At 66.0% G+C, this 111,787-nt stretch carries 107 protein-coding genes, 1 other RNA gene and 1 pseudogene (2 of these 109 only partly in view); 44 read left to right on the plus strand and 65 right to left on the minus strand.

Annotated elements, in window-relative coordinates:
• From glcE to proC, 4 genes are all read left to right on the plus strand, one after another.
• Positions 1-682, plus strand: the 3' portion of a protein-coding gene (gene glcE / locus VSR34_RS03035) for a glycolate oxidase subunit GlcE (RefSeq protein ID WP_342961834.1). 407 nt of this gene lie to the left of the window's left edge; the window shows 682 of its 1,089 coding nt (coding positions 408-1,089); its start codon lies off the left edge, out of view; it ends in the stop codon at positions 680-682.
• Positions 683-700: 18 nt separating this feature from the next.
• Positions 701-1,930 (plus strand): glycolate oxidase subunit GlcF, encoded by a 1,230-nt coding sequence (glcF, locus tag VSR34_RS03040; RefSeq protein ID WP_028209471.1) that lies wholly within the window; start codon positions 701-703, stop codon positions 1,928-1,930.
• 196 nt (positions 1,931-2,126) lie between these two features.
• Positions 2,127-2,825: a YggS family pyridoxal phosphate-dependent enzyme gene (locus VSR34_RS03045; protein WP_342961835.1), complete on the plus strand. Its 699-nt coding sequence runs from the start codon at positions 2,127-2,129 to the stop codon at positions 2,823-2,825.
• A 22-nt stretch (positions 2,826-2,847) separates the two neighbouring features.
• Positions 2,848-3,663 (plus strand): pyrroline-5-carboxylate reductase, encoded by an 816-nt coding sequence (gene proC / locus VSR34_RS03050; RefSeq protein WP_028209469.1) that lies wholly within the window; start codon positions 2,848-2,850, stop codon positions 3,661-3,663.
• A 97-nt stretch (positions 3,664-3,760) separates the two neighbouring features.
• On the opposite strand, the gene ubiA is transcribed toward proC, so the two are convergent.
• From ubiA to recG, 6 genes are all read right to left on the minus strand, one after another.
• The gene (gene ubiA / locus VSR34_RS03055; RefSeq protein ID WP_342961836.1) at positions 3,761-4,624 is read right to left on the minus strand and encodes a 4-hydroxybenzoate octaprenyltransferase; all 864 of its coding nucleotides are present in this window, start codon (positions 4,622-4,624) and stop codon (positions 3,761-3,763) included.
• 183 nt (positions 4,625-4,807) lie between these two features.
• A complete protein-coding gene (locus tag VSR34_RS03060; protein ID WP_028209467.1) occupies positions 4,808-5,296 on the minus strand; it encodes a Dps family protein in 489 nt (162 codons plus the stop codon).
• A gap of 185 nt (positions 5,297-5,481) precedes the next feature.
• A complete protein-coding gene (locus tag VSR34_RS03065; protein WP_342961837.1) occupies positions 5,482-5,658 on the minus strand; it encodes a hypothetical protein in 177 nt (58 codons plus the stop codon).
• Positions 5,659-5,750: 92 nt separating this feature from the next.
• Positions 5,751-7,190, minus strand: a complete 1,440-nt coding sequence (locus tag VSR34_RS03070; RefSeq protein ID WP_342961838.1) for a catalase — start codon at positions 7,188-7,190, stop codon at positions 5,751-5,753.
• Between the two features lie 386 nt (positions 7,191-7,576).
• Positions 7,577-8,536, minus strand: coding sequence for a hydrogen peroxide-inducible genes activator (locus VSR34_RS03075; RefSeq protein ID WP_028209465.1), 960 nt, complete (start codon positions 8,534-8,536; stop codon positions 7,577-7,579).
• Positions 8,537-8,705: 169 nt separating this feature from the next.
• Positions 8,706-11,009 carry an ATP-dependent DNA helicase RecG gene (gene recG, locus VSR34_RS03080; protein WP_342961955.1) on the minus strand — a complete coding sequence of 768 codons (2,304 nt, stop codon included), beginning with the start codon at positions 11,007-11,009 and terminating at the stop codon, positions 8,706-8,708.
• A gap of 450 nt (positions 11,010-11,459) precedes the next feature.
• Here recG and queA point away from each other — a divergent pair, with 450 nt between their 5' ends.
• From queA to secF, 5 genes are all read left to right on the plus strand, one after another.
• Positions 11,460-12,551 (plus strand): tRNA preQ1(34) S-adenosylmethionine ribosyltransferase-isomerase QueA, encoded by a 1,092-nt coding sequence (queA, locus tag VSR34_RS03085; protein WP_028209463.1) that lies wholly within the window; start codon positions 11,460-11,462, stop codon positions 12,549-12,551.
• 102 nt (positions 12,552-12,653) lie between these two features.
• Complete coding sequence (gene tgt, locus VSR34_RS03090) at positions 12,654-13,865, plus strand: tRNA guanosine(34) transglycosylase Tgt (RefSeq protein WP_342961839.1); 1,212 nt, start codon at positions 12,654-12,656, stop codon at positions 13,863-13,865.
• Between the two features lie 241 nt (positions 13,866-14,106).
• Complete coding sequence (gene yajC, locus VSR34_RS03095; RefSeq protein ID WP_028209461.1) at positions 14,107-14,436, plus strand: preprotein translocase subunit YajC; 330 nt, start codon at positions 14,107-14,109, stop codon at positions 14,434-14,436.
• Between the two features lie 151 nt (positions 14,437-14,587).
• Positions 14,588-16,636, plus strand: a complete 2,049-nt coding sequence (gene secD, locus VSR34_RS03100; protein ID WP_342961840.1) for a protein translocase subunit SecD — start codon at positions 14,588-14,590, stop codon at positions 16,634-16,636.
• Positions 16,637-16,651: 15 nt separating this feature from the next.
• Positions 16,652-17,602: a protein translocase subunit SecF gene (gene secF, locus VSR34_RS03105; RefSeq protein WP_028209459.1), complete on the plus strand. Its 951-nt coding sequence runs from the start codon at positions 16,652-16,654 to the stop codon at positions 17,600-17,602.
• A gap of 68 nt (positions 17,603-17,670) precedes the next feature.
• Here secF and VSR34_RS03110 read toward each other — a convergent pair whose 3' ends face one another.
• Together VSR34_RS03110 and VSR34_RS03115 are read right to left on the minus strand one after the other, a co-directional pair.
• The gene (locus tag VSR34_RS03110) at positions 17,671-18,222 is read right to left on the minus strand and encodes a YceI family protein (RefSeq protein WP_342961956.1); all 552 of its coding nucleotides are present in this window, start codon (positions 18,220-18,222) and stop codon (positions 17,671-17,673) included.
• Between the two features lie 60 nt (positions 18,223-18,282).
• A complete protein-coding gene (locus VSR34_RS03115; protein ID WP_342961957.1) occupies positions 18,283-18,819 on the minus strand; it encodes a YceI family protein in 537 nt (178 codons plus the stop codon).
• A gap of 365 nt (positions 18,820-19,184) precedes the next feature.
• Here VSR34_RS03115 and VSR34_RS03120 point away from each other — a divergent pair, with 365 nt between their 5' ends.
• The 7 genes from VSR34_RS03120 (at position 19,185) to VSR34_RS03150 (ending at position 26,044) form a co-directional block, all read left to right on the plus strand.
• Positions 19,185-20,012 (plus strand): paraquat-inducible protein A, encoded by an 828-nt coding sequence (locus VSR34_RS03120; protein ID WP_081715783.1) that lies wholly within the window; start codon positions 19,185-19,187, stop codon positions 20,010-20,012.
• Positions 20,009-20,677 (plus strand): paraquat-inducible protein A, encoded by a 669-nt coding sequence (locus VSR34_RS03125; protein WP_051390688.1) that lies wholly within the window; start codon positions 20,009-20,011, stop codon positions 20,675-20,677. Before VSR34_RS03120 ends, VSR34_RS03125 begins: the two co-directional genes overlap by 4 nt.
• Positions 20,670-22,283, plus strand: a complete 1,614-nt coding sequence (locus VSR34_RS03130; protein ID WP_342961841.1) for an MlaD family protein — start codon at positions 20,670-20,672, stop codon at positions 22,281-22,283. The genes VSR34_RS03125 and VSR34_RS03130 overlap by 8 nt, the downstream gene beginning before the upstream one ends.
• Positions 22,280-22,999, plus strand: coding sequence for a PqiC family protein (locus tag VSR34_RS03135; protein ID WP_342961842.1), 720 nt, complete (start codon positions 22,280-22,282; stop codon positions 22,997-22,999). Before VSR34_RS03130 ends, VSR34_RS03135 begins: the two co-directional genes overlap by 4 nt.
• A gap of 267 nt (positions 23,000-23,266) precedes the next feature.
• Entirely contained in the window at positions 23,267-24,583 is a 1,317-nt protein-coding gene (locus tag VSR34_RS03140; RefSeq protein WP_342961843.1) for a class I SAM-dependent RNA methyltransferase, read from the plus strand.
• A 232-nt stretch (positions 24,584-24,815) separates the two neighbouring features.
• A complete protein-coding gene (locus tag VSR34_RS03145) occupies positions 24,816-25,205 on the plus strand; it encodes a VOC family protein (RefSeq protein WP_028209451.1) in 390 nt (129 codons plus the stop codon).
• 152 nt (positions 25,206-25,357) lie between these two features.
• Entirely contained in the window at positions 25,358-26,044 is a 687-nt protein-coding gene (locus VSR34_RS03150; protein ID WP_342961844.1) for a YafY family protein, read from the plus strand.
• Positions 26,045-26,122: 78 nt separating this feature from the next.
• Here the strand turns inward: VSR34_RS03150 and VSR34_RS03155 are convergent, their stop codons facing one another.
• The 3 genes from VSR34_RS03155 to VSR34_RS03165 are packed head-to-tail and all read right to left on the minus strand — an operon-like array spanning position 26,123 to position 29,076.
• Positions 26,123-27,577, minus strand: a complete 1,455-nt coding sequence (locus VSR34_RS03155) for an NAD(P)(+) transhydrogenase (Re/Si-specific) subunit beta (RefSeq protein WP_028209449.1) — start codon at positions 27,575-27,577, stop codon at positions 26,123-26,125.
• Positions 27,578-27,907 (minus strand): NAD(P) transhydrogenase subunit alpha, encoded by a 330-nt coding sequence (locus VSR34_RS03160; protein WP_342961845.1) that lies wholly within the window; start codon positions 27,905-27,907, stop codon positions 27,578-27,580.
• A gap of 17 nt (positions 27,908-27,924) precedes the next feature.
• Complete coding sequence (locus VSR34_RS03165; RefSeq protein WP_028209447.1) at positions 27,925-29,076, minus strand: Re/Si-specific NAD(P)(+) transhydrogenase subunit alpha; 1,152 nt, start codon at positions 29,074-29,076, stop codon at positions 27,925-27,927.
• A gap of 308 nt (positions 29,077-29,384) precedes the next feature.
• Here VSR34_RS03165 and VSR34_RS03170 point away from each other — a divergent pair, with 308 nt between their 5' ends.
• From VSR34_RS03170 to VSR34_RS03180, 3 genes are all read left to right on the plus strand, one after another.
• The gene (locus VSR34_RS03170; protein WP_028209446.1) at positions 29,385-29,876 is read left to right on the plus strand and encodes an NUDIX hydrolase; all 492 of its coding nucleotides are present in this window, start codon (positions 29,385-29,387) and stop codon (positions 29,874-29,876) included.
• A gap of 26 nt (positions 29,877-29,902) precedes the next feature.
• The gene (gene mnmA, locus VSR34_RS03175) at positions 29,903-31,108 is read left to right on the plus strand and encodes a tRNA 2-thiouridine(34) synthase MnmA (RefSeq protein ID WP_051390686.1); all 1,206 of its coding nucleotides are present in this window, start codon (positions 29,903-29,905) and stop codon (positions 31,106-31,108) included.
• A gap of 230 nt (positions 31,109-31,338) precedes the next feature.
• The gene (locus tag VSR34_RS03180; protein ID WP_028230094.1) at positions 31,339-32,946 is read left to right on the plus strand and encodes an FMN-binding glutamate synthase family protein; all 1,608 of its coding nucleotides are present in this window, start codon (positions 31,339-31,341) and stop codon (positions 32,944-32,946) included.
• Between the two features lie 122 nt (positions 32,947-33,068).
• On the opposite strand, the gene VSR34_RS03185 is transcribed toward VSR34_RS03180, so the two are convergent.
• Positions 33,069-33,680: a glutathione S-transferase C-terminal domain-containing protein gene (locus VSR34_RS03185; protein WP_028209444.1), complete on the minus strand. Its 612-nt coding sequence runs from the start codon at positions 33,678-33,680 to the stop codon at positions 33,069-33,071.
• Between the two features lie 261 nt (positions 33,681-33,941).
• On the opposite strand from VSR34_RS03185, the gene VSR34_RS03190 reads away from it, so the two are divergent.
• From VSR34_RS03190 to VSR34_RS03240, 11 genes are all read left to right on the plus strand, one after another.
• Entirely contained in the window at positions 33,942-35,336 is a 1,395-nt protein-coding gene (locus tag VSR34_RS03190) for an aminopeptidase P N-terminal domain-containing protein (RefSeq protein ID WP_342961958.1), read from the plus strand.
• Between the two features lie 45 nt (positions 35,337-35,381).
• Positions 35,382-36,671 (plus strand): UbiH/UbiF/VisC/COQ6 family ubiquinone biosynthesis hydroxylase, encoded by a 1,290-nt coding sequence (locus VSR34_RS03195; RefSeq protein WP_342961846.1) that lies wholly within the window; start codon positions 35,382-35,384, stop codon positions 36,669-36,671.
• Positions 36,672-36,760: 89 nt separating this feature from the next.
• Complete coding sequence (gene vapB / locus VSR34_RS03200; protein WP_342961847.1) at positions 36,761-37,003, plus strand: type II toxin-antitoxin system VapB family antitoxin; 243 nt, start codon at positions 36,761-36,763, stop codon at positions 37,001-37,003.
• Positions 37,000-37,398, plus strand: coding sequence for a type II toxin-antitoxin system VapC family toxin (locus VSR34_RS03205; RefSeq protein WP_342961848.1), 399 nt, complete (start codon positions 37,000-37,002; stop codon positions 37,396-37,398). The genes vapB and VSR34_RS03205 overlap by 4 nt, the downstream gene beginning before the upstream one ends.
• A 235-nt stretch (positions 37,399-37,633) precedes the next feature.
• Positions 37,634-38,701, plus strand: coding sequence for a tRNA dihydrouridine synthase DusB (dusB, locus tag VSR34_RS03210; RefSeq protein WP_028230090.1), 1,068 nt, complete (start codon positions 37,634-37,636; stop codon positions 38,699-38,701).
• On the plus strand, positions 38,698-38,931 hold the full coding sequence (locus tag VSR34_RS03215; protein ID WP_028209438.1) for a Fis family transcriptional regulator: 234 nt from the start codon (positions 38,698-38,700) through the stop codon (positions 38,929-38,931). Before dusB ends, VSR34_RS03215 begins: the two co-directional genes overlap by 4 nt.
• 64 nt (positions 38,932-38,995) lie before the next feature.
• Entirely contained in the window at positions 38,996-40,561 is a 1,566-nt protein-coding gene (gene purH, locus VSR34_RS03220; protein ID WP_028209437.1) for a bifunctional phosphoribosylaminoimidazolecarboxamide formyltransferase/IMP cyclohydrolase, read from the plus strand.
• A gap of 192 nt (positions 40,562-40,753) precedes the next feature.
• Positions 40,754-41,296, plus strand: a complete 543-nt coding sequence (ruvC, locus tag VSR34_RS03225; RefSeq protein ID WP_028209436.1) for a crossover junction endodeoxyribonuclease RuvC — start codon at positions 40,754-40,756, stop codon at positions 41,294-41,296.
• A 175-nt stretch (positions 41,297-41,471) separates the two neighbouring features.
• A complete protein-coding gene (gene ruvA, locus VSR34_RS03230; RefSeq protein WP_342961849.1) occupies positions 41,472-42,053 on the plus strand; it encodes a Holliday junction branch migration protein RuvA in 582 nt (193 codons plus the stop codon).
• 102 nt (positions 42,054-42,155) lie between these two features.
• On the plus strand, positions 42,156-43,232 hold the full coding sequence (ruvB, locus tag VSR34_RS03235) for a Holliday junction branch migration DNA helicase RuvB (RefSeq protein WP_028230088.1): 1,077 nt from the start codon (positions 42,156-42,158) through the stop codon (positions 43,230-43,232).
• Between the two features lie 37 nt (positions 43,233-43,269).
• Positions 43,270-44,229, plus strand: a complete 960-nt coding sequence (locus tag VSR34_RS03240; RefSeq protein WP_342961850.1) for an oxygenase MpaB family protein — start codon at positions 43,270-43,272, stop codon at positions 44,227-44,229.
• 85 nt (positions 44,230-44,314) lie between these two features.
• Here the strand turns inward: VSR34_RS03240 and VSR34_RS03245 are convergent, their stop codons facing one another.
• The 6 genes from VSR34_RS03245 to VSR34_RS03270 all read right to left on the minus strand — a co-directional run bounded on the left by VSR34_RS03245 (position 44,315) and on the right by VSR34_RS03270 (position 48,941).
• Positions 44,315-45,469, minus strand: coding sequence for a branched-chain amino acid ABC transporter substrate-binding protein (locus VSR34_RS03245; protein ID WP_028230086.1), 1,155 nt, complete (start codon positions 45,467-45,469; stop codon positions 44,315-44,317).
• A 316-nt stretch (positions 45,470-45,785) separates the two neighbouring features.
• Complete coding sequence (locus VSR34_RS03250) at positions 45,786-46,469, minus strand: histidine phosphatase family protein (protein ID WP_028209431.1); 684 nt, start codon at positions 46,467-46,469, stop codon at positions 45,786-45,788.
• Between the two features lie 3 nt (positions 46,470-46,472).
• Positions 46,473-46,943 carry a D-aminoacyl-tRNA deacylase gene (gene dtd / locus VSR34_RS03255; protein ID WP_028230085.1) on the minus strand — a complete coding sequence of 157 codons (471 nt, stop codon included), beginning with the start codon at positions 46,941-46,943 and terminating at the stop codon, positions 46,473-46,475.
• Entirely contained in the window at positions 46,940-48,205 is a 1,266-nt protein-coding gene (tyrS, locus tag VSR34_RS03260) for a tyrosine--tRNA ligase (protein ID WP_342961851.1), read from the minus strand. Before tyrS ends, dtd begins: the two co-directional genes overlap by 4 nt.
• A gap of 130 nt (positions 48,206-48,335) precedes the next feature.
• The gene (locus tag VSR34_RS03265) at positions 48,336-48,647 is read right to left on the minus strand and encodes a HigA family addiction module antitoxin (RefSeq protein WP_342961852.1); all 312 of its coding nucleotides are present in this window, start codon (positions 48,645-48,647) and stop codon (positions 48,336-48,338) included.
• Between the two features lie 15 nt (positions 48,648-48,662).
• Entirely contained in the window at positions 48,663-48,941 is a 279-nt protein-coding gene (locus tag VSR34_RS03270; protein WP_342961853.1) for a type II toxin-antitoxin system RelE/ParE family toxin, read from the minus strand.
• A 295-nt stretch (positions 48,942-49,236) separates the two neighbouring features.
• On the opposite strand from VSR34_RS03270, the gene VSR34_RS03275 reads away from it, so the two are divergent.
• On the plus strand, positions 49,237-50,391 hold the full coding sequence (locus VSR34_RS03275; RefSeq protein WP_342961854.1) for an anhydro-N-acetylmuramic acid kinase: 1,155 nt from the start codon (positions 49,237-49,239) through the stop codon (positions 50,389-50,391).
• Between the two features lie 88 nt (positions 50,392-50,479).
• Here the strand turns inward: VSR34_RS03275 and erpA are convergent, their stop codons facing one another.
• The 3 genes from erpA to rplM all read right to left on the minus strand — a co-directional run bounded on the left by erpA (position 50,480) and on the right by rplM (position 51,898).
• A complete protein-coding gene (gene erpA / locus VSR34_RS03280; RefSeq protein ID WP_028209426.1) occupies positions 50,480-50,845 on the minus strand; it encodes an iron-sulfur cluster insertion protein ErpA in 366 nt (121 codons plus the stop codon).
• 220 nt (positions 50,846-51,065) lie between these two features.
• A complete protein-coding gene (rpsI, locus tag VSR34_RS03285) occupies positions 51,066-51,458 on the minus strand; it encodes a 30S ribosomal protein S9 (protein WP_028209425.1) in 393 nt (130 codons plus the stop codon).
• Between the two features lie 11 nt (positions 51,459-51,469).
• The gene (rplM, locus tag VSR34_RS03290) at positions 51,470-51,898 is read right to left on the minus strand and encodes a 50S ribosomal protein L13 (RefSeq protein WP_027795838.1); all 429 of its coding nucleotides are present in this window, start codon (positions 51,896-51,898) and stop codon (positions 51,470-51,472) included.
• A gap of 635 nt (positions 51,899-52,533) precedes the next feature.
• Here rplM and VSR34_RS03295 point away from each other — a divergent pair.
• Positions 52,534-52,956 carry an OsmC family protein gene (locus tag VSR34_RS03295; protein WP_028209424.1) on the plus strand — a complete coding sequence of 141 codons (423 nt, stop codon included), beginning with the start codon at positions 52,534-52,536 and terminating at the stop codon, positions 52,954-52,956.
• A gap of 83 nt (positions 52,957-53,039) precedes the next feature.
• On the opposite strand, the gene rnpB is transcribed toward VSR34_RS03295, so the two are convergent.
• From rnpB to pyrC, 3 genes are all read right to left on the minus strand, one after another.
• An RNA gene (gene rnpB, locus VSR34_RS03300) (RNase P RNA component class A) lies at positions 53,040-53,459 on the minus strand.
• Positions 53,460-53,525: 66 nt separating this feature from the next.
• The gene (locus tag VSR34_RS03305) at positions 53,526-54,401 is read right to left on the minus strand and encodes a DUF3025 domain-containing protein (protein WP_342961959.1); all 876 of its coding nucleotides are present in this window, start codon (positions 54,399-54,401) and stop codon (positions 53,526-53,528) included.
• Between the two features lie 71 nt (positions 54,402-54,472).
• Positions 54,473-55,528 (minus strand): dihydroorotase, encoded by a 1,056-nt coding sequence (gene pyrC / locus VSR34_RS03310; RefSeq protein ID WP_342961855.1) that lies wholly within the window; start codon positions 55,526-55,528, stop codon positions 54,473-54,475.
• Between the two features lie 423 nt (positions 55,529-55,951).
• Here pyrC and VSR34_RS03315 point away from each other — a divergent pair, with 423 nt between their 5' ends.
• A complete protein-coding gene (locus VSR34_RS03315) occupies positions 55,952-56,860 on the plus strand; it encodes a class II glutamine amidotransferase (RefSeq protein ID WP_342961856.1) in 909 nt (302 codons plus the stop codon).
• A 96-nt stretch (positions 56,861-56,956) separates the two neighbouring features.
• On the opposite strand, the gene VSR34_RS03320 is transcribed toward VSR34_RS03315, so the two are convergent.
• The 6 genes from VSR34_RS03320 to VSR34_RS03345 form a co-directional block, all read right to left on the minus strand.
• A complete protein-coding gene (locus VSR34_RS03320) occupies positions 56,957-57,682 on the minus strand; it encodes an amino acid ABC transporter ATP-binding protein (protein ID WP_028209421.1) in 726 nt (241 codons plus the stop codon).
• Positions 57,679-58,356 carry a glutamate/aspartate ABC transporter permease GltK gene (gene gltK, locus VSR34_RS03325; protein WP_028209420.1) on the minus strand — a complete coding sequence of 226 codons (678 nt, stop codon included), beginning with the start codon at positions 58,354-58,356 and terminating at the stop codon, positions 57,679-57,681. Before gltK ends, VSR34_RS03320 begins: the two co-directional genes overlap by 4 nt.
• Positions 58,356-59,096: an amino acid ABC transporter permease gene (locus tag VSR34_RS03330; RefSeq protein ID WP_028230077.1), complete on the minus strand. Its 741-nt coding sequence runs from the start codon at positions 59,094-59,096 to the stop codon at positions 58,356-58,358. Before VSR34_RS03330 ends, gltK begins: the two co-directional genes overlap by 1 nt.
• Positions 59,097-59,181: 85 nt before the next feature.
• Positions 59,182-60,075 (minus strand): glutamate/aspartate ABC transporter substrate-binding protein, encoded by an 894-nt coding sequence (locus VSR34_RS03335; protein WP_028209418.1) that lies wholly within the window; start codon positions 60,073-60,075, stop codon positions 59,182-59,184.
• Between the two features lie 241 nt (positions 60,076-60,316).
• The gene (locus tag VSR34_RS03340) at positions 60,317-61,603 is read right to left on the minus strand and encodes a Glu/Leu/Phe/Val dehydrogenase (RefSeq protein WP_028209417.1); all 1,287 of its coding nucleotides are present in this window, start codon (positions 61,601-61,603) and stop codon (positions 60,317-60,319) included.
• Between the two features lie 227 nt (positions 61,604-61,830).
• Positions 61,831-62,814, minus strand: coding sequence for a LysR family transcriptional regulator (locus tag VSR34_RS03345; protein WP_028209416.1), 984 nt, complete (start codon positions 62,812-62,814; stop codon positions 61,831-61,833).
• A 344-nt stretch (positions 62,815-63,158) separates the two neighbouring features.
• On the opposite strand from VSR34_RS03345, the gene purB reads away from it, so the two are divergent.
• Positions 63,159-64,547 carry an adenylosuccinate lyase gene (gene purB / locus VSR34_RS03350; RefSeq protein WP_028230076.1) on the plus strand — a complete coding sequence of 463 codons (1,389 nt, stop codon included), beginning with the start codon at positions 63,159-63,161 and terminating at the stop codon, positions 64,545-64,547.
• 84 nt (positions 64,548-64,631) lie between these two features.
• On the opposite strand, the gene VSR34_RS03355 is transcribed toward purB, so the two are convergent.
• The 4 genes from VSR34_RS03355 to edd form a co-directional block, all read right to left on the minus strand.
• A complete protein-coding gene (locus VSR34_RS03355) occupies positions 64,632-65,138 on the minus strand; it encodes a gluconokinase (RefSeq protein ID WP_342961857.1) in 507 nt (168 codons plus the stop codon).
• A 48-nt stretch (positions 65,139-65,186) separates the two neighbouring features.
• Positions 65,187-66,548, minus strand: a complete 1,362-nt coding sequence (locus VSR34_RS03360; RefSeq protein WP_342961858.1) for a GntP family permease — start codon at positions 66,546-66,548, stop codon at positions 65,187-65,189.
• Positions 66,549-66,885: 337 nt separating this feature from the next.
• Positions 66,886-67,527, minus strand: coding sequence for a bifunctional 4-hydroxy-2-oxoglutarate aldolase/2-dehydro-3-deoxy-phosphogluconate aldolase (gene eda, locus VSR34_RS03365; RefSeq protein ID WP_028209412.1), 642 nt, complete (start codon positions 67,525-67,527; stop codon positions 66,886-66,888).
• Positions 67,528-67,550: 23 nt separating this feature from the next.
• Positions 67,551-69,452: a phosphogluconate dehydratase gene (gene edd / locus VSR34_RS03370; RefSeq protein WP_342961859.1), complete on the minus strand. Its 1,902-nt coding sequence runs from the start codon at positions 69,450-69,452 to the stop codon at positions 67,551-67,553.
• 288 nt (positions 69,453-69,740) lie between these two features.
• Here edd and VSR34_RS03375 point away from each other — a divergent pair, with 288 nt between their 5' ends.
• Positions 69,741-70,598 (plus strand): MurR/RpiR family transcriptional regulator, encoded by an 858-nt coding sequence (locus VSR34_RS03375; protein ID WP_028230073.1) that lies wholly within the window; start codon positions 69,741-69,743, stop codon positions 70,596-70,598.
• Positions 70,599-70,701: 103 nt separating this feature from the next.
• Here the strand turns inward: VSR34_RS03375 and VSR34_RS03380 are convergent, their stop codons facing one another.
• The 9 genes from VSR34_RS03380 to VSR34_RS03420 all read right to left on the minus strand — a co-directional run bounded on the left by VSR34_RS03380 (position 70,702) and on the right by VSR34_RS03420 (position 80,506).
• Entirely contained in the window at positions 70,702-71,118 is a 417-nt protein-coding gene (locus VSR34_RS03380; RefSeq protein ID WP_036017489.1) for a CopD family protein, read from the minus strand.
• Between the two features lie 63 nt (positions 71,119-71,181).
• Positions 71,182-72,453 carry a glutamate-5-semialdehyde dehydrogenase gene (locus VSR34_RS03385; RefSeq protein ID WP_028209408.1) on the minus strand — a complete coding sequence of 424 codons (1,272 nt, stop codon included), beginning with the start codon at positions 72,451-72,453 and terminating at the stop codon, positions 71,182-71,184.
• A 243-nt stretch (positions 72,454-72,696) separates the two neighbouring features.
• Positions 72,697-73,878 (minus strand): DNA polymerase III subunit delta, encoded by a 1,182-nt coding sequence (gene holA, locus VSR34_RS03390; protein WP_028230072.1) that lies wholly within the window; start codon positions 73,876-73,878, stop codon positions 72,697-72,699.
• A 43-nt stretch (positions 73,879-73,921) separates the two neighbouring features.
• A complete protein-coding gene (lptE, locus tag VSR34_RS03395) occupies positions 73,922-74,485 on the minus strand; it encodes an LPS assembly lipoprotein LptE (RefSeq protein WP_342961860.1) in 564 nt (187 codons plus the stop codon).
• A gap of 100 nt (positions 74,486-74,585) precedes the next feature.
• The gene (leuS, locus tag VSR34_RS03400) at positions 74,586-77,180 is read right to left on the minus strand and encodes a leucine--tRNA ligase (protein ID WP_342961861.1); all 2,595 of its coding nucleotides are present in this window, start codon (positions 77,178-77,180) and stop codon (positions 74,586-74,588) included.
• A 153-nt stretch (positions 77,181-77,333) separates the two neighbouring features.
• The gene (locus VSR34_RS03405) at positions 77,334-77,765 is read right to left on the minus strand and encodes a biopolymer transporter ExbD (protein WP_028209404.1); all 432 of its coding nucleotides are present in this window, start codon (positions 77,763-77,765) and stop codon (positions 77,334-77,336) included.
• Between the two features lie 11 nt (positions 77,766-77,776).
• Positions 77,777-78,505: a MotA/TolQ/ExbB proton channel family protein gene (locus VSR34_RS03410; RefSeq protein WP_342961862.1), complete on the minus strand. Its 729-nt coding sequence runs from the start codon at positions 78,503-78,505 to the stop codon at positions 77,777-77,779.
• Between the two features lie 59 nt (positions 78,506-78,564).
• Positions 78,565-79,362 carry a 4-hydroxy-tetrahydrodipicolinate reductase gene (dapB, locus tag VSR34_RS03415; protein ID WP_342961863.1) on the minus strand — a complete coding sequence of 266 codons (798 nt, stop codon included), beginning with the start codon at positions 79,360-79,362 and terminating at the stop codon, positions 78,565-78,567.
• A gap of 205 nt (positions 79,363-79,567) precedes the next feature.
• Positions 79,568-80,506, minus strand: a complete 939-nt coding sequence (locus VSR34_RS03420; protein WP_342961864.1) for an outer membrane protein assembly factor BamE — start codon at positions 80,504-80,506, stop codon at positions 79,568-79,570.
• A 137-nt stretch (positions 80,507-80,643) separates the two neighbouring features.
• On the opposite strand from VSR34_RS03420, the gene fur reads away from it, so the two are divergent.
• On the plus strand, positions 80,644-81,072 hold the full coding sequence (fur, locus tag VSR34_RS03425; RefSeq protein WP_028209400.1) for a ferric iron uptake transcriptional regulator: 429 nt from the start codon (positions 80,644-80,646) through the stop codon (positions 81,070-81,072).
• Positions 81,073-81,204: 132 nt separating this feature from the next.
• Here fur and VSR34_RS03430 read toward each other — a convergent pair whose 3' ends face one another.
• From VSR34_RS03430 to VSR34_RS03440, 3 genes and pseudogenes are all read right to left on the minus strand, one after another.
• Positions 81,205-81,717 (minus strand): ureidoglycolate lyase, encoded by a 513-nt coding sequence (locus tag VSR34_RS03430; protein ID WP_028230067.1) that lies wholly within the window; start codon positions 81,715-81,717, stop codon positions 81,205-81,207.
• A gap of 13 nt (positions 81,718-81,730) precedes the next feature.
• Entirely contained in the window at positions 81,731-82,750 is a 1,020-nt protein-coding gene (gene alc, locus VSR34_RS03435; RefSeq protein WP_028230066.1) for an allantoicase, read from the minus strand.
• 157 nt (positions 82,751-82,907) lie between these two features.
• Positions 82,908-84,152, minus strand: a pseudogene (locus tag VSR34_RS03440) (C4-dicarboxylate transporter DctA); the annotation flags it as partial.
• Positions 84,153-84,423: 271 nt separating this feature from the next.
• Here VSR34_RS03440 and VSR34_RS03445 point away from each other — a divergent pair.
• A complete protein-coding gene (locus VSR34_RS03445; RefSeq protein WP_042288207.1) occupies positions 84,424-85,149 on the plus strand; it encodes an FCD domain-containing protein in 726 nt (241 codons plus the stop codon).
• A 54-nt stretch (positions 85,150-85,203) separates the two neighbouring features.
• Here the strand turns inward: VSR34_RS03445 and gap are convergent, their stop codons facing one another.
• Both gap and tkt read right to left on the minus strand, forming a co-directional pair.
• Positions 85,204-86,214, minus strand: a complete 1,011-nt coding sequence (gene gap, locus VSR34_RS03450; RefSeq protein WP_028209397.1) for a type I glyceraldehyde-3-phosphate dehydrogenase — start codon at positions 86,212-86,214, stop codon at positions 85,204-85,206.
• A gap of 137 nt (positions 86,215-86,351) precedes the next feature.
• Positions 86,352-88,394 carry a transketolase gene (tkt, locus tag VSR34_RS03455; protein WP_342961865.1) on the minus strand — a complete coding sequence of 681 codons (2,043 nt, stop codon included), beginning with the start codon at positions 88,392-88,394 and terminating at the stop codon, positions 86,352-86,354.
• Positions 88,395-88,781: 387 nt separating this feature from the next.
• Here tkt and speE point away from each other — a divergent pair, with 387 nt between their 5' ends.
• The 3 genes from speE (at position 88,782) to VSR34_RS03470 (ending at position 90,929) form a co-directional block, all read left to right on the plus strand.
• Positions 88,782-89,648, plus strand: a complete 867-nt coding sequence (gene speE / locus VSR34_RS03460) for a polyamine aminopropyltransferase (protein WP_028230064.1) — start codon at positions 88,782-88,784, stop codon at positions 89,646-89,648.
• Between the two features lie 107 nt (positions 89,649-89,755).
• Positions 89,756-90,169 (plus strand): glyoxalase/bleomycin resistance/extradiol dioxygenase family protein, encoded by a 414-nt coding sequence (locus VSR34_RS03465; RefSeq protein ID WP_028230063.1) that lies wholly within the window; start codon positions 89,756-89,758, stop codon positions 90,167-90,169.
• A gap of 19 nt (positions 90,170-90,188) precedes the next feature.
• Positions 90,189-90,929 (plus strand): 16S rRNA (uracil(1498)-N(3))-methyltransferase, encoded by a 741-nt coding sequence (locus VSR34_RS03470; protein WP_028230062.1) that lies wholly within the window; start codon positions 90,189-90,191, stop codon positions 90,927-90,929.
• Positions 90,930-91,037: 108 nt separating this feature from the next.
• Here the strand turns inward: VSR34_RS03470 and VSR34_RS03475 are convergent, their stop codons facing one another.
• The 3 genes from VSR34_RS03475 to VSR34_RS03485 form a co-directional block, all read right to left on the minus strand.
• Positions 91,038-91,595: a barstar family protein gene (locus VSR34_RS03475; protein WP_036044223.1), complete on the minus strand. Its 558-nt coding sequence runs from the start codon at positions 91,593-91,595 to the stop codon at positions 91,038-91,040.
• 7 nt (positions 91,596-91,602) lie between these two features.
• Positions 91,603-92,001: a ribonuclease gene (locus tag VSR34_RS03480; RefSeq protein ID WP_028209391.1), complete on the minus strand. Its 399-nt coding sequence runs from the start codon at positions 91,999-92,001 to the stop codon at positions 91,603-91,605.
• A 315-nt stretch (positions 92,002-92,316) separates the two neighbouring features.
• Positions 92,317-94,611: an NADP-dependent malic enzyme gene (locus tag VSR34_RS03485; protein WP_342961866.1), complete on the minus strand. Its 2,295-nt coding sequence runs from the start codon at positions 94,609-94,611 to the stop codon at positions 92,317-92,319.
• Positions 94,612-94,797: 186 nt separating this feature from the next.
• On the opposite strand from VSR34_RS03485, the gene thiL reads away from it, so the two are divergent.
• Genes thiL through VSR34_RS03505 form a run of 4 tightly spaced genes read left to right on the plus strand, consistent with a single transcriptional unit; the run spans position 94,798 to position 97,529 of the window.
• Positions 94,798-95,799: a thiamine-phosphate kinase gene (gene thiL / locus VSR34_RS03490; RefSeq protein ID WP_342961960.1), complete on the plus strand. Its 1,002-nt coding sequence runs from the start codon at positions 94,798-94,800 to the stop codon at positions 95,797-95,799.
• Entirely contained in the window at positions 95,789-96,391 is a 603-nt protein-coding gene (locus tag VSR34_RS03495; protein WP_028230059.1) for a phosphatidylglycerophosphatase A, read from the plus strand. The genes thiL and VSR34_RS03495 overlap by 11 nt, the downstream gene beginning before the upstream one ends.
• A 47-nt stretch (positions 96,392-96,438) precedes the next feature.
• Positions 96,439-96,939, plus strand: coding sequence for a CinA family protein (locus tag VSR34_RS03500; protein ID WP_028230058.1), 501 nt, complete (start codon positions 96,439-96,441; stop codon positions 96,937-96,939).
• A gap of 53 nt (positions 96,940-96,992) precedes the next feature.
• On the plus strand, positions 96,993-97,529 hold the full coding sequence (locus VSR34_RS03505) for a cupin domain-containing protein (RefSeq protein ID WP_028230057.1): 537 nt from the start codon (positions 96,993-96,995) through the stop codon (positions 97,527-97,529).
• A 76-nt stretch (positions 97,530-97,605) separates the two neighbouring features.
• Here the strand turns inward: VSR34_RS03505 and pyrF are convergent, their stop codons facing one another.
• The 14 genes from pyrF to VSR34_RS03575 all read right to left on the minus strand — a co-directional run.
• A complete protein-coding gene (gene pyrF / locus VSR34_RS03510; protein ID WP_028209384.1) occupies positions 97,606-98,421 on the minus strand; it encodes an orotidine-5'-phosphate decarboxylase in 816 nt (271 codons plus the stop codon).
• Positions 98,422-98,589: 168 nt separating this feature from the next.
• Positions 98,590-99,684: an aldose 1-epimerase gene (locus VSR34_RS03515; protein ID WP_342961867.1), complete on the minus strand. Its 1,095-nt coding sequence runs from the start codon at positions 99,682-99,684 to the stop codon at positions 98,590-98,592.
• 390 nt (positions 99,685-100,074) lie between these two features.
• Positions 100,075-100,989, minus strand: a complete 915-nt coding sequence (locus VSR34_RS03520; RefSeq protein WP_342961868.1) for an SMP-30/gluconolactonase/LRE family protein — start codon at positions 100,987-100,989, stop codon at positions 100,075-100,077.
• Entirely contained in the window at positions 100,986-101,786 is an 801-nt protein-coding gene (locus VSR34_RS03525) for an SDR family oxidoreductase (RefSeq protein WP_342961869.1), read from the minus strand. The genes VSR34_RS03520 and VSR34_RS03525 overlap by 4 nt, the downstream gene beginning before the upstream one ends.
• Positions 101,787-101,822: 36 nt before the next feature.
• Positions 101,823-102,839 carry an L-arabinose ABC transporter permease AraH gene (araH, locus tag VSR34_RS03530; protein WP_028230054.1) on the minus strand — a complete coding sequence of 339 codons (1,017 nt, stop codon included), beginning with the start codon at positions 102,837-102,839 and terminating at the stop codon, positions 101,823-101,825.
• A gap of 23 nt (positions 102,840-102,862) precedes the next feature.
• Complete coding sequence (gene araG, locus VSR34_RS03535; RefSeq protein ID WP_028230053.1) at positions 102,863-104,374, minus strand: L-arabinose ABC transporter ATP-binding protein AraG; 1,512 nt, start codon at positions 104,372-104,374, stop codon at positions 102,863-102,865.
• Between the two features lie 124 nt (positions 104,375-104,498).
• Positions 104,499-105,500, minus strand: coding sequence for an arabinose ABC transporter substrate-binding protein (locus VSR34_RS03540; protein ID WP_342961870.1), 1,002 nt, complete (start codon positions 105,498-105,500; stop codon positions 104,499-104,501).
• 143 nt (positions 105,501-105,643) lie between these two features.
• Positions 105,644-106,435: an SDR family oxidoreductase gene (locus tag VSR34_RS03545; protein WP_342961871.1), complete on the minus strand. Its 792-nt coding sequence runs from the start codon at positions 106,433-106,435 to the stop codon at positions 105,644-105,646.
• Positions 106,432-107,121: a 2-dehydro-3-deoxy-6-phosphogalactonate aldolase gene (locus VSR34_RS03550; RefSeq protein ID WP_028209377.1), complete on the minus strand. Its 690-nt coding sequence runs from the start codon at positions 107,119-107,121 to the stop codon at positions 106,432-106,434. The genes VSR34_RS03545 and VSR34_RS03550 overlap by 4 nt, the downstream gene beginning before the upstream one ends.
• A gap of 87 nt (positions 107,122-107,208) precedes the next feature.
• Positions 107,209-108,231 (minus strand): 2-dehydro-3-deoxygalactonokinase, encoded by a 1,023-nt coding sequence (locus VSR34_RS03555; protein WP_342961872.1) that lies wholly within the window; start codon positions 108,229-108,231, stop codon positions 107,209-107,211.
• The gene (locus VSR34_RS03560; RefSeq protein ID WP_028230050.1) at positions 108,228-109,160 is read right to left on the minus strand and encodes an IclR family transcriptional regulator; all 933 of its coding nucleotides are present in this window, start codon (positions 109,158-109,160) and stop codon (positions 108,228-108,230) included. The genes VSR34_RS03555 and VSR34_RS03560 overlap by 4 nt, the downstream gene beginning before the upstream one ends.
• 470 nt (positions 109,161-109,630) lie before the next feature.
• Positions 109,631-110,020 carry a Rid family hydrolase gene (locus tag VSR34_RS03565; protein WP_342961873.1) on the minus strand — a complete coding sequence of 130 codons (390 nt, stop codon included), beginning with the start codon at positions 110,018-110,020 and terminating at the stop codon, positions 109,631-109,633.
• Between the two features lie 88 nt (positions 110,021-110,108).
• On the minus strand, positions 110,109-111,590 hold the full coding sequence (locus VSR34_RS03570; protein ID WP_342961874.1) for a D-aminoacylase: 1,482 nt from the start codon (positions 111,588-111,590) through the stop codon (positions 110,109-110,111).
• Between the two features lie 22 nt (positions 111,591-111,612).
• On the minus strand, positions 111,613-111,787 hold the final stretch of the coding sequence (locus tag VSR34_RS03575) for a MurR/RpiR family transcriptional regulator (protein ID WP_342961875.1). It continues 740 nt past the right edge of the window; only the last 175 of its 915 coding nucleotides appear in the window; the start codon falls outside the window, past its right edge — the gene reads right to left on this strand; its stop codon occupies positions 111,613-111,615.

Below are 111,787 nucleotides of genomic sequence, written 5' to 3' on the forward strand. Positions count from 1 at the left end.
CGGCCAGGTCGTGAAGAACGTGGCGGGCTACGACGTGTCGCGCCTCATGGCGGGGTCGCTCGGCACGCTCGGCCTGCTGCTGGAACTTTCCGTGAAGGTGCTGCCGGTGCCGCAAGCCGAAACCACACTCAAGTTCGACATGAACGGCACCGACGCCGTGCGCAAGCTCAACGAATGGGGCGGCCGCCCGCTGCCGATGACAGCGAGCGCCTGGCGCAACGGCACGCTGGCGGTGCGCCTCGCCGGCGCGGAAGCGGCCGTGAAAACGGCACGCGCAAGCCTGGGCGGCGAGGTGGTGGACGCCGTGGAGGCCGAGCGCTTCTGGGCGGGACTGCGCGAGCAGACCGATCCGTTTTTTGCGTCGATCGCACCCAACGCGGCGCTGTGGCGCCTCGCGCTCCCCTCGATTGCCGAGCCCTTGCAGCTGCCCGGTGCGCAGCTGATGGAATGGGGCGGCGCGCAGCGCTGGTGGATCACGGAAACGGACGCGCAAACGGTACGCATCAGCGCGAAACAGGCCGGCGGCCACGCCACGATGTTCCGCACGGGGTGCGACTACGACCGCAGCGCGGGCGTCTTCACCCCGTTGCCCGCGCCGCTCATGAAGATCCATCGCGGCCTGAAGGCCGCCTTCGACCCGGCCCGCATCTTCAATCGCGGCCGGCTGTATTCCGACTTCTGACGACACCCACACGCGGCGATGCAGACGAACCTCGCGGATTTCATACGCAATACCCCCGACGGCGACGAAGCCGACGCGATCCTGCGCAAGTGCGTGCATTGCGGCTTCTGCACCGCGACCTGCCCGACCTATCAGTTGCTCGGCGACGAGCTGGACGGCCCGCGCGGGCGCATCTATCTCATGAAGCAGATGGTGGAAGGCGCGCCGGTCACGAAGAGCACGCTCACACACCTGGACCGCTGCCTCACGTGCCGCAGTTGCGAGACCACGTGCCCGTCGGGCGTGCAGTATGGGCGCCTTGTCGAAGTCGGCCGCAAGCATGCCGAACAGATGGTCCAGCGCCCGCTGCGCCAGCGCCTCATGCGCCGCCTGCTCGCGGGGCTGCTGCCGCGCCGCGCGCTTTTTACGCCGGCCATGCGCCTCGGTCAGCAAGTTCGACCGCTGTTGCCGAGGCGCCTGCGCGACAAGGTGCCGGTGCGCCAGCGCCCGCTCGCATGGCCCAGCGCGAAGCACGCCCGCAAGATGCTGATGCTGCAGGGCTGCGTGCAGCCCTCGATGATGCCCAACATCAACATCGCCACCGCCCGCGTGCTGGACGCGCTCGGCATCGAGACGATCGTCGCGCCGCAATCGGGGTGCTGTGGCGCGATCCGCCTGCACTTGGGCTACGTGGACGACGCGCTCGCCGACGTTCGCGCCAACATCGACGCCTGGTGGCCATACATCGAGCAAGGCGTGGAGGCGATCGTGATGAACGCCTCCGGCTGCGGCGCGACGGTCAAGGAATACGCGCACCTCTTGCGCGACGATCCGGACTATGTGGAAAAAGCGCGCCGCGTGGTCGAACTCACGCGCGACCTTTCCGAACTGCTGCCCGCCTTCGAAGAGCAGCTCGTGGCCGCCACGAGGCGCCGCGACATCGAGACCGTGGCCTGGCATCCCCCGTGCACGCTGCAGCACGGCCAGCAATTGCGCGGCGGCGTGGAAAGGCTGCTCACCGCGCTCGGCCTCGACGTACGGCTGCCCGCCGACAGTCATCTGTGCTGCGGTTCCGCGGGCACCTATTCGATCACGCAGCCGCGCCTTTCCTACACGCTGCGCAACCAGAAGGTGGACCGGCTGCAGGCGCTGGAGCCGCAATTGATCGTCTCCGCCAACATAGGCTGCATCACGCACCTGCAAAGCGGCACGAAGATTCCGGTCACGCACTGGATCGAGCTGGTCGAACATATGCTGGCAACGAACTGAAACGATGGGCGGCCGAGGCGCACGCGTCCCGGGAACGCAATCAATGTAGCGGCGCGCCCCACTCGCAAACAGTCGGCCAATCGGCATAGCCCTTCTGGCCAGTGTTTCGCGCCGTGCACGGTCCGTATAATGGCCGTCGTTCTGATCGTTTTGGATCCAAAACCGGCGCGCATTCCACGCGCCGGCCGCAAGCACGATGACCGATCTCTCCCACAATCTCGAAGCTGTCCGCGAGCGCATCGCGGCCGCCGCCCGCAACGCCGGCCGCGACCCGCAAAGCGTGGCGCTGCTCGCGGTTTCGAAAACGTTTCCCGCTCAGGACGTACGCGCCGCTCACGCCGCCGGCCAGCGTGCGTTCGGTGAAAACTACGTGCAGGAAGCCATCGACAAGATCGAGGCACTCGCCGACCTGCGCGCGGGTCTCGAATGGCATTTCATCGGGCCGCTCCAATCGAACAAGACACGCCCCGTGGCCGAGCGTTTCGACTGGGTCCATTCGGTCGATCGTCTGAAGATCGCCGAACGCCTTTCGGCGCAGCGTCCCGCCGGCATGGCGCCGCTCAACGTTTGTCTCCAGGTCAACGTGAGCGGCGAAGCGAGCAAGAGCGGCGTCCCCCCGCAGGAAGCGCAGCAGGTCGCACGCCAGATCGCCGCCCTGCCCAACCTGCGCCTGCGCGGGCTCATGTCGATCCCAGAGCCGGAAAGCTCGCTCGAGGCACAACGCGCGCCGCACCGCCAGTTGCGCGAGCTGTTCGACGCGCTGCGCGCAGAAGGCCTGGCGCTCGACACGCTCTCGATGGGCATGTCGGCGGACCTCGAAGCCGCGGTGCTGGAAGGCGCGACGATCGTGCGCGTCGGCACCGCGATCTTCGGCGCGCGCGATTACTCTCACTGATTCGCTGAACAAATCCAACACCATGAAAATTGCCTTTATCGGCGGCGGCAACATGGCCGCAGCACTCATCGGCGGCCTCATCCGCAAGGGCGTCCCCGCCGACAACCTCTACGCGATCGATCCGAACGACGAAGCCCGCAAGCGCAACGCCGAGCAGTTCGGCGTGCGCACGGGCGCCGCCGCGGACTCGGCGCTGGCGTCGTACGACGCGGTGCTCCTCGCCGTGAAGCCGCAGATCGCCAAGGCCGTGGCCGAAGGCATTGCCCCGCACCTCGGCGCGCATCAGGTGGTCATCAGCATCATGGCCGGCATTCGCATTGAAGACCTGTCGCGCTGGCTCAACGGCCACGCACGCGTCGTGCGCACCATGCCGAATACGCCCGCGCTGATCGGCATGGGCGCAACGGGTCTCGTCGCCAGCGGCGGCGTGGACGCGGCCGGACGCCAGCTCGCCTCCGACGTGCTCGGCGCCGTGGGTCAAACCGTCTGGTTCGACGACGAAGCGAAGATCGACGCGGTTACGGGCATCTCGGGCAGCGGCCCGGCCTACGTCTTCTACTTCATCGAAGCGCTCGAAGAAGCGGCGCGCCAACTGGGCATGGACGAGCAGCAAGGCCGCGCACTCGCCATCGCGACGTTCGCCGGCGCGGCACAGCTCGCGCTGCAGTCGGACGAGCCGCCTGCCGTGCTGCGCGAGCGCGTGACGTCGAAGGGCGGCACGACAGCCGCCGCGCTGGCGTCGTTCGATGCTTCGGGCGTGAAGGCCGCCATCGTCAAGGGCGCGCTCGCGGCAGAAGCGCGCGCGAAGGAAATGGGCAACGAATTCGGCAAGCAGTAAGCCGGCCGGTTCCGGATGGAAAAGTAGCGCCGGGGGGTGTCATGCACCCGGCGCTTTTGCGGAGTAAGGGTTTCGCGAGGCGGGGGCGGGAGCGCCCTCAGAGCCCCGAAACGGCGTAATGGGCGGCGATGCCTACGAACAGCACGCCACCCAGCCAGTTGTTGTGGCGGAACGCGGCGAAGCACGGCATGCGCTCGCGGCCCTTGATGAGCGTGTAGTGGTAAGCGGCGCAACCCACGGCGGCCGCCCAGCCGAGCCAGTAGAGCCAGCCGAACCCCAGCGTCACGCCTACCCAGACGTAGATGCCGAGCGTGGCCGCGTAGCAGAGCATGATCGCGAGCACGTCGTAGCGGCCGAACGTGAGCGCCGAAGTGCGGATGCCGATCTTGATGTCGTCGTCGCGATCGACCATTGCGTATTCGGTGTCGTAGGCCACGGACCAGAACACGTTGGCGACCAGCATGATCCACGCAAGCGCCGGCACGTGATTCTGAACGGCGGCGAACGCCATCGGAATGCCGAAGCCGAACGCGATGCCCAGATACGCCTGTGGAATTGCAAAGAAGCGCTTCGTGAACGGGTAAGAGGCCGCCACGAAGAGCGCCACGACCGATAACTCCTTCGTGAGCGCGTTCAGCGGCAGGATCAGGAGAAACGACACGAGCGCGAGACCCGCGGCAATCGCCACCGCTTCCCAGGCGCGGATGCGGCCGGAAGTGAGCGGGCGCTCGGCCGTGCGCTTGACGTGACGGTCGAAGTCGCGGTCGGCGTAGTCGTTGATCGCGCAGCCCGCCGAGCGCATCAATACGGTGCCGACGGTGAAAATGATCAGCAGCGAGAGCGGAGGATGGCCGTCCGAGGCGATCCACAGCGCGTTGAGCGTCGGCCACAGCAGCAGCAGGCTGCCGATCGGCTTGTCCATACGGACGAGCCGCAAATAGAGCGGGAGTCGGGCGAACATGATCACGGTGGGAAAAGCAATGCCGCTATTGTAGGCGAGGCCACCGCTTCGCCACTTCCGGCCTCGCCATGTCCGCGTCCTCTCCCGGGTGGCGGCCGGGCGAAAAAAACCCGCCGGACATCCGGCGGGCTTCCTGTCGTACCCGGTGCGGCTGGACTGCGACGCCTGCGCGCCGCGCCGGCATCAAGCCAGCAGCGAGCGCAGCATCCACGCGGTCTTTTCGTGCGTCTGCATGCGCTGCGTGAGCAGGTCGGCGGTCGGCTCGTCGTTGGCCGCCTCCGTCGACGGGAAGATCGCGCGCGCCGTGCGCACCACGGCTTCCTGGCCTTCCACCAGCTGACGGATCATGTCTTCCGCAGCCGGCACGCCGTCGGCTTCGGGAATCGACGAGAGCTTCGCGAACTCCTTGTAGCTGCCCGGCGCATGCACGCCCAGCGCGCGAATGCGCTCGGCGATCGCGTCCACGGCCAGCGCGAGTTCGTTGTACTGCCCTTCGAACATCAGGTGGAGCGTGTTGAACATCGGCCCCGTGACGTTCCAGTGGAAGTTGTGCGTCTTGAGATACAGCGTGTAGGTATCCGCCAGCAGGCGCGAGAGACCATCCGCGATCTTCTTGCGGTCTTTGTCGCTGATGCCGATATTCACGTGCTGTACGGTTGCTTTTTTGGCCATGACGACTCCTTGTGTAGCAGTGAGACTACGTCGTGCAGAACGATCCAGTCGTGCCGCGCGCTTCGGTGCCAGCGCGCGAGCACCCGATCGGCCGTCAGTGTAGCCTGGAAATGTCAGAAAACCGGTTCATCCGGCCCTACTGAACTGTGCGGCCCGGTTCCGGGAGCCCGTGCCGCGCCAGCTGTTCAATGTCCCGCGAGGAGTGCGAAACCTTGCGTGGCAATCGCCACCAAGCCACTCGCTACTACTGCAAAGCCCACCGCGCGACGCACGAGCTGCGTGCCTTGCGCGCGCGTGCGCGCCATCGCGGCGGCCTTTCCGGGTCCCATGGTCTTGAGGGTCATCGTCATCGTTCGGGTCATGATCGTGCTCCCTGGCGTCACCTTTTCGTCCTGTCCTGATCAGGGCGCGGCGTGTCGTCTCAACGTTGTGACGGCACACCGCGCCCGCCTGCTCACCTGGCCAGCTTCGCGATCGCGTCGATCACGCCTTGCGCATACGCCGGGTCGGCGCGGCGGAAGTGCTCGATCTGACGCTCCACGATCTCCGCCGGCACGCCGTTGATGTGACGCGCAATATTGCCGAACAGCCGCTCGCGTTGCGCTTCATCGAACAAACGAAACAGCGCGCCCGGCTGGCTGTAGTAGTCATCGTCCGCGCGATGATCGTAGTGATCGACCGCGCCCGCCGCGAGCGGCGGCTCGCCGGCCTGCGAGCGTTGCGCGAAGTCGCCGAAGCGGCTCGGCTCGTAGTTCACGTTGCCGCCGAGGTTGCCGTCGGTGCGCATGGCGCCGTCGCGATGGAACGAGTGGACCGGGCAGCGCGGCGCGTTCACCGGAATCTGATGATGGTTCACGCCCAGGCGATAGCGCTGCGTATCGCCGTACGAGAACAAGCGTCCCTGCAACAGGCGATCGGGCGAGAAACCGATGCCGGGCACCACGTTCGCGGGCGTGAAGGCGACCTGCTCGACGTCGGCGAAATAGTTCTCCGGATTGCGGTTCAGCTCGATCGTGCCCACGTCGAGCAACGGGTAATCCTTGTGCGGCCACACCTTCGTGATGTCGAACGGGTTGTATGGCACTTTCGCGGCATCGGCCTCGGGCATCACCTGGATCCGGAAATGCCACTTCGGGAAATTGCCCTTCTCGATCTCGTCATAGAGATCGCGCTGCGCCGATTCGCGGTCCTGAGCCACGACCTGCGCCGCTTCCGCGTCAGTGTAGTTCTCCACGCCCTGCGCCGACTTGAAGTGGAATTTCACGTAAAAGCGCTCGTTGCCGGCGTTGATGAACGAGAACGTGTGCGAGCCGAAGCCGTGCTGCTGGCGATAATTCTTCGGAATGCCACGATCGCTCATGAGGATCGTCACCTGATGGAGCGACTCGGGATGACGCGACCAGAAGTCCCACGCCGCCACGTTGCTGCGCAGGTTCGTGCGCGGATCCCGCTTTTGCGTGTGGATGAAGTCCGGGAACTTGAGCGGATCGCGGATGAAGAACACCGGCGTGTTGTTGCCGACGATGTCCCAGTTGCCCTCTTGCGTGTAGAACTTTATCGAGAAGCCGCGCACGTCGCGCTCGGCGTCGGCGGCGCCACGCTCGCCCGCCACCGTCGAGAAGCGGATGAAGAGCGGCGTTTCCTTGCCGACTTCGCCGAACACCTTGGCCTTCGTATAGCGCGAGATATCGTGCGTGACCTTGAGGGTGCCGAACGCGCCCGAGCCCTTGGCGTGCACGCGGCGCTCGGGAATCACTTCGCGGTCGAAGTGCGCGAGCTTCTCGAGCAGCCACACGTCCTGCAGCACGACGGGGCCGCGCGGGCCGGCGGTGAGCGAATTCTGGTTGTCGACGACGGGTGCGCCTGCTGCCGAGGTGAGAGTACGGTCGGTCATGCTGGATTCCTTTCTGGCTGCTGGTGTGTTCTGGAATTCGGTGGGGTCTGGCGGGAATCGGCACGAGGCCGTCAGGCGGACAGCGCGCGGTCGACCAGCAACGAGAACGCGACGGTGCGAAGGCCCGATGCGGCGCGTGCCGGTGTGCTGGGCGTGGGGGTATTCGGGGTGGTGGTTTGCATCGCTTCCTCCAGTGGATTCCGGTTGGGATCGGTTGGAAGCCACTGTAGCATCAGCTATCGATAGCTATAATTTGATTTATTTAATCTATCGAATAGCCGCAGCGTATTGGGGTCGCGAGCGGTATCAGGGGAAAGCGCCACGGACGAATGCCGCGCGCGGAAGGAACGCGCCACGCCGAGACATCGGCGCGGCGCATGAGTCCGTCAGGCCGCCTCGGCGGGCGCCTCGATCTTCTTCACGCCAGGCAGTTCGCAAGCGTGGATTGCGTCGACGATCGCCTCGATCGCCGGCAGGCGCGTGAAGCTCTTGCGCCAGGCCAGCACCACGCGGCGGTCCGGCACGGGCTCGTCGAAGGGCACGTAGGAAAGCAGCCCCGAATCGACGCCGCCCGCGTGCGGCTTCACCTCCGTGACCGACATGCGCGGCAGCACGGTGATGCCCACGCCGCTCGCAACCATATGGCGGATGGTTTCCAGCGAGGAGCCTTCGAAGGTCTTCTGGATGCCGTCGGCGTTCTGCGAAAAACGCATCAGTTCCGGGCACACGCCCAGCACGTGATCGCGGAAGCAATGGCCGCTGCCGAGCAGCAGCATGGTTTCCTGCTTGAGGTCGTCCGGGTCGATCTTTGCACGCTGCTCCCAGGCATGCCCCGAGGGCAGCGCCACGACGAACGGCTCGTCGTAGAGCGGGCGCAGCGTGAGGCCGGTTTCGGGGAACGGCAGCGCCATGATCGCCACGTCGATCTCGCCTTGCTTGAGCAGTTCGATCAGCTTGAGCGTGTAGTTCTCCTGCAGCATGAGCGGCATTTGCGGCACGCGCTTGATCATCTGCTTGACGAGCGTGGGCAGCAGGTACGGCCCGATCGTATAGATCACGCCGAGGCGCAGCGGCCCCACCAGCGGATCCTTGCCCTGTTTGGCGATTTCCTTGATGGCGAGCGTCTGTTCGAGCACGCGCTGCGCCTGCGTGACGATCTGCTCGCCGATGGGCGTCACACTCACTTCGCTCGTGCCGCGCTCGAAGATCTGAACATTCAGTTCGTCTTCGAGCTTCTTGATGGCGACCGACAGGGTCGGCTGGCTCACGAAGCAGGCTTCCGCGGCCCGTCCGAAGTGGCGCTCTCGAGCTACCGCGACGATGTATTTCAATTCTGTGAGCGTCATTGGGGGACCAATTGGGGGAACATCAGTAACAATCAGACAAGGCGAATCAATAGTTTGTACTTATACACCTATGGCGCTGATTCGCCAATAATCTACACCCCTACGCGGGGCACGATCACGGCAAAGGGGTCAGACGGCAGGGGCGCGCGGAGGTTCCGCGCAATGGACCTCATGCCTTCAGGTATTGTTCGCGCGCGCCCAGCCAGCGGTTCAGGTGCTGCGTGACGACGTGGGGATACTCGCGCAGCAGGCGATCGGCCGCGCCGCGCGCGGGCTCGATGAGCCAGGCGTCGTTTTCGAGGCTCGCGAAGCGCAGCATCGCCGCCCCCGACTGGCGCGCGCCGAGAAATTCGCCGGGGCCGCGGATTTCGAGATCCTTGCGGGCGATCTCGAAGCCGTCGGTGGTCTCGCGCATGGTTTGCAGGCGCGCGCGGCCCGTGAGCGACAACGGCCCGGTGTAGAGGAGCACGCAAACGGAAGCCGCGCTTCCACGCCCCACTCGCCCGCGCAATTGATGCAGTTGCGCGAGGCCGAAGCGCTCCGCGTGTTCGATCACCATCAGCGACGCGTTAGGCACGTCCACACCCACTTCGATCACCGTCGTCGCGACCAGCAGTTGTACTTCGTTGCGTGAGAACGCATCCATCACGGCGGCCTTGTCCGCGGAAGCCAGGCGGCCGTGCACGAGGCCCACGGTCAGTTCCGGCAGCGCGGCCACGAGCGTTTCATAGGTTTCCACGGCCGTTTGCAGCTGCAGCGTTTCGCTTTCCTCGATCAGCGGACATACCCAGTACACCTGACGGCCCGTGAGCGCCGCCGCGCGCACGCGGGCGATCACCTCCTCGCGGCGCGCGTCGGAGACGAGCTTCGTGAGGATCGGCGTGCGGCCGGGCGGCAGCTCGTCGATGGTGGAGACGTCGAGGTCCGCGTAGTAGGTCATGGCGAGCGTGCGCGGAATCGGCGTGGCCGACATCATCAGCTGATGCGGCTGGAACTCGCGGTGCGCCTCGCCAGGCGCTTTCGCGTTCTGCGCCTTGGCGCGCAGCGCGAGCCGCTGTTCGACGCCGAAGCGATGCTGCTCGTCAACGATCACGAGGCCGAGGCGCGCGAACTCGACAGCCTCCTGAATGATCGCGTGCGTGCCGATCACGAGCTGCGCCGTGCCGAGCGCAGCCGCTTCGAGCGCCGCGCGCTTTTCCTTCGCCTTGAGGCTGCCCGCGAGCCACGCCACCTGCACGCCGAGCGGCTCGAGCCAGCCGCGCAGCTTGCGCGCGTGCTGCTCCGCGAGGATTTCGGTGGGCGCCATGAGCGCGGCCTGATAACCCACGTCGATGGCCTGCGCGGCGGCAAGCGCCGCGACCACGGTCTTGCCGCTGCCCACGTCGCCCTGCAGCAGACGCTGCATCGGGTGCGGCTGTTCGAGATCGTGGGCGATTTCCGCCACTACGCGCTCCTGCGCGCCCGTCAATGTGAACGGGAGCGCTGCGCGCAGCCGTGAGAGCAGCGTGGTTTGCGCCGCGCGGCCCGCGATATGACGCGCCATCGCGGGCGCGGCGCGCGTGCGGCGCTCTTCGTGCGCGCGCTTGAGCGACAGTTGCTGCGCGAGCAACTCCTCGAACTTGATGCGCGTCCACGCGGGATGCGTGCCGTCGATCAGTTCGTTCTGGTCGGCATTCACGGGCGGGTGGTGGAGGGTCTTCACTGCATCGATGAGCGGCGGCACGTCCAGCGGCTCCATGAACTCGTGCGCCACTGCCGCGGGCAGAAGTTCGGGCAGATGCGCGCGCGAAAGCGCGTTGTCGATAGCCTTGCGCAAGTACGCCTGGCTCACGCCCGCCGTGGACGGATACACCGGCGTGAGCGCCTGCGGCAGCGGCGCGTCGCCTTCCACGACCTTCACCGCCGGATGCACCATCTCCATGCCGAAGAAGCCGCCGCGCACGTCGCCGCGCACGCGCAGACGCTTGCCGATCGCCATCTGCGCGACCTGCGAGCCGTAGAAGTTCAGGAAGCGCAGATGCAGCTCGTCGCCATCGTGGTCGCGCAGCTTCACCACCAGCTGGCGGCGCGGGCGGTAGGCGATCTCGTTGTCGAACACCACGCCTTCGGTTTGCGCGACGCCGCCGGGCAGCAGCTCGCCGATGGGCGTGAGCGTGGTTTCATCCTCGTAGCGCATCGGCAGATGCAGCACGAGGTCGATGTCGCTGCGCAGGCCGAGTTTGGCGAGACGGTCGGCGGTTTTGGTGAGCTTGGGCTTGTCCTTGGCCGCCGTTTTTTCTGCGCTCTTTTCCGCGCTTTTCTCCGCAGCCTTGTCCGCAGCCTTGTCCGCGGCCTTGTCCGCGGACTGCTTCGCCGCACGCTTGCGAGCGGGTGGCGCGGCCTCCTGCGTTGCGTCCGGCTGTCGCGTCCGGTCGCCGTCTTCGGGCGTGCGCGCGCCGTCGCGCGTTTCGCTCGCGGAATCGGATTCGGACATCAATCGGCTAACGGACTCAGGCATGGGCAGCTTCGCAAGTACAATATCGGCTTTCCGGCATGGCGCGGCACGCAGCGTGCAGGCGCCCTGGCTCTCCGGCACATGGCGCGCATGGCACACGGGCAGGTCACAGCCGGCCACGTTCCAGACGGGCATGTCCCAGACGGGCATGTCCCAGACGGGCACGTCCCAGACGGGCACGTCCCAGACGGGCATGTCCCGCAATCATAGCGGCTGTCGATCTGCAGTTAGCGCTTTGGCGCTTTGTCGATCCGAACCGGATGCTTTCGCACCGGCTCCGGTCCCGGGCAGCGCGCTCCGGTGCCATACCCGTTTGCTCGTTGCGCGCGGGAGGACATTGCCGCCGCTTTTTGGGGCGCGACCGTCGGCTCGCCGCCGGGAAGCCGCCGCGCGCCGGTCCTCCGGCGCATTTCCGTTATTTCAGGCCGCATGTTCAAGCTTTCCGATTTCGATTTCGACCTCCCCGAGGAACTCATCGCGCAAACGGCTCTCGCCGAGCGCAGCGCGAGCCGCCTGCTGGAGGTCGACAACACCGCGCAATTGCCCGGTCAACCAGGTCAACCCGGCCAACCCGCGCGCCTCACCGACCGGCGTTTCTCCGAACTGCCCGCGTGCGTGGCGCCGGGCGACCTGCTCGTCTTCAACGATACCAAGGTGTTGAAGGCGCGTTTCTTCGGCCAGAAGGCCAGCGGCGGCAAGATCGAGGTGCTCGTCGAGCGTCTGACCGGCGCACGCACGGCGCTCGCGCAGATCCGCGCGAGCAAGAGCCCCGGGGCCGGCACGGTGCTGCGCCTCGCCGACGCGTTCGAGGTGACCGTGGGCGAGCGCGTCGAGCCGTTCTATACGCTTCACTTCCCCGACGACTGCCTCACGCTGATCGAACGGTTCGGCCGCCTGCCGCTGCCGCCCTACATCACGCACGACGCCGACGCGAGCGACGAAACGCGCTATCAAACGGTGTACGCGCAGAATCCGGGTGCGGTGGCCGCGCCCACGGCCGGTCTGCACTTCGACGACGCCCTGCTCGCCCAACTCGACGCGCAAGGCGTGGACCGCGCGACGCTCACGCTGCACGTGGGCGCGGGCACGTTCCAGCCGGTGCGCGTGGAGAACATCGCCGAGCACAAGATGCACAGCGAGTGGTATCAACTGCCGCAGACGCTGGTCGACAAGATCGCGGCCACGCGCGCGCGCGGCGGCCGCGTGATCGCCGTGGGCACGACCTCGATGCGCGCGCTGGAAGCCGCCGCGCGCGACGCCGACCGCGAAGGCCGCGCACTCGCGGCGACGCAGGCCGAAACCGACATCTTCATCACGCCGGGCTACACGTTCCGCGTGGTCGACCGGCTCGTGACGAACTTCCACCTGCCGAAGTCGACGCTGCTGATGCTCGTATCTGCGTTCGCGGGCATCGAAACGATCCGCGCGGCATATCGTCACGCGATCGCGCAGCGGTACCGCTTCTTCAGCTACGGTGACGCGATGCTGCTCACCCGAACCGACGACGCGCTCAACAAGTAACACGCTCGAACGCTTTTCTCGCTGCTCGCGCTCGTTCATCGAACGCGGCGGCTTTCACCCCATCTGCGCCGGACTGTTCTCCGGTGGCACAGGAGTCAACGCATGACCGACGGTCATCAAAACAACGCACGCGCCGAGCACGGCGCGTATCTGGGTCAGGTCGTAGGCGAACGCCCACAAAATGGCCTCAAGTTCGAGCTGCTGGGCACCGATGGCCTCGCGCGCCGCGGCCGCGTGACGCTCAATCACGGCGTGGTCGAAACGCCGATCTTCATGCCCGTGGGCACCTACGGCACCGTCAAGGCGACCCAGCCGCGCGAGCTGGAGGAAATGCACGCGCAGATCATCCTCGGCAACACGTTCCACCTGTGGCTGCGCCCGGGTCTCGAGACGATCGAGGCGCATGGGGGCCTGCACCGCTTCATGGGCTGGAACCGGCCCATCCTCACCGATTCGGGCGGCTTCCAGGTGTTCTCGCTCGGCGACCTGCGCAAGATCTCCGAAGACGGCGTGCGCTTCGCCTCGCCCGTGAACGGCGACAAGCTGTTCCTGTCGCCCGAAGTGTCGATGCAGATCCAGAAGGTGCTCGATTCGGACATCGTCATGCAGTTCGACGAATGCACGCCCTACGCGACCAACGGCGTGCCGACCACCCACAAGGAAGCCGCCGACTCCATGCGCATGTCCATGCGCTGGGCACAGCGCTCGATCGACGAATTCAACCGCCTCTCCAACCCGAATGCGCTGTTCGGCATCGTGCAGGGCGGCATGTTCGAGGACCTGCGCGACGAATCGCTCGCCGGCCTCGCGCAGATGCCGTTCCATGGCTACGCGATCGGCGGACTTTCGGTGGGCGAGCCCAAGGAAGACATGATGCGCGTGCTGGAGCACGTCGCGCCGAAGCTGCCCGCCGACAAGCCGCATTACCTGATGGGCGTGGGTACGCCGGAAGACCTCGTGGCGGGCGTGGCCGCGGGCGTCGACATGTTCGACTGCGTGATGCCCACGCGCAACGCGCGCAACGGCTGGATCTTCACGCGCTTTGGCGACATCAAGATCCGCAACGCCGTGCACCGCAACTCGCTGCGCCCGCTCGACGAGCAGTGCGGCTGCTACACCTGCCGCCACTTCACGCGCGGCTACCTGCACCATCTGCACCGCGTGGGCGAGATTCTCGGCGCGCAGCTCAACACGATCCACAATCTGCACTACTACCTGGAACTGATGAGCGAGATGCGCGCGGCGATCGAAACGAAGACGTTTGCGGCCTTCCGCCAGCGTTTTGCCGGGCAACGCGCACGCGGCGTCGACTGAGAGCGCCACACGACATTACAATCACCTTTCGCACCGATGGCGCGAACAGGGCGCCGCGTCTGTGTCTTGTCCATGCCTTGTCATGTCGCGCGGCGCCGGTTTTCACCCATACGCCCGCCGGGCAGCGGCAAGATTCAAGATAAGCGCTTGATCGGCAAGCCAATTTGGCGTCATCGTCGCGGAGAATGCCGGTGGTAGAATAACCGGCTCGCTTTTTGATCGTAAAAACGGAGAGACCAACGTGTCGTTCATTTCCAATGCCTTCGCGCAAGGCAGTGCAGCAGGTGGTGCCGAATCGAGCTTGATGAGCTTCCTGCCGCTCATTCTGATGTTCGCCGTGCTGTACTTCATCATGATCCGTCCGCAGATGAAGCGTCAGAAGGAACATCGCAACATGCTCGCGGCCATGGCCAAGGGCGACGAAGTGATCACGAGCGGCGGCATCGTCGGCAAGGTGACCCGCGTCAGCGAAGCCTACGTGGGCGTCGAAATCGCCGACGGCACGGAAATCACCGTGCAGAAGTCCTCGGTCTCGACCATCCTGCCGAAGGGCACGATCAAGTCGCTGTAAAGCGTCGCAAGAATCATCGAGGCCGTTGCCTCCAAAAGAACGGCCTCGCGCGCCCGGCCCAGCCACTGACCACGAAACGTCAATGCAGGAACGCCCCGAAGGCATAGCCGGACGCGCACAGCGCTCTTCCCCTCCCCCGTTGGGTCAACCAATGAACCGTTATCCCCTCTGGAAATATGTCGTGATGCTGGTGGCGCTCGTCATCGGCTTCGTGTACACATTGCCCAATTTCTTCGGCGAAGCGCCCGCGGTCCAGGTCTCGAGCGGCAAGGCCACCGTCAAGCTCGACTCGGGCACGCTCGCCCAGGTCGAAGCCGCGCTCGTTGCGAACAACATCAAGGCTGCCGACGTCACGTTCGACAACTCGTCGCTGAACGCGAACATCCGCGTGCGCGTCGCCGATACGGACACGCAGCTGCGCCTGAAAGACGCGCTCAACCACGCGCTGAACGCCGACCCGACCGATCCGCAGTACATCGTCGCGCTGAACCTGCAGAGCGCCTCGCCGCGCTGGCTCACCAGCATGCGCGCGCTGCCGATGTATCTCGGCCTCGACCTGCGCGGCGGCGTGCACTTCCTGCTCCAGGTCGACATGAACGGCGCGCTCAACAAGAAGCTCGATTCCGACGCTTCGGACGTGCGCACGCTCCTGCGCGACAAGAACATCCGCGACGGCGGCGTGAACCGCGTCAACCAGTCGGTGGTGGTCAATTTCGCCGATGCCGACGTGGCCGAGCAGGCGCGCAAGGTGCTCGCGGGCTCGGGCGGCATCACCGAGCTTCAATGGGCCACGCAGAACAATCCCGAGGGCGGCGTGCAGCTCGTCGGCACGTTCACGCCGGCCGTCAAGACGGCGGTTCAGCAAGCGGCGCTCAAGCAGAACATCCAGACGCTGCACAACCGCGTGAACGAGCTCGGCGTGGCGGAGCCCGTAATCCAGCAGCAGGGCGACGACCGCATCGTGGTCGAACTGCCGGGCGTGCAGGACACCGCGAAGGCGAAGGACATCATCGGCCGCACGGCGACGCTCGAAGCGCGCCTCGCCGACCCGATGGGCCTGCATCCGGACGTGAACGCGCCGGTGCCGCCCGGCGACGAACTCTTCACGCAAGGCAACGCCGCGCCGGTGCTGCTGCGCAAGCAGGTGATCTTCACGGGCGATCGCATCATCGACGCCTCGGCGGGCTTCGACGAGCATCAGCGTCCGTCGGTCAACATCCGTCTCGACTCGGCGGGCGGCCGCGCCGTGCGCGCCGTTTCGCGCGACAACATCGGCAAGCCGATGGCGATGGTGCTGTTCGAAAAGGGCAAGGGCGAAGTGCTGACGGTGGCGACGATCCAGTCGGAACTGGGCGACCGCTTCCAGATCACGGGCCAGCCCACGCCGCAGGCCGCCGCCGACCTCGCGCTGCTGCTGCGCGCCGGCTCGCTCGCGGCGCCGATGGAAATCATCGAGGAACGCACGGTCGGACCGAGCCTCGGCGCGGACAACATTCGCAAGGGTTTCGATTCGGTGATCTACGGCTTCGCCGCGATCGCCGTGTTCATGATCGCGTACTACATGCTGTTCGGCGTGATCTCCATGATCGGCCTCTCAGTGAACCTGCTGCTGCTCGTGGCGGTGCTCTCGATGCTGCAGGCCACGCTCACGCTGCCGGGCATCGCGGCTATCGCGCTCGCGCTCGGTATGGCCATCGACGCGAACGTGCTGATCAACGAACGCGTGCGCGAAGAACTGCGCAACGGCGCGCCGCCGCAGCTGGCCATCCAGAACGGCTACGCGCACGCCTGGGCAACGATTCTCGACTCGAACGTGACGACGCTGATCGCCGGTCTCGCGCTGCTGGCGTTCGGCTCGGGTCCGGTGCGCGGCTTCGCGATCGTGCACTGTATCGGCATTCTCACGTCGATGTTCTCGGCCGTGTTCTTCTCGCGCGGTCTCGTGAACCTCTGGTACGGCGGCAAGAAGAAGCTCAAGTCGCTGGCGGTGGGTCAGGTGTGGCGTCCTGAGCCTCAGGAGGCGGCACCCGCGCTCGCCGGCGCCGACGCCGGCACCGATACGGCCCGCGCGGTTTCCGCAACGGCCGCGAAGCGCGAACCGGCCAAGGCCGGCGCAAAGGGCGCCGCGCGCGCCAAGCCGGTCGTGCGCCGCCGCGACGCCTCGGGCGGCCCCGGCAACAACACGGGCTCGTCCCGCTGATACGGAGTCACAAACATGGAATTTTTCCGCATCCGCAAAGACATCCCGTTCATGAAGCACGCGTTGATCTTCAACGCGATCTCCCTGATCACCTTCATCGCGGCGGTGTTCTTTCTGTTTCATCGCGGCCTGCACCTGTCGATCGAATTCACGGGCGGCACGGTCATCGAAGTGCAGTACCCGCAGGCGGTGCCGCTCGAGCCGTTGCGCGACTCGCTCGCGAAGATCGGCTACGGCGACGCCCAGGTGCAGAACTTCGGCACCTCGCGCGACGTGCTGATCCGCCTGCCGCTCAAGGAGGGCCTGAGCTCGGCGCAGCAAAGCGACCAGGTGATGTCCACGCTCAAGGCCGCCAATCCGCAAGTGCAATTGCAGCGCGTGGAGTTCGTCGGCCCGCAGGTCGGCAAGGAGCTCGCCACCGACGGCCTGCTCGCGCTCGCCTGTGTGGTGGCGGGCATCGTCATCTACCTGTCGTTCCGCTTCGAATGGAAGTACGCCGTGGCCGGCGTGATCGCGAACCTGCACGACGTCGTGATCATCCTGGGCTTTTTTGCGTTCTTCCAGTGGGAGTTCTCGCTCTCGGTGCTCGCGGCGGTGCTCGCGGTGCTGGGCTACTCGGTGAACGAGTCCGTGGTTATCTTCGACCGGATTCGCGAGACCTTCCGGCGCGAGCGCAAGATGAGCGTGACCGAAGTGATCAACCACGCCATTACGACCACGATGTCGCGAACCATCATCACGCACGGCTGTACGCAGATGATGGTGCTCTCGATGTTCTTCTTCGGCGGCCCGACGCTGCACTACTTCGCACTGGCGCTGACGGTGGGTATTCTCTTCGGCATCTACTCGTCGGTGTTCGTTGCGGCGGCGCTCGCCATGTGGCTCGGCGTGAAGCGCGAAGACCTCGTGAAGGACAAGAAGGAAAAGTTCGATCCGAACGATCCGAACGCGGGCGCGCAGGTTTGAGCCGCGCACCAGCGCAAAAGCCGGTTCTCGCGAACCGGCTTTTTTTTCGTGCACAGCCGCAGCGTTCGCTACTGTTTGATGCCTTCTGCCTGGATATGCAGGGTGGTCTTCATCTTGAAGCCGTACTTCTTGCCCATGTCGATGCCGAAGTCGTCGCGGTTGAAAGCGCCCTCGGCTTCCACGCCGCACACCTCGCGCTTGAGCACGGGGTGCTGCATGCACTTGAACGATTCGATTTCGAGCGTGAGCGGCCGTGTCACGCCGTGCAGCGTGAAGTTGCCGATGATTCGCCTCGGCGTGTCGCCGTCGAACACCATGCGCGTGCCCTTGTACGTGGCGGTGGGATATTTCGCGACATCGAAGAACTCGTCGCCGATGAGATGCTGGTCGAGCCGCGCGTTGCCGGTCTGCACGGAGGCCGGATCGATCGTCACGTCCGCACTGCCCGTTCTTGCCGCACGGTCGATCGTGACCGTGCCCGTGGTTTTGGTGAACTTGCCGCGCCACGTGGAAAGGCCGCCCATATGGTCGGCCTCGAAGCTCGGAAAGGTGTGGTTCGGATCGAGCTGGTAGGTGTCGGCGGCGTGCCCGAGCTGGGCGGCGATCGCCACCACGGTCATCCCCACAGCCTTGCTCAGCCACGTCGAGTTGTTCAAAAGCCGCTCCTCAAGGCCGGCGCGCTACTTGTGAGCGACGACGAGATGAAACTTGATGAGCACTTCGTCGGAGACGATCGAGGTGTCCTTCCATTCGCCCGTGCCGATGTCGAAGGCAAGGCGGTGGATGGGCAGCGTGCCGTCGAAGGTCTGCGTCCCACCCTGCCGCGTGAGGACCACGGGCACGCTCACGCCCTGCGTATGCCCCTTGATCGTGAGGTTGCCGCTCACGCTGTACTGGTTCGTCGCGGTCGGCGTGATCGCAGTCGAGACGAACGTTGCCTGCGGGAACGCCTTTGCGTCGAACCATTCGGGCCCGCGCACCGAATCGTTGTAGGTCCGGTCGCCCAGATCGTAGCTCGCCGTCTCCACCGCGATCCGGGCGTTGCCGCTCGCCGGTTTCGCCGGATCGAAGTCGATCTGCGCACTGAACTTCGTGAAGCTGCCCTGCACCGGCACGTTCATCTGGCGCGAAATGGCGACAATCGTGCTCTTCGCCGCGTCGAGCTGCGCGTGCGCGGCCCCGCCAGCGCACAGCGCCGCGGCGCCGGCCGCCCACATCGCGACGCCCCCGATGGCTGCGCGCCAACGATAAGAGCGAATCCGCCCTGACAATGCTTCCATGATCGTCTCGCCTGGGTTTCGTAGTTTCCCGCTTCGCGGATCCTGCTGCAGCCACGTTCCGCAGCCATCCGGTTCCCATGCCGGAAAGATAATCCAATTCCAGTGACAACAAACATTTGGAGATAAGGCTAGACTCGCCCGGCGAACTGCCCGGCCGGTGGGCGCACGTCGTTGCGGCACGCCACCGGGCGTGTTTGGTAACATGGCGCGACGCGCTGTCGGTACCCGCTGCTGGTCAACGTAGACAGGCGCGCCACCGCCACAGGCCCTTTGCTCCCCGTCGTTTCGCGTCACCTGCCCGCATGGCCCAGGACAAATTGATCGCGTGTCACGATTGCGACGCGCTCTACCGCAAACCGCGGCTGCTCGGCCGCCAGTCGGCACGCTGCTCGCGCTGCGGCGCGACGCTCTACAGCAGCGCCGCGACCCAGCTCGACCGCATCTGCGCCGTGACGGTCGCGGCGCTCGTCACCTTTCTCATCGCGCAGTCGTTTCCCATCATCGAGCTCGATGCCAACGGCATCACCACGGAGTCGAGCCTGTTCGGCGCCCTCATCGTGCTGTGGCATGAGGACATGGAAATCGTTGCGGTGATGGTTTTCTGCGCAACCACCCTTTTTCCGCTAACGGAGATGGTGGCGCTCCTCTACGTGCTGCTGCCGGTGCGGCGCGGCTTCATTCCACCGGGCTTCAACCTCGTGCTGCGCGCCATCCAGTTCGTGCGGCCCTGGGGCATGCTCGAAGTGTTCATGCTGGGCGTGCTCATCACGATCGTGAAAATGGTGAGTCTCGCGCGCGTGATTCCCGAAACCGCCCTCTTTGCCTTTGGCGCGCTCACGCTGATGTTCACCGTGGTCGTCACCTTCGATGCGCGCACGCTCTGGGACATCGCCGATGCGCTGCGCGACGCCGCGCGCGAGGCACGCGAAGGCGGCGCCGGTCCGGGGGGCCAGGCAGGCGGCTCGGGCGGCCCTGGGAGCCCAGGGGGCCCGCACGAGCCGCGCTGGCCGTCATCGCCCTTCCCGGCGTCGACACGCCCGCCGGCCGAGCCTGAGATCCGCGGCCCCGGCGCCGGCGAGCAGGATCCGGCGCCGCCGCGCGGCGGCCCACTTCCCAAGGCCCCCCGATGAAATATCAAACCGCCACCGACGCCGGCTACATTTCCTGCCACGCCTGCGGGCATGTGCAGGCGCACGTGCGTCCGCGCTCGGGTGCGCACGTGCGCTGCGAGCGCTGCGGCTCGCCCACGCACGAGCGCAACCCTGACAGCATCATGCGCACGTGGGCGCTGCTCATTGCCGCCGCACTGCTCTACATCCCCGCCAATTTGCTGCCTGTCATGCATACGGCCTCGCTCGTCGGCGAAGAGGACGACACCATCATGAGCGGCGTGGTCTACTTCTGGACCTCCGGCGACTGGCCGCTCGCCGTGATCGTCTTCATCGCGAGCATTCTGGTGCCGATGCTCAAGCTTTCCGTGCTCGCCCTGCTTGCGTTCACGTCGCAGCGCAAGTCGACATGGCGACCCGTCGAGCGCACGAAACTGTACCGGCTCGTCGAATTCATCGGGCGCTGGTCGATGCTCGACGTGTTCGTCGTCACGCTAACCGTGGCTTTGGTGCGCTTCCAGTCGCTCGCGGTGATCACGGCCGGGCCCGGCGCGATCGCGTTCGGCTCGGTCGTGATCCTGACGATGATCGCCTCGATGCAGTTCGATCCGCGCTTGATCTGGGATCCGGTGGACGAAGACAAGCACCAACCTGCGCAACATTCTCAGGATCACCCACATGAATAGTCCGCAAGGACCGACCCCGCCGAATCTGCCCGAACCGGAGATCATCAAGCCGAGGCGCTGGCTGCCGTCGCTCGTATGGATCGTGCCGATCGTCGCCGCGCTGATCGGCGTTGCCCTTGTCGTGAAGTCGGTGGCCACGCGCGGGCCGACCATCACGATCAGCTTCGTGAGCGCCGAAGGGCTCGAGCCCGGCAAGACCAAGGTCAAGTACAAGGACGTCGACATCGGCTCGGTGCGCGCGATCAGGCTCTCGCCGAACCTCTCCCATGTGATCGTCACGGTCGAACTCACGAAGGACGCCGAACGATTCGCAGTGAAGGACAGCCGCTTCTGGATCGTGCGCCCGCGCGTGGGCGCGAGCGGCGTCTCGGGTCTCACCACGCTGCTCTCCGGCTCGTACATCGGTGCGGACGCCGGTCGCTCGGAGGACTCGCAGAGCGACTTCGTCGGGCTCGAGGCGCCACCTGCGGTGACCATCGACGAGAAAGGCCATCGCTACACGCTGCATAGCGGCACGCTCGGTTCGCTCGACATCGGCACGCCGATCTTCTTCCGGCGCATCCAGGTGGGCCAGGTGACCGGCTATTCGCTCGACAAGGACGGCACGGGCGTGACGGTGCAGGTGTTCGTGACCGCGCCGTTCGACCAGTACGTGGGCACCAACACGCGCTGGTGGCACGCGAGCGGCGTGAACGTGCAGCTCGATTCGAACGGCATCAAGGTCAACACGCAGTCGCTCGCCACCATCGTGGTGGGCGGCATTGCGTTCCAGGCTCCGCCCGGCCAGTCCATGGGCCCGCAGGCGCCCGACACCGCCACCTTCGCGCTCGCCTCCGACGAGGCCGAGGCGATGCGCGAGCCGGACGGCGCGCCGCAGCGCGTGGTGATGTACTTCAACCAGTCGTTGCGCGGCCTTTCGGTGGGCGCGCCGCTCGATTTCCGGGGCATCGTGCTCGGCCAGGTGACCGACATCGGCATCGAGTACGACCCGAAACAGCACAATTTCACGATGCCCGTGACGATGGATCTCTATCCGCTGCGACTGTCGCGCCGCATCCGCGGAGAAGCGCCTGCGCCGTATACACCGCAAAGCCAGGAACTGCTCAAGCGGCTCGTCCAGCGCGGCCTGCGCGGCCAGTTGCGCACCGGCAATCTGATCACGGGGCAGCTCTACATCGCCCTCGACATCTTCCCGAAGGCCGCGCCGGCGACCGTCGATTTCAATCACGACCCGCTCGAACTGCCCACGGTGCCGAACTCGCTCGAAGAGCTGCAACTGCAGGTGGCGGACATCGCGAAGAAGCTCGACCAGATTCCGTTCGACAAGATCGGCAACAACCTGAACGACTCGCTCAAGAACGCCAACCAGCTGTTCGGCAAGGTGAACGACCAGATCCTGCCGCAGCTGCAAGGCACGCTGGATGAGGCGCAGAAGACCTTCAACGCCGCGCAGTCCACGCTGCAGCAGGATTCGCCGCTGCAGTCGGACGTCCATCAGGCGATGCAGGAACTCACGCGCACGCTGCAGTCGCTCAACGCGCTCTCGGATTACCTCGAACGCCATCCCGAATCGCTGCTGCGCGGCAAATCTGGAGACAAGCCATGATGCTCCGACGTGTCCCCAACCTTGCCACCCTCGGCGCGGTGTTGATCGCGGCCGCGCTCGCGGGCTGCAGCTCGCCCGCCAGCCGGTTCTATACGCTCAGCCCGACCGACGACGCTGCCCGCACGGCCGCCGCGCCCAGCGCGGGCAACGCCCAGTGGCTGATCGAGCTGGCGCCAGTCGACGTGCCGCCGCAGGTCGCAAAGGCACAGCTCGTGGTGCAAAGCGACGCCACCCAGGTGCGGGTGCTCGAGCAGGAGCGCTGGGCGTCGATGCCCGGCGACGAAATCCGCCGCGCGCTCTCGGGCGACCTCACGCAGCAGCTCGGCACCATCGACGTGTACGGCTCGCCGCGCCCCTCGGGCGTGCCGGTATACCGCGTGAGCGTGAACGTGCAGCGCTTCGAGTCGTGGCCCGGCTCGCATGCGCTGGTCGACGCCGTGTGGAGCGTGCGCTCGCTCGACACGCAAACCGTCATGACCTGCCGCAGCGTGCTCAACGAGCCCGTGGGCGACGGCTACGACGCGCTCGTGGTCGGCCACCGCCGCGCGATCGACGCGCTCTCGCAGTCGATCGCGAGCGGCGTGCGCGCGCTCGCGGCCGCGCCGCGCGCGAGCGTGGCGGCAAACGCCACGAAGTCCGGCACGCCGGCGAGCATCGCCTGTCCGCAGACGGCGCCCGCCGCTGCCGGCGGAACGCCCCAGCCCGCAGGCGGCTGAGACGACCGTTTTTCGGAGGCGCGGCGCGCGTGCGTCGCGCCGGCGACCTGCCCTCACCGCAGACCGCACTAACCACACGCACTCCGGAACCCATAAGGGCCCCAGCAGGCTAGTGTTCGGCAGATGCGCGGGACAGGCGGCAATCGAGTTCAGTGTCTGCGACTCGCGCACGCTGACATGCTTCGTCACGCGCCCGGGCATCCACGTTAGGCCGCCCCTGCAACCCGCGTACAATAGCGCCTTCCCCGCAGCGTCCCATCCTCCTTCATGTCTTTCGATTTCTTTGCCCCCTGCCCGCGCGGCCTCGAAGCCGCGCTCGCCGCCGAACTGGCCGAAACCGCGCAACGGCGTCTGCCGCCCGGCGCACTCCAGGTCGGCGCCGAGGTGCCGGGCGGCGTGCATTTCCGCGGCAACTGGGCCGGCGGCATCGCCGCGAACCTCCATTCGCGCATTGCGAGCCGCGTGCTTCTAAAGATCGCCCAGCGGCCATACCGCAGCGAGCAGGACATCTACGCGCTCGCGCGCGAGCAGCGCTGGGACCAGTGGTTCACGCCGAACGAGACGCTGCGCGTGGACATCACCGCGATCAAGTCGCCGCTGCGCAGCCTCGAATTCGCCACGCTGCGCGTGAAGGACGCGATCTGCGACCGCATGCGCGACAAGGCCGGCGCTCGTCCGAGCATCGACACCGCCTATCCGGACGTGCGCGTCTTCGCCTTCCTCACGGCGAACGAGTGCACGCTCTATCTCGACACCTCGGGCGAACCGCTCTTCAAGCGCGGCTGGCGTCTGGACAAGGGCGCCGCCCCGCTGCGCGAAAACCTCGCGGCGGGCATCCTGCGCCTCACGGGCTGGACGGCCGGAACGCCGCTCTACGACCCGATGTGCGGCAGCGGCACCTTCCTCGCCGAAGCCGCGCAGGTGGCGCTCGATATCGCGCCGGGCCTCGATCGCCGCTTCGGCTTCGAGTCGCTCAAGCAGGCCGACATGGCGGCATGGCGGCACCTGAAGAGCGAAGCCAACACGGCGCGCAACGCGGCCCAGAGCAAGTCTCACGACCTGCTGATTTTCGGCAGCGACATCTCGGACGTCATGCTGGAAAAGGCGCGCGCGAACTTCAAGCGCGCGGGCTTCGGCAACGTGCCGCTCAAGCAGCTCGACGCGCGCAACATGACGCCGCCCACCGACGCGCCGGGCATCCTCGTGGCGAATCCGCCGTATGGCGAGCGTATCGAGGTGCGCGGGCGCAATGCGCGCGGCGAGGCGCGGCCCACGGCGCGCGAACTGCGTGGCGACGACGACGAAGGCTTTCACCGCGCGAGAGACGAGGCGCCCGACGCAGAGTTCTTCCAGGCGCTCGGCGACGCGCTCAAGCAGCGCTTCACGGGCTGGCGCGCCTTCGTCCTCACTTCGGACCGCAAGCTGCCGGGCCAGCTGCGCCTGCGCGAAGCCGCCAAAACGCCGCTCTACAACGGCGCGCTCGAATGCCGCCTGTTCCGCTTCGACCTGATCGCAGGCAGCGTGCGCCAACGCCCGGCCAGCGGCGGCGCGAATCCCGCCGCAGGCAACGACGACGCCCAATGACCTCGGCCAACGCGCACGGCGGGTGACATCTGAGCCCGCCGCCGCGCCGCGCGTGAACTAGCCGTTTGCGCATGAACACCGGAAAGGTCGACGACAAGCGTATGGCGCGCCAAACCTACTGACAGCACGCTGTCAGCAGCCCCCCGGCACACTGCTTCTACGCCATCCGGCGAGGCCGCAGCCGCCTGGCTGCCGCCATCCACTGTCCGCCGTTGCCTTCGAGGAGCGCATTGTGTCTACCGATCTGTCCCGTGTGATCTCGTGGTTCGAAATTCCCGCGCATGACCTGGAACGTGCCGCACGTTTCTACGAAACCGCCTTCGACACCGCGCTGCAGCGCGAAGTGGTCGGCGGCGTGCAGATGGCGCTTTTCGCGCACACCGAAGCCGAAACCGGCGGCTGCATCGTGTTCAATCCGCATGACGCCAAGCCCGACCCAAAGGGCGTGCTCGTGTACCTGAACGCACAGCCCTCGGTCACCGCGGTGCTCGACCGCGTGGAGAAAGCGGGCGGCAAGCAGCAAGGGCCGGCCGTCGAGCTGCCGAACAACTATGGCTATATCGGCTTCTTCATCGATACCGAGGGCAACCGCGTCGGTTTGCACGCGCCGAAGCTGGGTTGATATCGGCTCGACATCGGCTCGAATCTGGCTCGACGTTGGCCTGAACTTCGCTAGATAGCGCGCGGGTTGCGAGCCGGCGCATCGAGCGCGCGCCCGGCGCTATCATCCGTCCTTGTCCCGATCACCGCGCCCGCCTTCGCGACCGACCCGCCATGACCCGCCGCGCCGACCGCCTCTTTCGCATCGCCGAACTGCTGCGCGGCCGGCGTCTCACCACCGCGCAGCAACTGGCCGAATGGCTGGAAGTCTCGCCGCGCACCGTCTATCGCGACGTGCGCGACCTTCAGCTCTCGGGCGTGCCGATCGAGGGTGAAGCGGGCATCGGCTACCGGCTCGCGCGCACGGCGAGCCTGCCGCCGCTCACCTTCACCGCCGACGAACTCACCGCACTCGCCGTCGGCGCGCGCATGGCCGAATCATGGGGCGGCGCGGCGCTCGCGAGCGGCGCACGTGGCGCGCTCGCGAAGATCGCCGCGGCGATGCCGGCCGAAAAGCGCGCGGTGCTGGAACGCCTGGCGGTTTTCGCGCCTGCGTACCACATGGATCACGCGTTTTCGGACAAGCTCGACGCGCTGCATCGTGCCGTCGATACGCGGCTCGTGGTGCGCTTTGCCTACTGCGACCGCATCGGCGCGCATACGGAGCGGCGCATCTGGCCGCTCGGGCTCGTCTATTGGGGCGCGCAATGGACCGTCGGCGCGTGGTGCGAAATGCGCGAGGACTTCCGCAATTTCAACATCGCGCGCATGGAGGAAGTGGAGGTGCTCGAACCGTTTCCCGACGTGAGCGGCCGGCGGCTCGCCGACTATCTGAGGCGCGTGAACGCGCCGTCGCTATGAGCGCCTCGAGGTGGGCTCGCCGATAAAAAAGGCGCGCATCGCTGCGCGCCTTTTGCCGATCTTCGGAGTGCCTCGGGCTTATTCCACCGCCTTCACCATCTCCTCGATCACCTTCTTCGCGTCGCCGAACACCATCATCGTCTTGTCCATGTAGAACAGTTCGTTGTCGAGGCCCGCGTAGCCCGCCGCCATCGATCGCTTGTTCACGATGATCGTGCGCGCCTTGTACGCCTCGATGATCGGCATGCCCGCAATGGGCGACTTCGGATCGTTCTTCGCCGCCGGATTCACCACGTCGTTCGCGCCGAGCACCAGCACCACGTCTGTCTGGCCGAACTCGTTGTTGATGTCCTCCATCTCGAACACCATGTCATAGGGCACTTCGGCTTCCGCGAGCAGCACGTTCATGTGGCCCGGCATGCGGCCTGCCACTGGGTGAATCGCGTAGCGCACGTCCACGCCGTTTTCGACGAGCTTGTCGGTCAGCTCCTTCAAGGCATGCTGGGCACGCGCCACGGCAAGACCATAGCCCGGTACGATCACGACGCTTTCCGCATTGCCGAGCATGAACGCGGCATCATCGGCCGAACCCGACTTCACCGGACGCTGCTCCTGCGCCCCGGCCGCCGCCGCCCCGCCCGCTTCGCCGCCGAAGCCGCCGAGCAGCACGTTGAAGAACGAGCGGTTCATCGCGTGGCACATGATGTAGGACAGGATCGCGCCCGAAGAGCCCACGAGCGAGCCCGCGATGATCAGCATCGCGTTGTTCAGCGAGAAGCCGATACCCGCCGCCGCCCAGCCCGAATACGAGTTCAGCATCGAGACGACCACGGGCATGTCCGCCCCGCCGATCGGGATGATGATGAGCACGCCCAGCGCGAACGCGATCGCCGTCATGATGATGAACGGCAGCCACGACTGCGTGATGAAGAACAGGATGCCGAAGCCGATCATGCCGAGCGCGAGCATCAGGTTGATCAGGTGCTGGCCGGGGTAGACCACGGGCGCGCCCTGGAACAGGCGGAACTTGTACTTGCCCGAGAGCTTGCCGAACGCGATCACGGAACCCGAGAACGTGATCGCGCCAACGAACGTGCCGATGAACAGCTCGATGCGGTTGCCGTACGGCAGGAAGCCCGGATACGGCGCATCCTCGGCAACGAGCCCGAACGCGGCCGGTTCCGAGACGACCGCATACGCGATGCAGACCGCCGCGAGACCGATCAGCGAGTGCATGGCCGCGACAAGTTCGGGCATCTTCGTCATCTCGACGCGCGCGGCGACATAGGCGCCAAGGCCCCCGCCCACCACGAGCGCCGCGAACAGCAGCACGAGGCCGAGCCCGAGGTTCGAGCCGAACTGTGCGGACTCCTTCACGATCAGTGCAAGCGTGGTGAGAATGGCGATGGCCATGCCGACCATGCCGAACACGTTGCCGGCGCGCGCACTCTTCGGATTCGACAGTCCCTTGAGCGCCTGGATGAAGCAGACCGACGCCACCAGGTAAAGCAGCGTAACGACGTTCATGCTCATTTACGCACCCTCCTTACCAGCAGCGGAGGGGAGCTTTTTCGGTTCCTTCTTCCTGAACATCTCCAGCATTCGCCGCGTGACGAGGAACCCGCCGAATACGTTCACGGCGGCGAGCAGCACGGCGAACGTGCCGAAGAACTTGCCCGCGCCGCCCACGGTCAGCCCCGTGGCGAGCATCGCGCCGACGATCACGATCGCCGAGATCGCGTTGGTCACGGCCATGAGCGGCGTATGCAGCGCGGGCGTGACGTTCCAGACCACGTGATAGCCCACGTACACGGCCAGCACGAAGATGATCAGGTTGATGACGGTATGGTTGATGACTTCCATTATTGGTCTCCTCCTCGTCATGCCTTGCGCGTGACGGCGCCGTCGCGCGCCAGCAGCGTGGCCGCGACGATGTCGTCCGCGAGATCGATGTTGAGCGTGCCTTCCTTCGTGACGATGAGCTTGAGGAAGTCGAGCAGATTGCGCGCGTAGAGCGCGGAGGCGTCGGCGGCGACCATCGAGGCGAGGTTCGTATAACCGCAGATCTGCACGCCGTGGTGGGTCACGACCTTGTCGGCCTCGGTGAGCGGGCAGTTGCCGCCGCGCCGGCCGGTGGCCTGGTCGGCGACGGGGCCCCGTCCTGCCGCGAGATCGATCACGACGGAACCCGGCTTCATCGCCTGCACCGTTTCCGAAGGCAGCAGCGTGGGCGCATCGCGACCCGGAATCAGCGCGGTCGAGATGACGATGTCGGCCTGCCTGGCGCGCTCGTGGACCAGCGCCGACTGGCGCGCGAGCCACGAAGGCGGCATGGGGCGCGCGTAGCCGCCCACGCCCACGGCGGCTTCGCGCTCTTCATCGGTTTCGTAGGGCACTTCGAGGAATTTGCCGCCGAGCGACTCGATCTGCTCCTTGACCGCCGGACGCACGTCGGAGGCCTCGATCACCGCGCCCAGGCGCCGTGCCGTGGCAATCGCCTGCAGCCCCGCCACGCCTGCGCCGAGAATCAGCACGCGCGCGGCCTTCACGGTACCGGCGGCGGTCATGAGCATCGGCATGAAGCGCGGATAGAGGTGCGCGGCCACGAGCACCGCCTTGTAGCCGGCGATGTTGGCCTGCGACGACAGCACGTCGAGGCTTTGCGCGCGCGTGGTGCGCGGCGCGGCTTCGAGCGCGAAGGCGGTCACGCCTGCCTCGGCGAGTTTCGCGGCGTTTTCCGCATTAAAGGGATCGAGCATGCCCACCAGCACCGCGCCGCGTTTCATGAACGGCAGCTCGCTCACGGTGGGCGACTGGACTTTCAGCACGAGATCGGCGCCGAACGCGGCGGCCGCGTCGGCGATCTGCGCGCCGACGGCCGTATAGGCCTCGTCGGGAAAGCTCGCGCCGACGCCCGCGCCGGCCTGGATCGTGACCGTATGGCCCTGGGCGACGTACTTCTTGACTGTCTCCGGCGTCGCGGCCACGCGGGTTTCGTTCGCCCGCGTCTCTGCGGGCACTCCGATATGCATCGTTGTTTCCTCCTCGACCTTCTTGTTCTAGCTGTTGTAGCTGTTCTGGCTCGAATCGAGCGAAGGGAGGCCGACAAACGGCGTTGAAGCGCCGGCATCCATTGCGACGGCAAAACGACGGCACCACTTTAACCGAAAGCAGCGGCCGTTTTATAGCGGGATTTGCACGTTTTTGTGCGATGCACACGACACGTTCCGAGGTCCGACCGGACGGCCGGGAAAACCCTGGCTGGCGCTTCGATCGGTGCCCGCGCATGTCCGATCCGGCCCCGGGCAGCGTTCACGGTGTCCCGGTAAAATACCGGCCCATGAATGAGGAAACCTGGGCACCCCACGTCACCGTGGCCGCGATCGTCGAGCGCGACGGGCGTTTTCTCCTCGTCGAGGAGCACACGAGCGCCGGACTGCGCCTGAACCAGCCCGCCGGTCATCTGGAAGCGGGCGAGACGCTGCACGAGGCCGTGGTGCGCGAAACGCTCGAGGAAACCGCCCACACGTTCACACCCGAGGCGCTAGTCGGCGTGTACATGACGCATTTCGGCCAGCCAGGCGAGAGCGGCGCGACCTATGTGCGCTTCACATACTGCGGCAGCGTTGCAGCCGTGCCGCAGAGTCGTGCGCTCGATCCGGACATCGTCCGCACGGTATGGATGAGCGTGGACGAACTGCGCGCGGCGAGCGAACGTCATCGCACACCGCTCGTCATGCGCTGTGTCGACGATTACCTCGCGGGCAAGCGCGTGCCGCTGGACTTCATCCACACCCACGCAACCGCGCCCAGGCTGGGAACCAGAAGCTGAACAAGCAGCAAAGAGATGAGCAAATGATGAGCAAGGGCAGGGTCGTGGTGGGCATGTCGGGCGGCGTCGATTCGTCGGTCACCGCATGGCTGCTCAAGGAGCAGGGGTTCGACGTCGTCGGTCTCTTCATGAAGAACTGGGAAGACGACGACGACGGCGAGTACTGCTCGACGCGCCAGGACTGGATCGACGTGGTCTCGGTCGCGGACCTGATCGGCATCGACGTCGAGGCGGTGAACTTCGCCGCCGAATACAAGGACCGCGTGTTCGCGGAGTTCCTGCGCGAGTACTCGGCGGGCCGCACGCCGAATCCGGATGTGCTCTGCAACGCCGAGATCAAGTTCAAGGCCTTCCTCGACCACGCCATGTCGCTCGGCGCCGGGACGATCGCCACGGGCCACTATGCGCGCGTGCGCGAACGCGATGGTCGCTTCGAATTGCTGAAGGCGCTCGACCATACGAAAGATCAGTCGTACTTCCTGCATCGCCTGAACCAGGCGCAGCTTTCGAAGACGATGTTCCCGCTCGGCGAGATTCCCAAGACGAAGGTGCGCGAGCTCGCCGAAAAAATCGGTTTGCCGAACGCGAAAAAGAAGGATTCCACAGGAATCTGCTTCATCGGCGAGCGGCCGTTCCGCGACTTCCTCAACCGCTATCTGCCGACGAAACCCGGCCCGATGATGACGCCCGAGGGCAAGGTCGTGGGCGAGCACATCGGCCTCGCGTTCTACACGTTCGGACAGCGCAAGGGCATCGGGCTTGGCGGCAGCAAGGACGGCAGCGGCGACCCGTGGTTCGTGGCGGGCAAGGATATCGCGTCGAATACGCTCTACGTGGTGCAGGGCCACGATCATCCGTGGCTGCTCGCGCACGAACTGCGCGCGGGCAACGTGAGCTGGGTGGCCGGGGAACCGCCGGCGGAGCACCACGCGTGCGGCGCGAAAACGCGCTATCGCCAGGCCGATGCGCCGTGCACGTTCGCGTCGGCGAGCGAATCCGGCGCGGGCCAGTTCTCGCTGCGCTTTCCCGACGCGCAATGGGCCGTCACGCCCGGCCAGTCGGCGGTGCTCTATGACGGCGACGTATGCCTGGGCGGCGGCATCATCGAAGCGGTGACGACGCTCGCGCCGCATGTGCCCGCCGTGCTGCCACCCGAAGCGCCGAAGAAAAAGAAGCGCGTGCCGCGCAAGAAGCCAGCGGCGGCAACACCGGCAACGGCAGGCCAAACGTGAGAAAAACACGCGGCGCTCCAGGCGCCGCGTGTTTTTTGACCCGACCTTTCCGCCTTCATCGAGCCTGGCCCGAAGGCCGATCGAGCCGTGCTGGCTTCCCGGCCGGATTCACGGACTTGCGGCATCATTCCGGCAAGCCGCGCCCGCCAACGGCGCGGCTGACGCACGCCGCTGCCCTCCAAAAGACGACGCGGCGCGCGCACCCAATCAAGTTCGAGGAGTTCCCCCCAATGTTTTCCCGACGTTATCTCGCCATGTGGGGCGCGGTGCTGCTGCTCGTGGCCTGTGTCGCCGCGGCCGCCCTCCATCATCTGTCGTGGTACTGCGTGATCGTGCCCGTGCTGCTCGTCGCGCTCGGCCTCTACGACATCACCCAGGACCGCCACGCGATTTTGCGCAACTACCCGATCTGGGGGCATATGCGCTTTCTGTTCGAGTTCGTGCGGCCCGAGATCCGCCAGTACTTCGTCGAGGACGACACCGACGAGAAGCCGTTCTCGCTCGTTCAGCGCAGTCTCGTCTACCAGCGCGCGAAGAACGTCGTCGACAGCCGCCCCTACGGCACCGAGCTCGACGTGAAAGCCGTGGGCCACGAATGGATCAGCCACTCGCTCGCCCCCACGAAGCTCGAAGGCAGCGACTTCCGCGTGCTCGTGGGCGCCACGCGCGCGCAGCCCTATTCGATGTCGATCTTCAACATCTCGGCGATGAGCTTCGGCGCGCTCTCGGCAAACGCCATCCGGGCGCTCAACATGGGCGCGAAAAAAGGCCGCTTCGCGCACGACACGGGCGAAGGCTCGCTCTCGAAGTATCACCGCGAAAACGGTGGCGACGTCATCTGGGAAATCGCGTCGGGCTACTTCGGCTGCCGTAACGACGACGGCACCTTCAGCGCCGAAAAATTCCAGCGCCTCGCGAACGAGCCGCAGGTGAAGATGATCGAGGTGAAGCTCTCGCAGGGCGCGAAGCCCGGCCACGGCGGCATGCTGCTCGCCGCCAAGGTCACGCCCGAGATCGCCGAAACGCGCGGCATTCCGATCGGCAAGGACTGCGTGTCGCCCGCCCGCCACTCGGAGTTCTCGACGCCGCGCGGCCTGCTCGAATTCGTCGAGCGCCTGCGCAAGCTCTCGGGCGGCAAACCCACCGGCTTCAAGCTTTGCATCGGGCACCCCTGGGAGTTCTTCGGCATCGCCAAGGCGATGCTCGAGACCGGCATCCTGCCCGACTTCATCGTCGTGGACGGCGCCGAAGGCGGCACGGGCGCGGCGCCGCTCGAATTCACCGATCACATCGGCACGCCGTTGCAGGAAGGGCTGCTGCTCGTGCACAACACGCTCGTGGGCATCGGCCTGCGCGACAAGATCAAGATCGGCGCGAGCGGCAAGATCATCACCGCGTTCGATATTGCGCGCACGCTCGCGATCGGCGCGGACTGGGTCAACTCGGCGCGCGGCTTCATGTTCGCCGTGGGCTGCATCCAGGCGCAGAAGTGCCACTCCGACCGCTGCCCCACCGGCGTCGCCACGCAGGACCCCGTGCGCCAGCGCGCGCTGAACGTGCCCGACAAGGGCGAGCGCGTCTTCAATTTCCATCACAACACGCTGCACGCGCTCCAGGAGCTGATCCAGGCCGCCGGTCTCGCGAGCCCGTCGGATCTGCGTGCGCATCACATCGTGCGGCGCGTGTCGTCGTACGAGGTGAAGCTGATGTCGGAGCTGCTCAAGTACCTGAAGCCCGGCGATCTGCTCGAAGGCCGCTATCGCTATCAGTTGTACGAAAAGTGGTGGCCTCTCGCTCGCAGCGACTCGTTCGCGCCGGTGGAGGAGAAAATCGCCTGAGGAAGGAGGATCGCGCCGCCGCTGCGAAGTGAGATGCGCGGTGCGCAGCGGCTCGGGACGCGCCTTGCGCGCGTCCAGCGGCAAACGCCCGACGGCAACACTCTGCCGCCGGGCGTTTTTTGTCAGCCTTGCGGCACCGTGTCGATGAACGACGGGCGCTGCGACAGCTTTTCGTAGTGGCGCGCAAGGTTCGGATGCGCCTCGCGCCAGTTCAGCTCCGGCATGCGGAAGTCGAGATAGCCGAGCGCGCAGCCCACGGCGATATCCGCGAGCGTGTAGCGGTTGCCCGCGCACCACGGGTTGCCGTCGAGACCCTTGGCCATCGCGTCGAGGCCTTCGCGGATCTTGCGCTCCTGGCGCTCCACCCACGCCTCGCTGCGCTGCTCCGGCGTGCGCTGCGTGGCTTCCAGCCGGATCAGCACGGCAGCGTCGAGCATGCCGTCGGCGAGCGCCTCCCAGCAACGCACTTCGATGCGCTCGCGTCCTGCCGGCGGAATCAGCTTGGCCACGGGCGAGAGCATGTCGACGTATTCGCAGATCACGCGCGAGTCGAACACGGCTTCGCCGTCGTCCATCACGAGGCACGGAACCTTGCCGAGGGGATTGAAATCGTGGATCGTCGTGTCGGCGCCCCACACGTTTTCGAGCACCAGCTTGTAGTCGATTTTCTTTTCGGCGAGCGTGATCCGCGCCTTGCGGACATACGGGCTGCCGAGCGAACCGATAAGTTTCATCGCACCTGCCTTTTCTGGAATCCGGCCGAAGTATACGTTGGATTCCCGTTTTTCTGACGTGTCGTCTGTTGCAGTGCAGGAATTTTCCTACAAACAATGTCAGCCGGAGACAACATCCTGCACCGGAAGGCCCTTGCGGGCGGCCGGAGGCGCCGCGCGCCTGTCTGTAGCCAGCGCTACAATCCCACGATGGACTCGACCCTCACGCAAAGCCCCCCCGCCGCCTCGCGCGAAGCCCAATCTGCCGCCGACCAGGCCGACATGCAGCGCGGCCCGGACGGCGGCGCCGCGCTCTATCGCGCGCGCCGCGAACGCGTGCTTGCCGCGCTGCGCGCCCGGGGCGGCGGTGTCGCGCTCGTGCCGACCGCGCCCGAGGCGCTGCGCAACCGCGACGCCGACTATCCCTATCGGCACGACAGCTACTTCTACTATCTCACCGGCTTCACGGAGCCCGAGGCGCTGCTCGTGCTCGACGCGAACGCGGGCGAGAACCAGCCCGCCGCGATCCTGTTCTGCCGCGCGAAGAACGTCGAGCGCGAAACCTGGGAGGGCTTCCGCTTCGGTCCTGACGCCGCGCGCGAAGCATTCGGCTTCGACGCCGCCTTTGCCATCGACGAACTCGATGCGCGCATCGCCCAGCTCATCGCGAACCGGCCGGCGCTGCACTACGCGCTCGCGGCCTCCGAGCGCTTCGACGCGCAGGTGAAGCGCTGGCTCGACGCGGTACGCGCGCAGGGGCGCAGCGGCATCACCGCGCCGGCCGCCGCGTACGACCTGCTGCCGCTGCTCGACGACATGCGCGTCATCAAGGACGCGCACGAACTCGACACGATGCGGCGCGCCGCGAAGATCTCGGCGCTCGCGCACGTTCGCGCGATGCAGACCTGCAGGCCCGGCATGCGCGAATATGAAATCGAGGCGGAGCTGCTCTACACGTTTCGCAAGCACGGCGCGCAGGCGCCGGCCTACGGCTCGATCGTCGCGGCGGGCGCGAACGCCTGCGTGCTGCATTACCCCGCGGGCAACGCGGTGGCGCGCGAAGGCGACCTCGTGCTCATCGACGCCGCGTGCGAGCTGAACGGCTACGCCTCGGACATCACACGCACGTTTCCGGCCAGCGGCCGCTTCACCGGCGCGCAACGCGAGCTGTACGACATCGTGCTCGCCGCGCAGCAGGCCGCCATCGACGCGACGCGCGCGGGCGTGAACTTCGAGGCGCCGCACGACGCCGCCGTGCGCGTGCTCGCGCAGGGGCTGCTCGATACCGGCATCGTCGACCGGCAGCGCTTGGCGAGCGTCGACGACGTGATCGCCGAGCGCGCCTATGCGCGCTTCTACATGCATCGCACGGGGCACTGGCTGGGCATGGACGTGCACGATGCGGGCGATTATCGTGAACGCGGCGAACACAGCGGCGCAAGCGCGGACGCCCCGCCGCCCTGGCGCACGTTGCGCCCCGGCATGACGCTCACGATCGAGCCGGGCCTCTACGTCCGCGCGGCCGAGGACGTGCCCGAGCACTACTGGGACATCGGCATCCGCATCGAGGACGACGCCATCGTCACCGAAACGGGCTGCGAACTGATCACGCGCGACGTGCCCGTCGCCGCCGACGAAATCGAGGCGCTGATGCAGGCCGCGCAGCGCGGTGCCTGAAGCCGGCTCGGACACGAAGACTCCATACGAAGCGAAACAAACGACATGAACGCAGTTTCCGGCAGCGCGAGCCACGCCTCCAACGGCGAGCCCGCGCAAGCACATTTCGATCACGACGTGACGATCGTCGGCGCAGGGCCGGTGGGTCTCGCGCTCGCGGGCTGGCTCGCGCGGCGCAGCGCCACGCGCGGACTCTCGATCGCGCTGATCGACGCGCGCGAACCCGGAGACAGCGCTGGCGACCCGCGCGCGATCGCCGTCTCGCAGGGCAGCCGCACACTGCTCGAAACGCTCGCGTGGCCTCACGACGCCACGCCCATCGAGCGCATCCACGTTTCGCAGCGCGGCCATTTCGGGCGCACGCTGATCGACCGCCACGACTACGATCTGCCTTCGCTTGGCTACGTGGCGCGCTATGGCGCGATCGTGCAGGCGCTCGCACAGGCCGTGCGCGGCACGGGCGTGCACTGGCTGCATCACACGCATGCGCATGATCCCGTGGTGGAGCACGATGGCGTGACGCTGCCCGTCGTTAGCGCGGGTGTAGCGCGCCACATGCGCACGCGCATCCTCGTGAACGCAGAAGGCGGGCTCTATCGCGCGCCGCCGCAACGCGCCGCGCAGGACGATTCCGCTGAAGCCGCCGAAGCCGACGTGACAAGCGCGCAGTCGCGGGTCGAGGCGCGGCGCACGCGCGACTATGGCCAGACCGCGCTGGTCGGCGTGGTGACGCTCTCAGCGCCGCAACCGCACGTGGCGTGGGAACGCTTCACGGGCGAAGGCCCGATCGCGCTCCTGCCGATGGGCGGCGTGCGCGGCGCGGATTACGCGCTGGTGTGGTGCTGCTCGCCTGCGCAAGCCGAGCGCCGCGCGCAGCTAGGCGATGCCGACTTTCTAGCGGAGCTTGGCGTAGCGTTCGGCGCGCGCATGGGCCGCTTCACGCAGATCCACGGCCGCGCGGCGTTCCCGCTCGGCTTGAACGCGCTCGACGCGCTAGTTTCCGGCAACGGCCGCATCGCGGCGGTCGGCAACGCGGCCCAGACGCTGCACCCGGTGGCGGGACAGGGCCTCAATCTCGGTCTGCGCGACGCGCATGCCCTCGCCGATTCGCTCGCGCAGCACGGCCCCACCCCGCGCGCGCTCGGCGAGTTCGCGAGCCGCCGCGCGTTCGACCGGCGCCTGACGATCGGCGCGACGGATACGCTCGCACGGCTGTTCACCATCGATTTCGGCCCGCTCGCCACATTGCGGGGGCTCGCGCTCACGGCGCTCGAATTCGTGCCGCCGGTGAAGGCGGCGCTCGCCCGGCAGATGATGTTTGGTCAGCGGAGTTGATCCAATCGACAAGCGAAATCCGTTCGACACCTTGCCCTTGCCAACCGCGCTACAATAGATACAAATTGTAGATATATTCGAGGGCGCGAATGGACATCGCGAAAATTTTCAAGCACGGCGGTTCGCAAGCTGTCAGGCTCCCAAAGGATTTCCGCTTCGAGACGACGCAGGTGCGCATACGCCGTCACGGTGCGGCCGTCATCCTCGAACCGGTGCCGCAGGACTGGGCATGGCTCTCCCCGCTGATCGGCCCGATCGATGCCGACTTCGAAACAGCCGCAACCACGCAACCGGCAGAACAAGTGCGGCCTGACCTGGACTTGTTCGAATGAAATATCTGCTGGACACGAATGCCGTGATCGCAATCCTCAAAGGCGAACCCGTTATGTTGGGGCGCTTGCGTGCGCACTTGCCGAGCGATTTCGGACTCCCATCGATCGTCATGCATGAGTTGTATTACGGTGCCCATAAGAGCCAGCGGGCAGCCGACAACCTCGCTCGCGTCGAAGCCCTGCAATTCGAGGTCGTACCGTTCGACGCAGAGGACGCGCAGCACGCCGGTGAACTCCGCGCGCGACTTGCGGCCGCCGGCACGCCGATTGGTCCTTACGACGCACTTATCGCCGGACAGGCGCGCGCGCGTGGGCTGGTGCTAGTCACGCACAACGTACGAGAATTTGCACGCGTGGGCGACTTGCAAGTCGAGGACTGGCAAGCTGAAGCCTGAATGTGACGCGTGAATCCGATCGACGATTCGCCTGTGAAGGGTCGAATCGGATTTCACTTGAACGCCGTTGCGTGGGTTTCAGGCCGCGTGTTGAACCGTCCCAGGGTCCACGCACCGCGACCTCGCATCGCGCTTACGCTAAAATACGCGTTTCCCCTTTTTAAAGTTCACGCCGCTAGCCGCGCCAGCCGGAAACGCATTCCCGGCCGCGACCTCCGGCCTTCGCTCGCGCGTCATGCTCACAATCGGCCGCCACACCCTGCGTAATAACCTGTTCGTCGCGCCCATGGCGGGCGTCACGGACCGGCCGTTCCGCCAGTTGTGCAAGCGCCTCGGAGCGGGCTACGCGGTCTCTGAGATGGTCGCGTCCAACGCGCAGCTTTGGAAAAGCGAAAAGACCATGCGCCGCGCCAATCACGCGGGCGAAGTCGAACCGATCTCCGTGCAGATCGCCGGCGCCGACCCCGACATGATGGCCGAAGCCGCGCGCTACAACGTGGCCAACGGCGCGCAGATCATCGACATCAACATGGGCTGCCCGGCCAAGAAGGTCTGCAACGTCGCGGCCGGCTCGGCGCTCCTGCAGAACGAGCCGCTCGTCGCGCGCATCGTCAAGGCCGTGGTCGACGCCGTGGGCGTGGGTCCGGACGCCGTGCCCGTCACGCTCAAGATCCGCACGGGCTGGGACCGCGACAACCGCAACGCGCTCACCATCGCGCGCATCGCGCAGGATTGCGGCATCGCCATGCTCACCGTGCATGGCCGCACCCGCGCGGACCTCTATCACGGTGAAGCGGAGTACGAAACGATTGCCGCGGTGAAGGCCGCCGCGCGCATTCCCGTGGTCGCGAACGGCGACATAACGTCGCCGCACAAGGCGCGCGAGGTGCTCGCGCTCACGGGCGCGGACGCCATCATGATCGGCCGGGCGGCGCAGGGGCGCCCGTGGCTCTTTCGCGAGATCGAGCATTTCCTTGCGACGGGCGAGTTGCAGCCGCCGCCGCGCGTGGACGAAATCCAGTCGATCATGAACGAGCATCTGGAGGACCACTACGCGTTCTACGGGGAATTTACCGGCGTGCGTACTGCGCGCAAGCATATCGGCTGGTACACTCGCGGCCTTTGCGGCGCCAACACCTTCCGGCATCGCATGAACACGCTGGACACCACACGCGAGCAGCTCGTCGCCGTCAACCAGTTCTTCGACGAACAAAAGGCGCGCTCCGAGCGCCTCGTCTACGTCGACGACGAAAACAACGGCAGCGACAGCGGCGACGAATCAACCGATCGACTGGCAGCATGAGCAAGCACAACATCGAACAATCCGTCCGCGAGAGCCTGGGCATCTACTTCCAGGACCTCGACGGCAGCAATCCGCACGACGTCTACGACATGGTGATGGCGTGCGTCGAAAAACCGATGCTCGAGGTGGTGCTCGAGCAGGCAGGCGGCAATCAGTCGCTGGCCGCCGAGTATCTCGGCATCAACCGCAACACGCTGCGCAAGAAGCTCCAGCAGCACGGCCTGATGTAACGCCGCTGCGCTTTACTGGACCTTCGGCGCGGACTCCTCGATCTCTCGGCAACTCTCCCCCATCATGATCAAGCAAGCGCTCATCTCCGTTTCCGACAAGTCTGGCATCGTCGACTTCGCGAAATCGCTGTCCGATCTCGGCGTCAAGATCCTGTCGACCGGCGGCACCGCGAAACTGCTCGCGGACGCGGGCCTCCCCGTCACCGAAGTGGCCGACTACACCGGCTTCCCGGAAATGCTCGATGGGCGCGTGAAAACGCTGCACCCGAAGGTGCACGGCGGCATTCTCGCGCGCCGCGACCTGCCCGAGCACATGGCCGCGCTCGAAAAGCACGGCATCCCGACGATCGACCTCCTCGTCGTGAACCTCTATCCGTTCGTTCAGACGGTGTCGAAAGACGAGTGCACGCTCGAAGACGCGATCGAGAACATCGACATCGGCGGCCCGACCATGCTGCGCTCGGCCGCTAAGAACCATCGCGACGTGACCGTGGTCGTCGATCCGGCCGATTACGCGAAGGTGCTCGAAGAGATGCGCGCGAACGGCAACAGCGTGAGCTACGCCACGAACTTCCGCCTCGCGACCAAGGTGTTCTCGCACACGGCGCAGTACGACGGCGCGATCACGAACTACCTCACGAGCCTGACCGAAGCGCTCGAGCACAAGTCGCGCAACACCTACCCGGCCGTGCTGAACCTCGCGTTCGACAAGGTCCAGGACCTGCGCTACGGCGAAAACCCGCACCAGAGCGCCGCGTTCTACCGCGATCTCACGGCGCCCGCCGGCGCGCTCGCGAACTACACGCAGCTGCAGGGCAAGGAGCTCTCGTACAACAACATCGCCGATTCGGATGCGGCTTGGGAATGCGTGAAGACGTTCGACGCCCCGGCCTGCGTGATCATCAAGCACGCGAATCCGTGCGGCGTGGCGATCGGCGCGAACCCGCTCGAAGCGTACTCGAAGGCGTTCCAGACCGATCCGACTTCGGCGTTCGGCGGCATCATCGCGTTCAACCGCGAAGTGGACGAAGCCGCGGCGCAGGCCGTGTCGAAGCAGTTCGTCGAAGTGCTGATCGCGCCGTCGTTCTCGGAAGCCGCGAAGGCCGTGTTCGCAGCGAAGCAGAACGTGCGCCTGCTGGAAATCGCCCTGGGCGATGGCCATAATGCGTTCGACCTGAAGCGCGTGGGCGGCGGTCTGCTGGTGCAATCGCTCGACGCAAAGAACGTGCAGCCGCACGAACTGCGCGTGGTGACGAAGCGCCACCCCACGCCGAAGGAAATGGACGATCTGCTGTTCGCATGGCGCGTCGCGAAGTTCGTGAAGTCGAACGCCATCGTGTTCTGCGCGAACGGCATGACGATGGGCGTGGGCGCAGGCCAGATGAGCCGCGTGGATTCCGCGCGCATCGCCAGCATCAAGGCAGAGAACGCGGGCCTCAAGCTCGCGGGCACGGCGGTCGCCTCGGACGCGTTCTTCCCGTTCCGCGACGGCCTCGACGTGGTGGTGAACGCGGGCGCGACCTGCGTGATCCAGCCGGGCGGCTCGATGCGCGACGACGAAGTGATCGCCGCCGCCGACGAGCACAACATCGCCATGGTCATGACGGGCATCCGCCACTTCCGTCACTGATCTTTGCTGCCTTGATCGCATGCGGCGCGTGACCTGCACGTGACGCGCCGCTTGCGCGAAGCCCGCTGGACTTGCGTCTCGCGGGCTTTTTTCTTTGCGCCGCGCGCCGGGTTGGCTTGCAACTTCAAGGCTCGCGGCATCTGTGCCGTTCGTTGTAACATCGCAGCCACATCCCGGCTTTTCCCGCACTCCATGAGAATTCTCGGCATCGACCCCGGCTTGCGCGTCACGGGCTTCGGCGTGATCGAGCGTCACGGCCACACGCTCACGTATGTCGCAAGCGGCGTCATCCGTACCGCCGATGCCGATCTTCCCACGCGCCTCGGCACGATCTTCGAGGGCGTCTCCACGCTGATCCGCCAGCACGCGCCCGACCAGGCCGCAATCGAAAAGGTCTTCGTCAACGTCAATCCGCAATCGACGCTGCTGCTCGGCCAGGCGCGCGGCGCAGCAATCTGCGGGCTGGTCTCGGGCGGCGTGCCGGTTGCCGAATACACCGCGCTGCAGCTCAAGCAGGCCGTGGTCGGCTACGGCCGCGCGACCAAGGAACAGATGCAGCAGATGGTCGTGCGCCTGCTCGCTCTCACGGGCACGCCCGGCACCGACGCCGCCGACGCGCTCGGCATGGCGATCTGCCATGCCCACGGTGGCGATGCGCTCGCGACGCTAGGCGGCATGGCGCCGGCGCTCGCGAAGAAGGGCATGCGCGTGCGGCGCGGGCGGTTGATTGGCTGAATACGCGGCTCGATCAAACGAGCGCTCTATCCGCGTCTGAACCCGTCTGAACCCGTCCGAACGCGGCTGAACGCGCGAGCGCAGCCTGGCCGCACGGCCAATGTCCAGGCGAGGCGCGCCGCACCGTCGTCCCCTCCGCTACACTCTTGAGCTTTCCCTCATCACAGAAACCGCCATGATCGGTCGCATTGCCGGCGTACTGCTGGAAAAGAACCCGCCGCACCTGCTCATCGACTGCAACGGCGTCGGCTACGAAGTCGACGTACCGATGAGCACGTTCTACTACCTGCCCGGCACCGGCGAGAAGATCGTGCTGCTCACGCAGATGATCGTGCGCGAAGACGCGCATCTGCTCTACGGCTTCGGCACGCAGCAGGAACGCGCGACGTTTCGCGAACTGCTCAAGATCAGCGGTATCGGCGCGCGCATGGCGCTTGCCGTGCTCTCCGGTATGAGCGTGCACGACCTTGCGCAAGCGGTCACGCAGCAGGATGCGGCGCGCCTCACGCGGGTGCCCGGCATCGGCAAGAAAACGGCCGAGCGCCTTCTGCTCGAACTCAAGGGTAAGCTCGGCGCGGACCTCGGCGCGATGGGCGCCGCCGCTTCGCCGTCGGATCACGCGAACGACATCCTCAACGCGCTGCTCGCACTCGGCTATTCGGAGAAGGAAGCACTGGCAGCGGTCAAAAGCGTGCCCGCCGGCACCGGCGTTTCCGAAGGCATCAAGCTCGCGCTCAAGGTGCTCTCGAAGACGTGATCGCGAGGCGCCCGCGTACGCGACAGGCGCTGTTAGTTGCGCACCTGTCGCGGGGCGCGGGATGCAGCGTTGAGCGCATGGCACGCGCGGTACAATCGCCCAATGATCGAAACCGACAAACTCGCCGCCAACCGCGCCGGCGCCGACCGCGTGATCGCCGCCACGCCCGCCTCGACTCGCGAGGAAGCGTTTGAGCGCGCATTGCGCCCGCGTCAGCTCGACGAATATGTCGGCCAGGAAAAGGTGCGCGGCCAGCTCGAAATCTTCATCGAGGCCGCGAAACGCCGCTCCGAACCGCTCGACCACGTGCTGCTGTTCGGGCCGCCGGGCCTCGGCAAAACGACGCTCGCGCACATCATCGCGCGCGAAATGGGGGTCAATCTTCGACAGACGTCGGGCCCCGTGCTGGAGCGCGCGGGCGATCTCGCGGCGCTGCTCACCAATCTCGAAGCCAACGACGTGCTCTTCATCGACGAGATTCACCGGCTCTCGCCGGTCGTCGAGGAAATTCTGTATCCCGCGCTCGAGGACTACCAGATCGACATCATGATCGGCGAAGGGCCGGCCGCGCGCAGTGTGAAGCTCGACCTCCAGCCGTTCACGCTCGTGGGCGCGACCACGCGCGCGGGCATGCTCACGAACCCGCTGCGCGACCGCTTCGGCATCGTCTCGCGCCTCGAGTTCTATAACGCGGGCGAACTCTCACGCATCGTGCAGCGTTCGGCTTCGCTGCTCGGCGCGCAGATCCATCCTGATGGCGCGCTGGAAATCGCGCGCCGCTCGCGCGGCACGCCGCGGATCGCGAACCGCCTGCTGCGCCGTGTGCGCGACTATGCCGAGGTGAAGGCAGACGGCGCGATCACCGCGAGCGTCGCCGACGCCGCGCTGCGCATGCTCGACGTCGATCCCGTGGGCTTCGACCTGATGGACCGCAAGCTGCTCGAAGCCATCCTGCACAAGTTCGATGGCGGCCCGGTGGGCGTGGACAACCTTGCGGCCGCGATCGGCGAGGAGCGCGACACGATCGAAGACGTGCTCGAGCCGTATCTGATTCAGCAAGGCTATCTGCAGCGCACGCCGCGCGGCCGCGTGGCCACGCAGCTCAGCTATCGCCACTTCGGCCTCACCGTGCCGGACCAGGCATCGACGGGCGAATTGTGGGATCCGGACGCGTCATAAGGCGCGCGATCAACCACGCAGCGAGCGAGAGAACACGATGTCCGACCACGCCGGCCGTCCTCACAACGCTGCCGAACCGACCGGATTCGCCGCTCAGTTCGCATGGCGCCTGCGCATGACGCTCGCCGAGAGCGTCACGCATCTCACGACGGGCAGCGGCCCGAGACTCGATTACTCCCACCCGCCGGGCGACCCTGGCCTCTTCGGACCCGACGCCGTCTGCTGGACAGTCCACGCCGATTTCGCCGCGATGATGGCGGGCGGCGTCAGCGCGCTGCTGCTGCAGGCGCTGCATCCGCTCGCGCTCGCGGGCGTCTGGGACCACTCGACGTTTCGCTCGGACATCCTCGGGCGGCTGCGACGCACCGCAACGTTCATCTCGGGCACGACCTACGGCAGCCGCGCCGATGCGCTCGCGCTCATCGAGCGCGTCAAGCACATCCATCTCGCCGTGACCGGCATTGCGCCCGACGGCCGCCCCTATCGCGCGAGCGATCCCGCGCTGCTGACCTGGGTGCACGTGGCCGAGGTTTCAAGCTTTCTCGGCGCGTATTTGCGCTACGTGAATCCCGCGCTGGCAGCCGGCGCACAGGATCAGTACTACGCCGAAGTCGCCCGCATCGCCGAACTGCTCGGCGCGACGAACGTACCGCGCTCGCGCGCCGAAATCGCTGCGTATCTTCGGTCGATGGAGCCCGAACTCGTTGCCAGCGAGCGCACGGCCGAGGTCGTACGCGTGCTCATGGAAGCGCCCGCGCCGCGCCCCGGAATGCGCCCCGCCGGGGCGCTGATCAGGAACGCCGGTATCGACCTGTTGCCGCCGTTTGCGCAACGGATGCTCGGCTTCGACACCTTCGCCTTGGCGCGCCGCGCCGTCGTGCGGCCGGGCATGCGCGCGATTGCGCCGGTGTTGCGCTGGGCGCTCGTCAACGGTGTCTCGAAACGGGCGCGGCGGCGGGCGGCGGCGAAGCCTCCGCCGGCAACGCCTTCGCAATAGGGACTGGCGCTATCCAATCAAGAACGGCCAACCCGCTCACGCAGGTTGGCCGTCTCGCTTGCAGCGCGTCGATGCGCCAGCGTGCTTACATCTTCACCACGTCGAGCAGCGTCTTCTTGCCCGCCTTGTAGTTGTACAGCGAGATCACGCCGTGCTTGAGGTCGCCTTTCGAATCGAAGATCGTCTCGCCAATCACGCCCTTGTAGTCCGTGCTCGGGATCTGCGCGAGGACCTTGGCGTGGTCGGTGGATTTCGCGCGCTTCATCGCGTCGACGATGATGAACACCGCGTCGTAGGTGAACGGCGCATCGAATTCGATCGGGTGACCGAAACGCTTCTCGTACTTCGCGGCGAAGGCCGCGCCGCCGTTCATGCGCTCGACCGCCATGCCGGCCTGCGAGCAGACGACGTTGTCCGTCGCCGCACCTGCGAGCTGCGCGAGGCTTTCCGTGCACACGCCGTCGCCCGACAGCACCTTCGCGCGCAGGCCGAGCTGCCGCGCCTGCTTCGCGAACGGGCCGCCGGTGGCGTCCATGCCGCCGTACATGATCGCGTCGGGGTTTTCGCCCTTGATCTTGGTCAGGATCGCGCGGAAGTCCACGGCCTTGTCGTTGGTCGCGTCGTGCGAGAGCACCTTGATGCCGAGCGCCTTCGCCGTCTTTTCGAACTCGTTCGCGAGACCCTGCCCGTACGCCGTCGAATCGTCGACCACGGCGACGGTCTTGACGTTCAGGTTCTTCGCCGCGTAGTCGGCAAGCGCCGGGCCTTGCTGGGCGTCGGTCGCGACCACGCGATAGGTGGTCTTGAAGCCCTGCTGCGTGTACGAAGGATTCGTCGACGACGGCGAGATCTGCACGATGCCCGCATCGCTGTAGATCTTCGAAGCCGGGATCGAGGCACCCGAGTTCAGGTGGCCGATCACGGCGACGACCTTGTCGTCGACGAGCTTCTGCGCGACCTGGGTGGCCTGGCGCGGGTCGGCGGCGTCGTCCTGCCCGTCGAGCACGAGCGTGACTTTCTGGCCGTCGATCGTAAGGCCCTTGGCGTTGATTTCCTCGACGGCGAGGCGCGCGCCGTTTTCATTGTCCTTGCCGAGGTGCGCGGAACCGCCCGTGAGCGGGCCAACGTGGCCGATCCTGACGACCTGATCGGCCGCCGCCGCCGAGTGGTTAGCCGACAGCGCTGCGAGCGCCATGACTGCCGCGCTCAGCGGCGGCAGCTTGTGAAGCTTGAACGTCATTGATCTTTCTCCTGCGGTTTTTTTGGGGATACCCGGTTCGAATGCAACCCTCGGGTCGCAGCCTCACGCGTGGGATGCGTGCGCGCCCCTCTTCGACGCGAAGCCAGGCGTCGCGCCTGGCGGCTCGAACACGAAAGGTTGGATGGATATTAGCAGGACGCTTAAAATTCGGTTGGCTTTTGGAAAGAAACCGAAAGCATCCGGAAAGGATGAGACGCGCCGCAATGGCAGCGCGGACCGGGAACGGCGCGGATATGAAGAAAGGGGAAACGACAGCACGCGCGCGAGCGTGCCGCGCGCTTGAACGAAGTGCGGCTTAGCGCCCCGCCTCGGGCGCGCGCTTGAAACCGTCGTCGGCGCTGATGCCGCCGAGATGCGTTACGTCGCCCCAAGCGACGATGCCTGCCTGCGTCACGTAGTCGTCGCGCTCGAAATCGACGACGTTCACGCTCGTGTTGAGAAGGGGCCACGCACGCGGCGCGTCGAGCGCGAGGCCGTTTGCGAAGCGGTACACGCAGTCGAGCACGCCGCCATGCGCGACGCACGCAATGCGCCCGCCCGGATGCATGGCCAGGATCGGCTCCAGCGCATGGAGCACGCGGTGATAGAACTCGCGCTGCGACTCGCCCTCGGGCGGTGCGAAGCCGGGGTCGCGTGTTTGCCAGTGCGCGTACTCGTCCGGGAAACGCTCGGCGATCTCGTCGCTGTCATGGCCCTGGAATGCGCCATAGTTTCGCTCGCGCAGGCCTTCGGTGAGCTGCACCGGCAAACCCAGCGCCGCCGCGATGGGTTGGGCAGTCTGTTGCGCCCGCAACAGATCGCTCGACCAGATTGCATCGAGCTGCGCGCCCGCCCGCACTTCTTGCACGAGCCGCGCGCCCAGTTGCTGCGCCTGCGCCACGCCGCTTTCAGCGAGCGGAATGTCGATATGCCCCTGGATGCGCTTGATGCGATTCCAGTCCGTTTCGCCGTGGCGGATGAAGAGGATTTGCGTGTTCATGATTCAGTTGCGCACTTGCAGCCAGAACGTCACGGGGCCGTCGTTGACGAGCGACACCTGCATTTCGGCGCCGAACTCGCCGGTCTCGACGATCGGATGCTTCTCGCGTGCGGCCGCGACGAAGTAGTCGAACAGACGCCGCCCTTCTTCCGGCGGCGCGGCGGGCGTGAAGCTCGGGCGCAGGCCGCTGTTCGTGTCGGCGGCGAGCGTGAACTGCGAGACGAGCAGCAGGCCGCCAGAGGCGCCATTGCCGTCGATGTTCTGCACACCCAGGTTCATCTTGCCGGCGGTGTCGCTGAATACGCGATAACCGAGCAGCTTGGCGAGCAGCTTGTCGGCGCTGGCCTCGGTGTCGCCGCGTTCCGCGCAAACGAGCGCGAGCAGCCCCTGGCCGATCGCGCCGGTCACGCGCTCGCCGCCGCTGTCCGCCACGCGGACCTCGGCGCGGCGCACGCGCTGGATCAGCGCAATCATGCGGTGAGCGTCACGCGAGCGAAGCGGCGCTTGCCGACCTGCACGACGAACTCGCCCGCCTCGACCTTCAGGCCCTTGTCGGAGACAGTCGCGCCATCGATCTTCACGCCGCCTTGCTCGATATTGCGCAGCGCTTCGCTCGTGGACGGCACGAGGCCCGCCTGCTTGAGCAGCTGGCCGATGGCGAGCGGCGCGCCCGCGAGCGTGACCGACGCGATGTCGTCCGGCACGCCGCCCTTCGCGCGGTGGTTGAAGTCTTCGAGCGCGCGCTCGGCGTCGGCCTGCGAGTGGAAGCGCGCGACGATTTCCTGCGCGAGCAGCACCTTGAAGTCGCGCGGATTGCGGCCCGCTTCGATCTCGCGCTTGAAGCCTTCGATCTCTTCCATCGGCCGGAACGAGAGCAGCGTGAAGTAACGCCACATCAGCGTGTCGGAAATGCTCATGAGCTTGCCGAACATGTCGTTGGGCTTCTCGCTGATGCCGACGTAGTTGTTCTTCGACTTCGACATCTTCTCGATGCCATCGAGGCCTTCGAGCAGCGGCATCGTGAGAATGCACTGCTGCTCCTGGCCGTACTGCTTTTGCAGTTCGCGGCCAACGAGGAGATTGAACTTCTGGTCCGTGCCGCCGAGTTCCAGATCGGCATTGAGCGCGACCGAGTCGTAGCCCTGCATGAGCGGGTACAGGAATTCGTGGATCGAGATGGGCACGCCGCTCTGGAAGCGCTTGGTGAAGTCCTCGCGCTCCAGAATGCGCGCGACCGTGTAGCGCGACGCGAGCTTGATCATGCCGTCGGCGCCGAGCGGCATCGACCATTCGCTGTTGTAGCGGATCTCCGTTTTCTCGCGGTCGAGCACGAGCGCAGCCTGATCGAAGTACGTTTTCGCATTCGACTCGATCTGCTCGCGCGTGAGCGGAGGACGCGTGGCGTTGCGCCCCGACGGGTCGCCGATCAGCGAGGTGAAGTCACCGATCAGGAAGATCACGGTATGACCGAGATCCTGCAACTGGCGCATCTTGTTGAGCACGACCGTATGGCCGATGTGGATGTCCGGCGCGGTCGGATCGAGGCCCAGCTTGATGCGGAGCGGCTTGCCGGTGGCGGCGCTGCGAGCGAGCTTCTGCTCGAATTCGCTTTCGATCAGGAGTTCGTCGACACCGCGCTTCGTGACGGCGAGCGCGTGACGGACTTCGTCGGTGACCGGAAAGGCGTCTTTTGCGCCGCTGCTGGTGCCGTTGTTGGATGTGGACTCGGTGCTCATGCTTCGATCGGTTCTGTCGTTAAGTCTGGGTCTAGACCGCGATTTTACGTGATTCGACTCGGGTGGCCGAAGATTGGGGTTGCGCGCTCGCCGTTTTACCCACTGCAGCCGCCCACCCGCGATCTCCCGCTCAGGAACGGGCGGCAGCGCGCACCACGCGCGGCAGGCCTTTCGCACGCGCCTGCCAGAGGTCGTATGCGACCTGCATCGCGAGCCACAGGTCGGCGCGGCCACCATTGTCCTCGCCAAGCCATGCCTCGAGGCGCAGCGCCATTTCGGGTGAAATGCCGGCGTGGCCGTTGAGCACGCGAGATAGCGCGGCACGCGTGACGCCCAGTTGCGCCGCGGCTTCGGTCACGGTGAGTCCTAGCTCCGGGAGAATATCGTCCCGCAGCGTTTCGCCGGGGTGCGGCGGATTGTGCATGCGTGTCGTGTCGTTCATCTTGCTCGTGCCTCCTCAGTGGTAGTCGTGATAGTCGACGAGGACCGCGTGGCAGCCTTCGAACGCGAAGGTCAGCCGCCAGTTGCCGTTGACGCAGACCGCGTGGTGGCCGTCGAGACGGCCTTCCAGCGCATGACAGCGCCAGCCAGGCACGTTCATGTCGCGCGGCGACTCTGCCGCGTCCAGGCGCGCCAGTTGGCGCCGCAGGCGCGGTATGTGATCGGGACGGATACCCGCCTTGCTGCCGGTGAAGAAGAATGCCTTCAGCCCTTTGTGGTTCCACGACTTGATCATGATTCTCCAGACTGAACAGATCGAACATCGGTTGGCCTGGAGTCTCGTTGTCGGGCAGGGGTGCCTCCGTATAGCGTATAGTTACACTATACTGTCGCAGCGCTACCCAGTCAACGTATCGCCAAGACAGTTGATTTCGCGCAAGGCTCCAGTGCCGCCCGATTGCGAGCGGCCATCAGGAGCGTCCCATGAAGCCAGGACGCGCAACAGTCGTCCATTGCGCTTACGTTCGAACCGCATTGCCCCGATAATCTTCGCGCAGGGCACTGGATTGCATTCACGAAAGGAGCACAACGTGGCGCGACGCGACGCACGAAACGAGAGCGCACACGCCGCCGACGGCGTGTATTTCGGCCTGATGTCGGGCACCAGCATGGACGGCGTGGACGGCATTGCCGTTCGCTTCGAGACGGGCCAGCGGCCGGTGGTGCTGGCCGAGGCGTTCGTCGGGTTCGCGCAAGGGCTGCGCGAGGCACTTTTTTCACTGCAACAGCCAGGCGAGAACGAGATCGAGCGCGTGGCGCTCGCCGGCAACGCGCTAGCGGCCCGCTATGCGGTTTGCTGCCACGAGTTGCTGCGCGCGGGCAGTATTTCCCCCGCCGAAGTACGGGCGATCGGTGCGCACGGTCAGACCGTGCGGCATCGGCCCGAAAAGGGCTACACGGTGCAGATCCAGAATCCGGCGCTCCTCGCGGAACTCGCGCACATCGACGTGATCGCCGATTTCCGCAGCCGCGACGTCGCCTCGGGCGGCCAGGGCGCGCCGCTCGTGCCCGCGTTCCACGCGACCGTGTTCGGGTCCCATGAAGAAACGCGCGTGGTCTGCAACCTGGGCGGCATCAGCAACATCACGGTGCTCTCGGCGACGGGTGCCGTGCACGGCTTCGACTGCGGCCCTGCCAATGCGCTGCTCGACCTCTGGGCCGAGCGGCATCTGGGCAAGCCTTACGACGAAAGCGGCAAGTTCGCCGCGAGCGGCACGCCGCCTCATTCGCTTTTGAACGCCCTGCTCGACGAGCCCTTCTTCGTGCAGCCGCCACCCAAGAGCACGGGCCGCGATCTTTTCAACGCGCAATGGCTCGACGACAAGCTCAAGGCATTCGAATCGCTGTCGCCCGCCGACGTGCAGGCCACGCTCGTCGCGCTGACCGCCGTCAGCGTGGCGCGCGAGATCGAGCGTCACGCGAGCGATTGCCGCGCTGTGTATGTCTGCGGCGGCGGCGCGCGCAATCCGGTGTTGATGGCGGCGCTGCAGAAAGCGCTCGAAACGGGCGGTGTGGCGGGCGTGACCGTCACGACGACCGAGGCGCTCGGCGTGCCGCCGCACCAGGTGGAGCCGCTCGCCTTCGCGTGGCTCGCCATGCGCTGCGTGGCGCGGGAGCCGGGCAATCTTTCGGCCGTCACGGGAGCGGCGGGCGAGCGCGTGCTGGGCGCGATGTATCCGCGCTGAGCAGGCTGCATATACGGAGCATGCTGGACGCGTAGCAATAAAAAACGGGGCCGAAGCCCCGTTTCCCTGGCTCAGCAGACGCTATCGCTCAAACCGAGAACGACGAGCCGCAACCGCAGGTAGTGGTCGCGTTCGGGTTCTTGATGACGAATTGCGCGCCGTTCAGATCGTCCTTGTAGTCGATCTCGGCGCCGACGAGGTACTGGTAGCTCATCGAGTCGATCAGAAGCTGGACGCCGTTGCGGTTCATCACGGTGTCGTCTTCGTTGATCGTCTCGTCGAACGTGAATCCATACTGGAAGCCCGAACAGCCGCCGCCCTGCACGAATACGCGCAGCTTCAGCTCCGGGTTGCCTTCCTCGTCGATCAGTTGCTTGACCTTGTCAGCCGCTGCTTCGGTGAAAACGAAGGGACCGGGCATTTCGGTCGCGGTAGTTTCGGTGACAGCGCTCATTCGAACTCTCCAAAAAAGCTTCTAGCCGCTATTGTAGGGCTCTTCCCGATATCGTGCTTAAGCCCACAAAATCAAGGGTTTCTCCAGTTTGTCGACGCTTGCGCGCGGTAGCTGTATCAGCCCGACAAACGAAAAAGCCGCCCGGCGCCGGAGAGCGCGGACGGCTTTTGCAGCAGCGCTGTGCTCTGCGAGAAGCACAGGCCGAAGTGCCAATCTGGGATTAACGCTTCGAGAACTGCTTGCGGCGGCGTGCCTTGTGGAAACCGACCTTCTTACGTTCCACTTCACGTGCGTCGCGGGTGACGAAGCCAGCTTGCGACAGTGCCGGCTTGAGCGTCGCGTCGTAATCCATCAGCGCGCGCGTGATGCCGTGGCGAACTGCGCCGGCCTGGCCGGTTTCGCCGCCGCCCGTCACGTTCACCTTGATGTCGAACGTCGTGCCGTGGTTCGTGAGTTCCAGCGGCTGACGCACGATCATGAGCGACGTTTCGCGCGAGAAGTAGTCGGCGATGGGCTTGCCGTTGACGACGATTTCGCCCTTGCCCGACTTGATGAAGACACGGGCGACGGCGCTCTTGCGGCGGCCCGTACCGTAATTCCAGTTACCGATCATGTGGGCTCCCCTTAGATCTCGAGCGCCTTCGGCTGTTGTGCCGAGTGCGGGTGCGTTGCGTCTGCGTAGACCTTCAGCTTCTTGATCATCGCGTAGCCGAGCGGGCCCTTCGGCAGCATGCCCTTCACGGCCTTCTCGAGCGCGCGGCCCGGGAAGCGTTCCTGCATCTTGCCGAACGTCGTTTCGTAGATACCGCCCGGGTAGCCCGAGTGACGGTAGTACTTCTTGTCGGTGGTCTTGTTGCCCGTGACCTTCAGCTTGCCGGCGTTGATGATGATGATGAAATCACCAGTGTCGACGTGCGGGGTGAACTCAGGCTTGTGCTTGCCGCGAAGACGGCGTGCCACTTCGCTGGCGACACGGCCGAGAACCTTATCCGTCGCGTCAATCACGTACCATTCGCGCTGCACTTCATGTGCCTTGGCGGAAAAAGTCTTCATGATCGATCCAAAAAAATATGCTGTGCCCTGTGCTTCTTTTGTCCTGCTTGTATGGTGACGCTCGTTGGCGCCGGCGCAGGCTCTCCCTGGTTCGAGTTTCCCCGTCTCCGCTCGGGCATGGATGCGGAGAACCTACGATTATAAAGGGAAAATTGGCCGCACGTCAAAATTTGCAGTCAACGAGGGCAAAGCAGCATGAACGCGACGGACGAAAAAAAGCCCGAACGCGTTTGCTCGGGCTTAATCCACCTTTTGGAGGAGGGTGGAGGAGACATGCTGAGGTGTCGTGAAGCACGACAACCAACGAGATGAATTATACGGATTGGCCTTGTGCGGCGCAAGAAGATTTGCATTGCGAAATGCTGAACCACGATATGAAACGAAGAAGCTGCGAGTGGTGCGCAAGAAAATCCTTGTTTATCAGACACTTGATGCCAACGGCTACGGAGGCCACCTCAAGCGACATAGAGCGAAACCCCTAACCTGACCAGGGAAATCCGTCTCCAAGACAGCATCTTGCATTGCAGCATTCAAGGACAATTGTCGAGGCGCGCGCCGCCACGTCCCCTCGGACATACCAGTAAAGCGCGGGCTACAATGCCGTCTGAATCAAGAAACCGCGCAGGGGCACTCGCATGGAATGCAAAGTTAGCTGGATGGGTCAGGACGGCATGGCGTTCGCAGCCGAAACGGGCAGCGGCCATCTCGTCAACATGGACGGCGCGCCGGAAGGCGGCGGCCACAATCTCGCGCCGCGGCCCATGGAAATGGTGCTGCTCGGCACCGGCGGCTGCACGGCCTATGACGTGGTGCTGATCCTCAAGAAGAGCCGCCAGGAAGTGAGCGGCTGCAACGTCACGCTCAAGGCCGAGCGTGCCAGCGAAGACCCGAAGGTGTTCACCAGGATCCACTTCCACTTCACCGTGACCGGCAAGAATCTCAACCCGGCCACCGTGGAGCGGGCGATCAACCTGTCGCATGACAAGTACTGCTCGGCGTCGATCATGATCGGCAAGACGGCCGAGATCACGCATTCGTTCGAGATCGTTGCCGCCTAAGCTCAGCGGCAAAAATCGGCGGCGAAAAGAAAAAGCCGGCGCGGTTCTTCGATGAACCGCGCCGGCTTTTTGCATCGATGAGGCGGCAAAGCAGGCCGATAAGCCGGATTCTGTGCACACGCCGCGTCCGAAGACGCGCCGCGCGTGGCAGCCATTCCTCTAGGCGCGCCATTGCTGACGCGCTCAAGCTTCCTACCCGCAGACGAGACGGGGGCCCCATCCTGCATCCGTAGATGCGCGCCTGCCTACTTGGAATTGCTCCGGGTGGAGGTTGCCGTGCCGCCTACGTCGCCGCAGACGCGGTGCGCTCTTACCGCACCGTTTCACCCTTACCTGATCCCGACCGAAATCGGGCCATCGGCGGTCTGTTCTCTGTTGCCCTGTTCCGCGTGTCGCCACGGATGGCCGTTAGCCATCACCCTGCCCTGTGGAGTCCGGACTTTCCTCGCCCCCGCTGCTTCAACCCACCGAAGCTTTGGAGCCGCGACTGCCTGGCCTGCTTTGCGAGGCGCGATCTTAGCACGGCCGGGCAGACCGCACAGGGGGCCGGATCGCCGCGGGCTGTCCGTTCAGCGTGCGCGGCGGCCAGGACGGAAGACCGTCGTGTCGTCGTAGAACGCCGGGTCTGCGTTGGGCGCCCACCAGCCCGGGATGCCTAGCACCGGCAACGGGGCAAAGCTGCGGCCGTCGAGCATCGCGGCGTTTTCCAGGGTTGCGCTCACCGTTTCGTCCAGATGCGCATCGCGTTGCGCCCGCGACCAGGTGAACCAGGCTTCTGGCACCTCGACCACCCAGGCGTGCGCCGTGCACGCCGGATACGGCGCAATCAGCTTTTCGAGCAGCGCGTGCCCGAAGACGCGGACTTCGCAGCGCGCGCTGCCATCGCTCCCGCTCTCCAGGAGGTCCGGCGACTCCCAGGCCGCCCGCTGCGCGACGAACAGCGTGCGCCAGTCGAAGCCGCGCAGCGCCGCGACGAGCGCCGGGTCGGATGACGCGTACAGCACCGCATTCTCGTCGAACAGCGTAAGCGCGTCACGCACGCCGCCGCGCGTGGGACCCACGCCCAGCGCGTCGATCGCCGCGGCCTGGCGCGCGTTCAGCGCGGCCTTGATGCGAGGAAACGAGAACCACGTGAGCGCGTTGAAAAAATCGTGCAGGTTGTGGCGCGTCGGCACGCAGCCCGTCGCGGCGATATGCGCCTCGTAGGCCGCGCCCTCGGGCAGATCGTCCTGGGCGATGAAGGAGAGCGGCTGGCCGCGGCCCGTCTGGCGGGCGGCGGCGCGCGCATCGGCGTTCAGTTCGTCGAGATACGGCGTGTAGCCCGCTAGCGCGGCCTGCTGCCAGCGCCGGCCGCGCGCGGCATGTTGCGCGAACCACGGCCGCGCCCAGTCGATATCGGCAAAGCCGCCGGCCGGCAGCGTCCGGCGCGGCGCACGCGCCCACATCGCTGCGCTCGCATCGCCGGTCGTGGCTGCAGCGATCGTTGCGCCCGCAGCCACACCGTGCCCCGCCTCGTTCAAGCGAGCTTCCAGCCGATCGGCTCGCCGCCGCGCAGCGGCACGACGGGCGTATCGCCCGCTTCGACCTCGGCCGGCAGCGTCCAGGTTTCGCGGCGCAGCGTGACCGTTTCGGTCGCGCGCGGCAAGCCGTAGAAGTCCGCGCCGTAGAAGCTCGCGAAGCCTTCGAGTTTGTCGAGCGCACCTGCGTTGTCGAACGCCTCGGCGTAGAGCTCGAGCGCGTGCAGCGCCGTGTAGCAGCCCGCGCAGCCGCAGGCGTGCTCCTTCAGCCCCTTCGGATGCGGTGCGCTATCGGTGCCGAGGAAGAAGCGATGGTCGCCCGAGGCCGCCGCTTCCACCAGCGCCACGCGATGCGTCTCGCGCTTGAGCACGGGCAGGCAGTAATAGTGCGGACGGATGCCGCCCTGGAAGATCGCGTTGCGGTTGTAGAGCAGGTGATGCGCGGTGATCGTGGCGCCCAGCAGGCCGGGAGCTGCTTGATCGGCGCGGATGTAGTCGACCGCGTCCTTCGTCGTGATGTGCTCGAACACCACTTTGAGCCCGGGGAAATCGCGGCGCGTCGGAATCATCACGCGGTCGATGAAGACTTTTTCGCGGTCGAAGAGATCGATGTCGGCGCTCGTCACTTCACCATGCACGAGGAGCGGCATGCCCACTTCCTGCATCGCTTCGAGCGTTTTCGCGCACTTGCGGATGTCGGTTACGCCGGCGTCCGAGTTCGTCGTCGCGCCGGCCGGATACAGCTTCACCCCGTGCACGAAGCCACTCGCCTTCGCGCGGCGGATTTCCTCGGGCGGCGTGTTGTCGGTCAGATAGAGCGTCATCAGCGGCTCGAACGTCGAGCCCGCCGGCAGCGCCGCGAGAATGCGCTCGCGATAGTCGGCGGCCTGCTCCGTCGTGGTGACCGGCGGCTTGAGGTTCGGCATGATGATCGCGCGGCCGAACTGGCGCGCCGTATGCGGCAGCACCGCCGCCAGCATGGCGCCGTCGCGCACGTGCAGGTGCCAGTCGTCGGGACGGGCGAGCGTAAGAGTCGTGGGGGAAGAGGCGTTCATGGCTAAAGTTCAGGCGCGGTAATGAATCGACAGCGAGGTCAACAACAGCGTCAACAGCAGAGTCAACAGCGGAATGAATGAACGGCGCCTGGCTCGAGGAAACGCGCGCAGGTTGCCGGAAATTCCGGGCATATCACCAGGAGCGCGGGAAAGCGCACGGCGTCGGCCGATGCAAGACCACCGCGAGCACCGAGCGCACCGTCGCGTGCATACGACAATTCGCGAAGGCCATGCGGCTGCGCGTGCCGTTCAACGCATGCCTGCTTTGCATCCGACAAATTTCGTATTGGCGACGCGCAGGCCGGTGATATGCTTGGAAAATCATCATTGTACCGGTTCATGCAACAACTCAGCGGCGGGTTCTGCGTGCCACCATGGCCGCCGCGTCGAGTTGCCTTAGCTGCATCACGCACCATCAGCACCATGTGCCAACTTCTCGGAATGAACTGCGCCGCGCCAACGGACGTCACGTTCTCCTTCACAGGATTCGCGGCGCGCGGCGGCGCCACCGACCACCACGCCGACGGCTGGGGTATCGCATTCTTCGAGGACAAGGCCTGCCGCCTCTTCATCGACAACGAGGCTTCGGCGCGTTCGCCGATCGCCGAGATGGTCAAGCACTATCCGATCAAGTCGCGCAACACGATCGCGCATATCCGCAAGGCCACGCAAGGCAATTGCGCGCTCGAGAACAGTCATCCGTTCCAGCGCGAGCTGTGGGGCCGGCACTGGATCTTCGCGCACAACGGCGACCTCGAGGGCTTCGATCCGGTGCTGTCGGGCGTGTACCAGCCGGTCGGCACCACCGATAGCGAGCGGGCGTTCTGCATGCTCCTGCAGGGCCTTCGCAACGCGTTCCCCGGTGCCCAGCCGCCGCTCGACGAACTGTTTGCCGCGCTCGAATCGCTCACGCGCGAAGTCACGCAGTTCGGCGTGTTCAACTTCCTGATGTCGAACGGCCAGGCGCTGTTCGCGCATTGCTCGACGCACCTCCACTATCTCGTGCGCCGCTGGCCGTTTTCGACGGCGCATCTCGTCGACGCCGATGTTTCCATCGACTTCGCCAAGTACACGACGCCCGAGGACCGCGTGGCCGTGATCGCCACCGCGCCGCTCACCGACAACGAAGTCTGGACCCGTTTCGCGCCCGGCGACCTCATGATGTTCCAGCACGGCGACGTGATCGCCAGGACGAGTGTTCCGGTGCCGCAGAAGGTGGTCGACAAGCTCGCCAACCCTTGCCTCGATGCCTCCGCCAGCGCGCCGCGCGCAGCGCAGCCGGGCGAGGTGGACCCGGAAGCCGTCGCCGCACTGCAGACCTGGGGCGAGTAACGCAAGCGCCGCACCGCGCGTTCAGCCGCGAGAAATAAGAAAAGCCGCGCATCGAGCGCGGCTTTTCGCTTGCTGCAAGCGTAGGAACGAGCAGACTCAGTGGAGGATCTTCGCGAGGAAGTCCTTCGCGCGGTCCGATTTCGGGCTCGCAAAGAAGGCTTCCTTCTGGTCGTCCTCGACGATGGCGCCCTTGTCCATGAAGATCACGCGGTGCGCGACCTTCTTCGCAAAGCCCATTTCGTGCGTCACGCACATCATCGTCATGCCTTCCTGGGCAAGCTCCACCATCACGTCGAGCACCTCGTTGATCATCTCGGGGTCGAGCGCCGACGTCGGCTCGTCGAACAGCATGGCGATGGGGTCCATCGACAACGCGCGCGCGATGGCCACGCGCTGCTGCTGGCCGCCCGAGAGCTGGCCCGGGAATTTGTCGGCATGCGCGCGCAGGCCCACACGGTCGAGCAGTTTCAGGCCCTTTTGCGTCGCCTCGTCCTTGCCGCGGCCCAGCACCTTGATCTGCGCGAGCGTGAGATTCTCGGTGATCGACAGATGCGGGAACAGTTCGAAGTGCTGGAACACCATGCCCACCTTCGAGCGCAGCTTCGAGAGGTTGGTGCGCTTGTCGCCCACCGACTCGCCGTTCACGAGGATCTCGCCCTGCTGGAACGGCTCGAGCCCGTTGACGGTCTTGATGAGCGTGGACTTGCCCGAGCCCGAAGGCCCGCACACCACCACCACCTCACCCTTCTTCACTTCCGTCGTGCAGTCGGTCAGCACCTGGAACTGGCCGTACCACTTCGAAACGTTCTTGATTGAAATCATCTTGCGACCTTTTTCTGAAGACCTTTCACAAGGCTCGACGCGATCACGCAGATCACGAAATAGCATGCGCCCGCGAACAGTACCATCTCGACCATCGTCCCGTCACGGTCACCGATGTTGGTGGCCGTGCGGAAGAAGTCCGCGAGGCTGATCACGTACACGAGCGAGGTGTCCTGGAAGAGCACGATGGCCTGCGTGAGCAGCAGCGGCACCATCGCGCGGAACGCCTGCGGCAGGATCACGTAGCGCATGGCCTGGCCGTAGCGCATGCCGAGCGCGAACGCGGCGTTGACCTGCCCGCGCGCCACCGCCTGAATACCCGCGCGAATGATCTCCGAATAATACGCGGCCTCGAACAGCGAGAACGCGACCATCGCCGAGGCGAGGCGAATGTCGATGTCGGGCGAGAGACCCAGCACGTTTTGCAGCACCTGCGGCACGATCAGGAAGAACCACAGCAGCACCATCACGAGCGGGATCGAGCGAAAGATCGTGACATAGCCCTTGGCGAACCATTCGAGCGGCTTCACGCTCGAGAGCCGCATGAGCGCGAGCAGCGTGCCCCAGACAATGCCGACCACGATCGCGCACAGCGTGATCTTGAACGTGATGATCGCGCCCGTCCACAGCGTGGGCAATGCGCCAGGAATGCCGCTCCAGTCGAAGTGATGCATCACTTGCCTCCGATGTAGCCGGGCAGACGCGACTTCGCCTCGACCCAGCGCATGAGCGTCATGACGACGAGGTTGATGAGCACGTACGCGAGCGTGACGGCGATGAACGATTCATAGGTCTGCGCCGTGTAGTCGACGAGCTGGCGCGCCTGGGCGGACAGATCGAGCAGACCGATCGTCGAGGCGACCGCCGAATTCTTGAAGATGTTGAGGAATTCGGAGGTGAGCGGCGGCACGATGATGCGGTACGCGACCGGCAGCAGCACGTAGCGGTACGTCTGCCACTGCGTGAAGCCCATCGCGAGCCCGGCGGCGCGCTGGCCGCGCGGCAGCGCGTTGATGCCCGAGCGCACCTGTTCGCACACGCGCGCCGCGGTGAAGAGCCCGAGACAGACGACCGACGCCGAGAAGAACTGCACACCCGGCGGCGCCTGCTTGAACGCCGTGCCGATCGATTGCGGCACGATTTCAGGCAGCACGAAGTACCAGATGAAGAACTGCGCGATGAGCGGAATATTGCGGAAGATCGCCACATAGGCGGTGCCGATACCCGCGAGCACCCTGTTCGGCACCGTGCGCAGCACCCCGAAGAACGACCCGACAATGAGCGCGATCACCCATGCGCACAGCGACACCGAGACCGTTACCCAGAGGCCGGAGAGGATCCAGCCGAGATAAGTGGTCGGTTCGCCCGTCGAGACCGGGCTGAGCAGAATGCCCCAGTTCCAGTGATAGGACATAAAGAGACTCCAACAAAAAGAACGGAAGAAGCGGCGCTTCTTCCGTTCCGTGTTTGACGCTGGGTCGACGTTGGCCGCGGCTGCGTTAGTCGATTGCCTTGTCGTTCGGGTTCTTGAACAGCGCCCGCATGTCGTCGCTCATCGGGAAGTTCAGGTTGAGGCCCTTCGGCGGAATCGGCGACTCGAACCACTTCTTGTAGATCGTCTCGCCTTCGCCCGAGGTCTGCACCTTGGCGATGGCGTCGTCGGCGACCTTCTTGAACTCGGGGTCGTTCTTGCGCATCATGCAGCCGTACGCTTCACGCGACTGCGGCTGACCGACGATCACGAAATCGCCGGGATTGTTCGACTTGGCGCGCTCGCCCGCGAGCAGCGCGTCGTCCATCATGAACGCCACCGCGCGGCCCGTGGAGAGCGTCATGAACGACTCGCCATGGTCCTTCGCGCTGATGATATTCATGCCCATGCTCTTGTCCTGGTTCATCTTGCGCAGGAGGCGCTCGGACGTCGTGCCCGCCGTCGTCACGACGGTCTTGCCCTTGAGGTCGGCGAAGTCCTTGATCCCGGAGTCCTTCTTCGTCATGAGGCGCGTGCCGATCACGAAAATCGTGTTCGTGAAGGCGGCCTGCTGCTGACGTTCGGTATTGTTCGTGGTCGAGCCGCACTCGATGTCCACCGTGCCGTTCTGCACGAGCGGAATGCGGTTTTGCGACGTGACGGGCACGAGCTTGACCTTCAGGTTAGGCATGTTCAGCTTCTGCTTGACCGCTTCGACGATCTTCATCGCGTAGTCTTGCGAATAGCCGATCACATTCTGCTTGTCGTCGTAATACGAGAAGGGGATGGACGACTCGCGATGGCCGAGCGAAATGACGCCCGTGTCCTTGATCTTCTTGAGCGTGCCCGCGTCCTGCGCGAAAGCGCTGGTGGCGAAGCAACCAAGGAGTGCGAGCAGCGCGGCGGTCTGTTTGATTTGCATTGTTTTCTCCGGTACAAGAACCGCCGTTAGTTTATCAAAGTAATTTTTCTGAAAGAACCGAGAGTGACCCTGGCGCCACGCTCCCATGGGCCCAAGGTGCGAAGGCGGACGCCCCCTTGTGGAGGACGTCCGCCTTCTCTGCGCCTTGATGTGCAGCGCAAAAACTTGTCACCGTTTCGTCACTTGGCCGCGCGCCTTGCCCGGCACGGCGCGCAGCGTCTCACGCTCGTGACGAGGGCGATCAGGGATACAGGCCGCGCATTTCGCGCGCCATGAGGATGCGCTTGCAGGCGACGATGAACGCTGCGGTACGCATCGAAACCTTCTGCTCGCTCGCGACCTGCCACACGGCCGTGAATGCTTCGCGCATCACACGTTCGAGACGTTCGTTAATCTCGTTCTCGGTCCAGAAGAAGCTCGAGAAGTCCTGCACCCACTCGAAGTACGAAACGGTCACGCCGCCCGCGTTGGCCACCACGTCGGGGATCACGAGGATGCCCTTGTCGTGCAGGATGTCATCGGCTGCCGTCGTGGTCGGGCCGTTCGCGCCTTCCACGATGATCTTCGTGCGGATCTTGCCCGCGTTCTTCTCGGTGATCTGGTTTTCCAGCGCGGCCGGGATGAGGATGTCGGTTTCGACGGTCCAGAATTCGTCGTTCGCCATCACTTCGGCGCCCGCGAAGCCGGCCACGCCGCCCGTCTTCGCGACGTGCTCGAGCAGCGCTTCGGCATTCATGCCGCTCGACTTGTAGAGCGAGCCGGTGTGGTCCTGAACGGCGACGATCTTCGCGCCCGCTTCCTGGTAGAGGCGCGCTGCGATGCCGCCGACGTTACCGAAGCCCTGCACGGCAATGCGCGCGCCTTCGATCGACAGACCCGTGCGACGAGCCGCTTCGCAGCCCACGACGAACACGCCGCGGCCCGTTGCCTCGCGGCGGCCGAGCGACCCGCCGAGCGAGATGGGCTTGCCCGTCACGACGCCCGTGGCCGTCTGGCCCTGGTTCATCGAGTAGGTGTCCATCATCCACGCCATGATCTGCTCGTTCGTGTTGACGTCCGGCGCGGGAATGTCGGTGTTCGGTCCGATGATGATGCCGATTTCGCTGGTGTAGCGGCGCGTCACGCGCTCGAGCTCACCGCGCGAAAGCGTGCGCGGATCGACGCGGATGCCACCCTTCGCGCCGCCGTACGGCACGTTCACTGCAGCGTTCTTCACCGACATCCACGCGGACAGCGCCATCACTTCGGAGAGCGTAACGTCCTGGTGATAACGCACGCCGCCCTTGCCGGGACCGCGCGAGACGTTGTGCTGGACACGATAGCCTTCGAAGTGAGCAACGGTGCCGTTATCGAGTTCGATCGGGCAGTCGACGATCAGGATGCGCTTAGGACGCTTGAGCGTTTCGAGCCAGCGCGAGAGCGAGCCGAGGTACGGCGCCACACGATCGACCTGACGAAGATAGTTGCCCCAGGGGCCGAGATCGTCGGCGTGGAGATAGGAGGGAACCGACTGCAGTTGGGATGACATGAACGCTCCAATGGAACAAGTGGTGCCATTGTCAGAAAACGCCCATACGAAATCCAATGCCGTTTGATTATCCCGTTATGCTTTTCTTGCATAACATCCAGGAAGTCGAAAAAACGTGTCGCCGGAGGCTCGTTCGGGCCGTAGCGGTTGAAATAGCCTGACTGTTTCGAGCTTGCTTGTGCGTGGTGTACCGCAATCGTTGCGAGCGCGGTACACCGCAGCTTGCGTCAATTCGAGCGCCCGCTGCGCACCGCCGCGCCCTCGCCCTGCGCGCGTTCGTCGCTCACTGCCTCCCACAGTTCGCGCACGAGCGCCTGGCGCGCGTCGTCGCCTTGCGTCGCGAGTTTGTCCCGATACAGGCGAATCTCCATGTCGAGCGTGAACTGTCCCTCCGGGACGCCGCGCGTGCCGCGATCGAGCCGGATCAGCTCGCCCTGGGCCACCGCGTCCTCCACCGCGCTGTGCGGCAAAAAGGCGATGCCATGCCCCGCCAGCGTCATTGCCTTGAGCCCTTCCGCCATATCGGTTTCGTACACACGGTCCAGATAGAGCCGCGCCGGTGCGTTGGCAACGATCACCTCGGTCATGCGGCCGAGATACGCGTTCGGCGTATAGGAGAGGTACGGGGTGGGCGCATCGGGCGTGCCGGGCAGCGTGTAGCGCGCGCGCCCGGCTCGCTGGGGCGCGGAGTACGGGCTGATCGACTCGATGCCGAGGGTGAGCGTGTCGTAACGCGCGGGATCGAGCGTCACGGGATGGCTCGGGTGGTGATAGCCCATCACGAGGTCGCAGCCGCCCTCCACCAGCGAGAGCACGGCGTCGTGCACGTTCAGCGCGCGCAGCCGCGTGTGGATGCGGCCGAGCTTCGCCTCGATGTGCTGCAGCCAGCGCGGAAAGTAGGTGAGCGACAGGGTGTGCGGCACCGCGAATTCGATGGTCGCCTCGGGCGTGGCCGTATGGCCGCGCAAAAGCGTGCGCGCCTCGTGGAACTGGGAGAGCATCGCGAGCGCCTGCTCGTAGAAGACCTGCCCTGCCGCGGTGAGGCGGGTCGGATAAACCGAACGATCGATCAATTCGGTGCCTAGCCACGCTTCGAGCGCCTGGATGCGGCGCGAGAAGGCCGGTTGGGTCACGTGGCGCAGTTCGGCCGAGCGGCTGAAACTATGCGTCTCCGCGAGCGAAACGAAGTCTTCGAGCCATTTGAGTTCCATGCGAGGCCATGAAGCAGATGTGAAGTCCGCATTCTAGGCCCGCAGGCGTGCGCCTGGGGGATGGCGGCGTCGGCGGATTTTGCGGCGGCGTCTGCCGGTTGCACCTGCGGGACTGTCGGCCACCCCGCCGCTTGCCGCCCGGCACCCTCGCCATGCCGCTCCGAGGCGTGGCCGTGCCGACGGGTACCGGTCCGGGAGGCCGCTGCCCAGTCCCCGCCTCGCCCCCTGTCGACGAGGTGATAAAATACGCGGTTCCCGCCGTCGCGAATCTGACCGCAACCGACTGCCAATTCACCGCCAACCGACCGCTAACTGAGCGTAACGACCTCCGTTACGTCCCCATCATGTCCGACACTCGTCCCGATACCCTGTTCGCGCTCAACGCGCTCTCCCCGCTCGACGGCCGCTACGCCTCGAAAACCGAAGCCCTGCGCGACTGGCTCTCGGAAGCCGCGTTCATGCGCAACCGCGTGAAGGTCGAGATCCACTGGCTGATCGCGCTCTCGCAGGCCGGCTTCGCGGAAGTGCCGCGCTTTTCGGAGGCGTCGGAGCAATTCCTGCTCAAGCTCGCCGAGAACTTCACGGCGCACGACGCCGCGCGCATCAAGGAAATCGAGCGCGTGACGAACCACGACGTGAAGGCCGTGGAGTACTGGCTCAAGGAGTCGGTGAAGGGTCAGCCGGAACTCGAGCGCGCAAGCGAATTCATCCACTTCGCCTGCACCTCGGAAGACATCAACAACACGTCGCACGGCCTGATGCTCGCGGGCGCCCGCGAGCATGTCATCCTGCCCGCGTTGCGCTCGGTGCATCAGCGCCTCGTGGCGCTCGCGCACGCGCAGGCCGATCAGCCGATGCTCTCGCGCACGCACGGCCAGCCGGCGAGCCCGACGACGCTCGGCAAGGAAATCGCCAACGTCGCGGCGCGTCTTTCGCGCGCGATCCAGCGCATCGAAAAGGTCGAACTGCTCGGCAAGATGAACGGCGCCGTGGGCAACTTCAACGCGCACCTCTCGGCGTATCCGGAATTCGACTGGGAAGCGTTCTCGAAGAACGTCGTCGAGCAGCGCCTGAAGCTCACGTTCAATCCGTACACGATCCAGATCGAGCCGCATGACTACATGGCCGAACTCTTCGACGCCATCGCGCGCGCGAACACGATCCTGCTCGATCTCGATCGCGACGTTTGGGGCTACATTTCGCTCGGCTACTTCAAGCAGAAGACGAAGGCCGGCGAGATCGGCTCGTCGACGATGCCGCACAAGGTCAATCCGATCGACTTCGAAAACTCGGAAGGCAATCTCGGTCTCGCAAACGCGACGCTGCGCCACCTCGCCGACAAGCTGCCCGTCTCGCGCTGGCAGCGCGACCTCACGGACTCGACGGTGCTGCGCAACATCGGCGTGGCGTTCGGCTACTCCCTGCTCGCCTATGACGCGCTGATCCGCGGCATCGACAAGCTCGAAGTGAATCCCCAGCGCCTGAACGACGACCTCGACGCGACGTGGGAAGTGCTCGCCGAGCCGGTGCAGACGGTGATGCGCCGCTATGGCATCGAGAACCCGTACGAGCAGCTGAAGGAACTCACGCGCGGCAAGGGCATCACGCGCGAGGCGCTGCAGACGTTCGTGTCCGGCCTCGCGATTCCCGAAGACGCGAAGAAGCGCCTGCTCGATATGACGCCTGCGTCGTATGTGGGCAAGGCGGCGGAACTGGCGAAGCGCATTTCGTAAGCACGCCATCGCCGTGTAGACTGCGGCAAAGAAAAAGGCGCTCGATAATCCGGGCGCCTTTTTTCGTTCACCGCCGATTGCGCATCACAGCTTCGCGCCGCGCGCCTCGAGTTGCTTCATCACCTCGTCGACGATCTGCTCGGGGGTGAGCTCGATGCTCACCTCGATCGCCTCGTCCGCAGCCGGCACCTCGAGCGTCTCGAGCTGGCTTTGCAGCAGCGACGGGTCGAAGAAGTGGCCAGTGCGCGAAGCGAGGCGCTCGTGCAGCACCTCGAACGAGCCCTTCAGGTAGACGAAACAGACGTCGCGGTCGTTGCCGCGCAGGATGTCGCGGTACGAGCGCTTGAGCGACGAGCAGGTGAACACGGCCGTTTCGTGGGCGCGCTGCTTTTCCTCGATCGCCGCGCGAATCGCGCGCAGCCACGGCCAGCGGTCCTCGTCGGTGAGCGGGATGCCGTCGTGCATCTTCTTCTTGTTGCCTTCGCTGTGGAAGGCGTCGCCGTCGGTGAAGGCGCACTCGAGGCGTTCGGCGAGCATCTCGCCGATGCGTGTCTTGCCTGCGCCCGACACGCCCATTGCTATCAGAATCATCAACTGCTCCCTGGCGGGCCTGGCGGGCCCATGCAACATCGTTACTCGTTACAACACCGCTGCGAGGGCGAACGTGAGGCCGAGGCCCAGCAGCGAAATAATGGTCTCCAGCAGCGACCAGGTCTTGAACGTCTGACCCACGGTCATGCCGAAATACTCCTTGATCAGCCAGAATCCGCCGTCGTTGACGTGCGAGAAAATCAGCGAGCCCGAGCCCGTGGCGAGCACGAGCAGCTCCGGCTTCACCGTCATGGCGCTGGCCGAGGCGATCGGCGCGACGATGCCGCAGGCCGTGGTCATGGCGACCGTGGCCGAACCCGTCGCGAGACGGATCAGCGCGGCCACGAGCCAGCCGAGCAACAGCGGCGACAGATGCTCGTTCTGCGCGAGTTCGACGATCTGCTTCGACACGCCGCTGTCCATCAGCACGCGGCCGAAGCCGCCGCCCGCGCCGACGATCAGCGTGATGCCGGCGATCGGCGCGAGGCAGTCGCCGCAGAACTTCTGGATCTGCTCGCGCGTGAAGCCGCGCTGCGCGCCGAAGGTCCAGAAGCTCACCAGCACGGCGATGAGCAGCGCGACGTCCGAGGTGCCGATGAAGTGCAAGAGATTGTTCGGCAGCGTCTTCGGCGTGAAGACGAGATCGGCCCAGCTGCCGACCAGCATCAGGATCACCGGCAGCAGGATCGTGAAGAGCGTGATGCCGAAGCCCGGCAGTTCGCTATCGGGCTTGGGATCGGCCTTGCTCACGAACTGGTCGGAGAGCGGATTGCTCTCCGGAAGCTTGATGTAGCGGTGAATGAAGAGCGCAAAGAGCGGCCCGGCGATGACCGCCGTAGGCACGCCCACGATCAGGCCGTAAGCGATGGTCTTGCCGATATCGGCGTGATACGCCTGCACGGCCAGCAGCGCGGCCGGGTGCGGCGGAATCAGTCCGTGCACGACGGAGAGGCCCGCCACCATCGGCAGGCCGATCAGCAGCAGCGACTTGCCGGTGCGCTTGGCGACGTTGAACGCAATCGGAATGAGCAGCACGAAGCCGACCTCGAAGAACACCGGCAGGCCGACGATGATCGCGACGAACATCATCGCCCAGTGGATGTTCTTCTCGCCGAACCAGCGGATGAGCGTCGTGGCGACGCGTTCGGCGCCGCCCGATTCGGCCATCATCTTGCCGAGCATCGTGCCGAGGCCCACCACGATGGCGATGTGTCCGAGCGTGTTGCCGTTGCCGGTCTCGAACGACTTGACGATCTGATCCATCGGCATGCCGACGGCGAGACCGAGCAGCAGTGAAACGATGATCAGGACGAGAAACGGATAAACCTTGAAGCGCGTGATCAGCAGGATCAGCGCGGCGATTGCGACGAGCGCGTAAATCAGCAGCATGCTGCCGTGGGCCACTCCCATGAGGCTCTTCTCCAGATAGTTGTTCGACGTTCTTTCGCCCGTGCGCCGACGCGATTGCGCGCAGCGGCTGCCGCTCACGCGGCACGTGGAACGAAAGGACCGGCCGTCGCCGGGCCGGGGGATTGTAGAGCTTATAACGACTTTCGGTGCGGCGTGCCTGAAAGACGAGCGAGCCGCGCAGGGCGCGCGCCTGAAAGGCGCGGTTTGCGCGGCTCGTTGCGCCCCTCCAACCCCAGGGCACGCGGCGTTCCAGTCATCATTGCGCCGCAACATGCGGCGCGGTCCAGCGCGATCAGCGAAATCAGCGCGGTCAGCGCGGTCAGCGCGATCAGCGAAATCAGCGCACCGGGCGCGACAGCTCGCTCGCGGCGTGCGCGAGGCGCGTGACTTCGTCCCAGTTCTGCGCGGCGAGCGCGGCCTTCGGCGTGAGCCACGAACCGCCCACGCACACGACGTTGGGCAGCGCGAGGAAGGTCGGCGCCGATTCGGCGGTGATACCGCCCGTCGGGCAGAACTTGAGCGTCGGGAACGGGCCGTGGAATGCCTGCAGCATGTTCAGGCCGCCCGCCGGCACCGCCGGGAAGAACTTCACGATCTCGTAGCCGAGTTCCATCGCGACGATGATGTCGGTCGGCGTCATGACGCCCGGCAGAAGCGGCAGGCCCGCGTCGAGCGACGCCTGGTGAATTTCGCGCGTGAGGCCCGGCGAGACGCCGAACTGCGCGCCGGCCTTTTTCGCGAGCGCGCAGTGCTCGGGCTTCGTGATCGTGCCCACGCCCACGACGATGTCCGGCGCGATCTGCGCGGCGCGCTCGATCGCTTCGAGGCCGGCCGCCGTGCGCAGCGTGATTTCCAGCACCTTCACGCCGCCCGCGTGGAGCGCGCGCGAAACGTGCTCGCCCTGCTCCGGCGTTTCGAATGCGAGCACCGGAATGACGGGACCCAGGCGGACGATGTCGGCCACTGTGCTGTTTGCCATGTTCAGGCTCCTTGATGATGAAATCAGTTCGCGGCGTGGGCCGCGGGGCTGGCCACAGGCGTGGCCGGTGCAGCCGGCGCAGTCGTGGCCTGCTCGCCCACGAGCGGCCCGAACACCGTTGCGCCCAGTTCGGCCGGCGCGGCGGCGGCGCGGAACACGCCGAACAGCTCGCGGCCGAAGCCCACTTCGTTGAGTTCCTGATGCGCGGGCTGGGCGACCGGGCGGGCATCCCATTCTGCCGCGTCCACTTCGACGTCGAGCACGCCTTGTACCGCATCGATCACGATCGTGTCGCCATTGCGCACCTTGCCGATGGGGCCGTGCAGCAGCGTTTCCGGCGAGACGTGGATGACCGCGGGCACCTTGCCCGAGGCACCCGACATGCGCCCGTCGGTGACGAGCGCCACGTGAAAGCCCTTGTCCTGCAGCACGCCGAGCAGCGGCGTGAGACGGTGCAGCTCGGGCATGCCATTGGCGCGCGCGCCCTGGAAGCGCACGACGGCCACGAAATCGCGCTCCAGCTCGCCGCGATCGAAAGCTTCCTGCACGGCTTCCTGCGAATCGAACACGATCGCGGGCGCACGCACCTTGCGGCGCTCGGGCGCCACGGCCGAAACCTTGATGACGCCACGGCCCAGCCGCCCCTGCATCAGGCGCAGGCCGCCATCGGGCTGGAACGGCTCGGCCAGCGCGCGCAGCACCGCCGTGTCGGCGCTCTGCTCCACGGCCGGCACCCAGGTGAGCTTGCCGTCGATGAGCTTCGGCTCTTCGGTGTAGTGACGCAGACCGCGACCCGCGACGGTATTCACGTCTTCATGCAGCAGACCGCCGTCGAGCAGTTCGCGCACGAGGAAGGCGATGCCGCCCGCCGCATGGAAATGGTTCACGTCGGCCTTGCCGTTCGGGTACACGCGCGCGAGCAGCGGCACGGCGTCCGAGAGCGCGTCGAAGTCGTTCCAGTCGATGATGATGCCCGCCGCCCGCGCCATCGCCACGAGGTGCAGCGTGTGATTGGTCGAGCCGCCGGTGGCCATCAGCGCGACGATGCCGTTGATCACGGCCTTCTCGTCGACCACATGGCCGATCGGCGTGTAGTTGCCGCGCTCGACGGTGAGTTCGAGCACGCGGCGCGCCGCGGCGGCGGTCAATTCGTCGCGCAGCGGGGTGTGCGGATGGATGAAGGCCGAGCCGGGCAGATGCAGCCCCATGACCTCCATCAGCATCTGGTTGCTGTTCGCGGTGCCGTAGAACGTGCAGGTGCCGTGACCGTGGTACGCCGCGGCTTCGGATTCGAGCAGCGCCGCCCGGTCGCACTGGCCGGTGGCGAACTGCTGGCGCACCTTGGCCTTGTCGTCGTTCGAGATGCCGCTCGTCATCGGGCCGGCGGGCACGAAGATGGTGGGCAGATGGCCGAACTGTAGCGCGCCGATCACGAGGCCCGGCACGATCTTGTCGCATACGCCGAGGCACAGCGCCGCGTCGAACATGTTGTGCGTGAGCGCCACGGCGGTGCTCATCGCAATCACTTCGCGCGAGAAGAGCGACAGCTCCATGCCGGCGTTGCCCTGCGTGACGCCGTCGCACATCGCCGGCACGCCGCCCGCGAACTGCGCGACGCCACCGCCTTCGCGGGCCGCCTTCTTGATGATGTCGGGGAAATCCTTGTAGGGCGCGTGCGCCGAGAGCATCTCGTTGTACGCCGAGACGATGCCGATGTTCGGCTCGCGAATCGCCTTGATCGCGATCTTGTCGCGGCCTTCGAGGCCGGCGAAGCCATGCGCGAGATTCGCACACGAGAGCACGCCGCGCGCCGGGAACCGGTCCTGAGCCGCCGTGATGCGCGCGAGATAGGCCTCGCGAGTGGGCTTGCTGCGCTCGATCACGCGTTGCGTGACCTTCATCAACTGAGAATGCGGGGAAACCATCGAATCTCCTTCCTTCTTGTCTCGGCGGAAACGCTCGGGGCCAGAACGAGAGCGCCAGTGGCGCTCCCGTCAGCGATGGGCCGATGTTAGTAGAAAAACTACAAGCCCGCAATCCCGGTAAGACCCTGGGAGCATACGGTTAAACGAACGCCTAGTCTTATTCTCAACGGGACTCACAGGAATTTCCGCGCCTACCCGGGAAAGAAACAATCGCAGTCTTGTAGTTTTTGTACATAACCTCCGATCCGCTATAGTCCACGGATCTTTCAGCATAGTGCGAGTTTCCTGATGCTGCTGTCCCAGGTGAAAGCCATGCGCGAGCAATTGCGCCCATCGGAGCGCAAGCTCGCCGACTACGTGGTCGAGGCGCCGCGCGAGGTGCTCGACCTGTCGATGACCGAGGTCGCCGAGCGTGCGGGCGTGAGCCAGCCGACCATCGCGCGGTTCTGTCATGCGCTCGGCTTTTCGGGCTTTCGCGAGTTCAAGATCCGGCTCGCGCAGGCCGTTGCCGCGGATCTGCCGACGGGGCATCCGGCCGTCTACCGCGACGTGAGCCCCGACGAGCCCGTGCCGGGGGTCGCGGCCAAGGTGCTCGACCGCACCATCGGCGCGCTCCTGCAGGTGCGCAACAATCTCTCGACGGACTCGCTCGCCGCCGCGATCGACCTGCTCGCCCGCGCTTCGCGCATCGAGTTCTACGGCGCGGGCGGCTCAGGCATCGCCGCGCAGGACATGCAGCACAAGTTCTTCCGCCTCGGCATGCCGAGCGTCGCCTATTCGGACCCGCACACGTTTCTCATGTCGGCCACGCTGCTCGGGCCCGGCGACGTGGTCGTGGCGATCTCGAACACCGGGCGCACGCGCGACATCGTGGACGCCGCGCGCACGGCGCTCGAACGCGGCGCGAAGGTGATCGCCATCACGCACGGCACGTCGCCGCTCGCGCGACTCGCGAGCGTGGGCCTGCACGCGAACGTGGACGAGGACACCGACGTCTTCTCGCCGATGACCTCGCGCACGTCGCATCTCGCGATCGGCGACATACTCGCCGTGGGCGTGGCGCTGCAGCGCGGACCCGAACTCGCGGAAAAGCTCGCCGACGCGAAGGACATCATCGCGCGGCGACGGCTGGACACGAACGGCTGAATGCGCCGCAAAGCGCGGCGTGCGCAAACGGTCCCGATAAAAAAAGTGCGGACTCCCGAAGGAGTCCGCTTTGCGTATGCGCCTGAGAAGTCGGAAAGAAACGTCAGAAGGGCTTGATCACGACCAGCGCGACCGCGGCCAGCATGCCGAGCACCGGCAGCTCGTTGAACATGCGATACCACTTGTCGGAGCGCCGGTTCTCGCCGCGCTCGAAGGTGGCCAGCAGGCGCCCGCAGTACGCGTGGTACACGAGGAGCAGCACGACTACGCCCACCTTTGCGTGTATCCACCCCTGGCCTCGCCCGATCCCTACCACGAGCCACAGCCACAGCCCGCACAGCAACGCGGGCACGGCGATCAGGGTCATGAAGCGATAGAGCTTGCGCGCCATGATGAGCAGACGCTTGACGGCCGCGGGCTCGGTTTCCATCGCGAGATTCACGAAGATGCGCGGAAGGTAAAAGAGGCCCGCGAACCACGAAGCGATCAATACGATGTGAAACGTCTTGATCCAAAGCATCGGCAAATCCTTTTTTTCTTGTTAGCGGGCATCGGAGCGGCGCACGGCGCGCCGCCCGATGACTCACTGCCGGCCTTCGCCGTGGCCGAGCACCACGTACTTGAGCGAGGTCAGGCCTTCGAGGCCGACCGGTCCGCGCGCGTGCAGCTTGTCGTTGGAAATGCCGATCTCGGCGCCGAGGCCGAACTCGAAGCCGTCGGCGAAGCGCGTCGAGGCATTCACCATCACGCTCGCCGAATCGACTTCGCGCAGGAAGCGCATGGCGCGGTCGTGGTCTTCGGTCACGATCGCATCGGTATGGTGCGAGCCGTAGGCGTTGATGTGCTCGACCGCTTCATCGAGGTTGTCGACGACCTTCACCGCGAGCACCGGAGCCAGGTATTCGGTGCGCCAGTCTTCTTCGGTCGCGTCCACGAGCGGGCTCACGCCGGCATCGGCGAGAATCGTCCGCGCCGCGGCGTCCACGCGCAGTTCCACGTCCTTCTCGCGATAGAGGCGGCCAAGCGGCGGCAGCACCTCATGCGCGATGCCGCGCGCCACGAGCAGCGTTTCCATCGTGTTGCAGGTGCCGTAGCGATGCGTCTTCGCGTTGTCGCACACGGTCAGCGCCTTCGCCAGATCGGCGCGGTCGTCCACGTACACATGGCAGATGCCGTCGAGGTGCTTGATCATCGGCACGCGCGCCTCGGCCATCAGGCGTTCGATCAGGCTCTTGCCGCCGCGCGGCACGATCACATCGACGAATTCCGTCATGGTGATGAGCTTGCCCACCGCCGCGCGGTCCGCCGTTTCGACCACCTGCACCGCGTCCTGCGGCAGACCCGCCGCCGCCAGCCCTTCGCCGATCAGCTTCGCGAGCGCCGTGTTGCACTCGAGCGCCTCGGAGCCGCCGCGCAGGATCGTGGCGTTGCCCGACTTCAGACACAGCGCCGCCGCGTCGATCGTCACGTTCGGCCGCGACTCGTAGATGATGCCGATCACGCCGAGCGGCACGCGCATCTGACCCACCTGGATACCGCTCGGGCGGAACTTGAGATTGCTGATCTCGCCGATCGGGTCCGCCAGCGCCGCGACCTGGCGCAGGCCCTCGACCATCGTCTTCAGCGCCTTGTCCGAGAGCGTGAGGCGGTCGATGAACGCCGCGTCGTGACCCTTCTCCTTCGCGCGGGCGAGGTCGCGTGCGTTCGCCGCCTTCAGCTGCGGCGCTTCGCGTTCGATGGCTTGCGCCACCGCTTCGAGCGCTGCGTTCTTCGCTGCCGTCGAGGCCCGTGCCATCGCGCGCGAAGCCTTGCGGGCGCGGCGGCCGAGGTCGGTCATGTACTGGTCGATATCCATGATGTCTTTTGTGGTGCGGCGCGCCAGACGTGGTTGGGTGGATGCGCACGCGCGGTTCGATTCAAATGCGGTTCGGACCGATTTTAATGCCAAGCCGCCGGGGTTTGCTGGGCATTCCCAGGATGCTGGGGCCACGCTGATCGGGCACGCAAGCCTCTGAAGTGGCGAGCGGGACACACACGCAGCCGCGCAGCGGAGCGGATGCAGGTGCCGAAGCGCCGATTCGGGCGAGCGAGGAACGCTTCAGCCCGGCCGGCGCGACGGCCCTGCGGTGCGCGGTCGTGCCGCAGCCGCAGCGGCAGCCGCCGCGGCTGGGTTGCCCGGCTGAGCGCGAGCGGCAGCATTGCCCCGCGCGGCCGGCGCAGCCGTGTCGCGTGGCGCGGCCACGGTCATCGCCAGTTCGAACAGCCCGTCCCAGGCATCGGGCGGCAAGGCGTTGCGCCAGTCGGCGCGCGCCTGGCCGGAAAGCCCCTTCACCAGGCGGTCGAGCCGTGCCGCGAGCGCGAGGCCGCGTTCCAGCGTCTGCTCGGACAGGCGCGACAAAGCGGGGCCGATGAGCCGCTCGCGCGGCCCCCACACGCGGTTCTCGCGCAGCAGCATGGCGAGCGGCTTGCCCGCCGCCACGCCGCGCTTGATGCGCAGCAGCGTGCGAATTTCCTCGACGACCGCCCACAGCACCAGCACCGATGCCTCGCCCTCGCCGCGCAGGCCGTCGAGCATACGCGCGAGGCGGCCGACATCGCCCGTCAGCATCGCTTCGTTCAACTTGAAGACGTCGTAGCGCGCGACGTTGAGCACGGCGTCGTGAATCTGCTCGAAGCTCAGGACGCCTTGCGGATAAAGCAGGCCGAGCTTCTGGATTTCCTGATGGGCCGCCAGCAGGTTGCCTTCCACGCGCTCCGCCACGAATTGCAGCGCGCGCCGGCCGTCCTCGCCGGGCGCCACGCGCTGGCCTTGCAGCGCGAGACGCTGGCCGATCCAGTTCGGCAGTGCCGCGCGCTCGACAGGATCGACTTTGAGCGCCACACCGCCTTCAGCCAGTGCCGTGAACCACGCGGACTTCTGCGTGGCGGCGTCGAGGCGCGGCAACGTGACGAGCATCAGCACGTCGGGATTCGCGGCTGCCGCGAGCGTCTTGAGCGCGTCCGCACCTTCCTTGCCGGGCTTGCCCGAGGGAATGCGCAACTCCACCAGCTGGCGATCGCCGAAGAGCGACATCGACTGACTCGCGCCGAGGAGCGAGCTCCAGTCGAAGCCGCGCTCGACCGTGAACACCGAACGGTCGGTGAAGCCCGCCGCGCGCGCGGCCGCGCGGATGCGGTCGCACGCTTCCTGGGCCAGCAGGTGTTCGTCGCCGTAGACGACGTACAGGCCGGCCAGCCCTTTCGCGAGGTGCGGTTCGAGTGCGTCGGGTCGCAGTTGCATGGCGCTCGGTCGAAGTTCGCTCAGAAGGTGAAGACGGCGCGCATCACAGCGGCGGCGGCGGCAGCGGCGCGCGCGGCGCCACGCCCGGCACGACCTGAGCGGGCGTCGGCGTGAGCGTCTTGACGACCGCGAGGCGCCGCATGAGCTGGTCGACGGCGTCCCGCTGCATATCGGCGAAGAGGAGATCGGCTTCCTGCGCCTTGGCGGTCGAGAACTGGGAGCTATAGGTCATCGCGCGGTTCAGCCCGATCGTGCTCGGCTCCATCAGCAGGGTGCCGTCCGCGCTCACCAGCGAATAGTTCAGCCAGTAGTTGACCTGATATTCCTCGACTGCGCCGAGCGAGTTGAGCGTAAGCGTGCTGAAGCTTTGCGCTTCGGAAACGTGCAGCACGGCGTCGGCGTTGGCCACCGAATCGACCACCACCGAATCGCTGCCGCCTTCGATCATGCGCGTGAGGCGCGCGGTGAACGGCGGCGGCCCGCCGACGACGGCGAGGCGCTTGAAAGCGAAGTTCTGCTCGCCGCGCAGCTGGAAGCCGCACGCCGACAGGACCAGCGCGCCGCCGGCCACGAGCGGGAACAACCTGAGGAACGATCTGCGAATCACATGGACTCCCTGGGTTCGCGACAGAGTCGCCGGTGTCGGCGAGCGGCGCAGCACGCGTTTGTCTTGCGCTGCGCCGCTGCCAGCATGGCCTGGATTGCCTTTAGACGACGACGTTCACGAGACGGCCCGGCACGACGATGATCTTCTTCGGCGCACGGCCTTCGGCGAACTTCACGAACATGTCGTGCGCGAGCGCCGCCGCTTCGATTGCGTCCTTGCCCGCGTCTTTCGCCACGGTCACGGCGCCACGCACCTTGCCGTTCACCTGCAGCACGAGTTCGATCTCGGCCTGCTCCAGCGCCTTTTCGTCGACCTTCGGCCAGGGCGCATCGAGCAGCGGGCCGTATTCGTCGGCATACGCGAGCGCCTTCCAGAGTTCGAATGCGATGTGCGGCACGACCGGGTACAGCACGCGCAGCAGCACGCCGAACGTTTCGCGCTGCACGCCCGCGCCCGCTTCCTTCGCGCCGTCGATGGCGTTGAGCATCTTCATCGCCGCCGAAACGACGGTGTTGTACTGCAGACGCTGATAGTCGAAGTCGGCCTGCTTGAGCACGCTATAGATTTCGCGGCGCAGCGTCTTTTCGACGTCGGTGAGCGCCGCTGCGTCGAACGATGCGCGCGACCTGATCGCTTCGGCGTTCGCGAAACCGAACGCCCACACGCGGCGCAGGAAGCGGCTCGCGCCTTCCACGCCCGCGCCCGACCATTCGAGCTGCTGCTCGGGCGGCGCGGCGAACATCGTGAAGAGACGCGCCGTATCCGCGCCGTACTGGTCGATCAGCACCTGCGGGTCGACGCCGTTGTTCTTCGACTTCGACATCTTCTCGACGCCGCCCAGCACCACGGGCTGGCCATCGGCGTTGAGCGTCGCGCCGACCGGGCGGCCCTTGTCGTCGTGCGTGACGGTCACGTCGGCCGGGTTGTACCAGGTCTTCTTGCCCGACGCGTCTTCGCGATAGAACGTCTCGTTCAGCACCATGCCCTGCGTGAGCAGGTTCTTCGCCGGCTCGCCGAATTTCACGAGGCCCAGGTCGCGCGAGACCTTCGCCCAGAAGCGCGAATACAAGAGGTGAAGAATGGCGTGCTCGATCCCGCCGATGTACTGGTCCATCGGCATCCAGTAGTCGGTGCGCTCGTCGACCATGTTCTTCGCATCGGGCGCCGCGTAGCGGTAGAAGTACCAGGCCGAGTCGACGAACGTGTCCATCGTGTCGGTTTCGCGCTTCGCATCGGCGCCGCACTTCGGGCACTTGCAGTTCAGGAACGCCTCGGACTTCGCGAGCGGGTTGCCCGTGCCGTCCGGCACGAGGTCTTCCGGCAGCACGACCGGCAGGTCCTGCTCGGGCACCGGCACGTCGCCGCAGCTCGGGCAGTGGATGATGGGGATCGGCGTGCCCCAGTAGCGCTGGCGCGAAATGCCCCAGTCGCGCAGGCGCCACGTGACCTGCTTGTCGCCCAGCTCGAGCGCCTTGAGGTCGGCCGCCACGGCATCCACGGCCTGGGTGTAGTTCAGGCCGTCGTACTTGCCGCTGTTCACGCAGACAGCGCGTTCCTTGTCGCCGTACCATTCCTGCCAGCCGTCGAGCGAATACGTCTCGCCTTGGGCCGCGATGACCTGCTTGATTGGCAGGTTGTATTTTTTGGCGAACGCGAAGTCGCGCTCGTCGTGGCCGGGCACGCCCATCACGGCGCCTTCGCCATAGCTCATCAGCACGTAGTTGCCGATCCACACCGGCACCTGCTCGTGCGTGAGCGGGTGCGTCACCGTGAAGCCCGTGGGCACGCCCTTCTTTTCCATCGTCGCGATGTCGGCTTCCGCCACGCCACCGCGCTTGCATTCGTCGATGAACGCCTGAAGCTCCGGCTTGCCTTGAGCCAGGCGCGTGGCGAGCGGATGCTCGGCCGCGATCGCGGCGAAGGTCACGCCCATGATCGTGTCGGCGCGCGTAGTGAACACGCGCAGCAGCTTCTTCTCGCTGTCCAGCTCGTACGGAAAGCCGAAGTTCACACCGAAGCTCTTGCCGATCCAGTTTTGCTGCATGATCTTGACGCGCTCGGGCCAGCCGAGGCCGTCGAGGTCATTCAGCAGTTCGTCGGCATACTGCGTGATGCGCAGGTAATACATCGGGATTTCGCGCTTTTCCACGAGCGCGCCCGAGCGCCAGCCGCGGCCTTCGATCACCTGCTCGTTGGCGAGCACGGTCTGATCGACCGGGTCCCAGTTCACCGTGCCGGTCTTCTTGTAGGCGATGCCCTTCTCGAGCATCTTCAGGAAGAACCACTGGTTCCACTTGTAGTAATCGGGCTTGCAGGTGGCGATTTCGCGCGACCAGTCGATCGCGAGACCCATCGACTGCATCTGGCCCTTCATGTACTCGATGTTGTCGTACGTCCACTTCGCCGGCGGCACGCCGTTGGCCATGGCGGCGTTTTCAGCGGGCATGCCGAACGCGTCCCAGCCCATCGGCATCAACGTGTTGTAGCCGTTCATGCGCAGGTAGCGATACATCACGTCGTTGATCGTGTAGTTCCGCACGTGGCCCATGTGCAGCTTGCCCGACGGATACGGCAGCATCGAGACGCAGTAGAACTTGGGCTTGTCGGCCTTTTCGGCCGTCCGGTAAGCGTCGGTGGCGCGCCATTCGCCTTGCGCGGCGGATTCGACGTCGGAGGGAACGTATTTTTCGAGCATGGTGTGGGTGGTGAACGCTGCAAACGGGCGGACTCGGTGCCGGATGCACCGGGCCGGCCGTTCACGATACCTGGACGATACCCGGCGGGTTGCGGCGCTTCGCCAGGCTCGTTTTCAAAGGAAACGTTGATTATACCGTCGACTGGCGCGTGCTCAGTGCGCGCCGGTGGCAGGCTCGGTCACGAAGCCGAGTCGCGTGAGGCCGGCCTGCTGCGCGGCGCCCATCACCTGGGCGATCACGTCGTAGCGCGTCTCGCGCGCGGCGCGCAGCTGCAGATCGGGCTGCTGAGCCTCGGGCGCCTTGCCGGCGGCCGTGAAGCGCGCGCGCAGCTCGTCGAGCGTGATGGGCTGGGCGTTCCAGTAGAGCTTGCCGGCGGCGTCGATGGACAGCGTGACGGTCTGCGCCGTCTGCCGCGCGGCCTCTGCCTCGACTTTCGGCAAATCCAGCCGGATCGCGTGCGTGAAGAGCGGCGCGGTAATGATGAAGATGACGAGCAGCACGAGCATGACGTCGATGAGCGGCGTCATGTTGATGTCCGACATCGGTGCCGAATCGCGCTTCTTTTCGAGTCCGCCGAATGCCATGACTGTCGCTCCTACGACTCCGCGCGCACGCCTTCGCGCAATGTGCCCTGCGTGCCTTCGCGGCGCAGCGGCGCACCCTCGGGCGCGCAGGCATAAGCGTGCAGGTCGTGCGCGAAGCCGTCGAGATCGTCGCAAAGCTGGCGCACGAGGCGGCCCAGCACGTTATAGGCAAGCACCGCGGGAATCGCGACGACGAGGCCGAAGGCCGTCATGATGAGCGCCTCGCCCACCGGGCCGGCTACGTTCTCGATCATTGCCTGGCCGCTCGCGGCGATGCTGCCGAGCGCGTGATAGATGCCCCAGACCGTGCCGAGCAACCCGACGAACGGCGCCGTGCTGCCCACCGAGGCGAGCAGCACCTGCCCGAACTCGAGCCGCCGCTGCGACGCCTGCAACGCGCCGCGCAGCGCGCGCAGCACACGCTCGCCGCGGTCCACGCGCGCGAGCATCATGCCGGGGGCGTCGGCTTCCTCGGCGGCGAGCGCCGCCTGGGCGAGCGGCAGGAACACGCGCTCGTGGTCGACCGCTCCCATGGCGGCCACGCCGTCCGCGAGCGTGCGCGCCTGCCAGAAGCGGGTAATGGCGCGCGGGCCCTGGCGCTTCGCGCGCAGGAGCACCCAGCTCTTCACGATGAGAAAGCACCAGCTCGCGATCGACATGGCGAGCAGGACCCACGCTACGGCGTGGGTGACCGCGTCGCCGGTCTGCAGATAGTGAATGACCCCGGAACTCGCTGCCATCGGACCTCGCTCACTGTCTGTCCGGCGCCGTGGGTGGCCCGGACGGTGGAAAAAGCCGCTCAGCGCAGGCCGAGCACGTCCTGCATATCGTACAGGCCGGTGGCCTTGTCCTGCAGAAAGCGCGCGGCGCGCACGCTGCCTTGTGCGTACGAGAGACGGCTCGACGATTTGTGCGTGATCTCGATGCGCTCGCCGATGCCCGCGAACAGCACCGTATGATCGCCGACGATGTCCCCGCCGCGAATCGCCGAAAACCCGATCGTCGAGGGGTCGCGCTCGCCGGTCACACCCTCGCGGCCGTACACGGCGCATTTGTCGAGGTCGCGGCCCAGCGCGTGCGCCACGGCCTCGCCCATCGCAAGCGCGGTGCCCGAGGGGGCGTCGACCTTGTGGCGATGATGCGCCTCGATGATCTCGATGTCGTAGCCGGTCTCGAAAAAGCGCGCCGCATATTCGAGCAGCTTGAGCGTAACGTTCACGCCCACGCTCATGTTTGCCGCGAACACGATGCCGGTCTTCTGCGCGGCCGCGCCGAGCTGCGCCTTTTGCTGGGCGTCGAAGCCGGTCGTGCCGATCACCATTCTCACGCCGTGGCGCTGCGCCGCCTCGAGGTGCACGAGCGTGCCTTCGGGGCGCGTGAAGTCGATCAGACAGTCGCTTTGCGCGAAGACCTGCTCGATGTCGTCGGAGATGCGCACGCCGGTTTCCTTGCCGAGGAACGCGCCCGCGTCCTGGCCGAGGGCGGTCGAGCCCTTGCGCACGAGCGCGCCCGAGAGCGTGACATCGGGAGAAGCGAGGACGGTTTCGATGAGCATGCGGCCCATGCGGCCCGATGCGCCGGCGATTGCGATTTTCATGAGTCTTCCTGCGGGTTTTGCTGCGAGCTTTCCTCGCAAGGTGCCGCCGGCCGCCGCGCGTCGCGCCGCGTCCAGCCACCCTCAAATAAACGCGGCGGCCCGAAGCCGCCGGCTCGACACGTGGCGCGCCGCGCGCACCACGCCCTGATTGTCTGACCGCCGCGGACAGCCGGATCGTTGATGCCCGGCAACCGCTGCGCTACGGTCAGTTGGGAGCCACAGCCCCGGAAGCCGGCACGGTGGGCGGCGCCGCGAGGGCCGAATCCCGCGCCGGCCCCGAGGGCGGCGGCGCATTGTTGTCGCCGGTGCCCTGGGCGCCGGCAGTCGGGCCCACCGGGTTGCTCGGCGGCACGCCCTGGATCTGGGGCGGCGGTTGACGATGCAACTGGACCTGCGACGGCATCGTGCCGACGTTCTGCGGCAACGCCGACGAAGTGGGATTGCCCGCGCGCACCGAAGGCGTGAGGCCCGTCGGCGTTTGCACCGCTTCGGTGGCGCGGTTCGCGGCGGCGGCGGCCTGCGCGTTGGCGTCCTGCGGCAGCGCATTGGTGGCCGCGCCGACTTCCGACGACGGCGTGCGCACCGTGTCGCCCACGGTCGGGCCGATCGCGCTCGAAGTCTCGGTTGCCGCACCGGATGCAGCGGCTGCGGCAGGAGCCGAAGCGCCCGACGCCGGCGCTGCGGCGACGGCGTGCTTCTTGCCGCTGCGGTCGCCGTCGATTTCGGCGAGCAATTCGAGGTTGGACGGGAGGTCTTCGCCGCCCGACCAGCTCGCCACACGGTCGCCTTCGAACAGCACGACGAAGTCGCGCTGCTGGACCACGGCGGTCGAGCCGCGCTTGAAATAGAAGATGTAGTCCCAGCGGTTCGCATGGAACATGTCGGTGAGGAGCGGCGTGCCGAGCAGTTGCTTGACCTCGGCCCGCGACATGCCAACGCGCATTTGCGCCGCGGCTTCCGCCGAAACGAAGTTGCCTTGCACGATGGTAATGCGATAAGGCGTGATGCTTTGGGCCACGCGCTGCGTCACGCTGTCGTAGGATTTGCAGCCGGCGAGCGCCGCGAACGCGGCCGCAGCCAGCAGGGTGCACGCCAGGCGGCCGCCGTACATGCGTCGGCCGATCGTTGTGAATTCTGGAATCATTTCCCTCACCGTGCGGGCTTTTTCGCGAAGCCGCGCGTGTTCTCTAGAAGTTCGTTCGAAGTTCTGCCGAAAATGCCCGTGACGGCAAAAACCCATTAACATAAGAACCTAGCATTGTACTCCAGGGACTTATCGTCATGACCAATCCAACCGATCTCAAGAACATCGGTCTCAAGGCGACGCTGCCTCGCCTCAAGATCCTGGAGATTTTTCAGCACAGCGCCGTGCGTCACCTCACCGCCGAAGACGTCTATCGCAATCTGCTGAACGAGGAGCTCGACATCGGCCTCGCCACGGTTTATCGGGTTCTCACGCAGTTCGAGCAGGCCGGGCTGCTCACGCGCAGCAACTTCGAATCGGGCAAGGCGGTGTTCGAGCTCAACGAAGGCACCCACCACGACCACCTCGTGTGCCTCGACTGCGGCATCGTCGAAGAATTCTTCGACCCCGAAATCGAGAAGCGCCAGCAGATGATCGCCAACGAGCGCGGCTTCAAGCTTCAGGAGCATGCGCTCGCCATGTATGGCACCTGCACGAAGGAAAACTGCCCGCACCGCAAGCACTGAACTGCGTCAAGCGGCATAAAAGCAAACGCCACGGCAGACCTGCCGTGGCGTTTTCGTTTGGGCGCTGCCGTGTTTCGATTTCCCGGTGGCCTGGCGAGCCGATCTTGCAAAAGCTGCCGGCCAGGCCGGATCTCAGGCGAGCGCGAGCAGCGTATCGGCGGGCTCCAGCCGCCAGGCGCGCTCGAGCGTGATCTCGTCGCAGTTCGGCTGCGCGCCGCCCCGGTCGATCACAAGGAAGTCGCTCACGCGGTCGAAGGCGAGCAGCGGATGATGCCAGACGCCCTTGGCGTAATTGACGCCCTGCCCGGGCGCGGCCCAGAACGCCCGCATCCGCGCCGGATCGAACTCGCCCGCGGGCGCGACCACGATGGCGTAGCGCGCCCCGCCGAGCGGCACGAACGCCTGGCTGCCGAGCGGATGCCGCTCCATCATCGCAATTTCGACGGGCCACGCGCGCGGCTGGGCGCGAAACACGCTGACGATGGGCCGGCCGCCCGCCTCGTTCACATCGAGCGTGGCGAGGTCGTGGAAGCGCTCGGTCGTGCCGCCGTTGATCGGAAAGTGGCGGGCGCCTTCGAGTTCGATGACGTCGCCGAACGGCGCGAACGCCGCGCGCGTCAGCGGTTCCATGCGCAGGGTTTGCATCCCGGCTCCTCGCTCAAACGGGTTCGCCCCACAGGCGCAGGCGCGAGACGCCGCCGTCGGGGAAGATGTTGAAACGCACATGCGTGACCGCGCCGAGCGCCGCCACGCCGTCCTCGAACACGTGCTGCTTGTCCATTTCCAGCTTCTGCTCGCCGAGCAGCGTCGGCCAGAACATCGCCTGGGTCACGAGCGACTCGTCGGTGCCGCCCGCCACGCTGGCCGCCTGGAGTGAACAGCGGTCCGGATAGTTGCCCTTGAAGTGTGCGGTATCGACTTCGATCCTGCGGATGATGCCGGGCCGCGCGAGCGCCACGATCGCCCAGTCGTTGCCGGGCTCGCGGCGGCGGCGGGTCTCCCAGCCGTCGCCCATGTTCACGCCGCGGCCCGGCATGAGCAGCGTCGAGGCGAGCCCGAAATGCTGATTGTTGGCCGCGACGAGATACGCGCCGTTCTCGATCGCCGCGAGATCGACGAGGCTGCCGCGCGCGAGCGTGCTCCAGTCGCGCCGGGGCTGGCCGTACACTCGCAGGCGCGCGAGGCCGCCATCGGGATAGAGATTCACCCGCAAATGCGTGAACGCGCGCGTGTCGCTCACATCGACGTAGTGATGCTGGTTGCCCTGCAGGGTCGTGGCCGGGACGATGGTCTGCCAGTCGGCATTGTCGCCCGGCGCTTCGTCGTCGCCCGTCGGCGCGTAGCACGCCTCGATCGACGCCGCCGGCGGAAAGTTGCCCGTGAAATGGCTCGTGTCCAGATCCACGCCGTAGATCACCCCGGGGCGCGCGAGCCGCACCACGCAGAAGTCGTGTCCCGTCGTGCGCTTGCGACGGGTTTCCCAGCCGTCCATCCACTTGCCGTGGTCATCGTACTTGCCGGGGATGAAGACCGCGGGCTGCGGATCGAGCATGCGCTCCTTCGGCGCGAAGAACTCGTCGCTCGCATGGAGCGCACGGGCGCCGAGACGCGGATCGGCGAGGTTCATGTAGCGGCGCGTGAAGGCGGGAGCGTTCGGGTCGAGAGTCGGAATGGCCATGATGGTGTCGTTCGCTAAATGTTCAGTTATCCAGATGAAAGTGCGACGGGATGAAAGCTCAGGCGTGAGCCGGCTTGCCGCCGAGCGGGTCCTCCTCGCCTTGCGCTTCGCCTGCGTCGCCCGAACCGGCGGGCGCGTACAGGAAGCCTTCGTCGAGATTCAGCACGCGTTTGGCGCGCGCCTTGTCGATGTCGCGCTCCCACACCGCGACCACCACCGTCGCGACGCAGTTGCCGATGAGGTTCGTGAGCGCGCGGGCGATGCCGACGAACCAGTCCACCGGCAGGATCAGCACGAGGCCGAGCACGGGAATCGCGGGAATGGCGGAAAGCGTGGCCGCAAGGATCACGATGGCCGAACCGGGAATGCCGTGCGCGCCCTTCGAGGTGACGAGCGAGACGAGCACCACGACGATGAGGTCGTGCATCGACAGCGGCGTGTTGGTGGCCTGCGCGATGAAAATCACGGCGAGCGTGAGGTAGATCGAGAAGCCGTCGAGGTTGAACGAGTAGCCGGTCGGGATCACGAGACCCACGGTGGAGTCCTTCACGCCCATCCATTCGAGCTTGCGCATGACCTGCGGCAGCACGGCGTCCGACGAGGCGGTGCCGAGCACGATCGAAAGCTCTTCGCGCAGATAGCGGATCAGCTTGAACACGTTGAAGCCCGCGAGCCGCATGACGATACCGAGCACCACCGCGACGAACACGATGCAGCTCGCGTAGAAAACGATCACGAGCAGGCCGAGCTGCTTGAGCGACGCGACGCCGTAGGTGCCGGTCGTGAAAGCGATCGCGCCGAGCACGCCGAGCGGCGCGAGCTTGATGATGAAGCCCATCACGCGGAAGAACACCTGCGCGAGCTCGTCGATGATCGAATTCACGCGCTGCGCTTTCGGGCCGAGCAGCGAGAGCGCGCTGCCGAACAGCACCGAGAACACGAGAATCTGCAGGATGTCGCCCTTCGCAAACGCGTCGAAGGCCGTGTCGGGAATGATCTTGAGCAGGAACGCGGCGGTGTCCTTGAGGCTCTTCGCGTGCTCGGTGTAGGTCGCAAGCGATGCGGCGTCGAGCGAATGCAGATCGACGTTCATGCCCGCGCCCGGACGCGTGAGATACGCGAGCACGGCGCCGATCACGAGGGCGAGCGTCGTCATCGCTTCGAAGTAGATCACCGACTTCAGACCGACGCGGCTCACCTTCTTGAGGTCGCCCGCGTGCGCCATACCGCTCACGACCACGCAGAACACAATGGGCCCGATCACCATCTTGATGAGCTTGAGAAAACCGTCGCCGAGCGGTCTGAGCGACTGGGCGAAATGGGGAAACACCGCGCCAACGACGATGCCCAGCACGAGGGCGATGACTACGCGGCCAAACAGCGAATTGAAGAACTTCGTCACGACTCTCTCCTGAGGGCAAGTGGAGCAAGCAACTGTTCGGACTGGTCTGACCAGCACTGTTATAGCGGATAGTAGGAAGCCGATATAGTGGAGTCAAGGTCGCGATGTGCGGTGTTTACCCTCCTGCGGTCTGACCAGTTTTCGGGCCGGAGCGCAGACCCTTGCCGCCACTCGCGCCGGGCCTTGACGCAATCTACGCAACGCACCATGCGGGTGCGCCGGGCGAGGACTACAATGCTGGTCAGACCACGCGAGATGCCCGCGCCATCCGATGAAGAACGTTCCGCACACCGTCACCGACGCCGCCATCGCCACGATCCGCGAACGGATCGAGGGCGGGCTCTATCCGGTCGGCACCCTCCTGCCCGCGCAGCGGCAACTGTCGGAGGAGCTGGCGATCAGCCGCGCGTCGCTGCGCGAGGCGCTCTCGACGCTCGAAGCGCTCGGCATGCTGTCGATCCGCGCGGGCAAGGGCGTCTACGTGACGAGCGCGCAAGCCGCGAGTGCGCACCCATGGCGCTTCGCCGAGCAGACGTCGCTGCCCGACACCTACCAGATGCGCTACGCGCTCGAGGGCTTCGCCGCGCGCATGGCGGCGCTCGCCATCGGCGACGCCGACGTCGCGTGGCTCGAAGCGAACACCGAGGCGTTGCACAGCGCCCTCGCCTGCGAGGAACTCGACGAGGCCGCGCAACTTGACTTCGAGTTCCACATGCGCATCGTGAATCTCGCGGGCAACGCGGCGATCGAGTCGATCCTGCGCAGCAGCGCCGACATCATGAAGGAGAGCCAGCGCATGCCCTTCTACCGGCGCGAGCGCGTGCTGTCCACGCACCGCGAGCACGCGCTGATCGTCGCGGCGCTCAAGGCGCGCGATTCGGCGGCGGCCGGCGAGGCGATCGAGGCGCACATCGCCAACGCGGCACAGCGCGCTGGCGTGTACTTTCCAACTCCGCCGGCCTTCGCCGGCGCGGCGCCACGTGCGATCGAGAAGTAAGGACGAAAAAAAACCGCCCCGAGAGGCGGTTTTTTCATGCAGCGCAGAGCGTGCTTACTTCGCGTTCGCGAAAGCCACAGCCGTATCGAGCATGCGGTTCGAGAAGCCCCACTCGTTGTCGTACCAGCTCGACACCTTCACGAGACGGCCCGAGACCTTCGTGAGCGTGGCGTCGAACGTCGACGATGCCGGGTTGTGGTTGAAGTCGACCGAAACCAGCGGTGCGTCGTTGTAGCCCAGAATGCCCTTGAGCGCGCCTTCCGAAGCTTCCTTCATGATCGCGTTGACTTCCTCGACCGTCGTGTCGCGCTTGGCGATGAACGACAGGTCGACGATCGACACGTTGATGGTCGGGACGCGGATCGCGTAGCCGTCGAGCTTGCCGTTCAGTTCCGGCAGCACGAGGCCGACAGCGGAGGCCGCGCCCGTCTTCGTCGGGATCTGGCTGTGCGTGGCCGAGCGCGCGCGGCGCAGGTCTTCGTGGTACACGTCGGTCAGGACCTGGTCGTTCGTGTACGCGTGGATCGTCGTCATCAGGCCGGTTTCGAGGCCGATCTTGTCGTTCAGCGGCTTGACGAGCGGCGCGAGGCAGTTGGTCGTGCACGATGCGTTCGAGATGACCGTGTGCTCGGCCTTCAGCACGTTGTGGTTCACGCCGTAGACGATGGTCGCGTCGACGTCCTTGCCGCCGGGCGCCGAGATGATGACCTTCTTCGCGCCGCCCTTGATGTGGGCGCTCGCCTTCTCCTTGGTCGTGAAGAAGCCCGTGCACTCCATCACGACGTCGACGCCCAGCTCGCCCCACGGCAGTTCGGCCGGGTTGCGGTTGGCCAGCACGCGGATCTTGTCGCCGTTCACGACGAGGTAGTCGCCGTCCACCGAGACTTCGCCCGGGAACTTGCCGTGTGCCGTGTCGTATTGCGTCAGATGCGCGTTGGTCTTCGCGTCACCCAGGTCGTTGATCGCAACGATCTGGATGTCGTGCTTCTTGCCGTTCTCGTAGAACGCGCGAAGCGTGTTACGGCCGATGCGGCCGTAGCCATTGATAGCGACGCGAATGGTCATGATTTATCTCCTGAGGGCTGAAAAAATTCTGAAACCAGTGCTGCACTGGCGTCTACGCGCGCCGGGGCGGCGCCGCGCGACGCTCAAGGCAGCGGGCCCGCCCGATCTTGCCGATCAGGCGGGCCCGTCACGCTTGCTTAGTTGTCGAGCGCGGCCCTGGCCGTTGCCACGACGTTTTCGACCGTGAAGCCGAAGTGCTTGAACAGCACGCCAGCCGGGGCCGATTCGCCGTACGTGTCGATGCCGACCACGCCGCCTTCGAGGCCCACGTACTTGCGCCAGAAGTCGGTCACGCCGGCTTCGATCGCGATGCGGCGCACGCCTCTCGGCAGCACGCGCTCGCGGTATTCGGCGTCCTGCTTGTCGAACACGTTGGTCGACGGCATGGACACCACGCGGGCGCCAATGCCTTCGCGTTGCAGCGCTTCGACGGACTTCATCGCCAGTTCGACTTCCGAGCCCGTCGCGATGAGGATCACCTTGCGGCTCGGGATGTCGTCGTTCCAGTCCTTGAGCACGTAGCCGCCCTTCGCGATGTTGGCGATCTGGGCATCGGTGCGCTCGTTGAATGCGAGGTTCTGACGGCTGAAGACGAGGCTCGACGCGCCGTGATGCGCGATAGACTCGGTCCAGGCCACGGCGGTTTCCACGGTGTCGGCCGGGCGCCAGACCGTCATGTTCGGAATCAGGCGCAGGCTTGCGACGTGTTCGATCGACTGGTGGGTCGGGCCGTCTTCACCGAGGCCGATCGAGTCGTGCGTGAACACGAAGATCGACGGGCACTTCATCAGCGCGGCCACGCGCAGCGCGTTGCGGCTGTAGTCGGAGAACGTGAGGAACGTGCCGCCGAACGCCTTGTAGCCGCCGTGCAGGTTGAGGCCGTTGAGCGCCGCGCTCATGCCGAACTCGCGCACGCCGTAGTTGATGTGGTTGCCCCACTGGATGCCGGTCTCGCCCGCCTTGGCGGCGCGCACGGGCTTCGAGGCCTTCCAGTTGGTGAGGTTCGAACCGGTCAGGTCGGCCGAGCCGCCGAGCAGTTCGGGCAGTGCGGCGGCCAGACCTTCGATGGCCTGCTGCGATGCCTTGCGGGTGGCGACGGTTTCCTTGCGCGAGTCCGCGCCGGCGACGATCGCGGCAGCCTTCTGCGCCCAGTCGGCCGGCAGCTGGTGAGCCATGCGGCGCTCGAATTCCGCGGCTTCGGCCGGGTACTTCGCCTTGTACGCGGCGAACTGCTCGTTCCATGCGGCTTCGAACTTCGCGCCGGCGGCCTTCGCGTCCCAGTCTGCGTAGACTTCCTGCGGCAGCGTGAACGGCTCCCACTTCCAGCCTGCGGCTTCGCGCCATTTGGCGATTTCCTCCGCACCGAGCGCCGCGCCGTGCACGTCGTGGCCGCCCTGCTTGGTGGGCGCGCCCTTGCCGATGATGGTCTTGCAGCAGATCAGCGTGGGCTTGTCAGAAGCCTTGGCCTTCTGGATGGCCGCGTCGACCGCGTCCACGTCGTGGCCGTCCACGTGCGGGATGACGTTCCAGCCGTAGGCTTCGAAGCGCTTGGGCGTGTCGTCGTGGAACCAGTTGACCACGTCGCCGTCGATCGAGATGCCGTTGTCGTCATACAGCGCGATCAGCTTGTTGAGCTTGAGCGTGCCGGCGAGCGAGCAGGCTTCGTGCGAGATGCCTTCCATCAGGCAGCCGTCGCCGAGGAACACGTAGGTGTGGTGGTCGACGATCTTCGCATCGGCCTTGTTGAACTCCGCGGCGAGCAGCGCTTCGGCCAGCGCCATGCCGACCGAATTCGCGAGACCCTGGCCTAGCGGGCCCGTGGTCGTCTCCACGCCCGGCGTCATGCCGAATTCGGGGTGGCCCGGCGTTTTCGAGTGCAGCTGACGGAAGTTCTTCAACTCCGCCATCGGCAGATCGTAGCCTGTCAGATGCAGCAGCGAGTAGAGCAGCATCGAGCCGTGGCCGTTCGACAGCACGAAGCGGTCGCGGTCGCTCCAGTGCGGGTTCGTCGGGTTATGGCGCAGATGGCGCGACCACAGCGCGACGGCGATCTCGGCCATGCCCATGGGCATGCCGGGGTGGCCGGAATTCGCTTGCTGGACGGCGTCCATGGACAGCGCACGGATTGCGTTGGCCATCAGCTGGGTGGTAGCAGGGGAGGCGGAGGACGAGGTCGTCATGTCGAGTCCGGAAGTGTGCAAAAAGCGGCGTGGGGGCGATGTCACAAAGCGCGGGCGCGCACAGCAGCGGAGGGTCCGGAAGCTCGGCAAATCGCCCGCTCGGGCGCACATGCGGCGCCAGGAGACGCGAAACGGCCAGAGCAAACGGAAGAGGCTGCAAAGCGCATTATTCTAGCAGATCGTGCGGATTATCCCTGGCCGCAGGGCGTGAGGCATCGGCATCCACGCCGGTCCGCGGCCGCTGCGGCCGGGGCCTGTTCCATGGACTTTATAATGGCGCTGTTGGCCTCCGCTGTTGGCCCTCACTGTTGGCCCCATTTTCCGCGCCCGCTTTTTCACCGCCCTTCGAGCGCGGCTGGCTGCTCGGGCCGCGCCTCCAGGACTTTCGTGACCGACTCCCTCGTTTTCCATCCCGCGGCCAACGCGCTTTACGGCTTTCCCGGTGCGCGCCGCCTCGCCGCCGCCGACACGCCGTGGCAGCGCATCGAGGTCTGGGACACGCCGCAGCTCGGTTGCCTTTTCACGCTGGACGGCCGCCCGATGACCTCCGCCGGCGACGAATTCATCTACCACGAATGCATGACGCACCCGGCCGCGCTCACGCACCCCGCGCCGCGCGCGGCGCTCGTGCTGGGAGGCGGAGACGGCGGCGCGGCGCGGCAACTGCTGCGCCACCCGGGCATCGGGCGCATCGTCGTGGCCGAACTGGATCCCGAGGTCGTGCGCCTGACCGGCGACTACCTGCCCGAAGTGCGCGGCAGCGCCTTCGACGATCCGCGCGTGGAACTCGTGCTCGGCGATGCCGCGGCGTTCGTCGCCACGACTCAAGAGCGCTTCGATCTGGTCGTCTTCGATCTGACTCCGCCGGATTCGCCAGCCGCCGGGCTCTATACGCCTGCGTTTTACGGCGCGCTAAAACGCGTGATGACGGCCAACGCTCTCGTCTCGCTGCATCTCGGCTCGCCGTTCCATCACGCCGAGCGGGTGGCCGCGCTGCTCGCCGGACTGCGGGCGGCTTTCCCGGTCGTGCGGCCGCTCGCCGCCTATGTGCCGCTCTACGGTTCGCTCTGGCTCATGGCGGTCGCGAGCGACGCGCTCGACCCTGCCGCTGCCGACGCCGCCACGCTGCAGGCGCGCGCGGCCGAGCGGCATCTCGAAGGCTTGCGCTACTACGACGCGCAGTTGCACGCGGCGCTCCTCAAAGCCGCGCTCACCGCCCGCGATAAACTAGGCGAACTCCTACAGCTTTACTGACGCTGGCCATGGAAAATGGCAGTCCCTGATACTTGCCTCGTCGTGGGCGCATGAGCCCAGGAGCGGCAATGGGCGCCCCATCTGAAACGCGAATCTGGAGAGACTCGATGACCCCACCCCGCCCCGCCGGCGTGCCGTGGCTCACCCCGTATCTGACGGTGCGCGATGCGCGCGCCTCGCTGGCCTTTTATCAGGCGGCCTTCGGTTTTGGCGTCCGTGACAGCGTGGAAGACGACGGCGCACTCATGCACGTGGAAATGACCTATCACGATCAGCTGATCGTCATGTTCGCGCCGGAAGGGGCGTTCGGGTCGACGGCGCGCACGCCGCAAAGCGCAAAAACGGTCGCGCCTCAATCCTTTTATTTGTATGTCGACGATGTCGACGCGGTTTATGCGCGGGCACTCGAAGCCGGCGCCAGATCGTTGAGCGAGCCACAGGACCAATTCTGGGGAGACCGTTTCGCGCAGGTCGAAGACCTCGACGGTTACCGCTGGGCGCTTGCTCGCCACCTGTCCTGAATCAATGAGAAATAGTCTTATGCCCCGTTTTTTCGTCGGTAGTTCCCTCCAAACCGACGACGTTGTCACCCTTCCCGACGAGGTCACGCGGCACATCCAGGTGCTGCGCCTGCAACCCGGCGACACCGTCGTGCTGTTCAACGGCCTCGGCGGCGAATATAGCGCCGAGATTCTCGAAATGGAGCGCCGCGACACGCAGGTGCGTATCGGCCCGTACCGCGACATCGAGGCCGAACCGCCCTACCGGCTCACGCTCGCGCAAGGCATTGCGGGCAGCGACAAGATGGACTGGCTGATCGAAAAAGCGGTCGAACTGGGTGCCACGAACTTCGTGCCGCTCACCACCTCGCGTAGCGTCGTGAGACTCTCGGGCGATCGCGCAGTGCGCCGCCAGGCACACTGGCAGCGCATCGTGCAGGCCTCGTGCGAACAGTGCGGCCGCAACCGCATGCCCGAAGTCGCGTCCACGCGGGAAATCGCCACGTGGCTCGGGTCGTTGCCCAAGCGCCCCGGCGACGGCGAGTTGCGCGTACTGCTCTCGCCGCGCGCGAACGTGTCGTTCTCCACCCTGCCCGCCGAGCCGCCGACGGGCGAAGTGACGGTGCTGGTCGGGCCCGAAGGCGGGTTTTCGTCGCTGGAAGAAGCCGCGGCGCTCGACCACGGTTTCATCGCCGTGGGGCTCGGGCCGCGCGTCCTGCGCACCGAAACGGCTGGCATCGCCGTGCTTGCGGCGCTCGCCGCACGCTGGGGTGGCTGGTAAAAATGACAAAGCCCGCCGGAAGGCGGGCTTTGGGTTTTCTGTGGCATGCGCGCGACGCAATGTTCGCTCGTCCAGGGCAAAATCGCCCGGCAAAATCGCCTGACGAACTCAGGCGAACGAATAAAACACCCGGAACGGCACCTTGCGCTCGGCCCAAAATTCCGACGCTTCACGGAACACGTCGAGCAGTGTCTCGCGCCCGTCCTTGTCGAACTTCTGGGCGATCGGCAGTCCCTCAAGCACGATCACGAAACCCGGCTGCTCCCCAGCCTTCTGCACCAGATCGGTCAGGCAATCGTACAAACCATCGTAGTTCTTGCCGAAATGCTTCGGAAACAGAAACGATGTGGCAATGGTCTCGAGCACCTCCTGCCGGGTTTGCGCATTCGCGCAAAATGCGTAGAGGAAATGCTGCTGCAGCCGCTGGGCTTCGTCCGCGAGATCCTGAATGCGAAACGCCCGGATCGACTGGACGATATTCGGCTGCACGGTCGAAAACAGGCTCATGGCCCCCTCGTTCGATGAAAGCGCCGCCTCGTCCTGGCGCGCCTCGCTGTCTTGCTTCAATTGCATGACGCGCTGGAACAGGTTGCCCTCCCCGGACGCGAACAGATCGCTCGCGACCCGCGGGTCGTGTGCGTAAACGTTATCGCTCATACCGCTCATCCCGGTGTCAATCAATAATTCGCCTGAAACTGGCGTAGTGGTCGTCGGAGTAGTAACAGTTGTCGGTCCGCTTGCGCGGGCCGCCGCAAACAATGCGCTTGGCGCCGCGGTTGTGCGCGCCTGACGTCGGCACGGTGTACTCGTGATAGTAGCCCCGCCGGTGCGGTGGCAATATCTGCTCGAAATTGCCGAATACGACGCCGTCCTTCTCATACGGGAACGGGCCGCCTGCCGCAATCAGGCCCAACGTATTGACCGCCTCGCGCGGCAGTTCGTTGACCGAAATGCTGCCGACCGAAGTACTCGCCTCGTCTGCCTGATTCGTGCGCGCCTGAGCGCCGCAGGCTCCGAGCGCCGCCGTGACCGCTGCCGTGACCACCAGCGCGACCGCCGCAGCCCGCCGCATGCCGTACAAACCATCGCCGAAACAATGAGTTAGACGAGGCGCCATCACCTGGTTCCCGCTTCCCGAGTTACGTATTCGACGACGATGAAAGGTGTAAGGGTATCGCTAATGATGTCCAGAAGCAATGTTCGCCAGGCGACAACGGCCCGTGCTTGACTGCGCACAAAAACCAGACAGGTAAATTTTACAATCTGTTTTGTGCTATCACCCCTGCGGAGAAGCCTGATCTCCCCAAGCAAAAAGGCGGCGCGCCCATAGAGCGCGCCGCCTTTGGGAAGCAGTCACCGGCATTGCCGGTGCGACGGACGAATGCGCTTAGCGCGACGCGTTCACGTCCGCGACGAGCAGCGCCGTCATGTTGACGATGCGGCGCACCGTAGCGGACGCCGTCAGCACATGGACCGGCTTCGCCGCGCCCAGCAGGATCGGCCCGATGGCGATGTTGTTGCCGGCCGCCGTCTTGAGCAGGTTGTAGGAGATGTTCGCCGCGTCGATGTTCGGCATGATGAGCAGGTTCGCTTCGCCTTCTAGCGTCGATTCGGGCAGGACTTCCTTGCGCAGGTTCGCATCGATCGCCACGTCGCCGTGCATTTCGCCGTCCACCTGGAGGTCAGGAGCGCGCTCCTTGAGAATATCGAGCAGGTCGCGCATTTTCTGCGCGGAAGGCGCATTGCTCGAACCGAAGTTCGAATGCGAGCACAGCGCGATCTTCGGCTCGATGCCGAAGCGACGCACTTCCTCGGCGGCCATGATGGTGATTTCCGCGAGCTGCTCGGGCGTCGGGTCGACGTTGACGTGCGTGTCGACGATGAAGATCTGGCGATTCGGCAGCACGAGCGCGTTCATCGCCGCATAGACGTTGCAGCCGGCCTTCTTGCCGATCACCTGGTCGATGAAGTGCAGATGGCGGTGCGTCGTGCTGACCGTGCCGCAGATCATGCCGTCGGCCTCGCCCTTCTCCACGAGCATCGAGCCGATCAGCGTGGTGCGGCGGCGCATTTCGAGCTTCGCCATTTGCTGCGTGATGCCCTTGCGCGCCATGAGCTTCGCGTAGGTCTGCCAGAACTCGCGATAGCGCTCGTCGTGGTCGGTGTTGACCACCGTGTAGTCCTGGCCCGCGACGAGACGCAGGCCATAGCGCGCAATGCGCTGCTCGATCACGGCCGGGCGGCCGATCAGGATGGGCTTCGCGAGCTTTTCGTCGACCGCGATCTGCACCGCGCGCAGGATGCGCTCCTCTTCGCCCTCGGCGAACACGATGCGCTTCTTCTCCGGCTCCGCGGCGCGCGCGAGCTGGAAGATCGGCTTCATGGTCGTGCCGCTGTGGTAGACGAACTGCTGGAGGTGCTGCTCGTAGGCGTCCATGTCCTCGATCGGACGGGTCGCGACGCCCGACTCCTTGGCCGCCCTGGCGACGGCCGGCGCGATCTTCACGATCAGGCGCGGGTCGAACGGCTTCGGAATCAGGTACTCCGGGCCGAACTGCAGATCCTGGATGCCGTAGGCCGTGGCCACGACGTCGCTCTGCTCCTGGCGCGCCAGCTCCGCAATGGCGTTCACGGCGGCGATTTCCATCTCGCGCGTGATGGTGGTCGCACCCGCGTCCAGCGCGCCGCGGAAGATGAACGGGAAGCACAGGACGTTGTTCACCTGGTTCGGATAGTCGGTGCGGCCCGTGGCGATCACGGCGTCCGGGCGCACTTCGAGCGCCAGTTCCGGCAGGATTTCCGGCGTGGGATTGGCGAGCGCGAGAATGAGCGGCTTGGCCGCCATCTGCTTGACCATGTCCTGCTTGAGCACACCGCCCGCTGAAAGGCCGAGGAAAATATCGGCGCCTTCGATCACTTCCGCGAGCGTGCGCGCGTGGGTCTCGCGCGCAAAACGCTCCTTGTCCGGGTCCATGAGCTCGGTGCGGCCCTTGTAGACCACGCCCGCGAGGTCGGTTACAACGATGTTTTCGAGCGGCAGCCCGAGGTCGACCAGCAGGTCCAGGCACGCCAGCGCCGCCGCGCCCGCGCCCGATGCCACGAGCTTGACCTCCTTGATGTCCTTGCCCACGACCTTCAGGCCGTTCGTGAAGGCGGCAGCCACCACGATGGCGGTGCCGTGCTGGTCGTCGTGAAAGACCGGGATCTTCATGCGCTTGCGCGCTTCACGTTCGACGATGAAGCACTCGGGCGCCTTGATGTCCTCCAGATTGATGCCGCCGAAGGTGGGTTCGAGCGCGGCGATCACGTCGACGAGCTTGTGCGGGTCCGTCTCGTTCAGCTCGATATCGAACACGTCGATGCCCGCGAACTTCTTGAAGAGCACCGCCTTGCCTTCCATCACGGGCTTCGAGGCGAGCGGCCCGATGTTGCCGAGGCCGAGCACGGCCGTGCCGTTCGACACGACGCCCACGAGGTTGCTGCGCGCCGTGAAGCGCGCGGCGTTGAGCGGATTCTCGACGATCGCCTCGCACGCGAACGCCACGCCCGGCGAGTACGCAAGCGAGAGATCGCGCTGGTTGATCATCTGCTTGGTCGGCGCAATCGCGATCTTCCCCGGCGTGGGGAACTCGTGATAGTCGAGGGCGGCTTCGCGGAGCTTGTTCGTGGCGGGATTCGACATGAGAGGCAGGACGTGAGTGCAGATTAGAATAACAACTCGAACGCTACGTTGACCGATTGTAGCGCCAATCTCCCGCGGCATTCTTTACAGTTCGGGCGCAGGTGCCGCGACCGGCATGCAGGGAACGCCGCGCCGGTGCGCCCCCTCACGGCGTCGCCCCAGGCCATTCGTCATAGTCCTTTCGTCATGCTTTCCGAGTTCTCGCTCATCGACCGATATTTCGCCCGGCGCGCGCGCACGAACACACGGCGTGCCGTGCTCGGCATCGGCGACGACTGCGCGCTCATCGCGCCCGCCGCCGGCGAAATGCTGGCCGTCTCCACGGACATGCTCGTGGAAGGCCGTCATTTTTTCCCCGATATCGATCCGCACGCGCTCGGCCACAAGGCGCTGGCCGTCAATCTGTCGGACCTCGCCGCGATGGGCGCGCAGCCGCTCGGCTTCACGCTCGCATTCGCGCTCCCGAAGCCGGCCGAGGATTGGCTCGCCGCGTTCAGCGCGGGACTCTTCGAGCTGGCCGACCGCTACGACTGCGAACTGATAGGCGGCGACACCACGGCCGGCCCCCTCAATCTGTGCCTGACGGTCTTCGGGTCGGTGCGGCAGGATGTCGCGCTTCGGCGCGACGCCGCCCGGGCAGGCGACGACATCTGGGTCTCCGGCACACCCGGCGACGCGCGTGCGAGTCTCGGGCTGCTGCGCGGCGAATGGCAAGTCAATGGGCAGACGAATGAGCAGGACGCCGCGCACTTTCGCCGCGCGCTCGAATACCCGGAGCCGCGCGTAGCGCTGGGTCTCGCGCTGCGCGGCGTCGCACGCGCGGCGCTGGACGTGTCGGACGGCCTGGCCGGCGACCTGCTCCACATTCTCGAGCGCTCGAACCTCGCCGCGACGATCGATGTCGACAGTCTGCCGATTTCGCCCGCGCTCGCCCGCCTGCCGCGCGACGTGCAACTGCAGTGCGCACTGGCGGGCGGCGACGATTACGAGTTGTGCTTCACGGCGGCGCCTGGGCAGCGCGCCGCTGTCGAGGCGGCGGCGCAACACGCCGGCGTGCGTGTCACGCGCATCGGTACAATGAGTGCCCTCACTTCGCCGCAAACCGCTCCTGCGATCGCCTGGCGCGACGCCGCGGGCACGATGCTCAATCTGACGTTGCAAGGTTTCGACCACTTCCATGCAGACTGACCCCACGCCATCGCCCGCCAGCGATTACGCGAGCGCCGGACAGCCGGCTCCCGCGGCAGGCGCGGCGTCCAACGCCTCCGGGCCGGCCGGGCCAGGGCGCTCGGGCGGCCCGCGCCGCGCGGACGCGCCGTTCATGCTCACGCATCCGCTGCATATCCTCTCGCTCGGCTTCGGCTCCGGCCTCTCGCGGCTCGCACCCGGCACGGCCGGCACGCTCTTCGCGTGGGCCGCGTTCGAGGTGCTCAACCGCTACCTCACCGTGACCGAGTGGGGATTGCTGATCGTCGTGGGCTTCTTCGCGGGCATCGGCATCACGGGGTTCACGGCGAAGAAGCTGCGCACGGAAGACCCTTCCGCCATCGTCTGGGACGAGATCGTCGCGTTCTGGCTCGTCCTGCTGATGGTCACGCCCGTCGATTTCGAGGGCCGGCTGTGGGCCTTCGTCGTCTTCCGGTTCTTCGATATGGTGAAGCCGCCGCCCATTCGCTATTTCGACAGGCGTTTCAAGGGCGGCCTCGGCATCATGCTCGACGACATCGTCGCCGCGTTTTTCACGCTGCTCGTGATCGCGCTGTGGCGCATGTCGGTCTAACCGCCCGTCCACCAACGAGCCGCCGCCACTTCAACGGACTTCCAGCGATGCCCACCGATTCCGTCGTCTACCAACTCGCCATCCGCGTCGGCAACAAGCTGCGCGACGGGCGTCTCATGCTCGCGACCGCCGAGTCCTGCACCGGCGGCATGATCGCCACCGCCATCACCGACATTTCCGGCAGCAGCGGCTGGTTCGAGCGCGGTTTCGTCACCTATTCGAACCAGGCAAAGACCGAGATGATCGGCGTGCCGCCCGAACTCATCGAGAAGCACGGCGCGGTGAGCGAGCCGGTCGCCCGCGCGATGGCCGAAGGCGCGCTCACCAACAGCCGGGCACAGCTTTCGCTGGCCGTTACGGGCGTCGCGGGACCCGGCGGCGGCACGCCGGAAAAGCCGGTCGGCATGGTGTCGTTCGGCTGGAGCAACCGGCTCCATACGAGCATCGAGACGCTGGTGTTCAAGGGCGACCGCGAGCAGATCCGCGTGCAGGCGGCCGCGCACGCGCTGCGCGGGCTGCTCGCGTTCATCGACGAACAGGAACGCTAAACCCGCCCGCTGCGATCGGACCGCCGGTCGGGGCAACCACGGAGGTTCTCGCCATGGCCACAACGCATCCCGCAGTGGGAGAACTGATCCGCCGCTTCGGTCTCGAACCGCACCCGGAAGGCGGCTACTACAGCGAAACCTATCGCGCCGACAATCTCGTGCGCCGTGACGGCGCAAGCGACGCAGACGGCACGCGCGCGGCATCGACCGCCATCTACTTCCTGCTCGCGGAAGGTGCTTACTCGGCATGGCATCGCATCCGCTCCGACGAACTGTGGCACTTCTATGCGGGCTCGCCCATCGAGATCCATTCGATCGATGAGCGCGGCGTGCTCTCCACGCGCAAGCTCGGGCATGCGCTCGAACACCCCGGCACCGTGTTCCAGGCCGTCGTGCCGGCGGGGCACTGGTTCGCGGCGCGCTGCTGCGACCCGTCGACGTATGCGCTCGTGGGCTGCACGGTCGCGCCGGGGTTCGAATTCGGCGAGTTCGAGATCGCCGACGTCGACGCGCTCGCCGCGAAATATCCGCTGCATCGCTCGATCATCGAGTTGCTCGGCAAACCGGCTTCGGTCGCGAAGAAGGATTGAGCGGCCCCGCGCATCACGAAGGCCGCTCATCTTCGGAAACCGTCCGGCGCATGGGGAGCGCAGGACGTTTCCGCCGTCAACGATAAGCGTTGATCTTGTCGCGCGTCTCGCGGGCAGCCGTTGCAGCTGCCTGCGCGTAGTCCTCACCCTTGCTCGCGTAGATGATCGCGCGCGACGAGTTGATGAGCATGCCCGTGCCGTTGGCGGTGCGCCCCGCCTTCACGGTCGCTTCGACGTCGCCGCCCTGCGCGCCGATTCCCGGAATCAGGAGCGGCATGTCGCCCACGATCGCACGCACGGTTTCGATCTCCTTCGGAAAGGTCGCGCCTACGACAAGACCGAGTTCGCCGCTCGCGTTCCATTTGTTCGCCGCGAGGTCCGCCACCACTTGATAGAGCGGCTTGCCGTCGGTCGTCAAAAACTGGAGATCGGAACCGCCGGGGTTCGACGTGCGGCACAGTACGATCACGCCCTTGCCCTCGTGCGCGAGCCACGGCTCGATCGAGTCGTAGCCCATGTACGGATTGACCGTCACCGCATCGGCCTGGAAGCGCTCGAACGCTTCGCGCGCGTATTGTTCAGCAGTACTGCCGATGTCGCCGCGCTTGGCGTCGAGGATCACGGGCAAGCCCGGATGCTTTTCGTGGACGTGTGCAATGAGCGCTTCGAGCTGGTCTTCGGCGCGATGCGCGGCAAAGTAGGCGATCTGCGGCTTGAACGCGCATGCATAGGCCGCGGTGGCGTCGACGATGTCGCGGCAGAACTCGAAGATCGCGTCGCTGCGGCCGGCCAGTGCGGCTGGAAATTTCGTCGGCTCGGGGTCGAGGCCAACGCACAGCAGCGAGCCAGTGCGCTGCCAGGCGGCGCTGAGGGTCTGGGTGAAGGAGGTCATGGTGAGCGCTCGCGGCGAGCGAGCCGGTGAAGAGAAACGGCGCGTATTTTACCCGGCTTGGGGCCGGACGCCTCCAGACACCTCGGGGCGTCCCCGGCCGGTCCCAGCGCCGCAAGCCGCGCCGCAGCCGGCCACGGCCACGGTGCGCTTTCATCCGATGAAGTGCGCTCAAGCGCGCACGCGTGCCCCCTTGGCACCGCGCGCGCCCGAGCGGCCGCGCGCCCCGGCGCGGTGCGGGCTGGCCGCCGCCCGCATGTCCATGCGCTCTACCGTAAAGCTGAAGCGCCGCATGAGCCGCTCGCCGTGCCCGAGCACGGTCATGCCGTTTGCGTCACCGCCACCGCGCAGGTTCACGGCGTTGATCGGGTGATCGACGGGCTCGAAGCAGAAGAAGTCGGCGCCGGGGGGCGTGTAGAGCACGTAATAGTCCGTGTTGGCGCAAATGGACAGTGAGAGCCGCCGGCGCTCCCACACCACGGCGGCGCGCCCGCTCCAGCCGCTGAACGCATGATTGACGAGTTGCGCCGGCAACGGATACGCCACGCCGAACTGCCAGGCGGGCGGCGCGGGCACGTGGCGCACCGGCAGCCAGTCCTCGCCCGAGAGCCACAAGCCGCTCGCGGGTGCGGAAAGCTCGGTGCTCGCGTCGCGCGCGAGGAACGGATGCACGCCCAGGCCGAACGGCAGCGCATCGCGTCCCGTGTTCTCCACTTCGAGGCCGATCGTGAGCGTCGCGCCGTCCAGCGCATAAGTGAGCGCCGCGCGGTACGCGTAGGGGTCGCCGTCGCTGCGATCGAGCACGAGGCGCACGTTCTCGCGATCGGCGCTTTCGATGCTCCAGGGTGCAAGCCAGCCGTCGCCGTGAATGGGCATCGGCTCGCTGGCGCGATTGCGGGGCACCTCGACATCGCGGCCGCCGAAATGAAAGCGCCCTTCGCCGATGCGATTCGAATACGGCAGCAGCGGGTAGCACGCAAGCTCGTTCGGGTCCATGCGCGCACTCACGCGCTCGCAGCGGCGGAAGACGGGCTCGAACGCGCCTTCGCTGCGCCAGTCGAAACGCGTGATTCCGCCGCCCAGCTGGGGCGCGACGTCGAGCCTCAGATACGCGTTCGCAAGGGTCACGCAGGCTACGTCGCTCGTGCCCGCCGCGCCGATTGCGACGGCGGAGGTGCTGGGCCCCGGCATCACAGGATGGGTGGCGGCTTCGAGCCGCGCGCGGCGCGCGGCGGCGGCAGGGGAGACAGCGGCGGAAGGCGCCACGCTCTGCGGCGTTGCGGCGGTGCCTGCGGTAACGGAACGGGAACGGGTAGATCGACGCACAGCGGAATTCGCGACGCTCATTAGATGCTCCTCGAGAGGCAAGTTTGATTGCCGCCGCAAAAGGCGGCTCACTGGTGGCCTGACGACGCCGTACGCTCGCTCAACTGCCAGCTCTCGCACGGGCCTGCGGCCGCTTCTTGTGTTCGCCCTTCTATTGGTACTGGCAAAGCCGACTGCACACTTTCGATCGACTGCATCTGTTGCTGAACTGCAACGACTATCCGTCTGCTTGTGCTGCGCGCTGCCCCGTTTCCTCGGCGCAAGCGGCGCGTGCTTATCGTCTGACGAGATCGCACGCACCCCTTTCAGGCAACGCTCGATACGGCGAACTCAAACGCGCCGCCGCCCCTGAAACCGCGGTTCTTCAAGGCCCAGGCGGCCGATCCGAAGCGCGAACACACCGCCCGCATGCGGCTCGCGCGCAAGGGCCTCCTCCTCCATCTCCTCGCGCGCGCTCGTGACGTAGAGCGTGTCCAGCAGCGCACCGCCGAGCGTAACGCAGCTTGGTTGCGCTGTGGGAATCTTTACGCGCTCGGTTTCCACGCCGTCGGGGCCGTAACGCACCACACGCTCGCCGCCCCACTGCGCGTTCCAGAGGCCGCCTTCGGCGTCGACGGTGGAGCCGTCCGGCACGCCGGTCTCGTCAGCGAGCGTTGCGAACGTGCGTTCGTTCGCAATCGTTCCATCCGCGCCGTAGTCGCATGCGCGGATCTCGCGCGTGGGGGAATCGCAGTAGTACATCGTCGCGCCGTCCGGGCTGAACGCGATGCTGTTCGAGATCGCGGGCGCGGGCAGCGGCAGGCGTTCCAGCGTCAAATCGTGATTCAGGCGATAGAAGCCGCCAATGGCTTGCCTCGGCGTGCCCTCGTACTTCGTGCCGAACACGAAGCGCCCCTGGCGGTCGCAGCGCCCATCGTTCAGGCGCGTCGGCGCGCCGGGCTCGACCTCCACGATCGTCTCTATCTCGCCCGTCTCCAGATCGAAGAACGCGAGACGCGAGGCGAGGCCCAGTAGCAGCGTGCGCTCGTCTTCGCACAGCGCGAAGCAGGCGACCCGCTCCGGCATGTTCCACGTCATGAGCTTGCCGTCGCGCGTGTCGTAGCGCGCGAGCCGCTTGTTCGTGATGTCGACCCAGTAAAGCCGGCCGCTGCGCGCACACCAGGTCGCGCCCTCGCCCAGCTCGCATTTCGAGTGAACGAGGAGCTCAGCCACCGCCTCGTTCGCTGCACTTTGATTCGCGCTCATGCCCAGCCCCCGTCCACGACGATGTCCTGCGAAGTGATCATGCGGCTGTCGTCGGCGGCGAGAAAGAGCGCCATGCGCGCGAGGTCTTCGGGCAGCAGTTCGGCGTCGATGCACTGGCCGCGCTTGATGTCCTCGCGGCCTTCGTCGGTGAGCCACAGGCGCCGCTGTCTGTCCGTCATGACCCAACCCGGCACGAGCGAATTCACGCGAATGCCGTACGGCCCCAAGTCCTTGGCGAGCCCGCGCGTGAGCCCCTGCACCGCCGACTTGGCCATCACATAGACCGGATACTGCGCGTTCTTGAGCATCCAGCTGATCGAGCCGAGATTGATGATGGAGCCGGCGCGCGCCGCTTTCATGTCCTCGACCACGGCCTGCGCCGCGAACAATTGATGGCGCACGTTCACGGCAATGCCGGCGTCGAACGATTCCGGCGTGACTTCGGCGAGCGTGTGGCGCCTGTCGTTGGCCGCGTTGTTGACTAGTACCTCGATCGGTCCGAGCGCCGCTTTCACATCGGCGATGGCGGCGCGCAGGGCCGCGATGTCGGTGAGATCGACATCGGCAAAAAGCGGCTGGTGGCGCGAGTCGCCGAGCTCGTCGGCGAGCGCCTGGCCGGCGCTCGCGTCGATGTCAAAGAACGCCACGCGCGCGCCCTGCGCGGCGAAGTGCTCGACGAACGACGCGCCGATGCCGGTCGCGCCGCCCGTGATGAGCACCACGCGGTCGGCCAGGCTCGGATAGCGCGCGTAGTTTTCGTGCGCGTGGCGCGCGAGCGCGTTAGCGGGAGACGACATCGTTTTGGGCTCCTGATGGATCGCTCAGTGGGTTGTTCAATCGCGCGCGCCGCGGTTCTTCAGCTGGTCGAGCAGCACTGCCGCGAGCAGGATCGCGCCGCGCACGAGGTACTGATAGAACGCGTCGATATTGAGCAGGTTCATCACGTTCTCGACCGTGCCCATGATCAGCACGCCGATCACGACGCCCGAGATCGTCGCACGGCCGCCCAGCAGCGACACGCCGCCGAGCACGCACGCCGAGATCACGTTCAGCTCGAAGCCTTCGGCCGCATTCGGCTGGCCCGAGGTGATGCGCGAGGCGAGGATCACACCCGCGAGCGCCGTCACCGCGCCCTGGATCAGGAAGATCCACACGCGTGTGCGCTCGACCTTGATGCCGGCAAGCCGCGACGCTTCCGGATTGCCGCCGATCGCGAGCGTATTGCGCCCGTACACCGTCTGATTGAGCATCACGCCGAACACGATGAAGCAGACGAGCGTGACCCAGATCGGCAGTTGCACGCCGAACAGCGACGCCGTGCCCATGGCGATGAACGTGTCCGACGACACACCCACGGCCTGGCCGTGCGAGGCGATGAAGCCGAGGCCGCGCACGATCTCCATCGTGGCGAGCGTGGTGATCAGCGCATTGATGCGCAGATACGCGATCACCGCGCCGTTCACGAAGCCGATCGCGGCGCCCGCCGCAACGGCCGCGACGATGGCGATGAACGTGTTGTTCGTGGCGTTGAGCACCATCGCGCAGAGCACGCCCGCGAATGCGACCGTCGAGCCCACGGAAAGATCGAAGTCGCGCGAGGCGAGACAGAACATCATCGTGCAGGCCACCATGCCGATCTGCGAGACCGACAGCGCGAGGCCGAGCATGTTGTCGATCGAGAAGAAGTGATCGACCGTGAGCGACATCACGATGAACATGACCACGAAGATCACGATGAGGCTGTACTCGGTGATCTGCTGCCACCACTTCTGCTTGTCGGTGGGACTCGGAATCAGCGCGTCGGCGACGCTCTTGGCAGTTTCCGCCGCCAGGTTTTCTCTTGCTTGCATTTCAGTCACTCCTCCCCATCCACTCATGCGGCTCTCGCTTGCGCGCGCCTGGGCAGCGCAAGCTCGAGCACCGCGTGTTCGCTCGCCGCGCTGCGCGGCAACTCGCCCGAAATACGGCCTTCGCGCATCACCACGATGCGATCCGACACGCCGAGCACTTCCGGCAATTCCGACGACACCATCACGATCGCGCAGCCGCGCGCGGCGAGCTGGTAGATCACGTTGTAGATTTCATGCTTCGCGCCGACGTCGATGCCGCGCGTCGGCTCGTCGAGAATCACGACCTTCAGGTCGGGCTCGGCGAGCCAGCGCGAAAGAATCGCTTTCTGCTGGTTGCCGCCCGAAAGAAAGCGGATCTTCTGGCGGCGGCTCGGCGTCTTGATCTTCAGGAGCTTGATGAAGCGGTCCGCCGTTTCGGCTTCCTTCTTGCGGTCGAGGAACATGCCCGCGCGCAGGAAGTGGCGGCGGCAACTGATGTTGATGTTCTCCGAGACCGTTGCCATCGCAACGATACCCTGCTCCTTGCGGTCCTCCGGGCACAGCACGATGCCGTGGCGGATCGCGTCGCTCGCGCTCTTCACGCGTATGGTCTTGCCGTCCAGCTCGATCTCGCCCGCGCGCCGCTTGTGCGTGCCGTAAATCAGCTGCATCAGCTCGCTGCGCCCCGCGCCCACGAGGCCGAAAAAGCCGACGATCTCGCCCGACTTCACCTCGAAGCTGGCCGCCTCGTTGAGCGGATGCCCTTCCACGCCACGCACGGCGAAGCGCACATTGCCATGCTCGCGCGGCGAATAGTTGTAGATGTCGCTGATCTCGCGACCGACCATCTCGGCCACGAGCGTTTCGCGCCTCACCTCTGCAAGCTTCTCGTGCGACGCCACCTTGCGGCCGTCGCGGAAGATCGTGCAGGCGTTGCACAGCTCGTAGATCTCGTCCATGCGGTGCGAGATGTAGATGAGCGCGCGATTGTCGGCGCGCAGCTCCCGCACGAGGTTGAACAGCACCTCGGTCTCGCGGTGCGAAAGCGAGCTGGTGGGCTCGTCGAGCGCGATCACGCGCGCGTTGCGCAAGAGCGCCTTGCAGATTTCCACCATCTGGCGCTGCGCGATGGAGAGCTTGCGCAGCTTCGCGGCCGGATCGAGGTCCACGCCCATCGCCGCGAGACGCTCGCGCACGAACTTGCGCGCTTCGCCGCGCTTCACCCAGCCGAGCGAATTGGGCAGCGCGCCGAGCAGCAGGTTTTCGGCGACCGTGAGATCGGGCACGTACTGCAATTCCTGGTGAATCACTGCGATGCCCGCGCCGATCGAAGCCGCCGCATCGGAGAAGTGCACCTCGTTGCCGTCCATCAGGATGCGGCCGGAATCGGGCTGATACTCGCCGCCGAGGATCTTGAGCAGCGTCGACTTGCCCGCGCCGTTCTCGCCCATGAGGCCGTGCACCTCGCCCGCGTTCACTTCGAACGACACGCCGTCGAGCGCACGCACGCCCGGGAACACCTTGCCGATATTGTCAAAACGCAGTGTCGCTGACACTTCGGTTTCCTCTCATTCGATACGCTGCGGGTACGGTCTTCAGGTCATCTCAGGCCATCTCAGGTCATGAAACCTGGGGACCGTCCCGCGGCGGGAAACACCTCAAACCCCTTCCATCAAGCCTTTACTTCGAGGCGAGACCCATCTGCTGACGCACGTTCTCCACGTTGTCGCGCGTCGCCAGCATGCCCGTCGTGAGCGTGAGCAGCGGCGGTTCCTTGCCTTGCGTGATCCACGTGTACATCAGATCCGAAGTTTCCTCGCCGTGACGCTTCGGGCTGATGATGACGGTGCCGTAAAAGCCCGTCGGCTGCGGCTTCTTGAACTCGTTGAGCGCCGAGTCCGAACCGCCGATGCCGATGCCGATCATGTTGTCGGCCTTGAAGCCGCGGCCTTCCGCTGCGCGCACGGCGCCGAGCACGGCTTCGTCGTTCAGTCCGTAGGCCACCCAGTGCTTGTACTGCGGGTTCTTCGTGAGTGCGATGTTGGCGGCGTTGAACGCGTTTTCCGTGTCGGTCTTCGCTTGCGGCGCGGCGATGATGTTCGCCTTCGGGAAGCCAGCGGCCACGAGCGCGTCGGTCGCGCCGGTCGTGCGGTCATGCGCCGTCGGCAGCTGCTCATAGGTCACGTCGATCGCGCCGACGTCCTTCATGTCCCAGCCGCGCTTCTTGATTTCGGCGGCAATGCCGTCACCCACCTGCTTGCCGATGTTGTACGCCGAGATGCCCATGTGCGGCACCGACTCGATCGGCTTGCCGGCGCCGTCCACGAGGCGGTCGTCCACCGTCATCATCTTGAGCTTGTCGGCCTTGGCCTTCGCAACGATGCCCGGTCCGAGCTTCACGTCAGGCGTGCAGATGATGAAACCCTGCGCCTTCTGGGCAGCGAGGTTGTCGATTGCGCTCATCACCTTCTCGCCCGAGGGTGCGCCGATTTTCACCAGCGTGAAACCCTTTTCCTTCGCGGCCATTTCCGCGAACTTCCATTCGTCCTGGAACCACGGCTCTTCGGGCTGCTTCACGAGAAAGCCGATCTTCACCTGGTCGGCGGCCTGCGCGAGGGGCGCTTGCGCGAACACGGCGGTAGCAGCGGCAGCCACCAGCGTCAGAAAGATGCGTCGTTGCATGTTGTCAGTCTCCTGTCTTCTTCAGTCACGGGAAGGGTTTCCGGCCGCCTCTTCTTTTTCCCGTCGAAGCGCGCGGCCAGCGCCTCGGCGGTTTCCTGCGCATTCGTGATCCTTCGTGCTACGAACTACTTTTTACCGTCGATTCAGTCGTGATACAACGCCGTGCGTCCGCCATCGATCGTGATACAGCTCGCGTTGATGAACGGCGCTTCGTCCGAGGCGAGAAACACGGCCGTCATGGCGACTTCCTCGGGGCGGCCGATGCGCTTCATCGGCGGCAGATCGAGCGTGGCCTTGCGCGCCGCCTCAGGGTCGGGCTGTGCGTTCCACCAGTCGTGCGTGAGCTGCGTTTCGATATATCCCGGCGCAATCGCGTTCACCCGCACGTTCTTCGGCGCGTACTCGATGCCGAGCGCGCGCGTGAGCCCGATCACGCCATGCTTGGCGACGGGATACGGAAAGCAGCCGGGAATGATCTGGAACGCGTGCGTGGAGGCGATGTTGATGATGCTGCCCGCGCGCCGTTCGACCATGCCCGGCAGCACGGCGCGACAGCCGTTCCACACGCCGTCCAGATCGACGGCGAAGCAGCGGCGCCAGTCTTCGTCGGTCATCGTGAGCGGGTCCGCGAACACGTTGATGCCGGCGTTGTTCACGAGCACATCCACGGGGCCGAACGCGCGTTGCGCCGCTTCGACTGCGGCGCGCACCGAAGTGGGCTCCGAGGCGGGCTGCGTCACGTCGGTTTGCACGGCGAGCGTTCGCGCGCCTTCGAACGCGCCGGCGATCTCGCGCGCCGTGGCAACGGCCGTCGCGCCGTCCAGCTCGGCGAGCACGACAGCCGCGCCTTCGGCCGCGAACGCACGCGCAATCGCCGCGCCGATGCCGCGACCGGCGCCGGTCACCAGTGCGACCTTGCCCGCGAGACGATTCACTTCTGCGCTCCGTGCATGGCCAGCTGCGTGACCCGCCAGCCTTCGATGAAGGCCAGCGCGTTCGCACGCGTGGCGGCCGCATCCTGGCCCGGCTTGTAGAGCGCCGAACCAAGGCCGAAGCCGCTCGCGCCCGCGGCCAGCTGCGGCCCCATGTTGTCGGGCTTCACGCCGCCCACGGGCAAGAGCGGCACCACCGGCGGAATCACGGCGCGCCATGCCTTCGTCACGGCCGGGCCGAGCTGCTCGGCGGGAAACATCTTGAGCGCGTCCGCGCCGTGCTCGAGCGCAGCGAACGCCTCGGTCGGCGTGGCGACGCCCGGCACGCACGCGAGGCCCTGGAGCTTCGCGGCGAGGATCACGTCGATGTCGGCGTGCGGCATCACGATCACTTCGCCGCCCGCCTCCCTCACGTCGCGCACGCGAGCGGTCGTGAGCACGGTGCCCGCGCCGATCATCGCGTCTTCGGGCAGCGCTTCGCGCATCGCCGCGATGCTGTCGAGCGGCTGCGGCGAGTTCAGCGGCACCTCGATGATCCGAAAGCCGGCTTCATAAAGCGCGCGGCCATGCTCGGCGGCTTCGGCGGGTTTGATGCCGCGCACGATCGCGATCATCGGGCAGGCGCCGAACGCGGCGACGAAGCCCGCATGCGGCGTGTACGGGGCGGGCAGATTCAGTTCGGGTTCCATATCGGCTTCCTGTTGCCTTTTCGTCTCGGGTTCGCTGCGGCTCGTTCGAATCCGCTGGTTCAGTCCGGCTGTCGTCGCCTGGACGCACTAGCGCGGCGCGACGAGCCCCGCCTGCACGGCGATGCGCCACAGTCCATGCTCGGTCGCTTGCCGCACGAGGTGCGCGCCGGCGCAGCCGAACGCACCAAGCGCGAGGCGGTAGCGTTCGCACAGCGCTTCGGCGCCGATGAGCCTCGGCGCACAGCCGGCGAGCGCCACGTCGCGCCGCGCGAGCGCCGCTTCGAGGCCGGCGAGTTCGTGTCCGATCACGAGGCCCGAGAGATAGTCGGGCTGCTCGTCGGCGGCAAGCTGCGCCGTGAGGCCGAGCGTGCGCGTGCTGAACGCCGTGGCGAGCAGACCGACGCAGCCCTGCTCGCGCGCCACGTTGACACCGCGCAGGAACGCGGCGGTGTCGGGCGTGGCCGGATGCTTCATCGTGCGCCCGAGGATCGTATGCGCGCACAGCGCGGCGTAGACCTCGCCCGTCATGAAGGTGTAGAAGCGCGCAATGCGCTCGCCCTCGACCACGACCCACTTCGCGTGGGTGCCTGGGAGTCCGATCAACGACGTTTGCTGCGTCTCGTCGCCCGATTCGCCCAGCGCGCCGAAAATCTGCGTTTCCTCGCCGCGCATCACGTTGGGCAGCGCGCCCGGCTCCAGCACGCCGGGCACCACGGCCACTTCGGCGCCGCTCGCTGCACGCACGCGCACGATGCCCGCCACCAGCGCCTGCGCGCTAGCGGGCGTTTCGACGTAGGGCGCCTGCACCCAGCCCTGGGCACTGCCCACCATGCCCGCCGCCAGCACGGGCAGCGAGGGCGCCTCGCTGAGCCACACGCCGCACGCTTCGTCGAAGGCGGCGTCGAAGCCGCCTTCTTCGGCGGGCACGGGCAGATTCATGATGCCCGCCGTCGAAACGCGTGTAGCAATCACCTTGCCCGCTGCATCGAACAGATACGCGCGCAGCGAAGTCGTCCCCCAGTCGAGCGCGATCAGCGCGGCTTCGCGCGCGATGGCGCCGTCACGGACGTCGATGGCGGCGCCGGTCGCGTGCTTCTCGCGCGCTTTCATCGACGAATCCTGCGGGTCGTGGGCTGCGGCGCACGCCAGCCCAGTTCAAGCGAGATCGCGCGGGCCTCACGCTGTACCACGGGGATCAGTTCGTCCATGCGTTCCAGCGGCATGTAGGGAATCGTGCTCGCCACCGAAAGCGCCGCCACGATCGCCCCCGAGGCGTCGCGCACGGGCGCCGCCACGCAGCGGATCGAAATTTCGTTCTCCTCCAGATCGAACGTGTAGCCGCCCGCCGAGTATGTCGCCATGCGCTTGATGAACGTTTCCGGTTCGAGGCTGTGATCGGGACGGAAGCTCACGCCCGCGAGCGTGCGGCGCGACGCATCGAAGAGTTCGCGCCACGTTTGCGGCGACAGGTCGAGCATCATCGCCTTGCCGATGCCCGTGGACGCGAGCGGCATGCGATGCCCGACGCGCGAACGCATCTCCAGGCCGCGCTGGCCGGGAATCTTGTCGATGTAGAGCACGTCGTCGCCGTCGCGCACGCCGAGATGGATCGTGTCGAGCGTTTCGTCGGCGAGCGCCTGCAGATGCGTGCGCGCAACGGCCGTGAGCGGCATCTGCTCCAGCGCGATCGTACCGAGTTCGATGAGCTTCGGACCAAGCAGATAGCCGCCCTGCACCTGGCGCAGGTAACGCGCTTGCACGAGGCTCGAAACGAGGCGATGCGTGGTGCTACGCGTCGTGCCGAGCACCGCGCCGAAGGAGCGCAGATCGCGCACGCCCGCAGCGGCCGCTTCGAGAATCGCGAGCCCGCGCAGCAGCGTCTGCGTGCCGGCCTGCTGCATCGAGCCGTCGAGCAGCGTGCTCGCGAGGCCGATTTCATCGGCGGCGCGCGGCGCTTTCGGCTGGGCTTGCGTGGAGGTTGCCGGTGCGGCCTCGTCCGGGAGGTCTGCGGCGAGCGTGGAAGACATCGCTTTGTTCATGGCGAGGGCGATGAAGGAGACGATTGGAGGAGGCGCGTGCCGTCAAGCGGCGCGCGAACCTTGCTTCGGGAGACGGACGGGCGCCTGAGCGCCCGGGGCACATCGGACATGGAGCGGCGGGCGGCGCGTGGTCGCGCATTGCGCTGGCTTGAGCATGGCGAACGTCTCCTTTGCGGTCCGGTTCGCTGCGCATCTTGTGCGTGCGCCGGATTTATCTGGGTCTGCTGACGTGTGTGCCGCGCAACGTGTCAGAGCGGCGTGTCGTATGGGTTGGATTGTAGGCAGGTTTTTTCGAGTCCTCCAATATGTGATTGGGTCGCTCATATATTGGGAAATTGAGCTGCCAGTTCAGAACGCGGGCGTCAAACGAGGGACATACCGCTCGCTTCAGCCCTCGGCGGCAAAAAAAAAGCTGCCGGATCACTTCCGGCAGCCGTTTCCTGCACTCGAGGCACAACTGCGCCGTGCCCTTACTTCGCGGCGGGCGCCTTGTAGGCCACGCAGTCGATCTCCACCTTGCAGTCCACCACCATGCTCGACTGCACACAGGCACGTGCGGGCGGATGCTCGCCGAAGTACTCGCGGAACACCTTGTTGAACGAAGTGAAATCGCGAGCGTCGTCGAGCCACACGCCACAGCGAACCACGTGCTCCGCGCCGTAACCGGCTTCCTTCAGGATGGCGAAAAGATTCTGGATGGCCTTGTGCGACTGCTCGACAATGCCGCCGTTGATCACCTCGCCGCCTTCCATCGGCGTCTGGCCCGATACATACAGCCAGCCATCGGCTTGCACGGCACGCGCGAACGGCAGATGCTGGCCGCCCTGGCCCTTGCCGCCTTCGGCTCCAATTCGTTTCATCGTTTGCTCCTTTGAGATCGTGCGGCGCGCGCGGCTCTTTGGCACGCGTGCGCCGAGTGTCGAAATTCGACGGATTGATTAGTGATGCCTAGAAGGCGCTCGCCTCGACCTGCGCCTCGCGCTTGCCGCGCGCGACGAAGTGGCCCGCGCGCTCGCCCGTGGGCTGGCCGTCGCGGTATGACAGCACGCCGTTCACCCACACCGCGTCGATGCCTTCGGCTACTTGCTGCGGCTGATCGAAGGTCGCCGCGTCGCGCACGCGTTCGGGGTCGAACAGCACGAGGTCGGCATGCCAGCCCACATGCACCTCGCCGCGTTGCGAGAGACCGAAGCGCCGCGCGGAAAGGCCCGTCATCTTGCGCACCGCCTCTTCGAGCGGCAGCAGGGCGGCGTCGCGCGCGTAGTGTCCGAGCACGCGCGGAAACGCACCCCACAGACGCGGGTGCGGCAGCGGGTCGTTCGGCAGCCCGTCGGAGCCGACCATCGTGGCCGGATGCGCAAGAATGCAGCGCACGTCCTCTTCGGACATGTTGTGATAGACCGCGCCCGCCGGCTGCAGGCGCTTCGCCGCCTCCTGCTGCGAGACGCCCCACCCGGCCGCGATGTCCTTGATGAGCTTGCCCGCCTGCTCGGGATGCGGCTCGGACCAGGTGATGGTGATGTCGATGTCGCCCGTCACCTGTTTGAGGTCGAGCGTCGAAGAACTGCGGCTGTACGGATAGCAGTCGCAGCCCACCGGCTGGTACTTGCGCGCGGCTTCGAGCGATGCGAGCACCTCCGCGCTGCGCCCCCAGTTCGATGGGCCCGCGCACTTCAGATGCGAAATCACCACGGGCACGCGCGCATGCTTGCCGATGTGATACGCCTCGTTCATCGCTTCGAGAATGGCGTCGAACTCGGTGCGCATGTGCGTCGTGTACACCGCGCCGGCCGCGGCGAGCGGCTCTGCGAGCGAGGCGACCTCTTCGGTCGAAGCCTCGAATGCCGATCCGTATGCAAGCCCAGTGGAAAGGCCGAGCGCGCCGTGCGCGAGCGCGTCCGCGAGCTGTGCGCGCATGGCCGCGATCTCGTCGCCGGTCGCGGCGCGCTTCAGGTCGTTCATGTGATTGTTGCGCAGCGCCGTATGGCCGATCAGCGCGCCCACGTTCACGGCGGGCCGCGCGGCGTTCACCGCGTCGACATACGCGGCGAAGGTCGGATAGCTGAACGCGTCGCGCTCGCCGAGCAGGTTCATCGGGTCGGGCGGGTCGCCCTTGAGCGTGACCGGCGAGGCGCTGATCCCGCAATTGCCGACGACCACCGTCGTCACGCCCTGGCTGATCTTGGGCAGCATCTGCGGCGCGCGGATCACGTGGGTGTCGTCGTGCGTGTGGACGTCGATGAAGCCGGGCGCTAGCGCGCGTCCGTTGGCCTCGATCACTTCTTCGGCGAGCCAGTTCGACAGGTTGCCGATCGCAACGATGCGCCCGTCGCGCAATGCCACGTCGCGTTCGACGGGCGGCGCGCCCGTGCCGTCGTAAAGCATGGCCCCGACGATCAACGTGTCGGCGGCTTCGGGGTGCGAATGCATACGTGTCTCCTCTATGTGGCGCTCAGTCACCGAGCGGCTGGCGTTCGCCGCCGCCGCGATGCGCGTCCAGCGTGTGCTTCATGCGGCGCAACAGTTCCCGGCTCTCGGCGGGTTGCGCGAGCGCCAGCTCGGTCACCAGCACGTCGAGTGCCATCATCATCGCGTAACGTGACGATGATGGCTTGTAGATGAAATCG

Origin of the sequence: Paraburkholderia sp. JHI2823, assembly GCF_038900695.1 — a bacterium.
Lineage (GTDB): Bacteria > Pseudomonadota > Gammaproteobacteria > Burkholderiales > Burkholderiaceae > Paraburkholderia > Paraburkholderia mimosarum.

What these genes read in the sequence shown, in the direction of transcription:
- glcF (WP_028209471.1), top strand. Translation starts at nt 701, where the DNA reads ATGCAGACGAACCTCGCGGATTTCATACGCAATACCCCCGACGGCGAC.
- VSR34_RS03045 (WP_342961835.1), top strand. Translation starts at nt 2,127, where the DNA reads ATGACCGATCTCTCCCACAATCTCGAAGCTGTCCGCGAGCGCATCGCG.
- proC (WP_028209469.1), top strand. Translation starts at nt 2,848, where the DNA reads ATGAAAATTGCCTTTATCGGCGGCGGCAACATGGCCGCAGCACTCATC.
- ubiA (WP_342961836.1), bottom strand. Translation starts at nt 4,624, where the DNA reads ATGTTCGCCCGACTCCCGCTCTATTTGCGGCTCGTCCGTATGGACAAG.
- VSR34_RS03060 (WP_028209467.1), bottom strand. Translation starts at nt 5,296, where the DNA reads ATGGCCAAAAAAGCAACCGTACAGCACGTGAATATCGGCATCAGCGAC.
- VSR34_RS03065 (WP_342961837.1), bottom strand. Translation starts at nt 5,658, where the DNA reads ATGACCCGAACGATGACGATGACCCTCAAGACCATGGGACCCGGAAAG.
- VSR34_RS03070 (WP_342961838.1), bottom strand. Translation starts at nt 7,190, where the DNA reads ATGACCGACCGTACTCTCACCTCGGCAGCAGGCGCACCCGTCGTCGAC.
- VSR34_RS03075 (WP_028209465.1), bottom strand. Translation starts at nt 8,536, where the DNA reads ATGACGCTCACAGAATTGAAATACATCGTCGCGGTAGCTCGAGAGCGC.
- recG (WP_342961955.1), bottom strand. Translation starts at nt 11,009, where the DNA reads ATGTCCGAATCCGATTCCGCGAGCGAAACGCGCGACGGCGCGCGCACG.
- queA (WP_028209463.1), top strand. Translation starts at nt 11,460, where the DNA reads ATGTTCAAGCTTTCCGATTTCGATTTCGACCTCCCCGAGGAACTCATC.
- tgt (WP_342961839.1), top strand. Translation starts at nt 12,654, where the DNA reads ATGACCGACGGTCATCAAAACAACGCACGCGCCGAGCACGGCGCGTAT.
- secD (WP_342961840.1), top strand. Translation starts at nt 14,588, where the DNA reads ATGAACCGTTATCCCCTCTGGAAATATGTCGTGATGCTGGTGGCGCTC.
- secF (WP_028209459.1), top strand. Translation starts at nt 16,652, where the DNA reads ATGGAATTTTTCCGCATCCGCAAAGACATCCCGTTCATGAAGCACGCG.
- VSR34_RS03110 (WP_342961956.1), bottom strand. Translation starts at nt 18,222, where the DNA reads ATGACCGTGGTGGCGATCGCCGCCCAGCTCGGGCACGCCGCCGACACC.
- VSR34_RS03115 (WP_342961957.1), bottom strand. Translation starts at nt 18,819, where the DNA reads ATGTGGGCGGCCGGCGCCGCGGCGCTGTGCGCTGGCGGGGCCGCGCAC.
- VSR34_RS03120 (WP_081715783.1), top strand. Translation starts at nt 19,185, where the DNA reads ATGGCCCAGGACAAATTGATCGCGTGTCACGATTGCGACGCGCTCTAC.
- VSR34_RS03125 (WP_051390688.1), top strand. Translation starts at nt 20,009, where the DNA reads ATGAAATATCAAACCGCCACCGACGCCGGCTACATTTCCTGCCACGCC.
- VSR34_RS03130 (WP_342961841.1), top strand. Translation starts at nt 20,670, where the DNA reads ATGAATAGTCCGCAAGGACCGACCCCGCCGAATCTGCCCGAACCGGAG.
- VSR34_RS03135 (WP_342961842.1), top strand. Translation starts at nt 22,280, where the DNA reads ATGATGCTCCGACGTGTCCCCAACCTTGCCACCCTCGGCGCGGTGTTG.
- VSR34_RS03140 (WP_342961843.1), top strand. Translation starts at nt 23,267, where the DNA reads ATGTCTTTCGATTTCTTTGCCCCCTGCCCGCGCGGCCTCGAAGCCGCG.
- VSR34_RS03150 (WP_342961844.1), top strand. Translation starts at nt 25,358, where the DNA reads ATGACCCGCCGCGCCGACCGCCTCTTTCGCATCGCCGAACTGCTGCGC.
- VSR34_RS03155 (WP_028209449.1), bottom strand. Translation starts at nt 27,577, where the DNA reads ATGAGCATGAACGTCGTTACGCTGCTTTACCTGGTGGCGTCGGTCTGC.
- VSR34_RS03160 (WP_342961845.1), bottom strand. Translation starts at nt 27,907, where the DNA reads ATGGAAGTCATCAACCATACCGTCATCAACCTGATCATCTTCGTGCTG.
- VSR34_RS03165 (WP_028209447.1), bottom strand. Translation starts at nt 29,076, where the DNA reads ATGCATATCGGAGTGCCCGCAGAGACGCGGGCGAACGAAACCCGCGTG.
- VSR34_RS03170 (WP_028209446.1), top strand. Translation starts at nt 29,385, where the DNA reads ATGAATGAGGAAACCTGGGCACCCCACGTCACCGTGGCCGCGATCGTC.
- mnmA (WP_051390686.1), top strand. Translation starts at nt 29,903, where the DNA reads ATGAGCAAGGGCAGGGTCGTGGTGGGCATGTCGGGCGGCGTCGATTCG.
- VSR34_RS03180 (WP_028230094.1), top strand. Translation starts at nt 31,339, where the DNA reads ATGTTTTCCCGACGTTATCTCGCCATGTGGGGCGCGGTGCTGCTGCTC.
- VSR34_RS03185 (WP_028209444.1), bottom strand. Translation starts at nt 33,680, where the DNA reads ATGAAACTTATCGGTTCGCTCGGCAGCCCGTATGTCCGCAAGGCGCGG.
- VSR34_RS03190 (WP_342961958.1), top strand. Translation starts at nt 33,942, where the DNA reads ATGCAGCGCGGCCCGGACGGCGGCGCCGCGCTCTATCGCGCGCGCCGC.
- VSR34_RS03195 (WP_342961846.1), top strand. Translation starts at nt 35,382, where the DNA reads ATGAACGCAGTTTCCGGCAGCGCGAGCCACGCCTCCAACGGCGAGCCC.
- vapB (WP_342961847.1), top strand. Translation starts at nt 36,761, where the DNA reads ATGGACATCGCGAAAATTTTCAAGCACGGCGGTTCGCAAGCTGTCAGG.
- VSR34_RS03205 (WP_342961848.1), top strand. Translation starts at nt 37,000, where the DNA reads ATGAAATATCTGCTGGACACGAATGCCGTGATCGCAATCCTCAAAGGC.
- dusB (WP_028230090.1), top strand. Translation starts at nt 37,634, where the DNA reads ATGCTCACAATCGGCCGCCACACCCTGCGTAATAACCTGTTCGTCGCG.
- VSR34_RS03215 (WP_028209438.1), top strand. Translation starts at nt 38,698, where the DNA reads ATGAGCAAGCACAACATCGAACAATCCGTCCGCGAGAGCCTGGGCATC.
- purH (WP_028209437.1), top strand. Translation starts at nt 38,996, where the DNA reads ATGATCAAGCAAGCGCTCATCTCCGTTTCCGACAAGTCTGGCATCGTC.
- ruvC (WP_028209436.1), top strand. Translation starts at nt 40,754, where the DNA reads ATGAGAATTCTCGGCATCGACCCCGGCTTGCGCGTCACGGGCTTCGGC.
- ruvA (WP_342961849.1), top strand. Translation starts at nt 41,472, where the DNA reads ATGATCGGTCGCATTGCCGGCGTACTGCTGGAAAAGAACCCGCCGCAC.
- ruvB (WP_028230088.1), top strand. Translation starts at nt 42,156, where the DNA reads ATGATCGAAACCGACAAACTCGCCGCCAACCGCGCCGGCGCCGACCGC.
- VSR34_RS03240 (WP_342961850.1), top strand. Translation starts at nt 43,270, where the DNA reads ATGTCCGACCACGCCGGCCGTCCTCACAACGCTGCCGAACCGACCGGA.
- VSR34_RS03245 (WP_028230086.1), bottom strand. Translation starts at nt 45,469, where the DNA reads ATGACGTTCAAGCTTCACAAGCTGCCGCCGCTGAGCGCGGCAGTCATG.
- VSR34_RS03250 (WP_028209431.1), bottom strand. Translation starts at nt 46,469, where the DNA reads ATGAACACGCAAATCCTCTTCATCCGCCACGGCGAAACGGACTGGAAT.
- dtd (WP_028230085.1), bottom strand. Translation starts at nt 46,943, where the DNA reads ATGATTGCGCTGATCCAGCGCGTGCGCCGCGCCGAGGTCCGCGTGGCG.
- tyrS (WP_342961851.1), bottom strand. Translation starts at nt 48,205, where the DNA reads ATGAGCACCGAGTCCACATCCAACAACGGCACCAGCAGCGGCGCAAAA.
- VSR34_RS03265 (WP_342961852.1), bottom strand. Translation starts at nt 48,647, where the DNA reads ATGAACGACACGACACGCATGCACAATCCGCCGCACCCCGGCGAAACG.
- VSR34_RS03270 (WP_342961853.1), bottom strand. Translation starts at nt 48,941, where the DNA reads ATGATCAAGTCGTGGAACCACAAAGGGCTGAAGGCATTCTTCTTCACC.
- erpA (WP_028209426.1), bottom strand. Translation starts at nt 50,845, where the DNA reads ATGAGCGCTGTCACCGAAACTACCGCGACCGAAATGCCCGGTCCCTTC.
- rpsI (WP_028209425.1), bottom strand. Translation starts at nt 51,458, where the DNA reads ATGATCGGTAACTGGAATTACGGTACGGGCCGCCGCAAGAGCGCCGTC.
- rplM (WP_027795838.1), bottom strand. Translation starts at nt 51,898, where the DNA reads ATGAAGACTTTTTCCGCCAAGGCACATGAAGTGCAGCGCGAATGGTAC.
- VSR34_RS03295 (WP_028209424.1), top strand. Translation starts at nt 52,534, where the DNA reads ATGGAATGCAAAGTTAGCTGGATGGGTCAGGACGGCATGGCGTTCGCA.
- VSR34_RS03305 (WP_342961959.1), bottom strand. Translation starts at nt 54,401, where the DNA reads ATGTGGGCGCGTGCGCCGCGCCGGACGCTGCCGGCCGGCGGCTTTGCC.
- pyrC (WP_342961855.1), bottom strand. Translation starts at nt 55,528, where the DNA reads ATGAACGCCTCTTCCCCCACGACTCTTACGCTCGCCCGTCCCGACGAC.
- VSR34_RS03315 (WP_342961856.1), top strand. Translation starts at nt 55,952, where the DNA reads ATGTGCCAACTTCTCGGAATGAACTGCGCCGCGCCAACGGACGTCACG.
- VSR34_RS03320 (WP_028209421.1), bottom strand. Translation starts at nt 57,682, where the DNA reads ATGATTTCAATCAAGAACGTTTCGAAGTGGTACGGCCAGTTCCAGGTG.
- gltK (WP_028209420.1), bottom strand. Translation starts at nt 58,356, where the DNA reads ATGCATCACTTCGACTGGAGCGGCATTCCTGGCGCATTGCCCACGCTG.
- VSR34_RS03330 (WP_028230077.1), bottom strand. Translation starts at nt 59,096, where the DNA reads ATGTCCTATCACTGGAACTGGGGCATTCTGCTCAGCCCGGTCTCGACG.
- VSR34_RS03335 (WP_028209418.1), bottom strand. Translation starts at nt 60,075, where the DNA reads ATGCAAATCAAACAGACCGCCGCGCTGCTCGCACTCCTTGGTTGCTTC.
- VSR34_RS03340 (WP_028209417.1), bottom strand. Translation starts at nt 61,603, where the DNA reads ATGTCATCCCAACTGCAGTCGGTTCCCTCCTATCTCCACGCCGACGAT.
- VSR34_RS03345 (WP_028209416.1), bottom strand. Translation starts at nt 62,814, where the DNA reads ATGGAACTCAAATGGCTCGAAGACTTCGTTTCGCTCGCGGAGACGCAT.
- purB (WP_028230076.1), top strand. Translation starts at nt 63,159, where the DNA reads ATGTCCGACACTCGTCCCGATACCCTGTTCGCGCTCAACGCGCTCTCC.
- VSR34_RS03355 (WP_342961857.1), bottom strand. Translation starts at nt 65,138, where the DNA reads ATGATTCTGATAGCAATGGGCGTGTCGGGCGCAGGCAAGACACGCATC.
- VSR34_RS03360 (WP_342961858.1), bottom strand. Translation starts at nt 66,548, where the DNA reads ATGGGAGTGGCCCACGGCAGCATGCTGCTGATTTACGCGCTCGTCGCA.
- eda (WP_028209412.1), bottom strand. Translation starts at nt 67,527, where the DNA reads ATGGCAAACAGCACAGTGGCCGACATCGTCCGCCTGGGTCCCGTCATT.
- edd (WP_342961859.1), bottom strand. Translation starts at nt 69,452, where the DNA reads ATGGTTTCCCCGCATTCTCAGTTGATGAAGGTCACGCAACGCGTGATC.
- VSR34_RS03375 (WP_028230073.1), top strand. Translation starts at nt 69,741, where the DNA reads ATGCTGCTGTCCCAGGTGAAAGCCATGCGCGAGCAATTGCGCCCATCG.
- VSR34_RS03380 (WP_036017489.1), bottom strand. Translation starts at nt 71,118, where the DNA reads ATGCTTTGGATCAAGACGTTTCACATCGTATTGATCGCTTCGTGGTTC.
- VSR34_RS03385 (WP_028209408.1), bottom strand. Translation starts at nt 72,453, where the DNA reads ATGGATATCGACCAGTACATGACCGACCTCGGCCGCCGCGCCCGCAAG.
- holA (WP_028230072.1), bottom strand. Translation starts at nt 73,878, where the DNA reads ATGCAACTGCGACCCGACGCACTCGAACCGCACCTCGCGAAAGGGCTG.
- leuS (WP_342961861.1), bottom strand. Translation starts at nt 77,180, where the DNA reads ATGCTCGAAAAATACGTTCCCTCCGACGTCGAATCCGCCGCGCAAGGC.
- VSR34_RS03405 (WP_028209404.1), bottom strand. Translation starts at nt 77,765, where the DNA reads ATGGCATTCGGCGGACTCGAAAAGAAGCGCGATTCGGCACCGATGTCG.
- VSR34_RS03410 (WP_342961862.1), bottom strand. Translation starts at nt 78,505, where the DNA reads ATGGCAGCGAGTTCCGGGGTCATTCACTATCTGCAGACCGGCGACGCG.
- dapB (WP_342961863.1), bottom strand. Translation starts at nt 79,362, where the DNA reads ATGAAAATCGCAATCGCCGGCGCATCGGGCCGCATGGGCCGCATGCTC.
- VSR34_RS03420 (WP_342961864.1), bottom strand. Translation starts at nt 80,506, where the DNA reads ATGATTCCAGAATTCACAACGATCGGCCGACGCATGTACGGCGGCCGC.
- fur (WP_028209400.1), top strand. Translation starts at nt 80,644, where the DNA reads ATGACCAATCCAACCGATCTCAAGAACATCGGTCTCAAGGCGACGCTG.
- VSR34_RS03430 (WP_028230067.1), bottom strand. Translation starts at nt 81,717, where the DNA reads ATGCAAACCCTGCGCATGGAACCGCTGACGCGCGCGGCGTTCGCGCCG.
- alc (WP_028230066.1), bottom strand. Translation starts at nt 82,750, where the DNA reads ATGGCCATTCCGACTCTCGACCCGAACGCTCCCGCCTTCACGCGCCGC.
- VSR34_RS03445 (WP_042288207.1), top strand. Translation starts at nt 84,424, where the DNA reads ATGAAGAACGTTCCGCACACCGTCACCGACGCCGCCATCGCCACGATC.
- gap (WP_028209397.1), bottom strand. Translation starts at nt 86,214, where the DNA reads ATGACCATTCGCGTCGCTATCAATGGCTACGGCCGCATCGGCCGTAAC.
- tkt (WP_342961865.1), bottom strand. Translation starts at nt 88,394, where the DNA reads ATGACGACCTCGTCCTCCGCCTCCCCTGCTACCACCCAGCTGATGGCC.
- VSR34_RS03465 (WP_028230063.1), top strand. Translation starts at nt 89,756, where the DNA reads ATGACCCCACCCCGCCCCGCCGGCGTGCCGTGGCTCACCCCGTATCTG.
- VSR34_RS03470 (WP_028230062.1), top strand. Translation starts at nt 90,189, where the DNA reads ATGCCCCGTTTTTTCGTCGGTAGTTCCCTCCAAACCGACGACGTTGTC.
- VSR34_RS03475 (WP_036044223.1), bottom strand. Translation starts at nt 91,595, where the DNA reads ATGAGCGGTATGAGCGATAACGTTTACGCACACGACCCGCGGGTCGCG.
- VSR34_RS03480 (WP_028209391.1), bottom strand. Translation starts at nt 92,001, where the DNA reads ATGCGGCGGGCTGCGGCGGTCGCGCTGGTGGTCACGGCAGCGGTCACG.
- VSR34_RS03485 (WP_342961866.1), bottom strand. Translation starts at nt 94,611, where the DNA reads ATGTCGAATCCCGCCACGAACAAGCTCCGCGAAGCCGCCCTCGACTAT.
- thiL (WP_342961960.1), top strand. Translation starts at nt 94,798, where the DNA reads ATGCTTTCCGAGTTCTCGCTCATCGACCGATATTTCGCCCGGCGCGCG.
- VSR34_RS03495 (WP_028230059.1), top strand. Translation starts at nt 95,789, where the DNA reads ATGCAGACTGACCCCACGCCATCGCCCGCCAGCGATTACGCGAGCGCC.
- VSR34_RS03500 (WP_028230058.1), top strand. Translation starts at nt 96,439, where the DNA reads ATGCCCACCGATTCCGTCGTCTACCAACTCGCCATCCGCGTCGGCAAC.
- VSR34_RS03505 (WP_028230057.1), top strand. Translation starts at nt 96,993, where the DNA reads ATGGCCACAACGCATCCCGCAGTGGGAGAACTGATCCGCCGCTTCGGT.
- pyrF (WP_028209384.1), bottom strand. Translation starts at nt 98,421, where the DNA reads ATGACCTCCTTCACCCAGACCCTCAGCGCCGCCTGGCAGCGCACTGGC.
- VSR34_RS03520 (WP_342961868.1), bottom strand. Translation starts at nt 100,989, where the DNA reads ATGAGCGCGAATCAAAGTGCAGCGAACGAGGCGGTGGCTGAGCTCCTC.
- VSR34_RS03525 (WP_342961869.1), bottom strand. Translation starts at nt 101,786, where the DNA reads ATGTCGTCTCCCGCTAACGCGCTCGCGCGCCACGCGCACGAAAACTAC.
- araH (WP_028230054.1), bottom strand. Translation starts at nt 102,839, where the DNA reads ATGCAAGCAAGAGAAAACCTGGCGGCGGAAACTGCCAAGAGCGTCGCC.
- VSR34_RS03540 (WP_342961870.1), bottom strand. Translation starts at nt 105,500, where the DNA reads ATGCAACGACGCATCTTTCTGACGCTGGTGGCTGCCGCTGCTACCGCC.
- VSR34_RS03550 (WP_028209377.1), bottom strand. Translation starts at nt 107,121, where the DNA reads ATGGAACCCGAACTGAATCTGCCCGCCCCGTACACGCCGCATGCGGGC.
- VSR34_RS03555 (WP_342961872.1), bottom strand. Translation starts at nt 108,231, where the DNA reads ATGAAAGCGCGCGAGAAGCACGCGACCGGCGCCGCCATCGACGTCCGT.
- VSR34_RS03560 (WP_028230050.1), bottom strand. Translation starts at nt 109,160, where the DNA reads ATGAACAAAGCGATGTCTTCCACGCTCGCCGCAGACCTCCCGGACGAG.
- VSR34_RS03565 (WP_342961873.1), bottom strand. Translation starts at nt 110,020, where the DNA reads ATGAAACGAATTGGAGCCGAAGGCGGCAAGGGCCAGGGCGGCCAGCAT.
- VSR34_RS03570 (WP_342961874.1), bottom strand. Translation starts at nt 111,590, where the DNA reads ATGCATTCGCACCCCGAAGCCGCCGACACGTTGATCGTCGGGGCCATG.